Genomic DNA, 85,894 nt, shown 5'->3' with positions numbered 1-85,894 from the left:
TGGTTCGGAGGTGCAACCTCCTCACAACGAAAGTGTGTTTCCTATCTCGTGCCGATGCTCTGCGTCGGCACGTTCAATTCTCATTATTAGTTGGGGCTTAGCTGTGAGAGGGTTGTACCCTCGAACTATCAACTTGAAAATTCAATCTACGGACTGCCTGGTTCATCTATCGAATGGTTCGGAGGTGCAACCTCCTCACAACGAAAGTGTGTTTCCTATCTCGTGCCGATGCTCTGCGTCGGCACGTTCAACTTCTCCATTATTAGTTGGGGCTCAGCTGTGAGAGGATTGTACCTCGAACTATTAACTTAAAGATTCAACCTACGGACTGCCTGGTTCATCTATCGAATGGTTCGGAGGTGCAACCTCCTCACAACGAAAGTGTATTTTTGAGAGGGTGTGTACTCCCGACCTTCCTCTTTATCTTTTGTATCAGTCGCGGATCTGGAAACCGTTCAGCTGCAGAGCCACTGAAAAAAGAAATTGGGCGGCGAATTGCAGGACTCTAATAAAAAAAGGGACAGCGTGTAACTCACTGTCCCTTTTCGATTTCATATTTAAAGGTCAGGCTATTTCATCCTGTTTGCCTAACTGCTTCGTCTCTGCATCGTAGGCAGATAATATCTGCTTTAGTTGTTCTCTGGCTCCATCAGGAATTTCTCCTTCCGCGCCATCGACCACCCAGCGTGCTGCTGAAACAAGAGCTGCTAGCTCATAGGCATGCATCGTAATCCTGAAAGACGAAGAATGTATGCGTTCGAGTTTCATTCTTCTGCAGGTGCATGTTCTTTCACATGATCCACCATGCGCTCCAACTCTTCGGAAAACAGTTCATAATCTTGCTGCATGCCGTTCAGATATGCACTCCATCCTATCGACATTTTAGCATAATGTACTGCCTCCTGGATCTCTTCCTCGGTTGCTCCGAAGAGACGGGCAGCTTCGGTATGGAATAATGTACAATAGCGGCATTTTGTCTCCGAATGGATTGCTAAGCCAATAAGCTCTTTGTACTTGTTGGGAATACGTGTTTCTCCCAATTCCAGGCGCTTAAAGAGCTCCCATTCAAAATCAAAGTACTCATCCGGCATCTTCTTGAAAAAAGTGGGGACGAGTCCCAGGGTTTCTTTCATTTCCTGCTCTGCTTGTTCTCTGATTCGTGATTCGGCCATAATTGTCTCCTCCTTATTTAGGTTGGAATAAGTTTTATTGAGGCAACGGCCGTCTGAATGACTCATTAGACAAAACACTCAAGAGCCATCTCTATGCTTTTTGTATATTCAATATAAACAACTATTTACAGTCAATATCAAGAGGTTAATTTTCTTTTTTTAGTATCAGATATGGATGATATTGAATGTTTGTTCGGAGGTACAACCTCCTCACAACTTAGGTTTTACATTCCGCATCGGAGTGCGGAGTGACGATAAGGTGATTATGAACAGGCGCACGTGCTATGGAGTGGGGGGCTCCTGTGCCCGGCCTTGAAAGGACCGGGCTGTGAAGAAAACCCATAAAGCTGCCTGAAGGCAGCTTGGTTCATACCCTTTTGTTCGAGGGTACAACCCTCTCACAACTAAGGGAGTGGGGCAAAAAGGCAAATAGAAATTCTCCCCTTCCGCAGGCGGACGTAGTCACAAGGGGAGATGTAAGAGGGGTTGCTTTTCCAAACTAATAAAAAGCAGTGTCAAACTGCTGTGCCCGGTAATGCAATGTAAAGGAAGCGGAGTCGAATATATCTCCCTGACAAGGCCCGTGTAGAATCTAAAGGATATCTTTTACACACTTGCGAGCTATCTCTGGGAGACCCTTCGACTTACGCTCAGGGTGACATCGACGTTGTTTGGGATCTAAAGGTTTTGCCTCTTGCACACCTGTGGACTATTTATGGAGATCTGTCGATACCGTTCAGGCAATAATTAGAACGCACCCCGCTCCCAAGAGACGGACCCACCCAACTCCCTTCCGCCAATAGTCGGACGGGCTCCTCCGATGCAGAGAGGGATTTCCATCTCGTGCCGATGCTCTGCGTCGGCACGTTCAATTTTTCCATTATTAATTGGGGCTGAGCTGTGAGAGGGGTGTATCCTCGAACTATCAACTTGAAGATTCAATCTACGGACTGCCTGGTTCATCTATCGAATGATATCTCCTCACAGCTACGCTGGCGCAAATCTGTGACTTGTGCCAGAGGATATCAACGAGAATAACTACCGGTGTGATGGTTTTCTTCCTCCGAGATGCTGTCAATTGTTGCTTTTTCTATCCATCGGATGGCAAATCCAGCCATCCGATGGGTTTAAATTATTTCTAAAAAGTGAACTGACCGTAAACGCGGAAGAGTCCGATAAAGCGCTCGTTGGTAACTCCTTCTATATTCTGGTAATTGTCAGTAATATTATAGCCCATGTCGGCATCGAGCCAGAAGTTGAAGCGTATGTCTTTGGACGGATCCCCCAGAAAACCACCCATCGGCTGGTAGCGCAGGTAGAGCGAGGGACGTAACGTGCGCTGGACGGTGCCGGCCAGGATGTGAGGAATCTGGGTTCCATCCGGCTCGGTAAACTCCCGCAGGTCACGCAGATCTTCGGTTCCTTTTAAAAACACCGTCATGCCCGGTTCAACTTTGAACCCCTCCGCCCAATCGGGATAAAAGGTAGCATACATTTTCGTACGGATATAGTCGCTAAAGTTTGTTGCCAGCCCGCGCTGGGCGTAAGTCCACTGATCCTGATAACTACCTGATCGATATGAATTAGAACTCACAAAATCAGCTTCCAAGCCAAGATCGAAACGATCAGCTATATTTGTCAGCGTTAAAGAGTTATTGAGGGTGTAAACAGCAGGCAAAAACTTGTCATTCTCTTTCTTTTTATCGCGATCAGCCAATGTGATCTCATCAATCATAAGCTGTGTATAAAAAGTAAGCGAGCGGTAGTTATACCACAGGCTCCCTCCCAAGACTAAATTTGTATTGTAATCACGCGGTTTGTTGTGGGCGGAGAAATACAGAAAATGAAGTGGGATTAAATTACGAATAGAAATACTAGCTGTCTCATTATAATATAACTCTCCTTCCATAAGGCTGAATTTCAGGTTTGGAACCGGACTCCAATCCAGACGATGTAAAAACAGGTAGCGGCTAACCGCACCAGGTTCTGTTGCACGTCCGCTAAAGGTACTGTCGGCATTCATAGTATCCATCTCTCCCAAAATGCTGCTGAAAGAGATCTTATCGCTGCCGAATCGGAGTTGAATCTGGTCAAAGGACTGTGGATTATCAGTTAAAAATCCACCCTGCTGATCATAGATGCTCCAGTGATTGTCAAAACGACCTACATATATATCAAAGATATCACTGTTATATCCGAAGTAAGCTTCTTCACTCCTGATATAGAGCCGGCGGGCGGTATCGAGTCCGTCGGGATCAATATCGTAAAACCAATCGTGGGTAATACCGGCCTGACCGATCCAGTTTTTCCACTCCAGATATCCATTTAGCTTCCCTCGAGGCAATACCGTCTTCCCATCTCCCAGGGGATAGTCCACATTGAGGCGCTCGCTGCTGCTTCGGCGCAGGGCGGGTTCAAACAATCCGCCGACGCGCATGCTGTCAACATTCGGGGGACGTTCTTCTACACTTTTATTCAACCTCTCCACCCATCGCTGTTCCCTGGAATTCAAGTTGTCCGATTCGATCTCATCCAGCGCCTGTCGCAGATCTTTAACGGCGTACGGAAGATCGGTGGGATTGAGCTGCAACAGATGTCCTCTTTGCTGGAGCTGCTTGATATATTCGTACTGCCAGCTCTGGGTGTGAATGAGTCGATTATCTTGGGAATAACTGTCGAAGGGAAATATGATGAACAGCATCAGCAATATAATACTGATAGCAAAATAGCTGAAGTTGTATACTTTATTTAATTTTCTGAACATTCGATCAGATGATATTTGTTTATCTATCATTTTAAAGCCGTGGATAAGATCAGTTTTTTAATTATGAATATCTAGGTTGGTTGAAGGTTGAAGGCTTAATGTTCTGTGAGACGTAATACGTGATTCGGGGGTTAGGGTGCTGGTTTGTTCTCTCACTACCGTTCTTTTTTCCCATACAGGATCTTCTTTTGCAATGAGGTATTTTTACCACGGAAACACTAAAACATGAAGAGACACCATGAAATCAACGTTGTTTTGCGTAGGAAAGGATAAAATTTGATGTCTTTGCGGGCTCCGACCCGCAATCTCGCACGGCAACTAAATTGAAACAGGTAATGAACTTGACCAGCGGCTTGTTACAGGTAGCGTTGTTCAAAGTGATTTAACATATCGTTATCACCTGCTGTTCGAGAGCCCGGATCAAGCCTGTCCTCCGGAGCTTCAGCATAGGCGGGTCCGGGATGACGTTAATCAACAAGTTAAAAAGCAGTGTCATACTGAGCGGAGCTCCGAAAGCTTTCGGAGCGTAGTCGAATGTATCTCCCTGACCAGGCCCGCGTAGAATCTAAAGGATATCTTTCACACCCTTGCGAGCTATCTCTGGGAGACCCTTCGACTTACGCTCAGGGTGACATCAACTTTGTTTGGGATCTAAAGGATTTTCCTTTTACACACCTGCGGACTAGTTCAGGGAGATTCTTTGGCTCCATTCATCGTTGTCATTCTTTATTTGTAGTTGAAAGAGAATTATACCCTCAAACTGCCTGTAGTCAAACCCACCCCGCCTCCGCTATCGCGGAGCCACCCCTCCAAGGAGGGGACTTTTGTAGCTTGTGACCAGCCTGCATGGTTTTGGGTAGGAAGAATAAAACTTGATGTCATTGCGGGCTCCGACCCGCAATCTCGCACGGCAACTAACTTGGAATAGGTAATGAACTTAACCAGCGGCTTGTTAACAGGTAGCGTTGTTCAAAGTGATTTAACATACCTTTATCACCTGCTGTTCGAGATCCCGGATCAAGTCCGGGATGACGTCAATTGGTGGCCCCAACAAGTAAAAAGCAGTGTCATACTGAGCGGAGCTCCGAAAGCTTTCGGAGCGTAGTCGAATGTATCTCCCTGACGAGGCCCGCGTAGAATCTAAAGGATATCTTTTGCACACTTGCGAGCTATCTCTGGGAGACGCTTCGACTTACGCTCAGGGGGACATCGGCTTTGTTTACGCTTGCCAGATGTGGATATCAGATTTTGGTTCTATGCCGTTCATTTCATTGCGGCTATCGATGATGCAATCGGACCAGCGGGCCAACTGTTTGTAATTGATATCTGAATGATTGGTTGAGATAACCACGGCATCATAGCTGCTTATCATATCTTCATTCCATTCAACACTTTCGGTGCCGGTCCAGTTGTCATACTCACGTGTTTCCCAAATTCTTGGAATATGGGGATCATAATAGGATACATTGGCGCCGTACTCCTCAAGCAGATCCATAATCTTAAAGGTCGGTGATTCCCGTATGTCATCAATGTCGGGTTTATAGGCAAGACCGATTACCAACACATTGCTGCCGTTGAGTGCTTTTTTATGAGCATTCAAAGCCTTCAGGGTCTGATCGACAACATACTGCGGCATCGAGGTGTTGATTTCACCAGCCAATTCTATAAATCGTGTATTTTGCTCATGCTCCCGCGCCTTCCAGGTCAGGTAAAAAGGATCAATGGGAATACAATGTCCGCCCAAGCCCGGACCCGGTGTAAATTTCATAAAGCCAAACGGCTTTGTATCAGCAGCATCCAGCACCTCATGGACGTTAATATTCATCTTCTGAAATACCACCTTCAGCTCGTTCACCAAAGCGATGTTAACAGCTCGAAATACATTCTCGGTAATCTTTACAGCCTCGGCTGTTTTTGTATCAGAAACCGGAACCGTTTCCGTGATAGCCGTATCGTAAAGAACGCAGGCCAGGTCAATGCCTTCTTCGGTATGTCCACCAACAACTTTGGGTATGCTGCCGGTGTTGAAGTCGGCATTGCCCGGATCCTCACGCTCCGGGCTGTAGGCCACATAGAAATCTTCTCCGGCTGTAAGGTTGGATTTTGATTCTAATATTGGAATAATCAGTTCTTCAGTGGTACCGGGATAAGTAGTAGATTCCAGGATTACGAGCTGATCCTCTCTAAGATTTTCACCGATTGCCATGGCCGTTTTTTCAACATACTGCATATCCGGCTCACGATGCTCATCCAATGGTGTAGGCACACACATAAGCAGTGCATCAGGCTCATTCATTCTGCTAAAGTCGACCGTTGCACCACAGCGATCACTGTCGGCCAATACCGACATCATTTTTTCTCCCAGATGTTTAATGTAAGGCTGACCTTTATCAATGCAGTCGATCTTATCCTGGTCGATATCAAATCCCATTACCGGAAGTCCCGCTTCATGGAAAGTCCACATCAGGGGCAATCCAACATAGCCGAGACCTACAATGCCAACGATATACGTTTGCTTTTCGATCTTATCAGGTAGCTCGCTTAATATTCCACCCTTTTTCTTGTTTTGTTTAACTGTCTTAATATTGTAATTATCCATATGGACTCATTACTGCTTATTTTTTAACATTAAGATCACCAAGAGGACCAGAAACCTTTATATTTAGATAAGGTCTACCACTAAATACCAGAAGTATTTTCCATTCCACCTATCCTACCTTATAAGCATATTTTCGCAACTACTCTTTTGATGAATCATTCACTTTTACCTCATGGAAGGTTGGAATAAATTCTCTGCAACTAACACCCTTCTCTGCGCATATGCTTTTAACATCCCCCTTCTTTTTATCAGGAAGATCTCGGATACAGATTAAAACTTCATCCACATCATATCCGTCGCAAACAGCAGATATATCCCGGTAACTTCCAAGTACTTTTAATCCCTGTATTTTTCCGTTCTGTTTATATGGAGAATCGTCTACAAAACCAACGGGGTTTAATTGGAGATCAAGATTCTGACGGATCTCTCTCAGCGCCAGCCATCCGGCATCTCCCGCCCCATATATCAAAACATTCTTACCTTCGGTGGTAGGTATTGCAAATAATCTCCGTAATCCTTTAAAAGCAAAACGAGATGAGGCCACCAAAAACAAGAATAAAATCCAGTCAACAACAAACACGCTGGCTGAAATGTACCCTCCCGTGTAGGTCCAGGCAAAAGCTCCCGAAAATAATGTGCCCAATAAAGTAGCGATAAAGATTCTCAGCAGATCGGCAACACCGGCATAACGCCATACACTTTTATATAAACCTATAGCAGCTAGTACCACCACCTTGCAAACTAATATTCCCGGCAGCACTTCTATAACAGCTTGCTGAATTTCACCCGACCATCCCTCAAAACGAATAAAATGTGCCAATACTAAAGAGGCGATTATTAAAGCTACATCAACAATAATGGTAATAAGCTGCATCTTTTGCTTGAAATAGGCTGGGGTGTTTTTAACCAGAGCCTCAATTGTACTTAAATCCTCCTGTTCATATACATCGAGGCGAGAAAGAAAAAGGCCAAAGAATAACAGCCCCACAATACCTATTGCAATCAGGCTATAAAATAGATGAACTTCATTCGGATAAAATAGCAATACGATTCCACCAGACAAAGCAGAAATCCCAAACAACGTATTTACAGCCGCTTTTTCCGAGAGTCCCAAATACACCAACCGGTGCGAAGAGTGATCGCTGCCACCCTGCGAAGGCGAACGCCCTTTAAATATTCGGACAAAAGTCACCAGTGTAGTATCAAAAATCGGAACTATTATTACTGCTATGAGCACCGGCAAAATAGCACCGGGTGCGATATTGGTCATAGCAGGCTCCAGCATCAGCGGAAGAGCTGCCAGCATATATCCGATAAACAAGCTGCCGCAATCACCCATAAATATTTTGGCAGGATTATAATTATACACTAAAAATCCACCCGAAGCCCCCGCCAGTACAAAAGCAAGTACGCCTATAGAAGGCACACCCAGTTTCAGCGCCAACAGTCCAAATACAACGGAAACAATAACTGCAATCCCCGCTGCCAGTCCATCCATATTATCCAGCAGGTTAAAGGCGTTGGTGATCCCTATAATCCACAAATACGTAAGCGGAATGGCAATCCAGAAGGGCCAAGAAGAGCTGAGTACATACCCGGCTCCGATCAATACAGAAGCGGCCAGGAACTGCACCACAAATTTTACGATCGGCTTTAGTTCGACACGATCATCGGCAAAACCAACCAGAAACATCATTGTGGCTCCCGATCCGACCATCAGGTATTCCAACGGCTGAAACCACAGACAGGTTATAGCGAATGATGCAAATACTGCTAACCCTCCCATCAGTGCCACAACCCTTGTATTCCAGCGCTCTTCCCTAGGGACTGAAACCCAATCACTTTTTATCGCTAATATACGCGTTCCGTAGGTTGCCACAAGTGAAATAATAAAAGACACCCCGATAGCTGCCAGTATTTCAATTTTTTCCATCCTATCTAGATGATGTGGTAATTACTCTTGATTGTTTTCCCTATGTAATAAATACTCCTATAATGCTGTAGTTTGTAAGAAATAAAAACGTAATAAAAATCGACCAAACTCCCACCTTAAATTTTTTTAATAAAAGAAATAGGTGGGAGAGCTAATATTTCTATGAAGCGAGGGAGTAGCTAGCGCTGGGGAGGGGTCTGAGTTGCTTTACAATAACTGTTTTTGCTCTGCGGTATTTATCCACCAGAGCATGGGATATTGTCACATCAAAAAGTAGTGCCATTGCGAAGCGTTTACTAAGATATTCAAGAGCGAAATGCAGTTATACTAATGGTAAGACCGTCATCATCTATGGATGAATACCATGTCTCCAGAAGTATCAGGAATCCTCGTGATGACAGGAATGGTTATTTGCTCATTCTGGTTAGTTGTCCGCCGCTTATTCAATTTAGCAGTTAGAGCCCCACCATACGTTGTAGAGTGGTTTGGGATGAGTCTACAATGAGATCAATAATGAAAAGCAGTGTCATACTGAGCGAAGATTTTGCTAATTTTGCAAAACAGTAGTTGTACCTCCATTACATGTTCGCAGTAGGAGTCAAAGAATTATCTTTTAGCTATGTTTGGGGGGTCTTTTCACTCTTTTCGCTCCTCACTCCGTCCCCCCTAAAAGCATCAGTTTTGTTTTACACTACCAGACTTTCTTTACGGAAGTATTGGATCACTTTTTTTAGGATATCTTCGGTGGAGTGGGTGAGCTCGTAGTCGATGGTGTTCCGAATCTTCGTCAGATCGGGGGTACGGCGTTTCATATCTTCGAAGCCTTTGCCATAGACCTGCTCATAGGGTATATGCTGAATTTCGGAGCTGCTGCCGGCCAGCTCTTTCACTTTCGCGGCCAGCTTGTTCATTGATATTTCCTCTTCTCCGCCAATATTAAACACTTCGCCCTCGGCCTCTTCGGTATTTATCAACTGTACAATGGCATTTACCGCATCTTTAACGTATGTAAAACAGCGGGTCTGTTCGCCATCGCCGTGGACCTGAATGGTCTCATTGAGCAGCGCTTTCTGCACGAAGTTGGGAATGACCATTCCGTAGGTACCTGTCTGACGGGGCCCAACGGTATTAAAAAAGCGCACCGCTATTACCGGCAGTTTCTTTTCGTCGTAGTAGGCCATTGCCAGAAATTCATCCATCGCCTTGGAGCAGGCATAAGCCCAGCGGCGTTTGCCGGTGGGACCCAGCTGCCAGTCTCCGTCCTCTTTCAGTTTCTCTATGTTTCCATTACCCATCAGCTTGCCATATACTTCGGAGGTAGAGGCGATCAGTACTTTTTTATCATGATAGCTGGCCAGCTTCAGCACGTTTTCAGTGCCCTGCACGTTTGTTACAATCGTCTCAACGGGATTTTCCATAATCAACTTTACGCCCACCGCCGCGGCAAGGTGAAAGATGCGGTCACACTGCTCCACCATCTTTTCCAGCGTGTGATAGTCCATCACGCTGGCCACCTTGATTTCAAAGTTCGGATTATCGCGAAGGTGATTGATATTGGATAGCTTGCCCGTGGAAAGGTTATCGATGACCGCTACCTGGTGGCCTTTATCCAGCAGATGATCGGCCAGATGACTCCCAATAAAGCCAGCGCCTCCTGTAATTAGATATCTCATAACTTAGTTTTATTTCTATTAATTTAAAATTTATTGTTCTTCTAGCATTTGGACATGCCATTGAACCGTATCCGCAACTGCTTTTTCGTTAGAGACCGGTTGTTCAAATCCTAAATCCCGAACCTTATCAGCCTTAAACTTTGTAGATGTACAAAACTTTTCAATCCTATCTGCTGTAATAGGAAAATCAATATTTAAAATACCGGCAGCAATATCTGATATATAGGCGATAGGCTTGGCAACTGAAAGCGGAATATAAAATGAATTCCTTTTCTTCCCCAATTGATCATAAATATTATTGACCAACTTTCTCGTTGACCAAATCGGATAATCAACATAGTGATATATGTTTACTCCCGGCTTTAACCGATCAAACAGAAACATATTCGCTTCAATAAGGTTGGGCAAATGCGAGGTGGTTTTTTGGTCATTCCCTTTGCCCACCATCAGGAATCTTCTTTTATATATAGCGTCCACAAGTCGGTATATATTAGTTGTAGGTGGATTATCAGGACTAAAAATTGCCGACGGCCGAATGATAAGAACTTCAGCATCATCAATTTCGTAATCCAAGTTTATAAAAAGCTTTTCTGCTTCAGCTTTTGATTCTCCATAAGGAATTTCCGGATTGTATTGTGCATCTTCACCCAAGGCTTCCTCACTAGGACCAAGAACAGAAACCGTACTATAGAAAACCCATTTTTTTATGCCGGCCTCTTTACCCGCTTTGATAACTTTCTGTGAAGCGACTAAGTTGTCTGTAAAATATTCCTCTCTTGTAAGTCCCCAGTCATCCTTGGCAGCAGACAGATGAAATATGCAATCTACATCAGTAAAGTATTCCGACAAATTATCCAACTCATTCAGATCACCGTGAATAAAATCATCCAGATGCTCATGATGATCTTTAACGCGATCCAAGCCAGTGACTTCATGTCCCTCTTCAATTAACCTCTTACTTAAATGCCTGCCAACATAGCCCGCACTTCCTGTTAAAAGTATTTTCATTAGTTAGATTTTAAATTAATTACTTCTTTAAAATTTACCTAAAGCTGTGTAATCAGCTTTTACCTGTAAAATCACTCTACCATCTCTTTGATAATAGTTCTGTTAACATCTTTCACATCATAATCATCTTCTGCTTTCCTTCTGCTCTTCAAACCCAACTCTTTTATCAAGGATGGCTTATTAATAAATTTCTCCATAGTCTTCGCAAGTTTTTCTGCATTTCTGGGCTCTATTAAAAATCCATTCTCCCCGTGCACAACCGTTTCGCGGCTACCAGGCATATCCGTTGTAATTATCGGTCGTGACATAGCCATAGCCTCCAATATGCTCCTCGGAGTTCCCTCTCGATAATAAGTAGGTAACACAAACACGCTCGTTTTTTCCAGCCACTCTTTTACATTTTCCACAAAACCCGGCCATTCCACAGTACCTTCTGCCACCCACGATTCTATTTCTGATCTATCTACCGAATTCGGATTGGAATCTACATCACCAAGCAAAACAAATCTTATTTCTTTAGACGGATACCTATGTTTTATAATTCGAGCGGACTCGACAAATTCATAGACTCCTTTCTCTTTTATAAGTCTTGCTACCAGCGTAAAAGTAACCGGCTTTTTATGGATGTAATCAGCTTCATAAATATCTAAATCTACTCCGGAACCATTTACTAAAACAGCATCATTATTTTTTATAAATCCTTTATCCTCAAAAAGCTGCATATCATCGGGATTTTGGAAAAAAACCTTTTGCGATAAAGGCAGTGAAATCCTGTAGAGAGTGTCAGCTAATATCCGGCCTAACGAAGTTTCATTTTCATCCTCTACATATAATGTTCCGAGTCCAGCCACCATTGAATATCTATTTCTTATACCCAAAACACGCGATACTAAAAGACCATAGACTACCGGTTTTATTCCATAAGAAAATGTAAAATCAGGTTTTATTTTTCTTAAAGTTTTCAACAGGTCAATTATGGCCAAAAAATCTTTAAATGGATTATAACCCGTCCGATCCATATAAATATCAAGGGGTTTGGCCCCCAAATCTTGTAAAAACTTCCGATACTGATCAGTATAGTCCGGCGCCAAAGGATATACCTGGAAACCCCGATCAATTAGATCTTCTATAAGATGGCTCCGAAAAGTAACTACTGAGTGAGCATAGTTACTTATTATGACTATTTTTTTCATTAATACCTTGCTGATAAGCAGTTAATGTTTCGTAATATGATTTAATCCATTTTTTATACGAAAAAAGTTCTTGTGCAACTTCCCGACCTTTTTTACCAAATTTGTTTATCTCTTCCGGATATCTAATAAAATAGTTGACATATTCAACCATCTCATTTACGCTGAAATCGCTGATTACAAAACCTGTTTCACCATGCTTAATTATTTCTCCCATTCCACCGACATTAGTACCGATAACTGGTAACCCAGCAAACATAGCCTCACGTATAACTTGTGGTGTTCCCTCAGCTTTAGATGGTAGTACAAAAAGTTCATAACTATTCAGTAACTCTGGTATATCATCTCTCCATCCGAGAAAACTTATATCTTTTTCCAGATTGTTAACAGTTATATATTTTTTCAATTTTCGAAAATATTTTTGGTCTTGAATGGGACCTATAAAATCTACTTTAACTATATCAGTATTTATTTTTTTTAACCCTTTTAAGATCATCATTTGATTCTTCCTTGGGAATATGGAAGCGATGCAAACAATTTTTAGCCCGTCCCTATTTACAGAGTTTAATGGTATATTCGATAATCTTTCTTTTCGCTGTTCATCAATCCCAGGGTATATCGTTTGAAATTTGCTTCTAAATAATTGATAATCATTTTTTTTAAAAATTTCTTTAGGCTGACAGTTTGCTTGCGTAATAATTTTGTTACTTGTATATAATCCTACTAAATGTAAAAGTCGCACAATTCCTTGTGACTTAAGCTCACGCCCTATATCCCATATTAAGGGAATGTTACAGATCTTACTAGCCAACATTACGTAAAACACATTCTTTATATTTCTAGTAATTAATAAATCACTCTTTATAGATTTTAATAATTTTCTTAACCGTAAATTATAAATTAAAACTTGATATAAAACTTGTAGCTTTCTTACCCATGAGTATTCCAGCGCCTCTCTATTTTTATTTTCCATTAAATTAAGAAAGGGAAGAATGTAAACATCAATCCCACTATCCTTTAATTGCTTTGAAAGCTCACATTCTTTTTGAATAATAAAAGAAATCTTTATATCTGAATATTTATTTAAACCTTTAGCTAAATTTAATAGAGAAACCGGAGCACCAGTCATGGTTTCTCTATAACCATAAAAAAATGCTATATTCATCATAATTGCTTCAGGCTAATTAATTCAACCTTTACCCCTTATTTCTATATTTAATAAAATTCTTTATCACCTAAGATTTATTATCCATTACTTTTATAAATAATTCTTCATATGAAGTAGCTATTTTTGATGCAGTAAAATCGTTAGCACGTTTTAAACCATTTCTCCTAAGCTTATAAAATAATTCATCACTCTTAAGAATCTTCAAGACGGAATTAGCTATGGCCTGAATATTATTTACTGGTACCAGAAGACCATTATCTCCATCAGAAATTATTTCCCTTGGCCCATAAGGACATGCTGTCGATACAACAGGGACACCTTGACCCATTGCTTCAATTATTACATTTCCAAAGCCTTCATGAAAAGAGGATAAAACAAACACTCTAGATTGACGAATATAATCTTCTGGATTTTCTACAAATCCAACAAATTCAATACTATCTGCAACACCTAAAGATTGAGATAGTGCCACTAAATTTTCTTTTTCAGGACCATCCCCAATTATGATTAATTTAGCATCTTCAAATTCTTTTTTGATAATAGATAAAGCATTAATAACCAAATCATATCCTTTAAGGCTGATAAGCCTTCCACATACAGAAATAATCGGTCCGATTTCCAAGTTGTTATCCAATGATGCACTTTCTTCTAAACCAATATTATAAATAGTAGAAGTTGTTATATCTCCTTTAATTTTATCAATTAGTTCTTTTCTTACTCCTTCTGAAAGTGTAATCACCTCATCAGCATATTGATATGCAAAAGGAATAAGCTTTGAGTAAAGGTATTCTATCCACTGAAAATTATGATTTAAAGTTTGATAGATACTATTTTGTACATCACAAATAAACGCAGACTTGCTTCCTGCAAGAAAATGTGCTAGGCAAGCAGCTACATTAGCGTGATGCATAATGCTAAAAAAAATATCTGGTTCTTCTTTAATTAAGATCTCCCTTAAAGGTTTAACAGAACTAATAATTCTTTTAGTTGAACTTGTATCCGATAAATCTATGCTTCTATATTTAATCTCTTTAGTATTAAGACTTGACTCATAATCACCACCAGACGTAGAAACTACCAAGGTTACATTAAATTTATTCTTATTTATTGTATTTAGTAGATGCATCAAATGTTTTTCTGCTCCACCACCACCTAATTCCGGACAAAAACAAATCAATTCTATTTTATTCATAAAAACGTAGAATAGTATACCTATTTATACATAAACTGTCGGAGAATCTTTTTTCAATTCCAAGGAATTTCTCTTTTTAATAAATTCCTCAATTTCGCATTATCTTTTTTAAAGTAACACTGTAACTGTTGTAGCACCTTTTTGTCATTTTCTGTAACTTTTTTTTCTCCAATCATAGAGCTTTTATAAAAATCAACTAAAAAATCTTTACCTGGTATATAATATTCACTGAATAATTTATTTAATTTCAGGAGGATCTTATGTAAAGTAGCATAATTCACCTGGTAAGTTTTATTCCTCTTTCCCCTATTCCCTATATCTGTCATTTCAATTTGGAGAAAATTGAAAATAGTTTTCAAAGTCTCTTGTTTATTCAAAATCATTTCCTCAAAAAAAAGAACCATTATTTTACTTTGATCATAGTTTTTGAACCAATTTTCTAAAAAAGTCCAATACCTACTGTATTCAATTTCTCTCTTAAGAATATAATCGGGATAATCATTTCGAAGATATTGTTTAAGCTCTTGAGGATGATTTTGAATTATATCAGCATATTTCTCAAAATTAATTTCCTTTACAAAGGCAGATTTATTGTTTTTAGAATATTTAAAAGATGATAATATGCGTTGTGCTGGCTCTCTGAATATAAAAATTATGAATGGTTTTGGTTTTAATTTATTGAGCCACTTTACAGCTGTATTACTATATAAATAGTGAGTTGTACCCTCATAAAGAATTTTTTCATTCCCACTATTGCTATCCCAAAAATTGGTATAGCTACTAAGATCACTATTATGAATATTATTATTTGAATTTAAAAGTGGATGACCTTTTTCTAAAAGAAAATTAGTTTCTTTTGGATTTGAACTCTCAAGCCTTGGATGATTATTCAACCATGAAAACAAAGAACTAGTACCACATTTAGGGGCGCCACCTATAATAAGACCGGGATATTTCATTAGCAGTTTTTTATTTTTTAAATCGAATTGCTCTAATCCAATACAAGAAAATTATTAAAGGAGTCAATATCTGAAATAGATCCACCAGATTGATTGTTTGAGGCTTTAAATTGAAGAGAATAATTACATATAAAATCCATGCAGCAGGTGCTTCAGGGTATCTCCTTAAGAACCGAGCCAACCACTGCATTGCTAATCCAAACAATAAATAGATAACTATCACACCTGGAACATGAAAATTCCAATAAGCTTCCCCCACACCTCCCGGTGGTATACCAGCTGCTCTACCCCCTTGAGGATTATGTTCAAGTGAACCTTCTCCATATAACAAGTTGCCGGTATACGCTCCTGCTCCACGCGGTTTAGATTCCCAAATAGCACGGGGAACCCAGAAAAAAGCACCACCTAAATATGTTCTTCCCCACAATAACCCCTCTTCTTCAATTGCCTTTCCTACAACAGCAATATAACCACTACTCCGACCTTCAATATGTTCCCGAGTGGTTTCTATCTTTTCTTGAATCGAAGTATCAGTTAAAACAGATAAATCCAATGTATCCGATCGGTTACCCATCTGTCTCAATTCTCCAAGAACTCCAATTAACAAAAAACCAGCAGTAACAATAACTACTGTTTTTCCTGTTGGCACTTTTTGATGACGAATCATCCAAATCATTAAAAATAAGGCTAATGTAAAAAATATAGATGAACGGGAACCAGTTACCAAGAAACCATTAACAACTGTGAATAGAAATAATCCCCAGAATACTGGATTCCAAAATGCTCTGGAACTATATGCATACCAAGAAAGGGTCCCAATTAAGCTTAATGAGGTAATAACTGCTGTTATATGACCAGTTGCTTCCAAACTTCTAAAGCGTCCACTCGCAAAGGATAATATTAAATTTCGTACCCCCCCCTGAGATGTGATGAAATAAATAAACAATCCTATTGAAATACCAATAAACACCAGCGCTTTAAATTTCAACCTAACAGGATTTTTAAACTTTAAATTCGGTACTTTGATTTTAGCAATACCAAAAAAACCTATATAATAGAATATCAAAGAAACAATGTTAATAAGATCAGCTTTTATATAAACTTGAGCTACCTCATATTCCGTCAATGCCATTAATGCAGGATGCTGCAGTGCAGTATAATCTGCAAAACTAAAAACCTGGAGAAGCGATAACGGATTTCTTCCAATATTCATTATTATTGTAAAAATAAGTGGGAAAATTAGCGGATGTAACCATCCCCAGTCCTTGCGATATATGAAAATTGGTAAGAAAAGTAATATTTGATATGCAAGCTGAATGATAAACCTGGAAACTGCCAACTCTGCCGTATCAACAAACAAACTATATAAGACAGGATATATAATATTATAAATGATGATATAGACTATTATGCCTATTCGCCATTTGTCTGAGATCGAGACAAAAGGATTTGATTTATGTTGGTGATTTTTAAAATTCAAGTGTTGTATTTATAACCTTTAAACTAATTGCAAATAGGTTTCTTCATACTGTTTTACTACGTCTTCCGCCTGAAATAGCTTTTGAGCTGCTTCTACACCATTTGATCCCATTTTTCTTCGGACACCTGGTTGTTTTTCAAGGTATGATATGTCTTCAACCATTGCCTCATATTCTCCTTGTTTTTCGACCAAACCACACCTATATTGTTCTAATATCTCGCTGGCTGTAGGTACGTCAAAGGACACGACGGGCGTTCCACAAGCAAGACTTTCAATCATACACCGTGCCATTCCCTCGCGGCGTGAGGCCAAAACCGTAATATCCGCTGCTCGGTACCAATCATCTATATCATCTGAATAACCTTCAAAATACACATACTCTTTTAATTCAAGCTGCTCCACTGCAACTTTGCACTTTAGCGCATAATCATCTTCCTCTGGTTTAAAATCTCCTACAAAACATACTTTAAAATTATCAAGCTTTTTTTTCAGTCTGGGGAGGGCTTTCCGGATGAATGTTAATTGATTTTTCTTGTCGTTAAATGTAGCAGCATAAAGCAAAAGTAGCGTTTCTTTCGGGATAGAAAATGATTTTCGAATCTCCTGTTTATTTGAATCTACAGGAAAAAAAGTATTGAAATCAACGATACTGTATATTGGCTCAATAATTTGTCCTGCTTTATCAGTATCAATAGGCAAACGACGAGTTAATCGTTTTTTCATTGAATTAGAAAGCACAATTATACGATTACAAAAGCGTACTACATTCCATTTTCCTTGGTACTTCCTATCCGGTTCAAATACATCCCTGATATTAAATACCAAAGCTGCTCCTTTGATCTTAGCACTTATTACAGAATAGGTTAATGAACGGATATCATTCGCATGAATTAGATTCACTTTTTCCTTGATTAAAATCCATAGCACATTAAAATTATATATAAATAAGTTTAGTATTTTTCCTATTAACGTGTTTTGGGTCACTGTATCAATAATGTGAACATTATACCCTTCTTCTTTTAATCTTTTCGTGACATCAGTATTCAGCTGAGTGATAATCAATGGTTCAACTTTTTTTAAACGAGTTATCACTTCAAGAATACTAGCGATTCCACCATTAGCCTTATTTCCAGTCTGATACAACAAAAAGGCTACTTTCACAGATTTATCCATTATTGAACCTTTCAATTAACCGTTAGTTACTAAAATTGTGCCAAATCGATACATCAATCCCATATTTATTTTTTAAATTCTCAACCGTATGCTGGTAAATACTTTGGAATTTTTTTCTTGTTTCTTCATTCATTCTAGGCTTTTCCAAATTGTTGTTTTCTATTTGTTTAATGCTTTTTTTAATAGACTTGGGTCTTAATGTTTTTGGCACAATTTTTCTAGCTTGAATAATTTTCTGTATTAAGTAATGTAATATCTTATTTTGGGGTAAGCCGGATTTAGCTCTCTGACCAATATCCAAGTCAAAAGAATATTCATCTATACCCAAAAACCCACATATCTCATTTAATACGTCATTTTGTTGTTGCTTAAATCGTTCACTAGTATCAATAAAGATATCATCACTAGTGAAATACTCTAATAAGTTATCGAGGTGTTTGTCATAATAACCACACTCTATATATGATCTTTCTCGTATAAATCCATTTTCTAGTTTAACCGATTTATTATCTAAAATTTCTTCAATATCAATGTTCATGGGTTCAAAATTATTTCTCTGCGAAAAAATGAAGTGGGAATAGGCTCTCTCAACTGGATCTCTGAGTAGTATAATGAATTTAGCAGATGGGGTTACCTTATGAATTTTATTTATCGATTCATGATTAGAAAAGTACCCTGGACTAGCATCCACTAAGATCTTTTCATTTTTATTTTCATAAAGTTGCTTATAACATTCAAATTCCGATATCACATTCTTATTGACTGGATCTTTTGGGTCGGGTAGTTCGTCATTAAATAAAAAATATCGTGGTTCTTTTTTATCTGGGACAAAAATATCAGGATGTTGTGATAATAATACGCTTAACGCTGTGGTCCCTCCCTTAGGTACACCAGCAATAAAAACATTAGGTAAACACATTATCTCTTAAATCCTAAACCTATTAATAACCTATAATTAAAATCAGGATCAGTCTCTAATTTCTCATATGGATTATAAATTGTAGCTACAATACGCAACAGGACTCTTGTTAATTTAGAAAGTAAATCACTCTTTCCTTGGTTCACATATAAACTATCAAGCATCTCGGAATAAGCCCCATAAACTTTAACTTCATTTAAATGACCTTCCAATAAATTTCTTAGTTCTTCAGTTATATATTCATGGTAATGATATTTATCTCTCACTTCTTTTGGAGATTGATCCTTATACCTATTAGGTGTTGTACAAACAAAAATACCACCTGGCTTTAAAATACGCATTACTTCTTTTATAAAAGCTTTAGGATCATCCAAATGTTCTATTAACTCAATTGCAGTTACGTAGCTGAAGCTATTATCCTCAAACGGAGTATCATAACAACTAGAATTAACTATTTCTGTACCAGAATAGCCATTCTCTGCCAGTTTCTGTTTAGCTAACTTTATTCCTTCTTCAGAGTTATCTAACCCTTTAATCGTTCCTTTCTGTTTTAGAACCTTATATAAAAAGGCTCCATCCCCTGTTCCAATATCTAAACCTACTCCATCCCCAAATAATCCATTTTTTTTTAAAAGATTTATCACTATATCATATCTTGCATGGAATCTTATACTTTTTCTAAGTATTCCATCTCTATTTATATTTTTCCAATGATATGCACCTTGATTTTCATATTTCTTAAAATCTTGATCTTTCGCCATAATATTTTTTTTAATTATTTAAAATCTTACTTTCCCACCAAAGCAATCTTTTTCCAAATATAGGTTCTTTAACAAAGTAATATCCTACAAGAATCAAAAAGAAATAAGTGGATACCATCAAAATAGTTATATAGTAATTAAGAGCGACACCATTATTCTCAAATAAGAACTTCAATATTTCTATTATAGACACACCTGTTAAAGTTATTATTAAAGGCCTAGCTAAACACTCTAATATATCTCTTAAACTCATCTTTAAAACTCTAAAAACCTTTAAAGTCATTAAAAAAAACTGAACGACTAACGCTAATAACGCTCCTGCAGCTACACCTTCGATCCCATATATGGACAATAACCAACACCCTAAAACTATAGTAGTAGCATAAATAGTTTGGATATAAAACATCCAGTTAAATTGCCTTCGGACTTGAAGAATAGTAGCAGGTATTTTATATCCCAATCGAAAAAATATGCCAAATGCTAAAATTTGAAATGCCGGTACTACAGGTAACCAGTTTTCACCTAAGAAAACGTAAATTAAAACTTCGGAAGAATAGTAGAGCATAACAGTTAATGGCAAAAGAGTTAAACCAACTATGTAAAACAACATTAGCATAGTCTTTCTCTGCAATTCTTCGTCATTAGAATAATCAGCTAAAGATGCGAAACCTACTTTATGTAAGGCTTCTCCCACCAAGTGGGTCGGTAAGCTCATTAATTGATAGGCCTTAGAATAAAATCCCAATGATGTATCTCCCATTACTCTCGAAACAACTAAATAATCACCTTTAGCTGCTACTTTATTTACAAAACCAGATAAAGTAATATACGCTGAATCTTGATATATACTTTTTACCTCATTAAAGCTAAAACTTTCAAATTGGAAACCACATTTTCTATACAACAGGATAAAATCAAAGATTTCCTTAGCAAATAAACCACCTAAAAGGGCCCAGTGATTCCAGCCATAATATCCCAAAACTATTGCCACCAATCCTGTTCCTCCAATATTGGCAATCATTTTTCTTTTAGCCAGCCAAACAAAATCTAAATCTTTTTCCAGAAGCGAATTAAATACATTATTAATAGCAATAACTGTAATTATAATTGCACCGACCCGTGTATATTTAGTAAGATCTTGAACATTTGGAAATATATTCTGCAAAAAAGGTGCTAATAAAATTAGCCCAACCGTAACTACTACAGCAATACTTATTGATATAAAAAAAGCTGCGCTATTCTTTCTTTTATCAGCCTCTTCAAGAACAATATTCTTATTTACAAACGGCACAAATAGTATTCTCGAAAATTCAAGAAATATTATAAAAGTGGCATTTATCCCAAAATATTCAGGGGCAATTAACCGGGCTAAAATAGCAGTAATACAAATTCTACAAGTAAATAGAAATACGTTTGTTCCTATTGTCCAAAAAGCACCTCTTTTGGCTTTAATTTGAGTTTCTTTCTCCAACTAACTGTACATTATAACTTGTGTTAAAATAATCCAATGCTTGCACTCCTCTTTAAACCTGATTATTCTGCTAGTTCCAATTCTGGTTTATTTACAGAAGGTCTTCCTACACTGATATATGTAATTCCAGCCATTTTTGCTCGCTCCAGATCATACAAATTTCGTCCATCAAAAATGACAGGAGTTTTCATCATGTCAGCAAAATTATCGACTGTCGGACGGCGGAACTCGTTCCACTCGGTACAGATAATTAGTGCATCGGTGCCGTCGAGAGCTTCTTTCTGGTCGTGGACAAAGGTCGTAGCCTCGCGCACTGCCTGGCTGGTCGCCTGCTTGAACGTGCCGATTGCCTCCGGATCATAGGCCAGCAGCTTGGCGCCCTGCCTGGTAAGCTCATCAGCGATGTAAAGGGCTGGAGCTTCGCGGATATCGTCGGTCTCCGGCTTAAAGGATAGTCCCCACATGCCAAATGTCTTGCCGGAGAAATCCTTAGTACCGTAAAACTTTTCCATCTTGCGTACGATGGACACTTTCTGATATTCATTTACCTGCATCACCGAATCCACAATCTTGAAATCATAACCGTTTTCTCCGGCGGTGTGGTGAATAGCCTGCACATCTTTAGGAAAACAGCTGCCGCCGTAACCGATACCGGCAAACAGGAAGCGCTTGCCAATGCGGGAGTCCGTTCCGATGCCACGGCGAATATTATCAACGTTGGCACCAACCCGCTCGCAGATATTGGCCATTTCATTCATAAAAGTGATCTTGGTGGCCAGCATAGCGTTGGCGGCATACTTGGTAAGCTCTGAGCTGCGGCGGTCCATCACAATAATAGGGTTGCCAGACCGGACAAACGGTTCGTATAGCGTTGTCATGATTTCGGCAGCACGGTCACTGTCTGTGCCAATTACCACTCGCTCGGGATATTTAAAGTCATCCACGGCGGCTCCCTCACGCAGAAATTCCGGATTGGAAACCACATCAAATTGATCATTGGCAATATTTTCTGCAATGGCTTCCTCGACACGGTCGCCGGTCCCGACCGGCACGGTCGATTTATTTACAATAACGGTATAGTCTTCAAGTAGGGGACCTATCTCGGAAGCAACTTGCATAACAGCGGAAAGATCAGCCTGACCATCGCCGCCCGGCGGTGTCGGCAGACAAAGAAATACGATATCAGCATCTTTTATGGCCCCGTCCAACTCGGTCGTGAAATGCAGCCGGTCTTCGCGGCGGCAGCGTTTAAAAATCGGTTCCAACCCCGGCTCATAAATGGGAATCCTTCCCTCCCGAAGCTGATTGATTTTATTTTCATCTATATCAACACACGTAACGTCGTTGCCGGAGTCGGCAAAACAGGTCCCCGAGACCAATCCTACGTATCCGGTGCCTATTACTGCTAGTTTCATTTAATTAAACCTCTTGTAAATGATTTTTATTTTCTGTGTACCATTTTGCAAAATTGCTTAATCCCTGCTCCAAATCATAATTGGGGCTGTAGTCAAAAAGCTTTTTCGCTTTACTCACATTCGCCCAAGTTTGCTCCACATCGCCCGGCACTTCCGGAGCGTGGGTTTTATTGGCCTCAATACCAGAGGCTTCTTCAATCGCTTCCACCAGTTCCAGGAGCTGTACCGTGCGGTTGTTGCCCAAGTTGATGATTTCATACATGCTGTCGGTGTAATCAATCGCCGCCATTACCCCGTCAATAATATCATCAATGTACGTATAGTCACGCCGGCTGCTTCCGTCGCCGTATAGCGTGATCTGCTCCCCATTACTCATCAGCCGCAGGAACTTGTGAATCGCCAGGTCCGGCCGCTGGCGCGGTCCGTACACTGTAAAAAAGCGGAGGGCCAGAAATCGCATTTCGTACAGCTCGCTGTAAACATGTCCCATAAGCTCCCCGCTCACCTTCGTGCTAGCATACGGGCTGATCGGCTTCAATACGTGATCATCCTCCGACCAGGGTACGTTTTCGTTGGTTCCGTACACGCTGCTGGATGAGGCGAAAACAAACTGTTTTACGTCCCGCTCCTTGGCTAACTCCAGCATGTTCTGTGTTCCCATCACGTTCACTTCCTGGAAACCCACCGGGTCTTTCACTGAGGGTCGAACCCCGGCTTTGGCTGCCAGGTGTACGATGACATCAATATCTTCATTAATCTTTTCTCGCAGAGCATCCAGATTGCGAATATCTTCATCCACAAGTCGGTAGTTGTTGTGCTTCCGGTGCTCATTGATGTTGTTTTCTTTTATGGAGCGGTCGTAGTAGGGGTCGAAGTTGTCGACGCAGATTACGTTGTTGCCTTCGGCTAATAGCCGATCAACAAGATGACTGCCAATAAATCCTGCTCCTCCTGTGACTAATATTGTCATTTTAATTTTATTTCAAATTGTAATTACTTCGTTGTACAACATCTACTTGTTTACCCTTTTTGTGTCGACAAAAAGGGTGTAAAAACGACTCCGAATACTCGGAGCTTCGGCGCATGGGCTCGTCCGGCCCGGAAATAAATGTAGATATTGTTCTTACTGCAGATTTCAAATAATTTCTTGCTCTAAAATGCTAGTAGTTTTTAACACTTCGTTCCCCATTTATTTCTAGTCGGTCCGTCCTTCGCCCTTTTCACCCTCACCAGCTAAGGCCGGAGTTCCAGGGTTTGTTGCTAATTTCTTATATATAGAACCTTTTTTAAATTCAACTTTCCGGTTTTCAACGGTATCAAATTGGATACTGAGACCAAAGGATTCAATTCTGTCAGGTGCCTGTGATTAATCCTCATCATTCAAACAATCAATTTTAACCTCCCCATCATCAGCAAGCGAATTCCTCATCGCCTGTATACGTCCCGCCAATCGGTTTGCTTCTTTATATAAACAATTAAGCTGAATTTTCTCATCTTCTGCTATACAATAATTCCGTCGTGCTATTAAATGAATACATGCCACTGTTTCGATCAGTGATCGTAATGAAGTATCTAAAAAGCGGCTTTGCTCCTCGTCAGATTGCCCAATTGACACTCCGGCAATGTTAAGCGAAATCAACGTTGCAGCCTCTCGCAACTGGTCAGAGATGTTATCTTGCTCTTCGTCCGGCAGCAGCTCTGCAATATCATAAGCCGCATCAACATAGTTAAGCGACTCCTGCCATATTTCCAGCTTCTCAAATTTGAAGTCCATCAATCTTACTGTCTCTTTGATGTATATAGACAACGGGCAACTGATAACGGTGACCCTCATTCGGGCAGTCAGCGCCTCCAAAGTCCGTCGTCAATTCTCTAGTTAGTCAATAACTGAAGTCGACACCCTACGTCAACTCTCTTGGATAATTCATTCTTGCAAATGAGCTTATTAATGAACAGAAATAATGCATTGTTGTCAAATATCTTATGATCCTTTTGTAATAAAAACAGGCAAATCACCGCGCTAGAAGATTAGGATTTTTTAATGAAGACGACGGGTGACGGCTTTGGAATTGTGAATGTTGAATGATGATTTAAGATCGCAGACCGAAGACAGGGACCGTTAAAATCTTAGTCCATCAGACAAATAACAAAAGCACAGTTCTGGTGGTTGAGGAATGGTGCAGGAGACGTAATGCGTGATTCGCGTTACGTGTGGCGCGTTTGGGATGACAGGATGCAGGTGAGCCCTGAATTCAAAGGAGCTGTCTTTAGACAGCTTTGGAGGTTTTCTTCTTAGACCCGTCTTTTAAGGGGCGAAGGGCTGGGGCGCTTCATAACAGTGTGCATTTCTTTACACCCTTCGTCGTCCCTAGAATTCGGGACGACACTTCCCTCGAAGGGAAGATGATTCATTGGGCCATCTCAGACGCATTCAATACGTCTCTACAACTTTCAACTTTATACTTAGTACTTTCGACTACCTAAGTCTCTCAATAATCAAAAACCCAGTCGCAATGCTTGACAGTACCGGTGCCACGACACGTACATAGTCCACAAACGAAGGTCGACGCTTCACCTGTATGGCCACCACCTGGTTGTTTTTTAACATGAAATCGCGCATACCTTCAGGCAGCGGTTCATCAAATCGGTATTTGAAATTCTGCACCTCCTCCATGCCGCTCTCTTCATTATATTCCGAGACATTCACCTCCACCCTCATCTTCGACCAGTCCAGTTCCGCCTCGTTGCTGCGGATCGTCTGCGGTCCAAAGGCATAAGAAATAAGTTCCGGCAGCTTAGTGCCACGGGGTACCAGGTATCGTCCCGCACTGTTTACATCTCCCCATACATTTACCGTATCGGCCAGCTCACCCGGTTCGGCCACGCGAATGATGCGTTCGCCCAGGCGAAATTGTTGTGAATACTGTAGTTGATTACCACGCTGCTGGGCATATCCATCAATCTGGGCAAGAGCAACAATGAGGATTAATCCAACGGCCGCTTTAGCGAAAAAATGGAAGTTCATGTTGCAGGTTGAATGTTGCAAGTTGAAGGATGCAGGCTTAATGATGTCGAGGCCCCTATCTGGTTATATTGTAATTTACGTCATCCAAAGCTAAACCCTGAAATAGTTGTTAAGCACACACTGCTTGTCAGCACAAGTATTGCAAAAGTGAAATAATTTGGGTCGTTATTTCTAAGCTCCTGAATATCTGCTGCTCAAGCAATTGCTCTCTTACGTCAATAAAATATGATTCTTATGGTAATGGTTTGGAATCTTTATTTCAAATTGATTAGAGATTATATGACACGATTGTTGTATTAATTTATTACATGTTTGTTCCGTGGATGACGGTTTTAGCCCCTCCATACTTGTAGGGAGGGGTTGTGGGGTGGGTACGAAAACAGTTTTCCGAGCTCTGAATTCAAGGAACTGTCTTTAGACAGCTTTGCTTGCCTATTCTTAGACCCGTCTTTCAAGGTGGGGCGAAAGGATTTGTCACTAAGCTTATTAGGCTGCGGATCTACTAATATAGAATAGAACACAGGTGAGACAGATCCTGCGGATTTTCGCTGGTATTTTTAACCAAGGAGAACATCCTAAAATCGTGTAAAACCACAGTTCTGGTGGTATTTTTTCGCACTGGACACAAGCATCTATCCACACACCTGCGAGCTATTTCCGGGTAACCTGTCTTGCCTACTGGCGCGATGGATTCGACTCTACTCTCCATCTATCAATATTGTCTTACCTCCTTCATTGTATTACACCCTTCGTCTGTTCCGACGGGTACTGTCGGAACAGACACTTCCCTCAAGGGAAGACGATCGGATTCTATACCAACACTACAAATTAGGAGAAATTCCCGTGATTGGATCCTATTTTATGCCGATCTCCTATTTCCCGTTAATATTTTAAACTTTTAATATTAAACACTTTGATTTTTAACTAACATTATCTAGTATTTGAATCGACTAGTTGACAAATACAGTTCATGCAAAATTTATTTGCTATCCGGATGTAAGCATTGGAGTGCAACGATTAACAACCGGAGCAACATAGCTATGCTATTTATCAACTTACGTTGAGAAGAGCATGATATGGTTTTGCAGGAATCAGGAGTAAGCAGAAACTATTTTAATAAAGAGATTAGGGGTAAATTCATGGATAGGGACATGAGTGTTAATGATATATTTTCGATCGTTTACGAACATCTAAAATATTTACGGGCATTAGATATTTTACTACTGGCTAAAGTTGACAGACAGGAGGTGCATGATACGGATATTATCTTTGCCCAAGAAGAGCTGGAAGAAATGCACAAGAATCCAAACCAGGCTTCCATACTAACTGACACCTTTTCGACAGTACTGGACAACTCTCATCTGCTAAAGAAGTTAAACCTGAATGAACCTTTTATTCGTAAAGCAAAAGATATTACGGAACAAATATCAGATGATGACTATTTTAAGTCCAATGTTTTAGAGGACCTGGATAAAAAGGTGGATGACCGTAAGGATATAGATAAAGCGACCGCGGAACTCTGGGAAAAGGAAAACCAGTAATGCTAAGAATTTTGGGAGGTGATGTAGTCTTCTCTTTTAGCTCACCAAAATCTATGCATAATTTCTCATAATTTGCTTACAGATCCTGAAACAAGTTGAGGATGACACGGAACATTAATTTCTATTCTCATCCGACTGTGAATCTGCGCTGATGTTTTCCGTCTTTTGGCTTGATCCATCCCGAAGGATCGGGAACTGCAAGAGTTCGTTAATTAGTGTTTCGCTGCGAATGATCCGGCAGGAATCCTGGACAATGCTGATGGCTTCGTTGGTAGCATCGCGGACGATACTCTTGTAGTCGTTCTGTAGATAGCTGTTTTCGTTGCTCCAATCGACAAACTCGCTGGTGAAATCGTCCACCGCTACGCGACGGAAAGCAAAAGTCTTTTAAATCCATCCTTGGTTGATTAAGAATAATTAGAAAGGCCGCTTACACTTACACGGCCCCGCTTTCATTAATGCTTATACCAAAAATGGGAGATTTTAAGAAAGGCTATTCCCGCGCCAGGGATAAGCAAGAACATGTCCTTTAACTGCGTTTGTTTCCTCAAGGCGTGTAATAAAATCATATACACCTATCTCCAAGAATATGCTCTTGAATATTATAGATTTCGATCATAAATATTTGAATGCATTAGCATTACAATAGTATTACAAAAGAAGGGAGGTAGTTATGGAAGGGAAAAATAATGTGACAACTATTAAGCAAGCTCATAAGAATCACAATGAAGGCAATTTGGAGGCAGTTGCAGAAAATATTGCTGGCAATTTCACTTATCGGGATTATGGCAGAGGACAAACGGCCAACAGTCCAGACGAATTTATAGAGTATATGAAAGAGTGGAAATCCGCCTTTTCGGATGCACGCATTGCCGATCCAACTTATATTGAAGCCGAAGACAACAGAGTAATTACATTGCTTAAGGCGAAGGGGACAAACGACGGCCCGTTTGGTGATTCCCCTCCAACAGGTCAACAAGTGGACGTGCCCATGTGTGAAGTTGTACAATTCAACGAAGAGGGACAGCTAATAGCAGGTGAACTCTACTTTGACAGAATGACATTTCTGGAACAACTGGGTCATCTGGAGGAGATGACAAAAGAGCACTAGAGATTACATACTCAAACTTTGTTCAGATTTCTTGGACGTGGATAGATTCACATTATCATCGATGGTGTTATACAGATAATGTGGAAATCAATCTCTCTAAAATGCCGGTGATTGCCTAAAGGCCATATTCACGGACTGATCAGCGAGTTTAGAGGCCCAAATGTGGGGAATTTGGTTTATAATTTTAAGTACGTATAAACTACAGATGTTTTTGCCCCCTCTGCAATAAATAAGTTAATGACATTAAAAAATAGAGAGTAGTTATAACATCTGATATTAACGGCCTTTAGTCCGTAAAACATCAATAAGTTGTAAGGTTTCGTGTATTCAACGGTCTTACTTTAACCCCGCACTTTCTGGTGTGGGGCTTTTATTATTGTGCAAAAGCTACATCTCCCCTCCTGAACCACCGTTTTCTACCTTAAGCCACCCTCTGATTTTTATTTTGGAACAATCTCTTATAACGACAGTATGATTACTAAATGTAATAAATTTATTATCTATGCATAATAGAAAGTACTATAGGCTTTTCACTAAAAAATCTCTTTATGAAAAGGTTAAAGAGCCATTAGTAAAATTTATTCAAACTATTCCCTTCAGCTATAATCGACTGAAGCAGGATAATCAGAAACAGATTAAAGTCTTGCTGGTTGATGACAACTGCTTGTTTCGCGGGCTCATACGAAAGCTCATTGAGGCTCAGGATGATTTAGTAGTTGTAGGTGAAGCGTCTGATGGTGAGGAAGGTGTCAAGCTAGCACACCAAGTATATCCAGATGTTATTATCATGGATATAAACATGCCCCGCATGAATGGTATTGAAGCTACACGTACAATTTCAGATGATTTGCCGAAAATACGTATTATCGGTCTGTCATCGATTAGTAAGGATAGTATTATTGAAGATATGAAAAGTGCTGGAGCCACTTTTTATCTACAAAAGTCCAGGGTTCACGGATCGCTTGTTGAAACAATTCGCAAGAATGAAATGAACTTGTGTTGATTAACCTCATTATATGTAGTCCTTATACTTATGCCATTTTTGAACTTTCATTTTCTAAAAGAGGTGCAAGTAGATATAATCTAATCTTTTAGGATTGTACCCTAAACCAACAGAGATGAGCCCCATAGCTAATAACTGTGCGGCTTTTTATTGATATGGTTTAGTTAACCCTTTGGAAAAAGCCATTGACTACCTTTTTAAGGGATCAAAAATGCCAGAGAGAAAAAAATAAGTAATGACAAGTTCGCCATCCGAACTCATTCATTTCTCTCTTTCTGAAATTGCATGGCAAAAGTCGTTCCTTCGGTGGTTGAACTAAAGCCATAATCAGCATTTAACTGATTACTCAGCGTTTCGATAAGATTCAAACCAAGAGAGCCTTCCCTGCTGTTAAAATCTTCAGGTAATCCCACCCCATTATCACTGATTCCCAACGTAATCTCATCATTGAATTTTGTTAAAGTGATTTCTATTTCCCCTTTTTCCCTGCCCTTAAAAGCATGTTTAATAATATTCGTAACTACCTCATTGGCAATTAACGTACATGGCAAGGTTTGGCTCATATTTAAATTAATCTTATCACAACTACTTTCCAGCTCAATGTCCGTGTTAGGCTCCATTGTACTAATAAGATCAGTAGCTAACCTTTCAATATTTTCACCTAGAGCAACATTCTGGAAATCATCAGATTCGTACAACTGCTGGTGTATACCTGCTACTGCTTTCATCCGATTCGCCCCCTCTTGTAGGGTTTTTATCACCTCTGGATCATCTTCTTGTAACCATTGTAACTGCAGTAACCCTGCAACTACTGCCAGATTATTCTTTACCCGATGGTGAATCTCCCCTAACAGGGTACGTTTCTCTTCTAAAGAATTTTCAATTTGTTGCTTGGTTAGTTCTCGATCTGTAACATCTTGGCTAATGCCAATACTGGAAATAACTTCACCTTCATCATTATAAAAATGAGTAGCATTTACTTCGATATACTTAATCTGCCCATCCGGGAGTTGAATACGATATGTAATTTCAAAAGGCTTATTTTTTTTCGATGATTCAATATACTCCTGTTCAACTCTCTCCTGATCCTCGGGGTGTATCCGATTGAAGTAAGCTTGATAGGAAGCTTCGCTTTCTTCTGGATCATATCCTAAAATTCGGTACATTTCATCAGACCAAAATAGCTCTTCATTTTGCAGATCTACTTCCCAAACACCTATTTCTGCAAGAGATTCAGCCGATCTAATCAAAGATTGGATTTTGGTTACATCTTTTACCGATTGTTTTAATTTATCGGCTAATGAATTTTTCTTTTCATTGGAAAGATGTTTCTCGCTTTCTAATGATTGAATAGCCTGCTCTATATTTTTCTTGATACCTGCACCTATTGATCTCATCTTGCTTTCCTAAAGCCTTCATTAATTAACTTATATTAAAAAAAATTAATATTTAAACCAAAAGATTGGTTTGCAGCTCTTTGTAAGCTATTAATTTTTGCCACTATTTTGCAGGAATGCCATATCTACCAACTTTAGGTATCACTGGTGAAGGGGATTCATCAATATTTTGTATTCAATATTTACAAATAACTTCTTGCTGTATTCAAGCAAGTAATCCAACTCAACTTTCATAATCTTCTAGACCAATATTTAAAATTTCATCAACATTATATCCAGGCATTGCCCCATCTTTCTGGGCTATCAATGAACCCATAGCATTGGCATAAGCCAGCATCTCGTCTCCATCTTTATCCTGAATGATACCATTTATCAAAGAAGCTAGAAAAGCATCTCCCGCTCCTACTACATCCTTTACTTTAACAGGGAATCCTTTGTGCTCAAACCAACTGCCATTTTGAAAAAGTATTGATCCATTGGCTCCCTTTGTAATACATACTGTAGAACAATTAAACTCGGTAACTAAATCCTCAACCGCATTTTTGGGTCCATCCGAAAGTGAGTACCACTCTATCAGGTAATTTAATTCTTCTTCATTCATCTTTACTATATCCGCCATTTTTAGGGACTGATGTATTACCTTTTTATAAATGAACGGTTTCCGAAGATTCATATCAAAAATGAGCGTTACATCCTTTTGACAAAGCTTCTGTATTGTTGATCTGCTAACCTTGTTTCTTTGTGCCAAGGATCCAAAAACTATACCCCAACACTGCTGAGTCACTTGTTCAAGCTTTGATGAATAGGAAATGCTATCCCAAGCTACAGGTTCCAAAATATTATATGTAGGATTCCCGTTCTTTGTTAATTCTACCCCTACAAATCCGGTTTCATTTGCGGTATCCTCCTGTATTAATTCCGTAGAAATTTCCAGAGCTTTAATGCGACGTACTGCCTCTTTACCTAATCGATCATTGCCAACCTTACTTACAATAAGACTTTCTACATTTAATTGATTTAAATGGTAACAAACATTAAGGGGTGCTCCTCCTAAAAACAGACCAGAGGGTAGTGAATCCCAAAGCACCTCTCCAATACACAGTATACTCCTTTTATCAGACATAAAACGATCTAAAAAACTAGATTAATAACTTATTGCAGGAAATTATTTTGTTTGTGTGGCGGATATTTCAAACTCCGCATCCTCAGGAAGCAAAACGTCTTCTAACTCTTCAAGCGACTTATTTTTGGTCTCCGGCATCAATTTCCAAACAAACAGGAGCTGCAAGACCATCATGCCGGCAAAGAAAGCAAAAATAGTTCCGCCCGAAAATGCACTCAGCACCGTTGGAGTGATAAGGGTAATAAGGGCAGCGCAAATCCAATGCGTACCCGATCCGAGTGCCATTCCATAATCTCGCACCTTATTGGGAAAAATTTCAGAGATAAATACCCAGATGACGGCACCCTGTCCCACCGCGTGTGCTGCAATAAAGGCACAGACAAAAGCTACAACTATACCGCCTTCAGCACCGCTGAAAAATCCCCATGACACACCCGAGAGCGAGATGATATAACCAAAGGATCCGTAGTACATCAGCTGCTTGCGTCCCACTCGATCAATCAAATACATCCCCAGCATGGTAAACAGCAGATTCACTATTCCCAGCGGAATGGAAGCTCCTAGTACTTCTGTTGCGGCAATACCGGCCTGCTCAAAAATGCGCGGGGCATAATAGAGCACAAAATTGATCCCGGAAAGCTGATTAAAAAACGCAATCAAAAACGCCAGAATAATCAGAAAACTGTATTTTCTGGAAAAAAACTTAGCGTCCGTGGTCTTTTTGGTCGACTTCTTAATCTCCGCTAACAGTTGCTCAATATTTGCTTTGGGATTCAGCTGTTTTAATAATTTGCGAGCCGAATTATCATCCTTTTTCTTTAATGCCAACCAGCGAGGACTTTCGGGCACCCCCAGTACAAAGAAAGCGTAAATTGCAGCTGGTATAGCTTCCACGCCCAGCATCCAGCGCCAGGCATACTGATCAAAATAAAAACCGATAGCATAGTTGGAGAGATAGGCAATGAGAATTCCCAATACGATGTTAAACTGATAAGTTGCTACCAATCTACCGCGGTCTTTAGCAGGTGTAATTTCTGAAATATAGATCGGGGCTGCCACCGATGAAGCCCCTACACCCAATCCGCCGATAAAGCGAGAAAAGGAAAATATATACGGGTCGGGAGCCAGAGCAGAACCCAGTGCTGATAGCAGATACAATATTCCGATGGCGAAGAGTGTATTTTTGCGTCCGAACTTGTCGCAGGGAATGCCACCAAAAAGCGCCCCGATTACCGTGCCCCACAATGCCATCGACATAATAAAGGTGCCGTGGAATAGATCGCTGGTTTGCCAAATTTCCTGGATGGGGCGATCCGCCCCGGAAATGACGATGGTGTCAAATCCGAATAAGAATCCTGCCAGCGAAGCTACAATGGCAGACAGTAGTATTGATCTTGTTTTAATCATAGTAAATATTCATCAAAATGTTATTGCAATATCATCTAAAAAGGCGGTCAGTTTGTTCTAACATCTGTTATCACACAGATCCTGTAATACCCTCCTTCTTCAGGGCCTGTGATCAGGATATTATGAGAGTTAAAAAACTACCAGACCGATTTTAAATTACTGAACTTTAAATCTACAATATTTACAGAACCACCCTTGCTGAAAAGCTCGATTTGATCGGATGACTCAGACGGGAAAATCCGATTAGTAATGGAGCGCTCACCACTGTTGGCAAATACCTCAACCGAGGATTTATCCACCACAATTTCCAAAGTAATGTTATTCTCATTTAACTCAAGGGGAGCCGTCTGTACGGCAGCGGCAAAATCTTCGTGAAAAGAAACATTACCTGAATTCTGCCGATCCACAAACAACTCTTCATTAGTCGTATCATAGCCGACGACAGTTTGTTCATCGTCTCCTTTTCGAAGGTTGAATCCAAATCGCTCAGCGTTGTTCACTTCTATTTCGGCCTCAATTTTAAAGGTTGTACCCTGGAGATTTTCATCCGTAAATACATCGTCGGCAATGGTAATATTTTCAAACTGTTGTCCGTTTTCTGCTATCCCGCTTAACTCATTGACGGGCTTTTGCGTAAGTCTCGGTCCATTATCAGTAGTGATTAACCCCACTTCTCGGGGAATGGTCATGGCGCCTCTCCATGGATTTGTTGGAATTTCACCGGCATAATTCCAGTTGTTCATCCAGGCCAGCCAAATACGCCGACCGTCGGGACTGTTGGAATAGGATTGCACAGCGTAAAAGTCCTTACCGTAATCCACCCACAGGGTTTCGCCTTTGGTTTGTTCGCTCTCGGTGAATTCCGACCCGTCAAAATCACCCACGAAATACTGTCCACCCGAACCGCCGGCCACTGCACCGGGATTCATATCTACCTGCAGGACCCACTGTGATTCACCATTACTATCCTCCACGGGGAGTTTAAACAAATCAGGGCATTCCCAGATGCCGCCGGTGCCACCAGCAGGACCAAATTCACTTTCCAGCTCCCAATCAATCAAGTTACCGGAACTGTAAAACCGTACTTTATATTCTGTGGGAAGAGCCACCACCATGACCCACTTTTGGGTTTCATCGTGCCAGATCACCTTCGGATCACGGAAGTTTTCCATATCCTCATCAATCACAGGATTTCCTTCATACTTCGTCCAGCTACGCCCGTTATCGGTGCTATAAGCAATACGCTGATCCTGTTTTGGGTTTTCCTCGCTGTCATGATGTCCAGTATAAATAGCTACCATCGGGGGATTTTCTTCCGAGCCGAATCCCGAGGTATTTTGTTTATCCACAACTGCACTGCCGGAAAAAATCATAATATCATCCTCTTCAGGAAGGGCTACGTCCAGTTCTTCCCAGTGCATCAGATCGGTACTTACGGCATGTCCCCAGCTCATGTGTCCCCACTGATCACCAAACGGGTTGTGCTGGTAAAATAGATGATATTCCCCCTCATGATACACCAATCCATTGGGGTCATTAATCCAGTTTTGAGCAGGTGTGAAATGGAATTGGGGACGGTAAGGTTCATCGTATTTGGCCTGTTCATTAGGATCTAAATTACCACTGCCCTCTGTTTGGCAGGCATTGAATATAAATCCAGCAAATATGAGCATTATAGCATTGTATAAAACGAAAGACTTATTCATGATATAAAATTTTTGGGTTGTAACATATTAATCGTTCAGTGTTTAAAACAGAAACTTAATACGTCAATACTTACTCCCATATTGACGAAAGCTCATGAACCTCTAAGTTTTTTATCAACATTTTGGAATCACCCCGCCCTGAGCTGAATACCTCCACCTTTTGCTCTGTGTCAACAGAATTATGTTCCTCTACATAATATAACTCTCCATCGTTAACAAATACCTCGACTCCCATTCTGTCTACGATAATTTCCAGCTTGAGCGTTTTATCGATGGGATAAAAAGTATCATTGAGGGTACTTCGAAGTTGACTGTAGTTTAGTTCATAGCCATTTACATTCACTCCGAAACTGGTAGCATCACCCTTGTCCAATTCAGCAATTATATGCAACTGATCTCCCCGAATAGGTGATGAAACGGAGGTATCACTTAACACATGATTTTCAATTTCCCAGCTTTTTTTATGAAGCTTTTCAATTCCCTTCACCGGTGCAGGTGTCAGCAAGTAACCATCGGAATTCTTTTTGAGGGACAGTTCAGTAGGAAAAGTCATACTTTGGTTAAACGGCATATACGGAGTTTCAGTCTGGAACCAGCCTATCTGAATTCTCCTTCCATCTTCATCTGAAACATTACTATAGGTCTGAGAAGCATAGAAATCTCCACCGTAATCATACTGCCTTAATCCCTGCTCAATAGTAAATTCTTTCCCGTTAAAATCCCCAACTACATATTTACCATCAGCGTCATACATAATCCATTTGCTTTCATCTTTGCTACCTTCAACAGGTAGTTCAAACAGTTCCGGGCACTCAAAAAAATCAGTAACACCGGACTGATATTCCCACTTTTTTAAATCAGAGGATGTGTATATAGAATGCTGATATAATCTTACTTGCTCCCCGGAATCACCTAAATCACGCTTTTGTGATTCACTGTATACTATCATGACCCAATGGTTGCCCGGTTCATACCAGAAAACCTTAGGATCGCGTCCCTGATGTTCAACCACGGGATTTCCTTCATACTCTTCGAAAGTGCGACCATTGTCATAACTTAGCGCTAAATGTTCTCCCGAACCGGTTCGAGTGTAAGTGGCAATAAGAGGATCCACACCATCTCTTCGAAATCCCGATGTATTCTCCGGATCAACAACAGCCCCGCCAGAAAAAGCCATATTGTCGTGATTGGGTGAATATAGTGCATCGGGCAGTTCTTCCCAGTGCACCAGGTCCTTGCTTACTGCATGTCCCCAATGCATATTTCCCCAGTTCCAGCCATAAGGATTATGCTGATAAAAAAGGTGCCATTCACCTTCATACCATATCAGTCCATTGGGATCATTATTCCAGCCGCGTCGCGATGAAAAATGTACTTGCTGACGATAACGCTCACGATAAAGATTTTCGGACCCCGGGAATGTTGTATCGCTGTAGACCTTCTCTAAAGTTTTCTTACCCGAGGGGTCATCGAGCTCCAACGTCAAGGTTTCACCGGCATAGCCTTCGACGGGGAAAAAGGCCCACCAGTCTGCATCTCCGCTAGATATGCTGATTAAAAATTCATCAAGTACCTCTCCATTATGCCGAATTCGCATCATTTTCTGATCGTTATCGGACTCACTATTCCAGCCGACAACTGGGAAATTGAGGTATCGGTCGTTCTTTTCTATTGAAATTTCCTTTGTTAAAGGCTGCTGAGCCTCAGCAGTTAATCCCGCCGCCAACAATAATATACCTGCCAGAAAAATGATTCTAATTTTCATAATCAAAATGATTTAATGAAATCTTTTTAGCTATACTCATATTTAGTTATCAACAAAAAAGTCTTGATAATAAAGCTTTCCCTTTAACGCCAAACTGGTTTTTCATACCATTCATCGACCGATATCTCCCACGTGTTTTTCATCTGCCAGGCATCCAGGGAAATCAACTCACTTTCCTGTCCCTGAGAGCGTATGGAAACACCTACACTTTCCTTAAGATCTGGGTAAACACGTACAGCTGCATATTGTTTACCATTGGCAAAGATTTCGACCACACTTTTATCAATAAATATCCGCAGTTCAAGGTTTTCATCATCTTCAAGATAAAGCGGTGCATTTTCAGGTGGTCTTGACTGTACATCAGACCGTATAGAGGAGTTATTTGTATCGATTGATAGCATACTTTGCTGTTTACCTGAATCTCTCTCTTTAAACCCTGTATTATTATAAAAAGTGATTCTTGTATACTCCTTTCGGTCAGGGGATTTTAACACGTTCAATTCAATATGCTGAGCATCTTTTGGATTTATCTCGGCTTTCAGCTCCATGGCATTCCCTGTGATATCTTCCAATACAACTTCTTGATTTGCGGGCAAGGTCATCTGTTTTTCAGATTGATGATTGTAACGCAAGGATTTATAGTCTCCTGCAGGTTCAATCCCGAGCTCATCGGAGTCTCTCAATGTGAGACGCATTGGAGAAGACATTATCTGATTCCACCCTTCCGATGGGTTTACTTCTGGAGCGTTTATGTTAAAAATAGTGACCACACCGCCGTCACCATCTGGAGTTGCAGAAGGCGCATGAACGCCGCCGGGACGTACAGGGCCATGATTAAAATATCCATGAGAAGTAGGGACAAATTTATTTCGTTCCTTGTCATAATCCCCTAGCATGTATTGTCCACCGCTATAATGGCTAAAGAAAAGCATAATATAGCGATCGCCAATTGGCCAAAAGTATGGACATGCCAAATCATCCTCTACCATGGTAAATCGATCACCATCTACAAATTGGTGCACATATTCCCAGTTCTTTAAATCCGGTGACTGATACAACTCTGCAGTTGCAACTAATCTGTCAGTTTTTTTATCCCGATCTCTCCATCCAGATATAGAATAGTACATATCACCTTCTTTCCAGATAAATGGATCATAAACATGATGAGATCTAGCTTCACCGTTAACTAATGCCGAATCTCTTTCTTTCATGGGAATAACAGCTTCACCAGTAACCTTGTCCCAGTTTAAAAGTAAAGGATCATCTGAAGTTGCTACCATATTACCGACTTCTGTGCCATGGTAATGTGCTATCACCCGATTTTCCTCTACTAACGCAGATCCGGAATAGGATGCCCTTTCGGGATTAGGATATATCGCCAAAGGCAGATCACGCCAGTGAACCAGGTCTTTGCTAACCGCATGTCCCCAGTGCTGCCGTGGATCTTCGGGCGGATAGGCCTGGTAAAAAAGATGCCAGTTACCATTCCAAAAAGAAAATCCATTCGGATCATTAAGATTTCCTTCTGGATTCACAAAATGAAAAATTGGCCTATATGGATCATCCGATAATTTTTCCCGCGACTCTGCAAATCGTTGCATCAGCGGATTATCCTTTAACGCTTCCTCTTGTTCCTCTAGTGTAGTCGGAAAATCAAATTGAGGAATAGGTGAACTATAATCAGGATTACTCTCTGATTCTTGTCCATATATTACTCCATTTATCCCAATAATTAATCCAATTAAAATAAGGGATAGTAAATAGGCTCTTTTTTTAAAGATCAATTCCATAATATTTGAAGGTTTTGTTAATAGGTACCTCTGCTACAGCAGCCAGATTGGGCTACTATTTAATCACAGCGAATGCAGGAACTTTAAATTGCCTATCAATAACCTGGATTTTGCTCATACAACCCTTCACTTAATACGATCTCCTGTTGTGGAATAGGTAGGTACTCATTTTTATTGGCCTCGAAGTGCGCTTCACCGAGGTATGATCTTCTTTCTTGCTCCACTTCGAAATAATCATTAAGTACTTCTTCTGCCATTCCCCATCGGACCAAATCGAAAAAACGCCAGCTTTCCATAGCAAATTCTAGTCTTCGTTCCCATCGAAGAGCTTCCATAGCATTTTCCTGGGTCCAGTTGATATTCCCCCCATCCCGATACGGTTCAATAAAATAGTCGGCCGGTGCAGATCCATCAGAATATCTCACCATATCGGTACTTTCTGCTGCCCGCTCTCTAAGTTGATTAATCAGAGGTAATGCCTCGTTTTCACGATTTGTTTGTATAAGTGCTTCAGCCTTCATCAATAGTACATCCGAATACCGAATGATGTCGACATTCTTTGCACTACCCCAGAAAGGACCCCAAGATTGAGTTCCAGGCTGATCGGGATGCTGAACCTCCTTCATGGTCGAGTGGTGTCCATAGAGCTCCGGCTGTCGCGCCCACCCAGTGTCATAGAGCCAATCCGAATCATATTTAAATGGATGACCATTGATACCAACAGTATGGCTTAGACGAGGATCAAATGTCCGTTCTTTATATGCATCCGGATCTGTATCACTGACCATCTCATCGTTGAAAGAATCAAACAATGGCAAGCCAGAATTTTCGTCGGTCTTAAACGCATTCACCAAATTGTGGCTTGGAATATGAAACCAGCAGCAGCCATAGTCTGAGGCCATGTTATAATTCAAACCATGCTCATAATTCATCCTGCCGCCTTGTTCAGTGCCATCATCAAAAGAATGCTGAACGGCAAATACCGATTCCGGTCCATTATCATATTCTGTAATGAAGTTTTTTGCGTAATCATCGAAAAGATCATGTTTACCAGAATCGATAACATAATCAGCCTCATCTATGACCTGATTTAACCGATCTTGATTGATATTTACCACATTATGATTTTCATCCTGCTCATAAGCTTGATGCAATCGCGTCCGGGCTAAGTATGCAGCTGCTGATACTGCACTTGCCCTTCCAACTTCATCCTGGATATCAGGTAAATTGTCTTTTGCAAACTGAAACTCATCCGCAATTTTATCGAGTAACTCATCCCGAGTGAATTCTACGTTGGAGACTTCGGATGCCTCTTCAATTGTCATGTTCTGATCAATCCAAGGCACATTTTTAAACAGAAGAACCAATCGAAAATAAAAGTGGCCTCTTAGAAAACGCATTTCGGCCTCTCGTTGCTGCAGAGGATATGTTGCATCTTCAGGACCCTCTTCACGCACTTCGTCTATCTTTCGCAAAGCTAGATTTGCTCGCTCAATTCCGGCAAAAAGCGATTGCCAGGCTCGATGTTGGTATCCCTGGTCTTCTTGAATAAAGACGAATCGTTCATACCAATCCATCTCACCCTGATCACCCAAACTTCCCCCACCTTTATAGGCATCATCGGAACGTACACTTCCATAAAGCCAATTAGACTCATAGGAATATAGCCAGTCCGAATTACCAAGTGAGGCATAGGCAGCTGTTGTCAATCGCTCAACACCATCTGTACCTTCGATATCTTCTTCATTTACAACACCTTTCGGTTTATAATCCAAGAAGTTGTCACAGCTTGACAAAGCCAGCATTAGCAGCAAAGAGACTGTCACATAAATTGCTGATCTACTTTTTAGTATAGACATAATATTTTCCCTGTTTTTTAAATTTGATGGAAGCAGAACCATTAAAAAGCTAAATTTAATCCGAATGTAAATGTCCGGGGCAATGGATAAAATGAACCGGGATTTTCAGGATCGCCACCGGTAAAGTCGCTGGAAGAAATCGTAAAGAGTTCACCCCCCGAAACATGTACTCTTGCATTCTGTAATCTGAAAGATTCCTGAAGATCGGAAGGCAACGTGTATTCCAGCCGGAGGTTTCGGAGTTTTACGTATGACATATCTTCAATCATAAATGTAGACATTCTAGCCTCGTTATTGGCATTGTCCAAAGACAAAGCTGGAATGTCAGAGTCGGGATTTTCAGGTGTCCACGCATCAAGAGCATCGGTTAATAAATTCTCACCTGAGTGAGTTCCAACTCCGTAGAACAATCTGGGTTTAACAGGATTAAATCGTTCAACACCGTAAACTCCCTGGAGATAGAACGATAAACGAAACTGCCCATAACTGAAATTACCTTGTAGTCCGTATTCAAGGTCAGGAAGTTCATTACCCAGCCAATCCTGGTCGAGGTTGTTAATAGTACCATCATCGTTTAGATCCTTAAATCGTAACCGACCAACTCCTTTTCCGGGTTGATCAGCATGTTCTTGCACCTCTTGCTCATTTTGAAAAATCCCGTCGGCTACGTATCCAAAATTAGCGGTTATGGAATGACCAATAATGGTTTTTTCCACATTTCCGGGAAAATCTCGAACTACAGATTCCGGTACAAATGTTATTTCATCTTTAGATGAGGATAGTGATGTTGTAAAGCTATAACCCAGCTCTCCAACAACATCATCGTAGGTTAACGAAACTTCCCACCCACGGCTTTCCATAGTAGCCCCGTTTTCCCACCTATCCGAACCTTCTCCAAATACAGCCAAACGAGGTGGTAGAACCAAGATATCACGAGTTTCCCGGAGAAAATAATCAAATGTACCGGTCAACCGCTGGTCAAATAAGCCGAAATCCACACCAACGTTTAATTCATCCGTTTCTTCCCAGTTCAAATTAGGATTGGCTCGTTGAACTTGTTTAACTCCAGAAGGAAGCTCTCCCGTTTGTTGTCCGCCAAGAGCATAAGCCGTGCCGGTAGGTCTGCCAAATGCGCCACAGCATAAAAATTGGGCAGTACCATAGGCAGGTGTAAAGAAAGCGAAAGGAGCGTTATTATCGATACGCTGATTCCCCATCCGACCGACTCCAGCTCTCAACTTTAGTTCAGATATAAAATCAAGGCTCTCACTGTTCCTAAAGAAATTTTCGTTAGTAATTCTCCAACCCAAAGAAAAAGCAGGAAAAAAACCAAACTGGTTATCTTCTCCAAAGCGAGAAGAACCGTCATACCGCAATGTTGCAGTTGCTAAATACCTATTGGTATAATCATAATTTATCTTGGAAAAATAGGATAACAATCTAAAGCCTGTGGCAGTACCAGACACACTCATCGGACCGGATCCCGCATCAAATTGCCAGAAATTATCAGTTTCCAGCAAAAAATTCTGTCGTTCTGCTGAAAGGAATTCGGTGTCACTGCGATGTGCTTCTACGCCGGCCAGAATTTCCGTGCTATGTTCTCCAACATTAAATGAATAATTAAGAGTGTTGGACCATGTCCAATTTGAGGTTTTCCGACTATCTTCCACAAGCCTGTTGGGATCACGAGAAAGAAACCCAATGTTAAATTGTTCTAATGTTACAGTCTGGACATCCCCCTCATAATCGAGGGCAAAATTTGTACTGAATTCTAAATTATCCGTTATGCTTAAATCAGCATACAGACTTCCGTAAGCTGATTGCACCTCATTTTGATCATCTTGTTGAAATGTTGCTGTAGCCAAGGGATTTAACCGGTCTGACAAGCCACCTCCAATTGGACCGGCAAAGCTACCATCTTCGGCATAGACAGGTATTATGGGATGGAGTAAAGTAGCTGTACTTAGCGGATTTCCACCAAACACATAATCTGAAAAGGGGATCTGCTCGCTCTTTGCCAACTGCAGATTCTCTCCTATTGTCAACTTACCATCAAATAAATCTACTGAAGAATTCAAACGGAAGTTATATCGTTCATAATCGTTAAATTTAACGACCCCTTTTTGATAATTATGCCCTACAGCAGTCATCAGTCTGTAGTTTTCCCCACCACTTGACAATGAGAGGGTATTTTCCGTACTAAGTCCGTTTCGAGTAATAACATCAAACCAATCAGTATCGGCAGCTCGAATTCCACCCTGAGTATTTTGATCAAGCCAATCTACCGTTTCGATATTGTTTAGTACAGGTTGACCGTTCTGCATCCCCCAATCATAGTCATAATGAACCTGATCATTTGGATCTGCACCATCATTTACTGATGCGCGCCAGGCCGCCCTTCCCCGCTGTTCAGTATTCATTACATCTACCGTGGGATACTGACTTTCAAAGGTGGTTCGGGTGTTAAATTCTAGTCTTAACTCACCTGGTTGTCCCTTTTTAGTAGTAACAATAATCACCCCGTTTGAAGCTCTTGAGCCGTAAATAGAGGCGGCGGATGCATCCTTCAATACTTGTATAGACTCAATTTCATTGGAAGACAATAGATCAAAGCGTTGTCTTTCAACAGGCTGACCATCAATGATATATAGTGGTTCGTTATCCCCGAGTGTACCTATCCCACGAATAAGAACCTGCTGAGTACCACCTCCAGGAGTTCCATCCCTAGTAATATTTAAACCAGACACTCGACCCTGTAAAGCTTGCAATGGGTTATGGGTTGACATCTCCGCTACATCTTCCGGATCGACGCTGGATACAGAGCCGGTCAAGCCTTCTCTTCGTTCAACTCCATACCCCGTAACTACTACCTCTTCTCCAATAAGAGCTTGTGTAGCCAGTTCCACATTAATCTCCGTACGCCCCTCAATTGGAACCAGCTGAGTTTCATATCCTACAAAAGAAAACACAAGTGTATCGGTTTCAGAAGGAGCTGTGAGCTGATAGGCTCCTTCCGCGTCAGTTGAAGTACCCATAGTTGTCCCTTTTACTACAATATTGACTCCGGGTAGGGTTGAACCGGTTTCATCCGTTACAACTCCTTCTACCTCGTGTTGATTGGAACCTGTTTCTGCTTCGTCTTGGGCTAAACTGGTATTCCCCCAAGACAAAGCTACCATGATAACAAGACAAAACAGTAATTTTGATTTTAGCATATTATGTATCCCTTTTCCTAAAATTTAACCGACTTTTTTTGTAAACGGTTACAACTATATGTAATCGATTACATTTTAAAGCAAGGGATAATATCTCTCATAGTCAAATATTTTTTATAAAAGAGTTTTTTTTGTAATGGTTTACATAGCAGAAAAAACATTTGGGCAGTAATATTTCATGTCTTACATGACTCTCTAATAACAAGTTCCGGATTTAATACAATGTCTACTGAATTTCGCAAGGGATCAGCAAGACGTTTCAATAATAGTTCAGCAGCAGACACGCCAAGTTCATGCCCAGGCTGACGTACAGCGGTTAAGGGAGGATTTAATGCTTTTGACCAAGGCATATCATCAAAACCAATTAGTGCTATTTCTTCAGGAATATTGATTCCTTGTGTGTTAAGTTCTTCCAGACATCCAAGTGTCATTAAATTATTAGCAGAAAAAATAGCAGTTGGTCGATCTTCTAATTCAATGATTTTTCTAGTACATTCTACACCTCCTTCCTCTCTTGAACCTCCGTAAAAAATTAATTCATCTATAAGAGGCAGATCATATGCTTTCAAGGCTTCTTTATACCCCTCAAACCTTTCCTTAGTTGTAGATAATTTTTTAAGTCCGTTTATAGCAGCAATTCTACGATGCCCGAGCTTTATAAGACGCTCTACTGCAAGATAAGCCCCTCTTCTATTATTTACCGTTACACTGTCCACATTTTTAATATTAATCTGGCGATCTACACAAACTACAGGAAAATTATCCTTAACTATTTTTGAAATCAGATCTGTATTATAAGGAGTAGGAACAATGATAAATCCAGCCACCTGTTCAGCAATCAAGGTCTCTAAATAAAACTTCTCTTTATTCTGATCTTCATTGGAGTTGCAAACCATTACAGCGTTTTGATTTTCAAATGCTACTTCTTCAACTCCTCGTGCAATTTCTGAAAAAAATGGATTCTCTAAATCAGTAACAATAAGTCCAATTACCATGGAGTGTTTGCGTTTCCCCCGTAATCGCTGTGCTACTCGGCTGGGCCTATAATTCAATTTTTTAGCAGCCTGCAAAACTTTTTTAGAAGTATCTTCATTTACTTTGGCCGATCGATTAAAAACTCTTGAAACTGTGGCCGTTGAGACATTTGCCACCCTGGCTACATCGTCAACCGTCGGATTGTCGTTCTTACTCATAAAAATTCCTTTTTTAGCATAATCTTATTTTAATATCAACTAACTATACAGTTTTTTTCTTATTTAGTAAAAACCTCTATTGCTATCATTTATGAATTTTTAAATCGAGTACGAATCAATTGAAAATCATAACCGTTCTGGAAGAAGCAGTAAGAGAACTGTCCCCTCTTTGAATATAAATGACAGACTCTTTCGGCTCAGAGCATCCAGCATTTAAACAGCTTGGAGGGCATTTTTGGAGGTCGGGAGGAGGGAAAAGAAAAGTGGGCCCGGCAGGATTCGAACCTGCGACCAATCGATTATGAGTCGACTGCTCTAACCACTGAGCTACGGGCCCAATAAAAATGCTACTTTCAAAGAGCGCTAAAGTTAAGAGTTTGTCATTCACAATACAAGGTATTACTGCTTTTTATATACCATACTAATTCATCGTAAAGCTAATTCTGCAGCTTCCCCTTTCATTTCCGTAAAGTATTAGTATAATAGGCTATTCAATATTGAATAAATCCGGAGTCACTTGTGCATGGCTATCTACTAATCGGACTACTGATTGCAGCTATTCTTTTTATTATTTACAGCACGGCAAAGGTAAAACTGCACCCGTTCCTGGCACTGCTTCTGGCTTGTTTCGGAGTAGGATTACTATCCGGACTACCGCCAGCCGAAACTATTACGGCCATTACCAATGGCTTTGGCGATACGCTCGGATCGATCGGCATTGTCATCGCTGCCGGCACCATCATCGGATCCCTGCTGGAAAAAAGCGGCGGCACGCTAGTCATAGCAAATAAGGTTATCAGCTGGCTCGGTCAGGCGCGATCTGCGCTGGCGATGAGCATTACAGGCGCCATTGTGTCCATCCCGGTGTATTGCGATTCTGGATTTGTCATCCTCTCCTCGTTGAATAAGTCGCTAGCATCCAAAACAAACAAATCGCTGGCCCTGTATGCTGTTGCTCTGAGTATGGGATTATATGCCACACATGTTTTTGTACCGCCTACACCGGGACCTATTGCCGCGGCAGGCACGCTCAACGCTGATATCGGCAGCGTAATCCTGCTGGGTATCACCGTAACAGTCCCCGTCATCATCGTCACCTATATTTTTGCCACGATCATGGGCAAACGCATCTATATCGATCCGAACGCCGTATCCATTGGCGGAAAAAACACAGATAATGAACGGTCTACTTACGAAATGACCGACAAGGACCTGCCGGGTACGACAACTGCCCTGCTCCCGATTTTGCTTCCTATGCTGCTTATCGCACTCGGCTCTGTCGCCTCATTACCCACCGAACCTTTTGGCGATGGTGCAACGGCCGCTGCCATACTTTTTCTTGGGGATCCGAATACCGCCCTGATCATCGGCGTGCTTCTGGCTTTTCGTACCGTCTCCGAACGTGGACCTGAGGTGTATGGCGACTGGGTGGGACAGGGGTTAAAAAGCGCCGGCGTCATCATTTTGATTACAGGGGCCGGCGGTGCCTTTGGCAACGTGCTGCGGGCAACCGAGATCGGCAGCTTTCTCGGCGAAAGCCTGGCCGCATGGAATCTGGGGATCCTGTTGCCCTTTATCATCGCAGCCGCATTGAAAACGGCCCAGGGGTCATCGACCGTGGCCATTATTACAACGGCATCTATTATTGTCCCCATGCTTTCCGGAATTGGTCTGGGGGATGGACTGGGTCCCGCCCTGGCGACACTGGCTATTGGTGCGGGGGCAATGACTGTTTCTCATGCCAATGACAGCTATTTCTGGGTGGTCAGCCAGTTTTCGGGAATGGATGTGAGTCAGGCTTACCGCCTCCAGACACTGGGATCAGCCGTGGCCGGCATATCGGGTATGATAATGGTCTTCTTGCTAAGCATGTTTTTGATATGATAAATGCGTAATACATGATGCATGACTCGTAATATTCACTGACAATAATAATTAAGGAACAACAAAATTATGAAATGGGATATTCTGCTTGTGATCTTATTTTTTATCCTTCTTCCCGTTTTCATCGCAAAGGCACAGCCAACGATGCAAACCATTAATAATTTCCCGGCTGAGGAAGCCTTTCAGGCGGTGGCCGTGGATTCTGATCACTTTTATGCTATTGCATCACGGACTATTGGCAAATACGATAAAGAAACAGGCAAAAAGGTTGATGAGTGGAAAGAAGAATCCGACGGTCCCATCCTCCATCTCGACAGTGGTGTTGTTGTGGATGGAAAACTCTATGCAGCGCACTCCAACTATCCGAATATACCAATGACCAGCTCTGTGGAAATATGGAATACCGAATCGCTCGAGCATATCGGCTCCCACAGTTTTGGCATCGATCGGGGGTCCCTCACATGGGTTGATCGTCACGATGGCTACTGGTGGGGCGTATTTGCTCACTATGATGAATTTGAAGATGAAATTGGCAAAGATAACAGCTGGACTACCCTCGTCAAATTTGATGATCAGTGGAATGTTGTAGAATCGTGGGTATATCCTCAACAATTACTGGAGCGTTTCGACGGCAAAAGCAATTCCGGCGGTTCGTGGGGACCCGATGGTCAGCTTTATATCTCCGGACATGACCGCCCTGAATTATATGTGGTAAAAATTCCTGATTCGGGATCGGTCCTGGAACTTGATCAAATAGTACCCATAGAAAATGAAGGACAAGGCATTGCCTGGGATCGTTCGAAGGACGACATCATCTATACCATCAAGCGGAGTACGCGTGAAGTTGTGGTTTCGAATAAACAGTGATAAGTATGAATGGGTGATTTGGTAGAGTTTAAACAGGCGATGAAAATTAGAAATAGTGATACCTGCTTTCTTTAATTATCCGTAATTTATATATGGATAGAGATGAGTTTCTCTTCTGAATTTGACTATTATTTCCAGCTCTAATCAAGGGGTTATTATGAAAAAATCAATCAACAGAACGCTTAAGATCATGATCGAAACGGATCATCTTTCCGGATCAGACCTCAACAGCATTGAACAGTGGGAGAATGAAGGTGGATTGCCAAGCAGCACATCTGGGTTGCTTAAATCTTTAAGACCCCTAAAACGTGGAGAAATTTTTGAAGTAAAAGGTGGCGACTTTCACAATAAAAACGGGCAGCTTTATTATGCGGCAGAGATTGAAATTTTATCTCTTGCGGATAAAGACGAGGATTAAAAGCTGGGACGCCAATTAATCTGAAAAGAATGTTGTAGTTGTAATCTGCAAACTGTTATATTTAGCGTCTCTTTTTTGACAACTATTTTCAAATAATACCCGATTAATCATCTCTGTGACAGAGCTCCGGAGGACTAGGTTTGGGTTCAATATTTGAATATTTGCCCGAGTGGCGGAATTGGTAGACGCGTCGGACTTAAAATCCGATGGGCATCTAAATGCCCGTGCCAGTTCGAGTCTGGCCTCGGGTACTTTCTATAACGCCTTGTCAGCCAACATAATACGGGTTGCAAGGCGTTTTTTTCTTTTATATTATAGCTTCTTCTGTGAAGGGCTCTGATATTCTCAAAATAAGGAAAGCCCCACAGCTATCAACTGTGAGGCCCTAAGAGAGAGGCGCTTAAACAAATAAGCGCATTAAAAAGTCAAAATTTTATTACTTAAATGCAACTATTTTTACCACAAAAATTTCCTTTTTTATAAGTCACAAGAGTTGATCGATGTGTGATTCCCTAAAAATTTGTGCTTTTTAATGTGTTTTCAATAACCTACCTTTAATAAAATTACAAATATATCTTCTACAGTGGCTTTTCAATTACATCATAGTTCTATTTTAGATATTGTTAAGTCATTCCGTACTCTCTGATACCAAAAAACATAAATAGATTGTCTTATATCTCGATTTTGCTATTTTAAACTATTATCAAAAAATGATAATCTATATATATGAGTGAAGCGAAAAAGGTCATAATTGTCGAAGACGATCTAATTCTGAACCTACTGTATGAAAGTTATCTTGAGCGGTTGGGCTTTCAGACTGAAGGGGAACTTGTGTATGGTAAGACAGCCATCGAGACAGCAAAAAAAATAAATCCCGACTTGATCATTATGGATATTTCGCTGGAGGGCGAAATTGACGGGATCGATGCAATGAAAGAAATTCGTAAGTTTTCGGAGGTACCCGTAATCTATATTACGGGGAATTCAGATCCCTACCATGTAGAACGTGCCGAAAAAACAAACTATCTGGATTATTTGACAAAACCTATCGAGTTTGAGGATTTAAGAAAATCCGTGCAAAAACATTTTGCGCTGGAAACCTGATATTCGAATCCCCCTCCACAATACTTTTCAACTTTTCATCAAAGATTACATAGCCATGCCCCTATCCTCCAAAACAAACCATTTGGTAACGCTTTTAATTACTGCCTCACTCCTGCTGTGGGGATGCCGAACTGCAGAAAAAACAACATCTGACGAACAACGAGAGACAGAAGAGACTGAACAGGTCAGCGAGGAGACGACACACAAACTTCCTTCTGAATTTAACCGGCCGGTTCCAAACCCGATTACCAATGAAATTCCCAATGCTTTTTTCAATGCTATTGATCAAAATACGCGCACTATGTCCGGCGAACCAGGCAGTGAATACTGGTCGCAATGGACAAACTACGAGCTGAATGCAGAGCTTATTCCCTCCGATACACTGCTTAAAGGTGAGGGTACTATTACCTATTATAATAATTCTCCTGATACGCTAAACCAACTTCTCCTGGAACTTGCGCAAAATGTTCACAAAGAAGGCGTGATACGCAATGAAGCTCAAGAAGTAACGGGCGGCATTAACCTTGAAAAGATAGCTGTGGGCGACAAGGAATTAAATGAGTTACAATCACCAAAAGATCGAACGGGATATGCTGTCAATGGAACACAATTCATTGTACGAACAGGACAGGCTATCCTTCCCGGCGATTCGATCGCTATACAAGTGGCCTGGAACTTCAAAATTCCTCAACAAGGGATCGGGGGACGCATGGGATATAGTGAAGACAACCTTTTCTATATAGGCTATTGGTATCCGCAAATGCGGGTATATGATGATGTTATCGGCTGGATGGCGGACCCGTTTCGAGGAAATGCAGAATTCTACCACGGATTTGCCAATTACGATGTCGATATTACTGTGCCGGAGCAATGGTTGGTAGGTTCTACAGGACAACTGACAAATGCTGAAGATGTTTTGACCGATGAAGTTTTTGATCGGATGCAGGAGGCATATTCCAGCGATTCAGTGGTCAATGTTGTTTCTGAGGATGATTTCGGAAATGTTACCAAATCAAATGGAGATAATCCGATAACCTGGAGCTTCCGCGCCGATACAGTACGTGACTTTGCTTTTAGCGCTACCAAAGAGTCTATTTGGGATGCCACACGTGCCAGTGTGGGTGATCGCGACGGCGACGGACAAGAAGATTATTCGCAGATTAACGCTATCTATCGCAGCTCGGCGCCTCTGTGGACGAATGGTGCAGAATTCACGCAACATGCTCTTTCATTTCTTTCGGATTATACCGGACTTCAATATCCATGGCCGCATATGACTTCGGTTGAAGGCGGCGGTATTATCGGAGGCGGGATGGAGTTTCCCATGATGACCATCATCGGTTCGTATCAGGGACAACCTGCCCAAGCCCTTTATGCAGTTATCGCACACGAACTTGCCCATATGTGGATACCTATGATCGTAAGTAACAACGAACGTCGTTATGCATGGATGGATGAGGGAACGACTACCTTTAACGAAAATCAGGCGAAAAAAGCCTATTATCCTGAAGGACCAGATTTTGATCAGCAGGAGTTTCAAAGTTATCTGCAAATTGCCGGGTCCGATATGGAAGGTCCGATAATGCGGTGGTCAGATTTTCATTATAATGGCTTTGCCTACGGTATTGCCTCGTATCCCAAACCTGCTGCTATGTTAGAGAGCCTGCGAAATCTTTTGGGAGAAGATACTTTCGATGAGGCGCTGCGCACATTTATTGATCGCTGGAAATACAAGCATCCCTATCCCTGGGATCTGTTCAACACGTTCGAAGATGTTGCAGGACGTGATCTCGACTGGTTCTGGAGAGCCTGGTATTATAAAACGTGGACACTGGATCAAGCAGTAGGTAAGGTAACAACTGCAGATAATGAAACGCATATAATCATTGAGGATCACGGAGAGGTCCCGATGCCGGCTACGGTTGCAATCACCCTGAGCGATGGATCTACCATAAGAGAGACAATTCCGGTTGAAACATGGCTTAAAGGTGCCACACAAACAACGATCACAGTCGAGGGGGAAGCAACTCAAGTGGAAATTGATCCGGAGAATCATTTCCCTGATACGAATCGAGAAAACAACAGCTGGAAGCAATAACGGGTACTTCTTACCGCTAAGTTCCTTTACTCGTCCCGATGCCTGTCCTTCGTAGCTTTAGCGTAGTTGGACTCCACGTCGGGACAGTAATTAAACGCTCTGCGTTTGTTCGCTATTGGTTAGAAGTTTTCTATGGACGCAGAGCGTCCACTGTTCTTCAACCGCAAAGCGACTGAAGGAGATGAAAGATGCTGCTTTTTAAAAAAAGCTATAGCAACGTAGAAGTAAGTAACTCTTAGAGTCTCGGTTTTAGCAGGTAAGGTGAACAAAAGATAACAGATGAAGCCATCCACCCTAGCTCCCTCCCTATAAGAGATGGTAATCTATTATTTCATTCTGAAATTTTCCTTCAGGATCTATAAAAGTGACTAAGGATATCATAAACCCCCTAAGACAATAACTTTAACTTTTCATGTACCCTTTTTTTATTTTTCAGGTGCTTAGTTTTAAAACCCGTAAAAATAAAGTTTATAAACCTTTAATTTTTTTTACTTTCACAGTATCGCCAAGCTATTACTGATTAACTGATTATTATGAAACGTTACGGCTCACTTCGCTGGATCTTACTGGCCGCAGGTGTTATTACAATTCTCGGGCTAACGGGTATGAATGTATACTCCCTGTATGCTCTCAAGGAACACACCATAGAATCGGACCGGGAAAATAAAAAACTGCAAATTGCAGAGTTTGCCGACCGCCTCCGCTATCGTTTTTTTAAGGATTTCCATGGTTTGGGATCCTCAGATATTAATCGTCTGGAAGACTACTTTCACCAAACCGGTGCTTTTACAAAAGAAGTAGTCCAGCTGCTGGATGAAGCTGCAGCCGATAAAATGTATGAAGGAATTTATTTTGTTCCTTCAGAAACCGATGTCTGCCAACAAAATGATCCAATTCTACAGTATAATTCCAGCAGTAATCAGTTTTCACGTAACTCGGAGTATACTGAAGTCGTTTGCGACGGAATGGGTATTGCCCGCACGCAAATGAAGAGTTTGATCAACGAGTACCAATACAATAATAAAGTAATTTTTGATTCCCATCGCAGTATTACCATAGCACTGGTAAACCCCTCCGATCAGTCTATCTTTGGTTACTTGATAATGCCCTTTAATCAAGATTACCTGCGGAATACCTTTTTACCCCGCCAAATTACCGAAAAGTTCGGGGCGGCTGAACAATCGGGGCTGAATGTCTGGTTGCGCGACTGGACAAATAACGAAATCATTGCCAGCAGTGATACCAGCATAACCTATAAACGAGAGAATATTCAGTTCGAGCAAAACTTCCCCGATTTTTTCGATTACTGGAAAATAGAAGTGGCTTTTACCGATCAATCTACAGTGGCCGCTTCGAACGCATCATTGGTTAAAAATTTAATCGTGCTGGTGGCTGCTATGCTGCTGTTGCTGGGGGCTCTTGTTTTTATGTTCAGATCTGCTCAAAAAGAACGGGCACTGGCAGAACGTCAGGCTGAATTCCTTGCTAATGTAACTCACGAGTTAAAAACACCTTTATCAGTAATGCAGGCAGCAGGAGAGAATCTGGCTGACGGACGTGTAAAAGATCAGGACCGGCTTCAAAGTTATGGAAATCATATTTTTGATGAATCGATACGACTGCGCAAAATGATAGAAAAACTGCTGGATGTGGCAAAAACAGATGGCGGACAGTCACTTATAGAGCCTAAACCGGCAGATGTCAGCGAGCAAATATATAGCTATTTAGATGAACATCAGAAATATATCGAAGACAAAGGATTTTCTGTTGAAACTGATATCAGCAGTGATATTCCACTTATTATGGTCGATACAAATAGCTTTGATACTATTCTCAGCAACCTTGTGGAAAACGCTATCAAGTATAGTGATGACGAGAAATATTTAGGCATCCGATTAAAAAGGAATAACGACAAGGTAGAACTTTACGTCGAAGATCATGGAATTGGGATTCCACAGCAAGATCTATCTAATATATTTGATAAATTCTATCGTGCTGAAGATTCTTTGACGGCTAAAACGAAAGGACACGGACTGGGTCTTTCTATCGTAAAAAACCTTGTGGAATTAAATGGAGGTAACATAGAAGTTGAAAGTGAACCGGGAAAAGGATCCACTTTTATTGTATCTTTTCCCATTCTCGTCGAGGATCCCGATACACCTCTCGCAGAAAATGATCAAATTAGATCTGAGTCAATAACCGAAGAGTCTGAAAAATATGTCAGCTGAATCTAAGAAAATTGTTATCGTTGAAGATGAACCAAGCTTGGTTTTTACTCTCCAGGATACGTTGGAAAATGAAAATTATGAAGTTTTTGTAGCCAAAAAGGGCGATAACGCTATAGATATCGTCAAAAAAGAAAATCCTGACCTAATGATTCTCGACCTAATGCTGCCGGGGATGAGCGGCTATGATGTATGTCGCAAAGTCAGAGGAATGAATTATACATTTCCGATCATCATGCTTACGGCCCGCGATCAGGAAATTGACAAGGTTACAGGATTGAATATCGGGGCCGATGATTACATTACCAAACCCTTCGGCGTCAAAGAGCTGTTAGCACGTATCCAGGCGCGTCTCCGCCGCTCTGACAAATATGCGAATATGACTCCGGTCAACGAGGTGGATCTTGATCCTATTCATATTGACCTGAAAAACGCCTCCGTTGAGCATCCGGAAGAGGGAGAGTTGGAGCTTACGACGCGCGAAGTGGAACTGGTGCGGTATCTGGTAGCCCATGCCAATGAGCCGGTATCCCGCGACGCCCTGCTCGAAAATGTCTGGCGATATGAATTCAGCACCAATACCCGCACGGTGGATGTGCATATTTCCAAGTTGCGTTCGAAGATTGAGATGACTCCTGATGATCCGAAGTATCTGGTAACGCTCCACGGCGTGGGGTATATGCTTAAGATGAGTTGATTAAACTTTCAGACGGACGACCAGCAACGGTTGACGGTTGTGGCACAACCGAACGCTCGCACCTTTTTTTACCACTAAGACTCAGCGCACGAGGTTGTTGTATTTTGGCTACAGATCTGCACTGATTATCCTTTTCTTCGTTCCGAAGCTCCTGCTTCGGAACATCTTTGAATAAGCTCTGCTTCCAACAGCTATTTATATCCCTAAGCAGAAGCTTATGAATGAGATAAAAACTCTCTATTCCTATCTCCTTTCCGCTGCTCTGAGCTGAAATCTTTTTGACGCTCAGCATCGTTTTTAATCCTAACCTCGCAACCTGGACTCATAACCAAACGCGGAGCATTTACCCCGTGTCCCGACGCAGAGCCCAATTAAGCTAAAGCTACGAAGGACAGGCATCGGGACGAGTAGTAATCCCCGTACCTTATGTTATACTCAGTCGTTCTTTATAGAATGCTCAGTCGGAGCAGCGCTCCGACCTACATTTTTATCCGAACTCATAGTTGTGAGGAGGTTGTACCTCCGAACAAATATCCTCGGGAGTACAACTCCCTCGGAACATTCTACTTTACACTTCTTTTACTAATTAGATATCAGCGACTCATCCTGTTGGAGATCGCGAATAAATTGGGGAAAACCCTCGATTTGCGACATCAGCAACTGCTGTTGCAGCTTATTTTTAATACCTTTCTCCTCATCAAAATTTTCACTTACACGAGAGATAAAAACACGCTCTGGAAATATATGAGCATTGCGATAGCCCATCACTTGCTGCAGCTGCTCGACCGCGCGCATAGCCCCAAAAGCACCGTTGGCTTCTCCGATCATAGCAACCGGCATTTTGTCCAAACTTCCCGGGAACGGCATATAATCAATAAAAAGCTTCAGGATTCCGGGATAACCACCATTGTACTCGGGACACACAACCACTAATCCGTCGGCATCAACGGCTTGTTTAACAAATTCATCTACGTCCGGCAATTCTTCGCCGTATTTTCCCCCACTTACCTGCTCCAGAGGAAAATCCTGCAGGTCTATAATATCGGCATCAATTCCTTCTTGCCGGTACAGTCTCTGTACATACTTCGAAATGCGAAGCGCATTGGAATTGGGACGATCGGTCCCGCTTATAATTCTTATATCTATCATAAATTGGTTGTCTGACTTCTGACGTACTAGACTAAAAGATACTGTTTTTGACACAAAATAATTCCAGTTTGTCACCTAAGGATTGCGGGCACAACAAGCTAACTGTTAAAATCAATCAGAATTGTCTTTCTTCTGCGCCTCGGCATATGCTTCTTTAATAGCTTCCAGCCGATCCCAAAGCTTACCTTCACGTCCGATATCGCCTGGCTCATACCACTCTTTATCCCGTACCTCCTCGGGCAGATAATCTTGCGGCGTCCAGTGATGGTCGTATGAATGGGGATAATGATAATCATCCGAAGCATTTTCTACACCGAGATAACGCGACTGCTTGGAGTTGGCCGTTTTATCCCGAAGATGAGGCGGAACAGGACCGATGCCGTTCTGCTGAATCTCACTGCGAACTGAAAAAATGGCGCCTGTGCTATTACTTTTCGGAGCCAGTGCCAAATAAATACAGGCATGAGCAAGAAAATAAAAACCCTCCGGCATCCCGCACTTGGTAAATGCTTCATGGGCTGCATTTACCAATGACAACGCATGAGGATCCGCCATCCCCACATCTTCAGAGGCAAGAATAAGCATCCGCCGAAACAGAAAGTTGGGATCCTCCCCGCCCTCCAGCATCGCTACCATCCAATAGAGAGCTGCATCAACATCAGATCCGCGCATCGATTTGATGAAAGCTGATGCATAATGATAGTGCTCATCGCCGGTGCCGTCGTAGCGCACGCTCCGCTTCTGAATACACTCTTTTGCCACTTCCAGGTCGATGTGAATGACTCCATCTTCATCAGGTTCGCTGGACAACACTGCCACCTCAAGTGCATTGATGGCATTGCGAATATCCCCACCGGCAAATTCAGCCAGGTGACGTTTTGCGTCGCCGGTCACTTCTACATCCTTACTGCCCAGCCCGCGCTCTTCATCCTCAAGTGATCGGTCGATCATTGTGAGCACGTGATCAACAGTAAGATCATAAAGCTCAAACAGCTGACACCGCGAAAGCAGCGGGCTTACCATCGAATAAAACGGATTTTCGGTCGTGGCTCCGATAAGAGTTATTACTCCTGATTCCAGGTGGGGAAGCAGGGCATCCTGCTGGGCTTTATTCCAGCGATGAATTTCATCCACAAACAAAATGGTTTTACGCCCGTTCATCTGCTGAATCTTCTCCGCCTTTTCCACTACCTGACGCAGATCCTTGATACCATCCAGTACCGCATTAAGTACCGTAAACTCGGCATTGATCTCCCGCGATATCACATGAGCCAGCGTAGTTTTCCCTGAGCTAGGCGGACCGTAAAAAATAAGGGAGCCAATAACACCTGATTCAATCATCCGCCGCAACATCTTTCCTTCGCCCACAATATGCTCCTGCCCCACAAATTCCTCCAGCGACCGGGGACGCATTCTGGTGGCCAAGGGCTCGTGCGGGTTTACAAAATCAGATTTTGACTGCCGGCTCTCTGCTCCACCAGCTTCTTCTTCGTTAAACAAGTCCATTGTTACAGGTTGAACGTTGAATGTTTAAGGTTGGCTACTCTAATAATAAACTTATTCAACAGAATTAACATTCAACATTTAACCTTTAACGTTCAACTACAGGGGAAGATTATCGTGTTTTTTCTGAGGAATGTTTTCCACCTTGTTTTCGGTGACTTCAAGAGCGCGAATTAACTTTTCCCGCGTTTCGCCAGGTAGAATTACATTATCGATAAATCCCCGCTCGGCCGCTTTATATGGATGCGCAAACTCCTCTTTATAATAGTCAATGAGCTCCTGCTCCTTGGCCTCGGGATCATCGGCATTTTGTATCTCTTTGCGGAAGATGATCTCAACGGCTCCCTTCGGACCCATGACCGCAATCTCGGCCGTCGGCCAGGCTACGTTATAATCCGCACGAATATGCTTTGAGTTCATCACATCGTACGCACCGCCATACGCTTTTCGGGTAATGACGGTCATTTTCGGCACTGTCGCCTCACAAAAAGCGTACAACAGCTTCGCACCATGCTTGATGATGCCGCCCCACTCCTGATCAGTGCCGGGCAAGAAGCCGGGTACATCCTCGAACGCTACCAGCGGAATATTGAAAGCGTCGCAAAATCGCACAAAGCGTGCCCCCTTCAGTGAGGCATCAATATCGAGCACGCCCGCCAGCGACAGCGGCTGATTGGCCACAATCCCAACACTTCGTCCATCAATACGAGCAAAACCCACGACGATATTATTGGCATAATGCTCGTGAACTTCCATGAATGAGCCTTTATCCACAATTCCGCCAATAACTTCTTTTATGTCATAAGGTTTATTGGGATTGTCCGGGACAATGTCGTCAAGCTTTTTGGCCTTGGCGGAATCCGGTGCTTTGGGTTCCGCCCGCGGCGGTTTTTCCTCACAATTCTGTGGTACATAAGCCAGCAGTTTACGCAGCTCCTGCAGGCAAATAGCGTCATTTTCTTCCGCGAAATGCGCTACGCCCGACTTCGTGCTGTGGGCACTGGCCCCGCCCAGTTCTTCCGAGGTAACTTCTTCATGGGTCACCGTTTTCACCACATTCGGTCCGGTAACAAACATATAGCTGGTATTTTTAACCATGAACACAAAATCGGTCAGGGCCGGACTATATACCGCCCCACCGGCACATGGACCCATCACCGCCGAGAACTGTGGTACCACTCCCGATGCCATACTATTGCGCCAAAAAACTTCGGCATAGCCTCCGAGCGATGAAACCCCTTCCTGGATACGGGCTCCGCCCGAGTCGTTGAGTCCGATAATGGGCACACCATTTTTCATGGCCATATCCATCACCTTGCAGATCTTTTCGGCGTGTGTTTCGGAAAGAGATCCGCCGAAAACGGTAAAATCCTGGCTGAATACATACACAGGACGACCGTGGATTTTCCCGTGTCCCGTTACTACGCCATCGCCGGCAATCTTTTTATCATCGAGACCGAATTTATCGCTGCGATGAGTGACAAAGGGATCAATTTCTTCAAAAGAATCCTTATCAAGCAGCAAATCCAGGCGCTCGCGGGCAGTAAGCTTGCCTTTGTCATGCTGTCTCTCAATTCGTTTTTCGCCCCCGCCTTTTTTTGCATCTTCCCGTTTTTTCTTAAGCCGCTCAATTTTTTTGTCTGAAGTCATTCAGTCTCTTTTTAATTTTGATTTTGTTTCCCAATAAAATAGCTCTGCAGCTGATCTGTAAAACTTACTGCCGCTTCGGAATACATATCCACAAGATTCCGCTTAAAAATATCCTTCTCGATATATTTACTGGCCTGTCGCCAAGAGTCATAAGTCGCAACTTCTTCAACCGCTTCATCAAATGCGCGTTGAGAACCACCGAATATCTCTTCTACAAATAATTTACGTTCTCCCGAAAGCTGATCCTGTAACGCCTCAATTTCTTTTTCAGAAGCATCCTCTTCCGTCAGATCAATGATAGGATCGTCAATAAATCCTTCTTCTACCTCTTCCTCCTCTTCGCGCTGCTGTTGTTCATACTCTGCTATCTCCTCATCGCTCATATACCGCATCCAGATGGGGGTATCCTCATCTTCTTCTAACGTTAAATTCTGCGTTTGACCCTGTGGCTGATTCTTTTCATTTGTTGTCTGATCCGATTCTGCGGGAGCTGTTTCTTCCTGATAATCAGTTTGTTTTGAGGAAGTATCCCGCTTAATGGCTTTCTGATCCGACAATTCTTCTTTTTCTGCAGGTCTTTCCTTTTGGGGAAATTCTGATTTTGAATTAAAATCATCTTCTGATTGCTCCTTAAACCTGGCATTCAGGGAGTCATCTTCTTCGGATTCTTCCTCTTTGTACCCTGGTTCATCTTCCTCATCCGCAAAAAAACTGTTCCACGTCTTTTCTTGTTCTTCTTCCTTCGCTTCTACTTGCGACTCCGATTCTTCAAAATTTTTAGTTGGGTTGTTCTCATTTGATTCTTCAGAATCATCGGATGCATCGGGCCCTTCCGCTTGTTTCTGAGTATCCCCGCTATCCTTTTGCTGAGAGGGGCTCCTTTTAGGTGATTCCGTATCCCCTGGCTGTTCTCTGCCCGTTGATCCACCAGAAGAAGGTTGATCTTTAAATAAGTTAGACTGATCATCTTCGTATCCCTGAAAATCCAGCAGATCGGGTGAAGAAAGTATTTCAATAAGTTCCGCACGGGTGAGGGAAGCATTCATCAAATCGAATTTACGCGCCACGCGTGGTTTATCCCGATCTTCGAAAAACAACCGTAATAAATTGGTATCAATCTCTCCATCAACCAATTTAAAAAGTGGTTCAAGCATCTGCGCCCAGTTGAGTGGAGAGTACTGTGCCGTTAACTTCTCATCAGCCTTTGCAATAATTTTTTTGCACCGGTCTTTCGAAAGTTCATCCCGCTCTTTCTTCTCCATATACCGACAAACGAGTTTTGAAAAGTGCCGGTACACTACGACCGCTTTCAGTCGCTCCCTTATCTCGTTATAACTGAGATGGGTATCATTTCCGAAAATTACTTCTGGTACATTTTTACGAGGCTGTACCAGCATTTCCAGGATATCGGCCACGGCGGTCTCGATCACTGTTTTACCATAGCTGGCCGGCAGACGTGCTTCGGCCTGAATGGCATTCACAAAATTCTTCCAAGCCCGCTGTACAGCATCAGACTGTGTGTTAGCCCAATCTGATTTGGGAATCATCAAAGATTCCTCGAGATTGCGCTCAAGCTCGATTTTTATCCTGTTTACAAGAAATGGTGGAAATCCCCACGACCGAAGTTTATCCGGCCGATAATATTGATCGTTATCCGGTAACCGGTCGACAAATCGCTGTGTTATTTGCTGAATATTTCGTTGCATAATTGGGAAATATATTGTCTAATGAGAGGCAATACAACTTTGGAATTGCAATATGTAAAATCCTGCTTATCTATTGCAATTTTAGTTTAGATTTTCTGAAATCTATCTCAAATTTACTGCTTAAATTTTCATTTGGGATTTATCACTGCCTTATTACCTTTGGCTATGATTTCGTTACACGTTTTACAGCTCGCAAAATCATTTGGACATACCACCGTTTTTACGGATGTGTCATTGAATTATAGCGGCAACACGCTCGGCATTGCCGGCCCCAACGGATCGGGAAAGTCAACCTTTTTGAAATGTCTGGGAAATCTGCTTCGTCCCTCTTCGGGAGAGATCAAATGGAAAAAAGATAACGATCTTTTGTCACAGAAGCAGTACCACAACATTCTGGGCTATGCTGCTCCATACATCAACTTATATGATGAACTCAGCTGTCGAGAAAATCTTTCATTTTTGGCTGATCTCCGGCACGAGTCAATTTCTGAGTCCACGATTGGTTTTTGGATTAAAAAAGTAGAATTAGGACATGTTGCGGATCAGCCATTCGGAAAACTTTCGACGGGGCAGCAACAGCGGTTGCGGCTGGCCTCTGCCCTGTTTCATGGTCCGGAAATTTTACTATTGGATGAGCCGGGCTCGAATCTTGATGAAGCGGGACGAGCACTCATCACGGAAATCGCTGATGAGTTTCGCTCATCAGCTAAAATGCTAATCATTGCTTCAAATAATCCTGAGGAATTGAACCTGTGCGATCGCATCTTTTCGATCGAACAAGAGGCGTTTGCGTGATATAACCGTGGATCTTCGCGATTTTCTTACCACTAAGTCACTCAGAGCACTAAGGTTGTTTTTATGAATTGGTCACAGATCTGCACAGATATTTTTTGCCGATAGTTGTGAGGGAGTTGTACTCCCGAACTGTATTTGGTAATGGTTCGAGGGTCCAACCCTCTCACAACTAATAGCGGCAAACGTCAGTAAGCAGCTTTTTACCTATTTTGAAACTGCATCTGTGTATATAGATCAATGCTACCTAAAACCACACATTTCGCCCTGGCAGCACTCCTGTACATTAATACCGCAATGACCACATTGCCCGTGTCCGTGTACCCATACTAAAGGAGCCTGTTCACCACAATAGACACAGCGACGTTCTTTATCAGCAGACTCAACTGCTTTTTGTTTTTTTGAGATACTGGTATTCATATCCAAATCAGGATTCTTGAACTTCCTCATAAGCAACTTCCAGATTTTCGGCTAAAGTCCAGAAATCAGCATACAGAAAATCCTCAAAACCTTCGAGCATTTCCTTGTCGGTAATCTCCTCTTTGCTCTTGCCCTGCTCAATTCCTGTTCGTACATGCTCAAGAATCGATGAAAGATAATCGGCCATAACTCCCAGATCATCTCTGTCCCCAGTCACCTCATACTCCGGATTAGCATGTCCGAATATATAAATGGCATCTGCGGGATACTCATCAGCTACTGTATTTAAAATCTGGACCCAGTTTTCCATTGAAGCTCCCGAGGGCCTGTCGGTATAGGGATTCATCCTGTTAAAAACCAGATCTCCCATATGCACCACATTCGCTTTTTCGAAATAGATGACCGAATCACCACTTGTATGCCCGCGTCCATAGTATTTGGCGTGGATGATTTCATCTCCCAGATCCATCTGCCAGCTGTCTGAGTAAGTTGTTGAAGGATAAGCTGTATTTGGTTCATCATCACTCTCTTCATTGGCTTTCTTCATCAGGTCCGGAACATTCTGATGAGCAACCATCTTTTCGGCTACATTTTCAAAAACCGGATTCCCTGATGTATGGTCACCATGATGATGAGTATTAATCAGCAGATTCAGCGGATGGTCACTTCGATCCTTCAATCCGTTAAGAACGTTCTGTGCTGTCTGGGGAAACTGCGAATCAACAACCGCTGTAGCATTAGGGGATGCCAGCCAGCCGATAGTGCCTCCCTGCTCGGTATAGTACCCGACATTCCGGCGAAGAGCAGTAAAATTATTTTGGTTATGAGCTAATAACGACTTTTGAAAAGGAAGTACAGCAGCGACAAGTGAAGTACGGCGCAGAAATTGACGTCTATCCATGACTTTGTGGATTTGTTATGGATTTAACTCTTGCTTCTTCTGCAATAATCTATAAATCCTGAACCAAGAGTACAATTCTGCTTAAAATAGCCGCATATTTACGCGTTTTTTCACCACTAAGGCACTAAGTTGGTAGTCAACTCAATTTATTAGATAACAGCTGAGTGCTGTAAGTTGACAGCTCTATTCACTTTTTTTCCTCGTGCCAACTCAAACTTCCATATCATCAACAACCAATTTTTCAAAGCGCCATATCATCCCGAATCAACAGCAAGATAGCAGCATGGGGGCAAATAAGATACTTCTCGTTTTCAAACTCAATTTCATGTGTTTTATCCTTGATGAAGATCGCCAAATCCCCTTCTTCGGCCTGCATGCCGATATATCTGGTTTCGCTGGTCTCTTTCCAAGCTTCATCCACCTCATTCGAGGGAATAGGATATCCCGGTCCGGTTTTAACAACGTAACCGCTGTGGATTTCTTCTTTTTCTTTTACCGTAGCTGGTAATACAAGTCCGCTTTTCGTACGTGTCTCCATATCACGAGGCTTAATCAGCACCCGATCGCCAACTACAATGAATTTTTCAACAGAGTTAAGATATTCTTGAATCATTGGTTATTCTTTGCTTCGATATAATTTCAAACGGACTAAAGTTAACTTCTTTATCGAACAATCTGAACTCCAAATTTATCTAATATAAACGAAGGTTTGTTAACAGAGATTATACCGATATCAAAAATAGAAAGGAATAATATAGAAGATAAGCATACCGAGTGCTCTGCTATCTTCACACAACAGATCTAGTCTCCAATACTGAAAAGTCCAGAGCTAAATAGCATTCAACGGCGATTGACTTATCCCAAGACAAAAAATCGCTTTACACGAATTTTTCGTGATCGCCACCGCAAATTGTCGATAAAGTCAGGAGAAAGATCAGAAACCTGTTCGCTCTCTTCCTGTTGCTCGGGCAGTTCAACCTTTGATTCATCAAGCTGCAGGTTATCCAAAAACAGTTTAATCTGCGATCGGTTATAATGGACATATTGCTTTTCCAGGGCCTGGATAATTGACGACCACAGTTCTGGTTTGGCCGACCATTCAATACCGAGTCCAATTGCGTTAGCCGGATCTTCTTCCCGCAGACAAATATTCAACCGCTCTTCGACATCGGTGGGTACAGGTTCGTGTCGGAGCAATTTGGGACCTAAATCCTCATCATTTGCCAGCGGAAAAAAGCTTTTCCACATCTGATTGGTATAGGGATGATGATAGTATACTTCGAAATTTTTCGAATCCTTTCGAAGCTGTTTCATTTCGCTTATCAGGGATATCTGCTTGTCGTGGTCGATGATATACATAACAAAACTCACTTTTGATGTTTTAATTAACCCCACAAGCCAACCGGGATTATAAAACACAATCATATTGAAAAAATGACTTCCTATCCAAATATAATCTTCTACAATGGGTAATAGCCTGGGGTAAATAATACCGCAGATGTAGAATAGATAGGACGGAATGTCATAAATTTTAACATCAAAAGATGAATTTTGTTCCGAATTTTAATCAGTATTTCTCTTTTAAACTTCAGCGAAGCAGGCAGGTTTTGGTCTAGATAACCTTCTGACACTCATAGAAAAAAAGACAAAGCAACAATAGAATGCCAGATCCCCAACAGTAAGGTTACAGCAGAACCTATCGGGAAAAGGCTTTAGGATGAGCCGCGGTCTTTCGAAGTCCTCGTATATATTCCCTTACGGCTGCCGTTTCCAAAAATAGACTCTGAGAACTGTTTACAGGCTATATATTGGTATAGCTCAAAATTGAGTTGTAATTTAATGGTTGAGGAATCCGAATAGATAGTCAGAGATCTTATTCCCCCAATTCACACAGCCGATCGCCGACCAAATATCAGGGAAAGCACAAATAATACAATGAAAATGTAAAACAAAATTTCTGCAATGCCGGCAGCAGTCCCTGCAAGACCTCCAAATCCTAATACCGCTGCAATAATTGCGATGACCAAAAATGTAATACTCCAGCGTAACATAGCGACCTCTTCTCTTAATTTTGTTATTCTTTCGATGCTCTGATTATTAAAATTCCTGCCACAAGAACTATTGCTGAGATAATCATTGGCATGGGATCACCCTTGCTTACTGCTACATCAACCCCGAGCAAACTAAAACTTTCAGATTCATTAATATAATTAACCCCCGTAATGAGAAGCGCTATAAACCCTCCTACCGAAAATAACCAGCCTACGTATCTCATAATCTCTACCCTCTTTTATTGTAATTGTTAAACAACAGTACCTCTCTCTGTCTTTAGATATATTTTAATAATCTATCCTGCTTTTTGTTCCCATTATTAAATTTATCTAAACCCTGACCTTTGCGATTGCAATCGGTCACAGAATCCTTCATTATACCTTCTATAAATTATTTAATTAACAGAGGCGCAGTTTCTGCAGGTGTATTTTTGGTTATCTCATCATCCTATATTGCCAATCATCAGCACTTGTTGAAAAGTCGGTTCCCCACACTTTTTGTGACATCGATACTATTTTTGATGATTTCGGTTTCTCCACTGATGAGCCAGGATATTTTCGAGCGTGGACAAATGTTCTATGAACAACGCGCCGCCGATGCCGATTCTTTTCGCGCCAATCCAACCAACATCAATAAGGCAATAGAGGCATTTCGGCAATCACTGAATAAAGACATCAAGCCGGAACAATCTGCCGCATACCTTCTTCGCTCATATTATTTCAAAGGAATGTACACCGGATTGTCCGAGGATCAGCAACAAGAAGTTTATGACAAGGGACGCACCCTCGGGGAAGAGATGATGGAGCGTTTTCCGGATTCAGTGCCCATCAAATTCTGGTACAGTGCAAATCTGGGGCGTTGGGCAGATACACAAGGTTTTGTGAGAGCAGCTACCAGCGGCACCGCCAAGAAACTAAGACGTATTTGTGAAGATATTATTGAACTGGACCCCGAATACCAGGGTGGCGGTGGATATCGCATCCTGGCCCAAGTCCATTTCTATGCTCCCAGTATCCCCTTGGTGATGGGATGGCCTTCGGACGATGAGGCACTCGAACTTGCTGAAAAAGCGATGAAAATATCCCCGGAACATCCCGCAAACCGAATGCTCTATGCCCAAATACTTCTTGAGATGGATCGACACGATGAGGCCGAAGAACAGCTTCGAGATATTTTGGAAATGGATCCACGTCCCACCCACATTGTCGAGGATCGATATATTAAGTATCGCAGCCGTCAGCTGTTGGAAGAACATTTTAGTTTATAATTGAGGCTGTACAATTTTCATCTCATCCAGTCGCTCTGCGGCTGTATAAAATTGGGCGCTCCGCGTCCGTTTTACCAAAAACGCAGAGGTTTCATTTCTGCCCTAACAAAGAGTCCAACTACGCTAAAGCTACGAAGGACAGGCATCGGGACAAGACAATATTCTCTTCACCTTTGACTTTAGGTTTCAGGATTAGCAACAACAGTAGCTACCCTAATACAATTTCTACTTTAGGAATAGCTGCACAACTACTAAATGTGTCATCTCGACCAGCGGGAGAGATCTTTGTTTTTACCTCTGATGATTCCAGCCGTAAGAAAAACAAAGATTTCTCTCTTCTCTCGAAAGCATTCGGGATCGTTCGAAATGACACAAGAGGTAGAGATTTATCTCGTGTCGTACCTCTGGTGCGAAACAGTTGGTGGTGGTTTAACGAAGATTACTATTCGCCGGACGACAAAACCAGTCGCCCGACGAAGTGGTTAACGTAATAGTTTGAATACAAATCCAATCAATTCTCGGCTGAGCTGTTCATCTTTCAGCCGGCCGTTGATCTCCAGCAGATTACCCTCGATAGTTTGTAATTCGCTCTCACATGAAAACGAAGACTGGTCATCGTTTTCATCGGGATCATTTATTGTTACAGTAACAGGTCTTTGGTCCTGCTCTGCAGCATCAATATCCTTATTGGGAATAGAAAATGAGAAATCAAGGATGGGATCCTTAAATCCCCCGCCGGTATCGATAGCTGAAAATTCGAGATCAACTGTTTGATCTGATGATACGTTTTGTGGTGTGCCATCAATGGTCAATGCTTCAATTTGGGCCGTAGTTTGAATCTTCATAAAATATCATTGCTTGGGTTAGCTCTGATAATGATGAAAACAATTTCTTATTTCAACCCTGGTTTTGTCTCTCGAAGATCTCGTTCTCAAACTCCAGCTTGGGAACGGCTAAATACGTTACGAAGCTGGAGCTTCGTAACGAGATGAAGGTTATCTACCTCAAGGGAGACAAACAGCGGTGCGGTAAAACTCATCGGCTGATCATGACTCGTCCGGATTGTACTGTTCATTTTTTGTGACCAAAAAACGAACCAAAAAAGTCCCGGGGGAATCGCAGATTTTGTACTGGTTAAAAGAGGGATTCGGGGATAGCTATTCTACATTAGTCGTTATTCTGCCACACTTTTCCCCGATTCGCCCCGGACCCCCTATTTATATTAAACCGTGAAGTTATACTCCCGCACTTGCCTTTTATATGTCTCACCGCTAAGGCCGGATATCTAGAATTTAGTTACTTATTTCTAAGTAGTTCTTTGGTGAAAAAGTAAAATCCATCCCACCGTTTTTGCGGCTATCTTCTCAAGAAGGAACTTTCTGATGCAATTTTCAATGGGCTTGAACATCCGGCCTTAGAAAAGTTGGCCGCCCGAAATTGATCAGAATCGTATAAAAATCATTTCTGTTTGAGGACTGAAGGGACGAGTTAAATGATTTTAGCGGAGATGGCGATCAATCAGGCCAAGTTTTCACAGCCGGCGACTTTTTTGGTTACTTTTTTCGTCGCTGAAAAACAGTAACGGGGCAACGAGGCGTACACGAATCGAGTGCTGAAAAGTTGTTAGTGTATATTATTGGTCAGAATTTCCCGTAGAATCTCTAAAGCTTTTTACTAACTTCGCTCTAAAAAGTGTGTCTTCCCCTCTACCCTGTATTTGGCGCTGGCCTTTTGAATGGTGCCTTTTCCATATTCATTATTAATGGCATCCTGTGCCAGGTAAAACTGTCGTGTTTTCTCATCCTCGCTGAAAAATAGCTCCTGCTGCTTACTTCGGTCCAGTTCCAACGTTCCGAGTCCTATTCCGCGAATAGCAAATCCGTTAACCAGTAACCGCTTGATTCTTGCTCGTGCCCTGCTCATGCATGCCCGGTATATATAATCGTCGAGATTGGTCCTGCCCGCCGTATTAAAACGAAACTTATCGCCCGACCACTCCTGGCTCTGCACGCGAAGATAGCAAAAATATTTATCCGCTTTTACCTGGTAGCCCCGCATCCGATAGCAAAGCTGCTGGACCCCCTTCATAATCTCCCCTTCTACCCGGTCGGGATTTTTCGTCCAGTCGCTAAACGTGTGCATATAGTTAAGCAACTCAGGCGGCGGTGAACCTTCGGTAAGCACTTTTGCCCGATCTTTACCGGCAATCATTTCATACACAATCTTTCCAAAATATTCACCGAACTGCTTCTGGAACAGCTGGTATCCCCGATCCAGTCCGTCAGCAATCGTTTTTAATCCTTCTTTTTTTAGTTTGGCATACCGCCTGTTTCCAATTCCCCACACCTCATCCAGGTCCAGCGGGTGGATCTGTTTTAGAGCATCTTCCTCATCATAAATTATAGTGATACCTGCCGGTTTCTTCAGGTCACTGGCCAGCTTTGCATACGTTTTCGATCGGGCAATTCCGATAGAACAGACGAGGTGAAGCTCGTTATACAGTTTATTTTTAAGCTCTGAGGCATATTTCTCAAGCTCCTCTCGGGGACTATCTTTCAAAAAATTAATATCGATGAAATATTCATCCATGCTATATTTTTCAATATCCATCGCAAAATCACGGAGAATATCCATCACCAGATAACTCATCCCCTGGTACTTTTTGTAATCGGCTTGTACACCAATCAGATAAGGACACAGCTTCTCGGCTTCATAAGCACTCATGCCTGTCTTCACTCCGAAAGCCCGAGCCTCATAGCTCGATGTAGCCACAATGCCGCGGGGTGTGCCATCGGGCTTGTACCATCCGCCTACATAAACCGGCATGCCGTACAGATTATAGCAAAGCTGCTCGATCTGGGCATAGAAGCAGTTCATATCCAAATGCAGATACAACCGTGGCTCGATTGACTTGTGCTGCATATCTCGGCTAACACACCGATAGTCCGTTATCTTATGGACATTTTCATCTACATCATAGGTCCCGGGATCAATATTAACCATATTCTACCGCTTGACTTTTATCACAATTTATATATAAAATAACAGTAAAAATATATAATTTATAAAGCGATATGAGTGACAATAAAATTCCTATTGATGAACCTATCAACGTGCAAGTTACCTGTAAAAGTTTTGCTGATGACAAAGCGTTTGGCGTCCGCTCGTTAGTCGGACAGCGAAAAGTAATGCCAATCCGCTTTTGGCGTAAGACAGGTGGTGAACATAAAATTGCCGAGCTTCGGGCTACGCGTCCTCATCGAAAAGGGAAAGAAGAAAAAGCCACTACACAAATTCATTTTGTGGTGCGCACAACAGAAGATCGTTACTTTGATCTGGTATACGATGTACAAGCTGTTGAATGGCGGGTATTATATGAGCTGGATGATCAGATGATGATTGAAAAACCGGGTTAAGCTACACCTTATGCAGTCCCTTTTCATTGATATGCCCCACATATTTGCCGATAATATGGACTTCCTCAAATTCACCGGGCTCAATATAGATCGGCTCGTAGTCTTTATTCGCGGGTTTCAGCTTCATCCCGTTTGGTGTGCTGTATATCCGCTTTAGGCTCGTTTCACCACGATATCGCACGGCCCCGATATCACCATCAAACATGTCGGTCTGTGCCAGGAGTACAATGTCTCCATCCTTAATTCCGGCACCCCGCATACTCTCTCCGGAAACAACGACTGCTTTCATCTTTTCATAATTGGGCAGAATAGATTTTAATGTCACCTGTCCCAAATCTTCTTCCACCGCCTCCTGCATGCCACCGGCGGTAATTAATCCCACAATGGGAATTCCCTGCTCCTCGCGGTCCTCTTCTTCATTCAGGTTAAATTTCTGTACGGGATGAAAATCATATTCGCCCCAGTCGGTCTTTACCAGATAATTCTTTTTGATAAGCGCTTCGTACAGTTGAGTAATACTGCGGGGGGATTTAAAACCAAACTCATCCATTAGTTCCTGGTGGGACGGCCACTGTTCGTATTCCCTGACGTACTTTACAAGGAAGTCAAAAAAATCATTTTGCTTAGCCGTCAACGAGGGATATTTCATATATAATTTATTTATTAAAATATATAATATGATAATCCAAGTTGTGATCAACTTCAAGTGAGATTGGCTCCAAATAAAAAAGCCCTCTAACAGCATTCAAAAGCCATTAGAGGACTGTTCTAAAGTCGGGACGACTGGATTTGAACCAGCGACCCCACGACCCCCAGTCGTGTGCGCTACCTGACTGCGCCACGTCCCGATTTATCGAATTCAAAGATAGGGCTGTCGGCGCCAAAACTCAACCTCAATTCTATTAAAACTATCTGTGAGTTACAGAAACAGCGTTGGAACTATTTCCTTCATTACCTATACTATAAACCACAAAAATAAACCATTAGGAGCATTGCCAAAATACGATCGCTACATATCCAATATTGGGAAGTATTTATTCCCTACGCTTATCCTTTTGCTGTGGTTGGGATCCAGTAATCAGCTTTACGCTCAAAATGATAATATCCGACATGCTACATTGGATGACTGGACGAATGACATCCAACGAAATATTTTTCACCGACAGGGATATGAGGGTGGACGTTTTTACCAGCACGGACTGTTCCGCTATTTTACCCGTGAGATGGATTACGAATATCATCTGGACATGTTTACCATCCAGCACACGCCGATAGAAAGTTATCATTTCTGGAATTCAGATAATGCCTTTCAAAGCTCGTTCGGCAGCCTTGACTATCAAAATTTTGTCATCAAAAACAAGTTTAGAACGACGGTCCCGGTGGGCAGCAACGGGCATTTCGACATCAATGGCGTACAGGAAGAAAATCTGCGTACCGAAAACTTTTTCTTTCATCCCACTTATCGTAAAAAATTATCAGACTATCACACTATCGGTGCCCGCCATACCCTAAGCACATATAAAGATGATCTGGATTTCAGCCTCTTTTACCGGCTGGGCAATAAATCCACCGGAATACTGGAAGCAGAAGTTTCAGCCCTCGACTGGGCCAATAACATTGTACATTCGCTAATTACCAACAGCGATCGCGATTACAATATCAAACAAAAATACAGTAAAAAACCTTACCTGTTTTCTATCAGCGCCACATCACCGGAACATTCTTTTTTGCGTGCTGAAATTAAGACCGGCATTCAACCTGAAAGTGAAGCCGATGTAACGCGACAAGCCACTCCCGATTCCACTTTCACCAACCGCGAGCAGGTACATTATGTGGGCGGATTAGTAGAATATTTTCGTCCTAATTTTACAACGGGAGTCATTTTCCAGCGAAAATTTAATAAAATGTTCCGTCATCCTGATTCGCCCGACTCGCAGTATCCGCTGAATTTTGCCAATCGGGAAGTTAGCAATCGACTGGGTTCCTACATCTCAACATTATTTTGGAAGCGGCTGCGCGTGGAGCAGTGGACCTGGTATGAGTACAATCGGGATCAGCTTTGGGGGTCATCAGTCCCTGATGACTGGATCCCATTCCACTTTCGGGAAGACAGGCTGCTCATGAAAAGCATGCTGCTCTATCGACGTCCCGGACAAGGCTTCCAGGGCGGATTTGAATTCAATCTGGATCACCGTTTTGTGTTAGGTGAACAAGAAGGCAATACGATCAACCGCGATTTCCGGCGCAACTATCCCGACCAGGTATCGGGCAACAATGAGCGACTTACATTAAAGCTGGGCTATCACAAACAGGAGATGATTGATCTGATGGTAGGGGTCTCATATGATATTGACGGCGATCTCTACAGCGGATGGGGTCTGCCAAGTCCCCATCGGGATGAACCCAGCCGATTCGACGGTGGCTTCGCACAGATCAGAATACACTGGTAAAACACTTCGATACGGCACTAAAATTCTCCCCTTAGCAAGGGGAGACGTAAGAGGGGTTGGTACTGGGGTTGACGTACCTGCATCAATCAATATCTTGGCAAAGCTCAATCAACACCCCGTGATTATCTTTGGGATGTAGAAATGCGACCAATTTATTATCTGCTCCGCGCCTGGGTTTCTCATTTAAAACTGTAAATCCTTCATTACGCAACCGGCTTAGTTCTGCATGGATATCATCTACCTCAAAAGCCACATGATGCATACCTTCGCCATTCTTAGCCACATATTTGGCAATCACGGAATCATTCGACATAGCTCCGAGCAGTTCTACTTTTGACTGACCGGTTTTGAAGAAAGCGGTCTCTACTTGCTGATCCTCAACCATTTCACGCTTATAGCACTCTCCATCCAGCAGCCGTTCATAGGTTTTAATCGCTGCCTCCAGATCTTCCACAGCTATACCAATATGATCGATATGCATATTCAGTGATCAGTTGTCGTTAACAGTGAACAGTTTAATTAATTCACTCAAAAATAATTCCCTTACTCAGAGTTGGGCAAGCTCACGTATTGCAGTGCTTTCACACCATCCAGCTCCAGGAGTGGCTGCAGCTCATCGTCTGTTAGATTGGTATCGACAGACACAGCCGTTATGGCATTTTCTCCTTTCTGCGTTCGACCGAGACTCAACGACGCAATATTGATATTCTGGTCGGCCAGAGCTCCACTCACACTTGCCAGCATGCCCGGCTTATCCACATTTTGATACATAATGATATCACCTTCCAGGCGTAATTCAATACCAAAGCCATTAATTTCCACAATACGGTAATCGCCATCGCCGAAAACCGTGCCTGATATTTCCTGATATTCTGCGTCATCTCCCAGCTTTATCGTGATTAAATCGTTGAACGTTTTGGTCTTGCTGGAAGTTGTCTCCCTGATATTAAGGCCGCGCTCTTCGGCATAGTGGCGGGCATTTATCAGGTTTACAGCTTCACTTACGTGATGTGAAAGAATTCCTTTCAGGATGGAATCTGTCAGTACATCCGAAAACTTCGTGCAGGTTCCACTGTATTCAAATGAAAATTCGCTGGCATGTTCGGGCGCTAACTGTATGGCCACATTCCCCAGTTTCTCGGCCAGCATCAAATAAGGCTGCACTTCTTTATTGGTGATCAGCGAGATTGATTTCCCGTTCAGGCTTCCTTTAAAACTTTTTTGCTCCAGTGCATCCGCCATCTGATGGGCAATCTGCTCCGCAACTTTTTCCTGGGCCTCCTCCGTAGATGCTCCCAGATGCGGAGTTGATATGATATTCGGATGCTTCAATATTTCGTATAGTTCTTCTGTAGGCGGTTCACTGGAATATACATCCAACGCTACCCCTGAGATGTACCCCTCATCTATTAAATAAGGCAAGTCCTCTTCGTTGTAGATACCGCCGCGGGCACAGTTTACAAGAAACATACCTTTTTTAAGCTGATCGGCATTATCCGCAGAAATCATATTCTTCGTTTTCTCCGTAAGCGGCGTATGCACCGTCAGAAAATCCGCTGTGCTCAACAGCTCATCCAATTCCATAAGCTCAACGTTTAGACTCTCGGCTTTTTCAACCGAAGCAAACGGATCATACGCTTTAACGGTCATCCCGAATTCCTGCATCCGTTTTGCTACTTCGCCACCGATTTTTCCTAATCCCACAATACCAAGTGTCTTACTGTGGACTTCGAAACCCATATACTTCTTGCGGTCCCATCCGCCATTTTTCACTTTATCAACTGACTGTGGAATATTCCGTGCCAGGGCCAAAATCATGCCACAGGTATGCTCGGCCGTAGAAATAGTGTTACCGTCGGGCGTATTCATAACCAGTACGCCGTGTGCCGTAGCAGATTCGATATCTATATTATCAACTCCCACACCGGCACGTCCTACTACTTTCAGGTTTTTAGCAGCGCTCAGCACCTCTGGCGTCACATCAGTGGAACTTCGAACTACAATACCGTGATAATCTTTAATTGCTTCATAGAGTGCCTCCCCACTGAGGTTGTGGTTACGAGTTACTTCAATGCCGCGCTCATCAAAAACTTCTTCGCAGCGTTCATCTACATTATCGAGTAAAAGTACTTTAAATGACATTGGTAATTTTATATTTAGTATTCAGGCTTCAGCAAATTCAGAAATTAGTTCTTTTATTTCATCAATTCCAATCTTGTCTTCTGCAGAACTGACAGTGACAGGCACTTCGATATTCATTTCATCCAAAATCCGTTTTAGTCGGGCTTTGGACTGCTGACGCTTGTTATAAGATATTTTGTCGGCCTTTGACAGTACTACAATAAAGGGCATACGGTGAGAACCCAGCCAGTAAAAAAACTGCTCGTCCAGCTCACTGGGTTCGTGGCGGATATCCACCAAGTGCACAACTAATCGTAAAGTAGGCCGTTGCAACAAATAGTCGCGAATATCCTGCCCCCATCGCTCTCGCTCTTCCTTGGATACCTGTGCATATCCGAAACCGGGCAGATCTACAAAATACGTTTTGTCATCCACCAGGTAATAATTCATCATCTGTGTTTTCCCCGGCACATTGCTGGTCCGAGCCAGTCCGCTGTGATTCATGATGGCATTTATAAGTGTAGACTTACCCACATTCGATCGGCCGGCAAAGCAAATTTCGGGGAAATGCGGTTCGGGGCAATCATCCAAAGAAGGTGCACTTTTAAGGAAGTTCGCTTTTTTAAATTGCATTAGTTATACAATTTCATTGCCTTCTTTTTCAGCGCCAAAATTAACCGGAACGGGATAGTCTTCTGTAAAACAGGCCGTGCAATATCCTTTTGGGGATACATTCGCCTCTTTTACAGCATTCACCAGCCCATCGGGCGACAGGTAACGGAGGCTGTCAACGCCTATCTCTTTTGCCATGGCATCGATATCCCGATCAAAACGGTTGGCCATCAATTCTTTGGGATCTGGAAAATCCATCCCATAATAACAGGGACTGATGATCGGCGGTGAACTGACCAAAAAGTGAATTTCGGCAGGATTGTTTTTTCGAATCATATCCACCAGATAACGGGATGTCGTACCGCGCACGATCGAATCATCCACAATAATAACCGAACGTCCTTCAATTACCCCTTGTACGGTATTGAACTTGGTGCGCACTTTCTGCTCGCGCTGCTTTTGTCCGGGTGAAATAAAGGTACGTCCTACATAATGATTTCGAATCAGTCCGATTTCAAACTTGCATTCATGTCCAAGTTTCTGATTCTCGTGCACGTAACCAAGCGCTGCGGTATTACTCGAGTCGGGCACTGATATCACGATAGGTTTTTTATCGGGCGGAGCGTTTTGGATCACTTCATTAAGCGGGTGTTCTTTTGCAAGCTGCTGCCCGAGATTTCTCCGCACCTTGTCCACATTTTCACCGAAAATCTTGCTGTCGGGACGTGAGAAATAGACATATTCAAAAATACACTGGCTGGTATCCGTACCATATTCCGGCTCCAGGTGATATGACTCCGGCTCCGAATCGGAATCACCATTCTGATCGATCACCAGTACTTCTCCGGGTTCAATATCACGAATAAACTCAGCGTCGATTATATCGAACGCACACGTTTCGCTGGCAACACAATACGATCCGTCAACTTTACCCAGTGCCAGCGGACGAAATCCATTGGGGTCTCGTACGGCAATCAGCTTATCGTCGGTAAGCATCACCAGGCTGTAAGCTCCTTCCACCTGCTCCAGCGCATCAAGCACTTGCTCCAGCTGAGTTTCTTTTGGACTATGGGAAATCAGATGAAGAATAAGTTCTGTATCTGATGTGGTCTGGAACAACACGCCCTCTTCACGAAAACGATCGCGCAGCTGCTTGGCATTAGCCAAATTACCATTATGGCCTATGCTGATATTGCCTTTATGATAGTGAACTCGAAAGGGTTGGATGTTAGCTTCATTCTTTGACGCACCCGTAGTGGAATAACGGTTATGTCCGATAGCAGCACGTCCTTTCAACTCATTTTCGAAGATTTCCTGATCATCAAAAACATTCAACACCAGTCCAAAATCCCGGTGTGCAGGCATTATCCATCGATTTTTTTCTTCATCAAAATAAGAGGTGACAATACCAGCTGATTCCTGTCCCCGATGTTGAAGTGCATGCAGACCATAATAGGTAAGAAGGGCAGCATCCGGATGATTTTGAACTCCGAATATACCGCAATAATCGTGTGGCTTATCAGTCATGAATCTTGTGGATGATAAAGATTTCCGTGCCCTCAAAGTTAAGAAAAATCAGGCAGTAATTGATAACAAAAATCAAGGGTAGATATTATGTTTGAATGGTGAATAACCAAGAATAATGTTGAAAAGATGATAAGCCCATTATAGGTGATAAAAATATCACTGACGCGCGGGAAATAATTCCTGCGCTATGTGCTAATACTCGTCGGACGATGTAACCAGTCGGCCGACAAGGTTGAAATCCTAACTAATTAAATTAAGGGGCTTCTTTAAATACCTCGATTAGAAAAGAGATATGATCGTTAAGTTCGGTATCGATCAGTTCAGCGCCCTTTTGAATATGATCGCGGGGAACGTCAGCAGCAAAGCTTTTATCTTTCAGCTTTTTGGTGACCGAACTTATTTTCATATCGGCAAAACCATTGGGACGCACCAAGGAAACGGCATTCATAAAGCCGGACAGTTCATCACAGGCAAACAGATAGCGATCCATTTCGGTTTGTGGTTCACGACCCGTCCGTTCAGGCGCGTGTGCTTCTATGGCTTTTATAATATTCTCGGGATACCCGGCTTCCGGCAAAATATCTTCCACGGCCTTAGCGGGATGTTCATCGGGATATTTCTCCCAGTCAAGATCGTGCAGCAGTCCGGCTGTCCACCACCGATCAACTTCATTTGAGTTTTTGTTCAGCGATTCTGCATAAGCCTCCATCGCTGCGGCCACCATTCGACAGTGTTGCCGAAGATTTTCGTTCTCAATGTACTGGTTCAACAATTCGGTGGATTTATTCCTGGATTTCATAAACTCCCGATTTAGTATGAATAAAGTCTTGCGTTAACATTAATAGGAAACAAGAGCAGAATCAACCTGATTGTTCGAAAGAAAAACCACTAGCGCGGGAATTAATTCTCGCGCTATGGATGGAATTGCTTTGCTCATCTTATCATGATGCTTCCATATGTATTATAAAATAGAGAGAAAATTGGCAGGCCCTACGTAATATTTTGAAAAGTTAAGAAAGAGGGCTAGGGCGCGGAGCGCCTAAAAACTTGGTTCAGCCGCAGAGCGACTGAACGAGATAAGGAGACTTTCATCAGAGAAAGATCCTTTACAGAAAACTGTAAGGGCCTCAAAAAAGAACGAAATTTCCCCTCAAGAGGAGTGTAGGTTCCATGGGGTTCGGAACGGACGTGGGGTTTGTGCTAATAACTCGTCGGACGAGATAACCAGTCGTACGACGAAGGTGATAGGCAAATAATAAACCTCTTGCAGAAAACTGCAAGGACTTAAAAGTAAGCTCGCTCTTCGTAGCCTTGAGCAAAGGAGAGCGGGAGATCCCGAGGATTCGGGACGGCCTTCTCGTTGGTCAACGAGAATTCCAAATCGTTATGTTTTGAAGAGTACTCCTAAATAAAAAAAGCCCCTGCAGGTTTCTGCAGAGGCTTTATGAGAGCGGGAGACCGGATTTGAACCGGCGACCTTCTCGTTGGCAACGAGATGCTCTACCGCTGAGCTACTCCCGCTAATAAGTCAAAGAAAAAAAGCTCTTATCCTCCTTAGCTCTCGTAAGGAAGACTCCCGCTTTTCAAAGAGACCAAATATAACGTTCTGACACTATATATTTCAAATCTAATTTTAATTTTCTGCGGAAATTATTGACGGACCTTTTGGCGGACTTTGTCTGTCGAAATCTGTTCCTTAATTGTAGATTCATCCGGCAAAGAGGGGCGATCACGATAGCGATCTACGGTACAAATAAATCCCAGTGGCTCTCCCCTGTCGGCATGAAACTGGTGCAGCGTACCGGGAGCGACAAAAACGACATCATGCAGAGAAAGCTTATGAAGAGAATCCCCTAAAATAACTGTGCCTGAACCGCGGATGACCACCACCGAATGCGGATGACGATGATACTCAAAAGAGGTGTATCCGCCGGCTTCAATCTCAAAGTAACGAGTCTGAAAATTAAGAGCTTGTTCATCCGGCTGCTCCCCTAATAATGTATACCGATGAACTCCTTTATAGGTACTGCTATCATCCTTGTACTTTTTTTGAGGTATATCTTCCCACTGATAACCATCGCTCTTTATCACTTTAGAACTATCAGCCATAAAAAATATCAGCTTTGCATTAATATTGTCCGAAGTTGTCGTGAGCCTGTCTGAACTCCATCCGGATGTTCATACAGACTTCCGCCAATCAAAAACGCGGTATCATTTCCATATTTGGCTATCCATTTTGACACGTCTTCAATTTTCATCCCACCAGCAGGCATAGGAAAAGAGTCTTTAAAAGGTGATTGACCACTTCGAGCCGCTTCATTAATCCCTTTACATTCAGCAGTAGTAAACGAGAATCGCCCACCTTTATTGGGATAGATAACGAAGTCTGCTCCCAACGCCCGCCAAAGCTGTCCATATAAAAAACCAGGAGCTAAGCCCTGATTAGCAGTAGTAATTAGACTGCCCGAAAACGCAGGATGAGCAATTATCGGCAGGTCGATCTCCATTCGGGCCAGGCGGTGCATTGTCTCGAGTCCCGAAATATGCGGGCAGATCAGTACACCATCAGCTCCCAGTGCTGCAGCTATTTTATATCGTTCAATGGTATCAGGTGCAAACGCTGTTATATTAGGATAATAATAAGCCCGCCTCCCATTTTCGTTGGCTGCTCGTTGAACAGCAGCTGAACAAGCTCTAACCCGTTCTTTAAAAGGAGCAAACTCTTGGTCAGCCAGTCCGTGATCATCTTTGATGATATCGATACCACCTACAGCAAACTGATAAGCCAGCTCTGCCAGCCCATCAGAGGAGGTGCCAAGAGGTTTTAAAGCTGTTGCAGAAAATGGACGATCGGTAACCTCATATTTATTTCTAATTGAAGATATGCCGAACTGTGGTCCGTTAAATACTTCGGAGGATAAAGCTTCCCATTCAGCGCTGATAACCTGAATACCCTGCTGCAACGAAATATTTCCGTATAGCAAATTTAAAAATTGGGAGATATCTTCACCAACATCCTCTAGCGGCCATGCAATAGTCGTTTTATACTGTTGTTCATTCAGCTGTTCTATACTAACCGGTTTCCCTACAACCTTTTCTTGTATTTCAGAGCTAAGTACTCTTCGTGGCAATTCAACTGTTTGCTCGAGACAAATACCTTCTATTTTTTCATCGATATCTTCTTCCTTCTGAAGTGTGAGCCGGTATGAAATTTCGAAGGTCTTCATGACTGTAAGTTAACTGGCCTCATCCCCAATCTGCTAAAAATTATCTGTCAATACCGACAGTGTACTAACAATATTCGATCTTGTCAGCTTTTTTAGCTAAATCTAATCTCTGGAAAGTATCTTACGAAACCCTAATCGTTTCAGAACGCTTTGGTCCTTTGGATAAAATGGTCAATTCAATCCCCAAATAGTCCTGAATAAACTCCAGATACTTTTTAGCGTTGGTGGGCAAATCTTCGAAACTATCACAATCCTCAAGGGATTTTTGCCAGCCTGGCAGCGTCTCATACTGTGGTTCTAAAGAACCGATATCAGGCAGGTCCAGAGGGAATATGTCCGTTGACTCTCCGTCAATTATATATTCTGTACAGAGCTTTATCTCTTCAAAACCATTCAGGATATCGATCTTGGTAAGTGTAAGCTCATTCATTCCGTTGACGCGGACCGCATATTTCAATGCAACCAGATCAATCCATCCGCAGCGACGGGGACGACCGGTGGTAGCTCCAAACTCTTGCCCTGCTTCACGAAGTTGTTCTCCGAGCTTACCATCGAGCTCTGTGGGAAAAGGTCCATTACCGACACGTGTACAATAGGTTTTGGAAATACCCATCACTTTATCAATAGCAGTGGGGGCAATTCCCGAACCGGTACAGGCGCCGCCAGCTGTGGGACATGAAGAAGTTACGAAGGGGTACGTGCCGTGATCCACATCCAAGAGACTGCCCTGTGCCCCTTCCAGTAAAATATTTTTATCGTCTTCGATAGCTTCATGCAGCAAAGCGCTGGTATTTGAAATATAGGGACAAAGCTTATCGGCGATCTCCAACAGATCATCAACAATAGGTTCTGCCTCAATGGGATCGTGCTTATATATATGCTGAAGAGCCTCATTGATATCCGCAATATTGGCTTTCACTTTTTCGCGGAGTTGCTTTGGATGGAACAGGTCTGACATTCGAATACCAACGCGTGAAACTTTGCTCACATACGCCGGACCGATACCTCGTCCCGTAGTTCCGATAGCATCATCACCGCGATGTTCTTCTTTTACCTGGTCCAAAAGTTGATGGTACGGCAGAATAACATGCGCTGCCTTACTTATCTTGAGGCGATCCTGCAAGCTACCGCCAAGTACTTCTACTTCTTTAATTTCCTCCAGCAGTGCATGCGGATCAATTACAACGCCATTGCCAATCACGCATGTTGCATCCCCGTTAAAAATACCGGAAGGAATCAGATGCAGCACGATTTTCTTTTCATCGAATTCAAGGGTATGACCAGCATTAGCCCCTCCCTGATATCGTACAACGAAATCAGCTTCTTTGCTTAAAAGGTCTACAATTTTCCCCTTGCCTTCGTCTCCCCATTGAGCACCTACAACAACACGAATTGACATAAATATTAGTTAGTGGTTATCAGTTACGGGTTATTGGTATTAGGTTGGACCTTCTATTTACAATTATTGTAAAGGGTAATAAGTTTTCCCGAAGACTTGATTATTCCCAATAGCTGATCCAAATAACTAATAACAAGTAACCACACAAAAAAAGGGGGGTTATACCCCTTTTTTCTAAATTTAAATTTAAGCGGATTAATCTTCTTCAGAATCGGACTCAGCGTACGACTCTACAGCCTCTTCCAATGAATTGAAATTTTTGAAAACTGTTATGAGCTTTGTAATAACCAACAGACTTTCAATTTTATCAGTGGCGTTAGCCAGACGCAGATCTCCACCCGCCTTACGCATGGTGGTCAAACCGCCAATCAGCATACCAAGTCCTGAAGAGTTCATAAACTTAACTTTACCGAGATCAGCAACAATGTTTGTTTTGTCTTCTTCGATAAGCTCGTGCAGCTTTTCATTCAAGCTGACTGCGTCGGGACCTCCCATCACATTTCCCTTAAATTTAATAACGACACAATTATAACGCTCTGATACACTAAAATTCATTTGAAGTCTCCTGTTAGTTAGTATTAGGAGTTAAAGTTTAAGCTTTTTCTTTTCGGCGTTGTATCTCAACAACGGTAGCGCTGGCTACAAATAATGAGCTATAAGTACCAATAATGACGCCCAGCATCAAGGCAAAGGAAAAGCCTTTAAGAACTTCTCCGCCAAATATAAATAGAATGGTTACCACAAAAAAGGTGGTGACGGAGGTAATAACCGTACGGCTGAGCGTGTCGTTCAAGCTTTTGTTAACCATCTTGTCGTGATCCATGGTTTTATATAAAAGCTTATTTTCCCTGATACGGTCGAAAACCACCACCGTATCGTTTAGTGAGTAACCCACAATTGTTAGAAATGCCGCAATAATCGATTGATCGATTTGCATACTAAAGGGGGCAATCTCGGCGAAGAATGTGAAAACCCCAACTACAATAAGAACGTCGTGAAACAGAGCCGCTACGGCACCCGCCGAATAGGTCCAGTCTTTAAACCGGATTAAGATGTAAATAAAGATGACGATCAATGCAAATATAATAGCATTGATTGCTCCCCGTTTCAAATCTTCCGCAAAACGAGCCCCGACAATATCCGTTTTAATTACGGTAGCGGGGTTGTCTGCATAAACTTCAGAAACCGTGTCCATAATGATCGACTGGACTTCTGAAATATCCTGTGGGTTATCAGTTCGTATTAGGATCTCTTCGGGCGAACCGTAAAGTTTGACAACCGGTGTTCCGTCAAGCGGCTCCGTGAGCTCACTCCTGATATCAATTACATCAACCGGATTTTCAAATTCCAGGACAAACTCTTTACCGCCCTTAAAGTCGATACCGTATTGCAGGCCTTTGGTGAAGATCCCAATGATCGCCGCAAAAAGGAGTATGCCTGAAATGACATAGCCAATTTTGTGGGCTTTCAAAAAATCAAAATCAGGTGTTTCGAACCATCTCATAATTAAATTCCTGTATTCTAATAAGTTTAAATTCGTTTATTAACCGAAGCTTATTTCAGCTGATTTATCGCGTGTCAGGTAATCCACTATTACACGCGTGATAACAATTGCGCTAAATAATGATGCTACAATTCCAGCCATTAGCGTAACGGCAAATCCTTTAATGGGACCAACGCCGAAGCTGTAGAGGATAATCCCCACGAAAAAAGTGGTAATATTGGCATCCATAATCGCACTCATGGCGTTGGAATATCCGCCATCTATAGCTGCGCGGATGGTTTTGCCAGCTCGCTGCTCCTCCCTGATCCTGTCAAAAATCAGTACGTTGGCATCTACCGCCATACCGATCGTAAGTACAATACCGGCAATGCCGGGTAATGTGAGTGTTGCCTTAAAAGCTGCCAAAATTCCCATTATAAATATAATGTTGAGCAGCAGTGCAAGGTCGGCAATAGCACCTCCGGTCTGATAGTAAACGATCATAAAAATTGCCACGATTATAAGTCCTATCAGCGTGGAGTAAAAACCAGCTTGTATCGACTCTTCGCCGAGCGTAGCCCCTACCGTTCGCTCTTCGATAATTTCGAGCGGAGCAGGCAAGGCACCCGACAGCAAAATATTCACAAGGTCTTCGGCCTCTTGCACACTTTCCAATCCGGAAATGGAAGAACGGCCGTTAGAGATCTTGGTTTCGACATTTGGATAGGAATACACATAGCCATCCAAAACAATAGCTACAGGTTTGCCGATATTAGCGCCGGTAATACGTGCCCAACGGCGAGCCCCCTCGGCATCCATGTTCATGGAAACGCGCGGCTGGTTAGTATTTTGATCGAAGTTTACACTGGCTTCTTCGATAACTTCGCCGGTAAGTTCAATTTCTGACCGCACGGCAATCAGCTCAAACAGGTCTTGCCCCTGTTGAGTCTGCTGAAAGGGCGTAGCCCCCCACATCAGTTCAATATTCCGCGGCAGTAATTCTTGTACCTCGGGTTGTTGCAACAGCTCATTGACCCTGGCGGTATCGCGCCCGGTAGAATACCCAAAGACATAGGCCGAACGTCCCCGCGGATTAAGTACTTCGAGCAGGGGGTTTTGCTGTGATTGCTGCTGTGCCATTTCAGTGGTGTCGGAGGAGGTCTGCTGCTGTTCGAAATAATCGATAACCCGCTCCTGTGCATTATTTATTTCATCGGGTTGTCCCACCAGTCGAAATTCAAGCCGGGCCGTCCCCTTCAACAGGTCGCGAATTCGCTGCTTATCGGCTACCCCGGGCAGCTCAACAACTACGCGATTTTCGCCCTGTACAAAGATAGCGGGCTCGGTTACCCCGTAGCGGTCCACACGAGTACGGATAATTTCCATAGCACGTTCGACGGCAGAATTGCGCTGATCTTCGAGGTATGTTTGAATCTCTTCGTTTGTTGACCGCCGCGTGATGTTTTCGGTATCAGAGCGATAATAGCGGCTGAGTCTTGCATCGGGATTCCGCTGTTCAAACAGATTTACCATTTCATCAATGAAGTCGGTATTGTTTTCACGAGCTATCTGTTGGGCATCATCAATAACAGATATGAGCATATCGTCGGCATTATCGCCAGCCAGTTCTTTCAAAAACTGGGCAGTACCAACTTCCAGTGTTACATGCATTCCACCCTGCAGATCAAGACCGAGTGAAAGCGATTCTTCGCGCAAATTCTGCAGTCGCTGGGCATTTTCTTCTACATATTCTGCGCGCTCAGCCTCTGGCAAATCTTCAATATAATTTTGTTCCAACATGTGTACGACTGTTGGCCACAGATAGTAGATTGTAATTGCCAGAAAGGCGACAATAAATCCTATTTTTGTACCATTACCTTTCATAATAAATCGATTTAAAAAATTTAGAATTGAGTTTTGCTAAAAAACTGTGCCCGTTATTTACGCATAGGCACAAAGATAGAGGAAAGAAGAGGGATGCGTTACGGAGCTCCAATAGCAATGCTGTCTACCATGGGCTCTAGTACCACTCTAAAAAACTGTTTCCGGTCAAAAAACTGATTATTCTCTGAAAATGTAACATCGGATGACGCTATTGTACCAGGCACAAAACTACCAACGCCAAACTTATCTATTGTTGCCGAAACAAACAGCTTTGAAATATGCTTTGCAGGCGTGCCGGCCATTGCATTTTCTGCCTGGGACTGGCTCCATTCAAGAAACAGCAACTGATAAAGGTGTTGTGAAGCCATGGCCTCCGAAAAAGAAAAATCGAAGTTACCATTATTACGACTTACGATCTGCGAAGCTTCCTTAATTGTATTTTCAAGCTGACCGGGTGACTCTCGCAGGTTATTCAGCTCATTCTGCAAATCAGCACTGTCCGAAGATTTTGCCATCTGCGTTAACCAATTTGCAAAAGACTGGGGTGAATGATCAGCCTGAACAGGCTGCACCATATACAAGCTAAAGCCGGTCCATACGAGGACCGCCACAATAATACGGGCAATATGTGTGCGAAGTGATTGCATTAGTGGCGGAAAATAGGGAGAAAGTAAGAGTGGAACAAACGAAATTAAATTTACACTAATTGCCTGCTCGAAAAAAACGGAATCTTATTTTAACATCAAAAACCCGCAAATAGTTAATTTTTCTTTGTGCGTATGACAACCACTCCACTACTGCCCTCCATACCATAGCGAGAAGAGGCTTCATTTCCCTTTAACACCTCTATACTCTCAATATCATTAACATCTATCGAATTGGCTATCCTAAAAAAATAGCGTCCCATTCGGCTTCCATCCACTACAAAAAGAGGCTGATTATTTGAATTCACAGATTGGCTTCCACGGACTAAAACCTTTGCATCGTCACCTGTTCCCTGTACCATCAGGCCAGGTACTTTTCTTAGATAACTAGCTAAATCTATTGAGGAATCCTCAACCTGTATCCGTGAATTATTGTCGTTACCTGAGGATTCTGCCACTTCTCCGGTAGATGTACATCCCATAAATAATAGGATTAGAAGAATTTCTACCCCTATTAAACTATTAGCTACTTTCATAAATACCTCCCATAGGTGTTTAAATCATAATCCAGGCTGACGTCTTTGGATGTAAACCGCATCAATCCAGCCATAAAGAATAGTCAGCAGTAAGCTTGAAAATGTACTTAGCAAGAACACCCCGCCAAACGGCAATTCATTATCCAGCAGGAGTTCATTTCCAAGGATCAGTAATATCGTCAAACCAATAAAAACGGCAACACATTTTGCGAAGAACTTCATAATGACCTCACTTTAGATAAAGATTACCAGTAAGATGAAGAAAACTACTTTAACATACCAAGTAATAATTTAAAAACGTGCCAAGAATCAACTTATGATTTACAAAATCGATCACAGATACTTTCATAAAATTGTCTAATACGGGGAGCTTTTAAAACCAACACATGTCATGTTGAACTTGTTTCAACATCTGTAAGCAATTGTTCTTTAGAAGCTTTTAATTATAACTTCTGCTCCAGATCCTGAAATAAATTCAGGATGACACCCGGTTTAAAGCCTTCTTTAATACACAGCAGAGATTTGGAAAATCACGCCGTTATCTTCTGTTCTTTCTCCCGGTCAAACTCCTCTTTCAGAAATTGACCGGTGTAACTGTCGTCCATTTCGGCCACTTCTTCGGGCGTTCCTTCGGCTATAACCTGTCCGCCTTCTGCCCCACCCTCAGGACCAAGGTCAATGATCCAGTCGGCCGCCTTGATAAGATCAAGATTATGTTCGATGACGATAACCGTATTTCCTTTGTCCACCAGCTGCTGGCAAACATCAACAAGCATACGCACATCCTGAAAATGAAGACCAGTGGTAGGCTCATCAAGAATATACAATGTGTCTCCGGTACCTACTTTTG

Annotated in this window: 72 protein-coding genes and 4 tRNA genes (1 of these 76 running past the window's edge); 16 read left to right on the top strand and 60 right to left on the bottom strand. The window is 42.1% G+C overall.

Annotated features, from left to right (window positions below; all coding sequences use genetic code 11):
* Positions 1 to 564: 564 nt before the first annotated feature.
* From ACT3ID_RS15640 to ACT3ID_RS15545, 20 genes are all read right to left on the bottom strand, one after another.
* Positions 565 to 768 (bottom strand): hypothetical protein, encoded by a 204-nt coding sequence (locus ACT3ID_RS15640; protein WP_491542987.1) that lies wholly within the window; start codon positions 766 to 768, stop codon positions 565 to 567.
* Complete coding sequence (locus tag ACT3ID_RS15635; protein WP_491542986.1) at positions 765 to 1,172, bottom strand: carboxymuconolactone decarboxylase family protein; 408 nt, start codon at positions 1,170 to 1,172, stop codon at positions 765 to 767. The genes ACT3ID_RS15640 and ACT3ID_RS15635 overlap by 4 nt, the downstream gene beginning before the upstream one ends.
* A 1,138-nt stretch (positions 1,173 to 2,310) precedes the next feature.
* Positions 2,311 to 3,936, bottom strand: coding sequence for a hypothetical protein (locus tag ACT3ID_RS15630; protein ID WP_491542985.1), 1,626 nt, complete (start codon positions 3,934 to 3,936; stop codon positions 2,311 to 2,313).
* 1,219 nt (positions 3,937 to 5,155) lie between these two features.
* On the bottom strand, positions 5,156 to 6,535 hold the full coding sequence (locus ACT3ID_RS15625; protein WP_491542984.1) for a nucleotide sugar dehydrogenase: 1,380 nt from the start codon (positions 6,533 to 6,535) through the stop codon (positions 5,156 to 5,158).
* Between the two features lie 139 nt (positions 6,536 to 6,674).
* On the bottom strand, positions 6,675 to 8,468 hold the full coding sequence (locus ACT3ID_RS15620) for a hypothetical protein (RefSeq protein ID WP_491542983.1): 1,794 nt from the start codon (positions 8,466 to 8,468) through the stop codon (positions 6,675 to 6,677).
* A gap of 686 nt (positions 8,469 to 9,154) precedes the next feature.
* Positions 9,155 to 10,141 carry a GDP-mannose 4,6-dehydratase gene (locus ACT3ID_RS15615; RefSeq protein WP_491542982.1) on the bottom strand — a complete coding sequence of 329 codons (987 nt, stop codon included), beginning with the start codon at positions 10,139 to 10,141 and terminating at the stop codon, positions 9,155 to 9,157.
* 30 nt (positions 10,142 to 10,171) lie between these two features.
* Positions 10,172 to 11,149 (bottom strand): NAD-dependent epimerase/dehydratase family protein, encoded by a 978-nt coding sequence (locus tag ACT3ID_RS15610; protein ID WP_491542981.1) that lies wholly within the window; start codon positions 11,147 to 11,149, stop codon positions 10,172 to 10,174.
* A 71-nt stretch (positions 11,150 to 11,220) separates the two neighbouring features.
* Entirely contained in the window at positions 11,221 to 12,342 is a 1,122-nt protein-coding gene (locus tag ACT3ID_RS15605; protein ID WP_491542980.1) for a glycosyltransferase family 4 protein, read from the bottom strand.
* On the bottom strand, positions 12,317 to 13,507 hold the full coding sequence (locus tag ACT3ID_RS15600) for a glycosyltransferase family 4 protein (RefSeq protein WP_491542979.1): 1,191 nt from the start codon (positions 13,505 to 13,507) through the stop codon (positions 12,317 to 12,319). Before ACT3ID_RS15600 ends, ACT3ID_RS15605 begins: the two co-directional genes overlap by 26 nt.
* 67 nt (positions 13,508 to 13,574) lie before the next feature.
* Positions 13,575 to 14,699 carry a glycosyltransferase gene (locus ACT3ID_RS15595; RefSeq protein ID WP_491542978.1) on the bottom strand — a complete coding sequence of 375 codons (1,125 nt, stop codon included), beginning with the start codon at positions 14,697 to 14,699 and terminating at the stop codon, positions 13,575 to 13,577.
* 53 nt (positions 14,700 to 14,752) lie between these two features.
* Complete coding sequence (locus ACT3ID_RS15590; RefSeq protein WP_491542977.1) at positions 14,753 to 15,658, bottom strand: sulfotransferase domain-containing protein; 906 nt, start codon at positions 15,656 to 15,658, stop codon at positions 14,753 to 14,755.
* A gap of 10 nt (positions 15,659 to 15,668) precedes the next feature.
* Positions 15,669 to 17,018 carry an O-antigen polymerase gene (locus ACT3ID_RS15585; RefSeq protein ID WP_491542976.1) on the bottom strand — a complete coding sequence of 450 codons (1,350 nt, stop codon included), beginning with the start codon at positions 17,016 to 17,018 and terminating at the stop codon, positions 15,669 to 15,671.
* Between the two features lie 138 nt (positions 17,019 to 17,156).
* On the bottom strand, positions 17,157 to 18,326 hold the full coding sequence (locus tag ACT3ID_RS15580; protein ID WP_491542975.1) for a glycosyltransferase family 4 protein: 1,170 nt from the start codon (positions 18,324 to 18,326) through the stop codon (positions 17,157 to 17,159).
* Positions 18,327 to 18,333: 7 nt separating this feature from the next.
* Positions 18,334 to 19,230: a sulfotransferase domain-containing protein gene (locus tag ACT3ID_RS15575; protein ID WP_491542974.1), complete on the bottom strand. Its 897-nt coding sequence runs from the start codon at positions 19,228 to 19,230 to the stop codon at positions 18,334 to 18,336.
* Positions 19,230 to 19,991 carry a class I SAM-dependent methyltransferase gene (locus ACT3ID_RS15570; protein WP_491542973.1) on the bottom strand — a complete coding sequence of 254 codons (762 nt, stop codon included), beginning with the start codon at positions 19,989 to 19,991 and terminating at the stop codon, positions 19,230 to 19,232. Before ACT3ID_RS15570 ends, ACT3ID_RS15575 begins: the two co-directional genes overlap by 1 nt.
* A gap of 10 nt (positions 19,992 to 20,001) precedes the next feature.
* Positions 20,002 to 21,462, bottom strand: a complete 1,461-nt coding sequence (locus tag ACT3ID_RS15565) for an oligosaccharide flippase family protein (RefSeq protein ID WP_491542972.1) — start codon at positions 21,460 to 21,462, stop codon at positions 20,002 to 20,004.
* Positions 21,463 to 21,524: 62 nt separating this feature from the next.
* Complete coding sequence (locus ACT3ID_RS15560) at positions 21,525 to 22,877, bottom strand: UDP-glucose dehydrogenase family protein (protein WP_491542971.1); 1,353 nt, start codon at positions 22,875 to 22,877, stop codon at positions 21,525 to 21,527.
* A 4-nt stretch (positions 22,878 to 22,881) separates the two neighbouring features.
* Entirely contained in the window at positions 22,882 to 23,847 is a 966-nt protein-coding gene (locus ACT3ID_RS15555; RefSeq protein WP_491542970.1) for a GDP-mannose 4,6-dehydratase, read from the bottom strand.
* 396 nt (positions 23,848 to 24,243) lie between these two features.
* A complete protein-coding gene (locus tag ACT3ID_RS15550; protein ID WP_491542969.1) occupies positions 24,244 to 24,651 on the bottom strand; it encodes a four helix bundle protein in 408 nt (135 codons plus the stop codon).
* Positions 24,652 to 25,353: 702 nt separating this feature from the next.
* Positions 25,354 to 25,902, bottom strand: coding sequence for a hypothetical protein (locus ACT3ID_RS15545; protein WP_491542968.1), 549 nt, complete (start codon positions 25,900 to 25,902; stop codon positions 25,354 to 25,356).
* 1,139 nt (positions 25,903 to 27,041) lie between these two features.
* On the opposite strand from ACT3ID_RS15545, the gene ACT3ID_RS15540 reads away from it, so the two are divergent.
* Positions 27,042 to 27,443: a hypothetical protein gene (locus ACT3ID_RS15540; protein WP_491542967.1), complete on the top strand. Its 402-nt coding sequence runs from the start codon at positions 27,042 to 27,044 to the stop codon at positions 27,441 to 27,443.
* A gap of 114 nt (positions 27,444 to 27,557) precedes the next feature.
* Here ACT3ID_RS15540 and ACT3ID_RS15535 read toward each other — a convergent pair whose 3' ends face one another.
* A complete protein-coding gene (locus ACT3ID_RS15535; protein WP_491542966.1) occupies positions 27,558 to 27,803 on the bottom strand; it encodes a hypothetical protein in 246 nt (81 codons plus the stop codon).
* Positions 27,804 to 28,116: 313 nt separating this feature from the next.
* On the opposite strand from ACT3ID_RS15535, the gene ACT3ID_RS15530 reads away from it, so the two are divergent.
* Both ACT3ID_RS15530 and ACT3ID_RS15525 read left to right on the top strand, forming a co-directional pair.
* A complete protein-coding gene (locus ACT3ID_RS15530; protein ID WP_491542965.1) occupies positions 28,117 to 28,554 on the top strand; it encodes an ester cyclase in 438 nt (145 codons plus the stop codon).
* A gap of 502 nt (positions 28,555 to 29,056) precedes the next feature.
* Positions 29,057 to 29,557 (top strand): response regulator, encoded by a 501-nt coding sequence (locus tag ACT3ID_RS15525; RefSeq protein ID WP_491542964.1) that lies wholly within the window; start codon positions 29,057 to 29,059, stop codon positions 29,555 to 29,557.
* A gap of 257 nt (positions 29,558 to 29,814) precedes the next feature.
* On the opposite strand, the gene ACT3ID_RS15520 is transcribed toward ACT3ID_RS15525, so the two are convergent.
* The 10 genes from ACT3ID_RS15520 to ACT3ID_RS15475 all read right to left on the bottom strand — a co-directional run bounded on the left by ACT3ID_RS15520 (position 29,815) and on the right by ACT3ID_RS15475 (position 45,349).
* On the bottom strand, positions 29,815 to 30,954 hold the full coding sequence (locus tag ACT3ID_RS15520) for a sensor histidine kinase (protein ID WP_491542963.1): 1,140 nt from the start codon (positions 30,952 to 30,954) through the stop codon (positions 29,815 to 29,817).
* Positions 30,955 to 31,177: 223 nt separating this feature from the next.
* Entirely contained in the window at positions 31,178 to 32,077 is a 900-nt protein-coding gene (locus ACT3ID_RS15515) for a carbohydrate kinase family protein (RefSeq protein ID WP_491542962.1), read from the bottom strand.
* A gap of 42 nt (positions 32,078 to 32,119) precedes the next feature.
* Positions 32,120 to 33,484 (bottom strand): sugar porter family MFS transporter, encoded by a 1,365-nt coding sequence (locus ACT3ID_RS15510; RefSeq protein WP_491542961.1) that lies wholly within the window; start codon positions 33,482 to 33,484, stop codon positions 32,120 to 32,122.
* 137 nt (positions 33,485 to 33,621) lie between these two features.
* Positions 33,622 to 35,190: a glycoside hydrolase family 32 protein gene (locus tag ACT3ID_RS15505; RefSeq protein ID WP_491542960.1), complete on the bottom strand. Its 1,569-nt coding sequence runs from the start codon at positions 35,188 to 35,190 to the stop codon at positions 33,622 to 33,624.
* A 70-nt stretch (positions 35,191 to 35,260) separates the two neighbouring features.
* Complete coding sequence (locus ACT3ID_RS15500; RefSeq protein ID WP_491542959.1) at positions 35,261 to 36,955, bottom strand: glycoside hydrolase family 32 protein; 1,695 nt, start codon at positions 36,953 to 36,955, stop codon at positions 35,261 to 35,263.
* 83 nt (positions 36,956 to 37,038) lie between these two features.
* Positions 37,039 to 38,745, bottom strand: a complete 1,707-nt coding sequence (locus ACT3ID_RS15495) for a glycoside hydrolase family 32 protein (protein ID WP_491542958.1) — start codon at positions 38,743 to 38,745, stop codon at positions 37,039 to 37,041.
* Between the two features lie 95 nt (positions 38,746 to 38,840).
* A complete protein-coding gene (locus tag ACT3ID_RS15490) occupies positions 38,841 to 40,604 on the bottom strand; it encodes a RagB/SusD family nutrient uptake outer membrane protein (protein WP_491542957.1) in 1,764 nt (587 codons plus the stop codon).
* A gap of 41 nt (positions 40,605 to 40,645) precedes the next feature.
* Complete coding sequence (locus ACT3ID_RS15485; RefSeq protein WP_491542956.1) at positions 40,646 to 43,819, bottom strand: SusC/RagA family TonB-linked outer membrane protein; 3,174 nt, start codon at positions 43,817 to 43,819, stop codon at positions 40,646 to 40,648.
* Between the two features lie 176 nt (positions 43,820 to 43,995).
* Positions 43,996 to 45,012, bottom strand: coding sequence for a LacI family DNA-binding transcriptional regulator (locus tag ACT3ID_RS15480; protein ID WP_491542955.1), 1,017 nt, complete (start codon positions 45,010 to 45,012; stop codon positions 43,996 to 43,998).
* A 264-nt stretch (positions 45,013 to 45,276) separates the two neighbouring features.
* A tRNA-Ile gene (locus tag ACT3ID_RS15475) sits at positions 45,277 to 45,349 on the bottom strand.
* A 182-nt stretch (positions 45,350 to 45,531) separates the two neighbouring features.
* On the opposite strand from ACT3ID_RS15475, the gene ACT3ID_RS15470 reads away from it, so the two are divergent.
* The 8 genes from ACT3ID_RS15470 (at position 45,532) to ACT3ID_RS15435 (ending at position 54,305) form a co-directional block, all read left to right on the top strand.
* Positions 45,532 to 46,896 carry a GntP family permease gene (locus tag ACT3ID_RS15470; RefSeq protein WP_491542954.1) on the top strand — a complete coding sequence of 455 codons (1,365 nt, stop codon included), beginning with the start codon at positions 45,532 to 45,534 and terminating at the stop codon, positions 46,894 to 46,896.
* A gap of 69 nt (positions 46,897 to 46,965) precedes the next feature.
* Positions 46,966 to 47,763 carry a hypothetical protein gene (locus tag ACT3ID_RS15465; RefSeq protein ID WP_491542953.1) on the top strand — a complete coding sequence of 266 codons (798 nt, stop codon included), beginning with the start codon at positions 46,966 to 46,968 and terminating at the stop codon, positions 47,761 to 47,763.
* A gap of 157 nt (positions 47,764 to 47,920) precedes the next feature.
* Positions 47,921 to 48,181: a hypothetical protein gene (locus ACT3ID_RS15460; RefSeq protein WP_491542952.1), complete on the top strand. Its 261-nt coding sequence runs from the start codon at positions 47,921 to 47,923 to the stop codon at positions 48,179 to 48,181.
* 163 nt (positions 48,182 to 48,344) lie between these two features.
* Positions 48,345 to 48,432, top strand: a tRNA-Leu gene (locus ACT3ID_RS15455).
* A gap of 475 nt (positions 48,433 to 48,907) precedes the next feature.
* A complete protein-coding gene (locus ACT3ID_RS15450; protein WP_491542951.1) occupies positions 48,908 to 49,285 on the top strand; it encodes a response regulator in 378 nt (125 codons plus the stop codon).
* 82 nt (positions 49,286 to 49,367) lie between these two features.
* Entirely contained in the window at positions 49,368 to 51,383 is a 2,016-nt protein-coding gene (locus ACT3ID_RS15445; protein WP_491542950.1) for a M1 family metallopeptidase, read from the top strand.
* A 533-nt stretch (positions 51,384 to 51,916) separates the two neighbouring features.
* The gene (locus tag ACT3ID_RS15440) at positions 51,917 to 53,611 is read left to right on the top strand and encodes a sensor histidine kinase (protein ID WP_491542949.1); all 1,695 of its coding nucleotides are present in this window, start codon (positions 51,917 to 51,919) and stop codon (positions 53,609 to 53,611) included.
* Positions 53,601 to 54,305, top strand: a complete 705-nt coding sequence (locus ACT3ID_RS15435; protein WP_491542948.1) for a response regulator transcription factor — start codon at positions 53,601 to 53,603, stop codon at positions 54,303 to 54,305. Before ACT3ID_RS15440 ends, ACT3ID_RS15435 begins: the two co-directional genes overlap by 11 nt.
* A 582-nt stretch (positions 54,306 to 54,887) precedes the next feature.
* Here the strand turns inward: ACT3ID_RS15435 and ACT3ID_RS15430 are convergent.
* The 4 genes from ACT3ID_RS15430 to ACT3ID_RS15415 all read right to left on the bottom strand — a co-directional run bounded on the left by ACT3ID_RS15430 (position 54,888) and on the right by ACT3ID_RS15415 (position 60,313).
* On the bottom strand, positions 54,888 to 55,454 hold the full coding sequence (locus ACT3ID_RS15430) for an NADPH-dependent FMN reductase (RefSeq protein ID WP_491542947.1): 567 nt from the start codon (positions 55,452 to 55,454) through the stop codon (positions 54,888 to 54,890).
* 111 nt (positions 55,455 to 55,565) lie between these two features.
* On the bottom strand, positions 55,566 to 56,960 hold the full coding sequence (locus ACT3ID_RS15425; protein WP_491542946.1) for a replication-associated recombination protein A: 1,395 nt from the start codon (positions 56,958 to 56,960) through the stop codon (positions 55,566 to 55,568).
* Positions 56,961 to 57,056: 96 nt separating this feature from the next.
* The gene (locus ACT3ID_RS15420) at positions 57,057 to 58,607 is read right to left on the bottom strand and encodes an acyl-CoA carboxylase subunit beta (protein WP_491542945.1); all 1,551 of its coding nucleotides are present in this window, start codon (positions 58,605 to 58,607) and stop codon (positions 57,057 to 57,059) included.
* A gap of 11 nt (positions 58,608 to 58,618) precedes the next feature.
* Positions 58,619 to 60,313: a DUF8457 domain-containing protein gene (locus tag ACT3ID_RS15415; protein WP_491542944.1), complete on the bottom strand. Its 1,695-nt coding sequence runs from the start codon at positions 60,311 to 60,313 to the stop codon at positions 58,619 to 58,621.
* A gap of 165 nt (positions 60,314 to 60,478) precedes the next feature.
* Between ACT3ID_RS15415 and ACT3ID_RS15410 the strand changes: the two genes are divergently transcribed.
* Complete coding sequence (locus tag ACT3ID_RS15410) at positions 60,479 to 61,108, top strand: ABC transporter ATP-binding protein (RefSeq protein WP_491542943.1); 630 nt, start codon at positions 60,479 to 60,481, stop codon at positions 61,106 to 61,108.
* A 424-nt stretch (positions 61,109 to 61,532) separates the two neighbouring features.
* On the opposite strand, the gene ACT3ID_RS15405 is transcribed toward ACT3ID_RS15410, so the two are convergent.
* From ACT3ID_RS15405 to ACT3ID_RS15385, 5 genes are all read right to left on the bottom strand, one after another.
* Complete coding sequence (locus ACT3ID_RS15405) at positions 61,533 to 62,426, bottom strand: MBL fold metallo-hydrolase (protein WP_491542942.1); 894 nt, start codon at positions 62,424 to 62,426, stop codon at positions 61,533 to 61,535.
* A 241-nt stretch (positions 62,427 to 62,667) separates the two neighbouring features.
* Positions 62,668 to 63,039: a co-chaperone GroES gene (locus tag ACT3ID_RS15400; protein ID WP_491542941.1), complete on the bottom strand. Its 372-nt coding sequence runs from the start codon at positions 63,037 to 63,039 to the stop codon at positions 62,668 to 62,670.
* A gap of 242 nt (positions 63,040 to 63,281) precedes the next feature.
* On the bottom strand, positions 63,282 to 63,851 hold the full coding sequence (locus tag ACT3ID_RS15395; protein WP_491542940.1) for a hypothetical protein: 570 nt from the start codon (positions 63,849 to 63,851) through the stop codon (positions 63,282 to 63,284).
* A gap of 461 nt (positions 63,852 to 64,312) precedes the next feature.
* Complete coding sequence (locus ACT3ID_RS15390) at positions 64,313 to 64,477, bottom strand: DUF1328 domain-containing protein (protein WP_491542939.1); 165 nt, start codon at positions 64,475 to 64,477, stop codon at positions 64,313 to 64,315.
* 23 nt (positions 64,478 to 64,500) lie between these two features.
* Positions 64,501 to 64,701 carry a hypothetical protein gene (locus ACT3ID_RS15385; protein WP_491542938.1) on the bottom strand — a complete coding sequence of 67 codons (201 nt, stop codon included), beginning with the start codon at positions 64,699 to 64,701 and terminating at the stop codon, positions 64,501 to 64,503.
* Between the two features lie 207 nt (positions 64,702 to 64,908).
* On the opposite strand from ACT3ID_RS15385, the gene ACT3ID_RS15380 reads away from it, so the two are divergent.
* Together ACT3ID_RS15380 and ACT3ID_RS15375 are read left to right on the top strand one after the other, a co-directional pair.
* The gene (locus ACT3ID_RS15380; RefSeq protein WP_491542937.1) at positions 64,909 to 65,745 is read left to right on the top strand and encodes a tetratricopeptide repeat protein; all 837 of its coding nucleotides are present in this window, start codon (positions 64,909 to 64,911) and stop codon (positions 65,743 to 65,745) included.
* A 257-nt stretch (positions 65,746 to 66,002) separates the two neighbouring features.
* The gene (locus ACT3ID_RS15375; protein ID WP_491542936.1) at positions 66,003 to 66,236 is read left to right on the top strand and encodes a hypothetical protein; all 234 of its coding nucleotides are present in this window, start codon (positions 66,003 to 66,005) and stop codon (positions 66,234 to 66,236) included.
* Here ACT3ID_RS15375 and ACT3ID_RS15370 read toward each other — a convergent pair.
* Positions 66,228 to 66,590, bottom strand: a complete 363-nt coding sequence (locus ACT3ID_RS15370) for a hypothetical protein (RefSeq protein WP_491542935.1) — start codon at positions 66,588 to 66,590, stop codon at positions 66,228 to 66,230. The genes ACT3ID_RS15375 and ACT3ID_RS15370 overlap by 9 nt on opposite strands.
* Before the next feature lie 829 nt (positions 66,591 to 67,419).
* Entirely contained in the window at positions 67,420 to 68,748 is a 1,329-nt protein-coding gene (locus tag ACT3ID_RS15365; protein ID WP_491542934.1) for a DNA polymerase Y family protein, read from the bottom strand.
* 71 nt (positions 68,749 to 68,819) lie between these two features.
* Between ACT3ID_RS15365 and ACT3ID_RS15360 the strand changes: the two genes are divergently transcribed.
* Positions 68,820 to 69,161, top strand: a complete 342-nt coding sequence (locus ACT3ID_RS15360) for a hypothetical protein (protein ID WP_491542933.1) — start codon at positions 68,820 to 68,822, stop codon at positions 69,159 to 69,161.
* A 1-nt stretch (position 69,162) separates the two neighbouring features.
* Here the strand turns inward: ACT3ID_RS15360 and ACT3ID_RS15355 are convergent, their stop codons facing one another.
* Positions 69,163 to 69,810 (bottom strand): LexA family protein, encoded by a 648-nt coding sequence (locus ACT3ID_RS15355; protein WP_491542932.1) that lies wholly within the window; start codon positions 69,808 to 69,810, stop codon positions 69,163 to 69,165.
* A 125-nt stretch (positions 69,811 to 69,935) separates the two neighbouring features.
* Positions 69,936 to 70,009, bottom strand: a tRNA-Pro gene (locus tag ACT3ID_RS15350).
* Between the two features lie 66 nt (positions 70,010 to 70,075).
* Between ACT3ID_RS15350 and ACT3ID_RS15345 the strand changes: the two genes are divergently transcribed.
* Positions 70,076 to 71,611, top strand: a complete 1,536-nt coding sequence (locus tag ACT3ID_RS15345; protein ID WP_491542931.1) for a hypothetical protein — start codon at positions 70,076 to 70,078, stop codon at positions 71,609 to 71,611.
* 82 nt (positions 71,612 to 71,693) lie between these two features.
* Here ACT3ID_RS15345 and mce read toward each other — a convergent pair whose 3' ends face one another.
* The 16 genes from mce to uvrA form a co-directional block, all read right to left on the bottom strand.
* On the bottom strand, positions 71,694 to 72,092 hold the full coding sequence (gene mce / locus ACT3ID_RS15340; protein WP_491542930.1) for a methylmalonyl-CoA epimerase: 399 nt from the start codon (positions 72,090 to 72,092) through the stop codon (positions 71,694 to 71,696).
* A gap of 62 nt (positions 72,093 to 72,154) precedes the next feature.
* On the bottom strand, positions 72,155 to 73,753 hold the full coding sequence (gene serA / locus ACT3ID_RS15335; protein WP_491542929.1) for a phosphoglycerate dehydrogenase: 1,599 nt from the start codon (positions 73,751 to 73,753) through the stop codon (positions 72,155 to 72,157).
* 21 nt (positions 73,754 to 73,774) lie between these two features.
* Positions 73,775 to 74,365, bottom strand: coding sequence for a ribosome biogenesis GTP-binding protein YihA/YsxC (gene yihA, locus ACT3ID_RS15330; protein WP_491542928.1), 591 nt, complete (start codon positions 74,363 to 74,365; stop codon positions 73,775 to 73,777).
* Positions 74,366 to 74,368: 3 nt separating this feature from the next.
* Complete coding sequence (gene purF / locus ACT3ID_RS15325; protein ID WP_491542927.1) at positions 74,369 to 75,871, bottom strand: amidophosphoribosyltransferase; 1,503 nt, start codon at positions 75,869 to 75,871, stop codon at positions 74,369 to 74,371.
* Between the two features lie 253 nt (positions 75,872 to 76,124).
* Entirely contained in the window at positions 76,125 to 76,670 is a 546-nt protein-coding gene (locus ACT3ID_RS15320) for an HD domain-containing protein (protein ID WP_491542926.1), read from the bottom strand.
* 650 nt (positions 76,671 to 77,320) lie between these two features.
* Positions 77,321 to 77,392, bottom strand: a tRNA-Gly gene (locus ACT3ID_RS15315).
* A 129-nt stretch (positions 77,393 to 77,521) separates the two neighbouring features.
* Complete coding sequence (locus ACT3ID_RS15310; protein ID WP_491542925.1) at positions 77,522 to 77,980, bottom strand: cupin domain-containing protein; 459 nt, start codon at positions 77,978 to 77,980, stop codon at positions 77,522 to 77,524.
* Positions 77,981 to 77,988: 8 nt separating this feature from the next.
* Positions 77,989 to 79,098 carry a RuBisCO large subunit C-terminal-like domain-containing protein gene (locus ACT3ID_RS15305; RefSeq protein ID WP_491542924.1) on the bottom strand — a complete coding sequence of 370 codons (1,110 nt, stop codon included), beginning with the start codon at positions 79,096 to 79,098 and terminating at the stop codon, positions 77,989 to 77,991.
* Positions 79,099 to 79,219: 121 nt separating this feature from the next.
* Positions 79,220 to 80,497 (bottom strand): adenylosuccinate synthase, encoded by a 1,278-nt coding sequence (locus ACT3ID_RS15300; RefSeq protein ID WP_491542923.1) that lies wholly within the window; start codon positions 80,495 to 80,497, stop codon positions 79,220 to 79,222.
* Between the two features lie 195 nt (positions 80,498 to 80,692).
* Positions 80,693 to 81,052, bottom strand: coding sequence for an STAS domain-containing protein (locus ACT3ID_RS15295; protein ID WP_491542922.1), 360 nt, complete (start codon positions 81,050 to 81,052; stop codon positions 80,693 to 80,695).
* A 37-nt stretch (positions 81,053 to 81,089) separates the two neighbouring features.
* The gene (gene secF, locus ACT3ID_RS15290) at positions 81,090 to 82,001 is read right to left on the bottom strand and encodes a protein translocase subunit SecF (RefSeq protein WP_491542921.1); all 912 of its coding nucleotides are present in this window, start codon (positions 81,999 to 82,001) and stop codon (positions 81,090 to 81,092) included.
* Positions 82,002 to 82,040: 39 nt separating this feature from the next.
* Entirely contained in the window at positions 82,041 to 83,864 is a 1,824-nt protein-coding gene (gene secD, locus ACT3ID_RS15285) for a protein translocase subunit SecD (RefSeq protein ID WP_491542920.1), read from the bottom strand.
* A 98-nt stretch (positions 83,865 to 83,962) separates the two neighbouring features.
* Positions 83,963 to 84,511, bottom strand: a complete 549-nt coding sequence (locus tag ACT3ID_RS15280; protein WP_491542919.1) for a hypothetical protein — start codon at positions 84,509 to 84,511, stop codon at positions 83,963 to 83,965.
* A gap of 113 nt (positions 84,512 to 84,624) precedes the next feature.
* Positions 84,625 to 84,990, bottom strand: coding sequence for a TonB-dependent receptor plug domain-containing protein (locus tag ACT3ID_RS15275; protein WP_491542918.1), 366 nt, complete (start codon positions 84,988 to 84,990; stop codon positions 84,625 to 84,627).
* 78 nt (positions 84,991 to 85,068) lie between these two features.
* The gene (locus tag ACT3ID_RS15270; protein ID WP_491542917.1) at positions 85,069 to 85,266 is read right to left on the bottom strand and encodes a hypothetical protein; all 198 of its coding nucleotides are present in this window, start codon (positions 85,264 to 85,266) and stop codon (positions 85,069 to 85,071) included.
* Positions 85,267 to 85,574: 308 nt separating this feature from the next.
* Positions 85,575 to 85,894, bottom strand: partial view of an excinuclease ABC subunit UvrA gene (gene uvrA / locus ACT3ID_RS15265; protein ID WP_491542916.1) — the 3' portion only. It continues 2,536 nt past the right edge of the window; the window shows 320 of its 2,856 coding nt (coding positions 2,537-2,856); the start codon falls outside the window, past its right edge; the stop codon is at positions 85,575 to 85,577.

The organism is Fodinibius sp. GM108, from assembly GCF_058386985.1.
Note: the sequence above shows the minus strand (reverse complement) of the source record. Positions and strands in the feature narration are given on the sequence as shown.

Bases quoted from the DNA above. Each gene is read 5' to 3' on its own strand.
- ACT3ID_RS15640 (WP_491542987.1), bottom strand. From the start codon at position 768: ATGAAACTCGAACGCATACATTCTTCGTCTTTCAGGATTACGATGCAT.
- ACT3ID_RS15635 (WP_491542986.1), bottom strand. From the start codon at position 1,172: ATGGCCGAATCACGAATCAGAGAACAAGCAGAGCAGGAAATGAAAGAA.
- ACT3ID_RS15630 (WP_491542985.1), bottom strand. From the start codon at position 3,936: ATGTTCAGAAAATTAAATAAAGTATACAACTTCAGCTATTTTGCTATC.
- ACT3ID_RS15625 (WP_491542984.1), bottom strand. From the start codon at position 6,535: ATGGATAATTACAATATTAAGACAGTTAAACAAAACAAGAAAAAGGGT.
- ACT3ID_RS15620 (WP_491542983.1), bottom strand. From the start codon at position 8,468: ATGGAAAAAATTGAAATACTGGCAGCTATCGGGGTGTCTTTTATTATT.
- ACT3ID_RS15615 (WP_491542982.1), bottom strand. From the start codon at position 10,141: ATGAGATATCTAATTACAGGAGGCGCTGGCTTTATTGGGAGTCATCTG.
- ACT3ID_RS15610 (WP_491542981.1), bottom strand. From the start codon at position 11,149: ATGAAAATACTTTTAACAGGAAGTGCGGGCTATGTTGGCAGGCATTTA.
- ACT3ID_RS15605 (WP_491542980.1), bottom strand. From the start codon at position 12,342: ATGAAAAAAATAGTCATAATAAGTAACTATGCTCACTCAGTAGTTACT.
- ACT3ID_RS15600 (WP_491542979.1), bottom strand. From the start codon at position 13,507: ATGATGAATATAGCATTTTTTTATGGTTATAGAGAAACCATGACTGGT.
- ACT3ID_RS15595 (WP_491542978.1), bottom strand. From the start codon at position 14,699: ATGAATAAAATAGAATTGATTTGTTTTTGTCCGGAATTAGGTGGTGGT.
- ACT3ID_RS15590 (WP_491542977.1), bottom strand. From the start codon at position 15,658: ATGAAATATCCCGGTCTTATTATAGGTGGCGCCCCTAAATGTGGTACT.
- ACT3ID_RS15575 (WP_491542974.1), bottom strand. From the start codon at position 19,230: ATGTGTTTACCTAATGTTTTTATTGCTGGTGTACCTAAGGGAGGGACC.
- ACT3ID_RS15570 (WP_491542973.1), bottom strand. From the start codon at position 19,991: ATGGCGAAAGATCAAGATTTTAAGAAATATGAAAATCAAGGTGCATAT.
- ACT3ID_RS15560 (WP_491542971.1), bottom strand. From the start codon at position 22,877: ATGAAACTAGCAGTAATAGGCACCGGATACGTAGGATTGGTCTCGGGG.
- ACT3ID_RS15555 (WP_491542970.1), bottom strand. From the start codon at position 23,847: ATGACAATATTAGTCACAGGAGGAGCAGGATTTATTGGCAGTCATCTT.
- ACT3ID_RS15550 (WP_491542969.1), bottom strand. From the start codon at position 24,651: ATGGACTTCAAATTTGAGAAGCTGGAAATATGGCAGGAGTCGCTTAAC.
- ACT3ID_RS15545 (WP_491542968.1), bottom strand. From the start codon at position 25,902: ATGAACTTCCATTTTTTCGCTAAAGCGGCCGTTGGATTAATCCTCATT.
- ACT3ID_RS15540 (WP_491542967.1), top strand. From the start codon at position 27,042: ATGGATAGGGACATGAGTGTTAATGATATATTTTCGATCGTTTACGAA.
- ACT3ID_RS15530 (WP_491542965.1), top strand. From the start codon at position 28,117: ATGGAAGGGAAAAATAATGTGACAACTATTAAGCAAGCTCATAAGAAT.
- ACT3ID_RS15525 (WP_491542964.1), top strand. From the start codon at position 29,057: ATGCATAATAGAAAGTACTATAGGCTTTTCACTAAAAAATCTCTTTAT.
- ACT3ID_RS15520 (WP_491542963.1), bottom strand. From the start codon at position 30,954: ATGAGATCAATAGGTGCAGGTATCAAGAAAAATATAGAGCAGGCTATT.
- ACT3ID_RS15515 (WP_491542962.1), bottom strand. From the start codon at position 32,077: ATGTCTGATAAAAGGAGTATACTGTGTATTGGAGAGGTGCTTTGGGAT.
- ACT3ID_RS15510 (WP_491542961.1), bottom strand. From the start codon at position 33,484: ATGATTAAAACAAGATCAATACTACTGTCTGCCATTGTAGCTTCGCTG.
- ACT3ID_RS15505 (WP_491542960.1), bottom strand. From the start codon at position 35,190: ATGAATAAGTCTTTCGTTTTATACAATGCTATAATGCTCATATTTGCT.
- ACT3ID_RS15500 (WP_491542959.1), bottom strand. From the start codon at position 36,955: ATGAAAATTAGAATCATTTTTCTGGCAGGTATATTATTGTTGGCGGCG.
- ACT3ID_RS15495 (WP_491542958.1), bottom strand. From the start codon at position 38,745: ATGGAATTGATCTTTAAAAAAAGAGCCTATTTACTATCCCTTATTTTA.
- ACT3ID_RS15490 (WP_491542957.1), bottom strand. From the start codon at position 40,604: ATGTCTATACTAAAAAGTAGATCAGCAATTTATGTGACAGTCTCTTTG.
- ACT3ID_RS15485 (WP_491542956.1), bottom strand. From the start codon at position 43,819: ATGCTAAAATCAAAATTACTGTTTTGTCTTGTTATCATGGTAGCTTTG.
- ACT3ID_RS15480 (WP_491542955.1), bottom strand. From the start codon at position 45,012: ATGAGTAAGAACGACAATCCGACGGTTGACGATGTAGCCAGGGTGGCA.
- ACT3ID_RS15465 (WP_491542953.1), top strand. From the start codon at position 46,966: ATGAAATGGGATATTCTGCTTGTGATCTTATTTTTTATCCTTCTTCCC.
- ACT3ID_RS15460 (WP_491542952.1), top strand. From the start codon at position 47,921: ATGAAAAAATCAATCAACAGAACGCTTAAGATCATGATCGAAACGGAT.
- ACT3ID_RS15450 (WP_491542951.1), top strand. From the start codon at position 48,908: ATGAGTGAAGCGAAAAAGGTCATAATTGTCGAAGACGATCTAATTCTG.
- ACT3ID_RS15440 (WP_491542949.1), top strand. From the start codon at position 51,917: ATGAAACGTTACGGCTCACTTCGCTGGATCTTACTGGCCGCAGGTGTT.
- ACT3ID_RS15435 (WP_491542948.1), top strand. From the start codon at position 53,601: ATGTCAGCTGAATCTAAGAAAATTGTTATCGTTGAAGATGAACCAAGC.
- ACT3ID_RS15430 (WP_491542947.1), bottom strand. From the start codon at position 55,454: ATGATAGATATAAGAATTATAAGCGGGACCGATCGTCCCAATTCCAAT.
- ACT3ID_RS15425 (WP_491542946.1), bottom strand. From the start codon at position 56,960: ATGGACTTGTTTAACGAAGAAGAAGCTGGTGGAGCAGAGAGCCGGCAG.
- ACT3ID_RS15420 (WP_491542945.1), bottom strand. From the start codon at position 58,607: ATGACTTCAGACAAAAAAATTGAGCGGCTTAAGAAAAAACGGGAAGAT.
- ACT3ID_RS15415 (WP_491542944.1), bottom strand. From the start codon at position 60,313: ATGCAACGAAATATTCAGCAAATAACACAGCGATTTGTCGACCGGTTA.
- ACT3ID_RS15410 (WP_491542943.1), top strand. From the start codon at position 60,479: ATGATTTCGTTACACGTTTTACAGCTCGCAAAATCATTTGGACATACC.
- ACT3ID_RS15405 (WP_491542942.1), bottom strand. From the start codon at position 62,426: ATGGATAGACGTCAATTTCTGCGCCGTACTTCACTTGTCGCTGCTGTA.
- ACT3ID_RS15400 (WP_491542941.1), bottom strand. From the start codon at position 63,039: ATGATTCAAGAATATCTTAACTCTGTTGAAAAATTCATTGTAGTTGGC.
- ACT3ID_RS15395 (WP_491542940.1), bottom strand. From the start codon at position 63,851: ATGATTGTGTTTTATAATCCCGGTTGGCTTGTGGGGTTAATTAAAACA.
- ACT3ID_RS15390 (WP_491542939.1), bottom strand. From the start codon at position 64,477: ATGTTACGCTGGAGTATTACATTTTTGGTCATCGCAATTATTGCAGCG.
- ACT3ID_RS15385 (WP_491542938.1), bottom strand. From the start codon at position 64,701: ATGAGATACGTAGGCTGGTTATTTTCGGTAGGAGGGTTTATAGCGCTT.
- ACT3ID_RS15370 (WP_491542935.1), bottom strand. From the start codon at position 66,590: ATGAAGATTCAAACTACGGCCCAAATTGAAGCATTGACCATTGATGGC.
- ACT3ID_RS15365 (WP_491542934.1), bottom strand. From the start codon at position 68,748: ATGGTTAATATTGATCCCGGGACCTATGATGTAGATGAAAATGTCCAT.
- ACT3ID_RS15360 (WP_491542933.1), top strand. From the start codon at position 68,820: ATGAGTGACAATAAAATTCCTATTGATGAACCTATCAACGTGCAAGTT.
- ACT3ID_RS15355 (WP_491542932.1), bottom strand. From the start codon at position 69,810: ATGAAATATCCCTCGTTGACGGCTAAGCAAAATGATTTTTTTGACTTC.
- mce (WP_491542930.1), bottom strand. From the start codon at position 72,092: ATGCATATCGATCATATTGGTATAGCTGTGGAAGATCTGGAGGCAGCG.
- serA (WP_491542929.1), bottom strand. From the start codon at position 73,753: ATGTCATTTAAAGTACTTTTACTCGATAATGTAGATGAACGCTGCGAA.
- yihA (WP_491542928.1), bottom strand. From the start codon at position 74,365: ATGCAATTTAAAAAAGCGAACTTCCTTAAAAGTGCACCTTCTTTGGAT.
- purF (WP_491542927.1), bottom strand. From the start codon at position 75,871: ATGACTGATAAGCCACACGATTATTGCGGTATATTCGGAGTTCAAAAT.
- ACT3ID_RS15320 (WP_491542926.1), bottom strand. From the start codon at position 76,670: ATGAAATCCAGGAATAAATCCACCGAATTGTTGAACCAGTACATTGAG.
- ACT3ID_RS15310 (WP_491542925.1), bottom strand. From the start codon at position 77,980: ATGGCTGATAGTTCTAAAGTGATAAAGAGCGATGGTTATCAGTGGGAA.
- ACT3ID_RS15305 (WP_491542924.1), bottom strand. From the start codon at position 79,098: ATGAAGACCTTCGAAATTTCATACCGGCTCACACTTCAGAAGGAAGAA.
- ACT3ID_RS15300 (WP_491542923.1), bottom strand. From the start codon at position 80,497: ATGTCAATTCGTGTTGTTGTAGGTGCTCAATGGGGAGACGAAGGCAAG.
- ACT3ID_RS15295 (WP_491542922.1), bottom strand. From the start codon at position 81,052: ATGAATTTTAGTGTATCAGAGCGTTATAATTGTGTCGTTATTAAATTT.
- secF (WP_491542921.1), bottom strand. From the start codon at position 82,001: ATGAGATGGTTCGAAACACCTGATTTTGATTTTTTGAAAGCCCACAAA.
- secD (WP_491542920.1), bottom strand. From the start codon at position 83,864: ATGAAAGGTAATGGTACAAAAATAGGATTTATTGTCGCCTTTCTGGCA.
- ACT3ID_RS15280 (WP_491542919.1), bottom strand. From the start codon at position 84,511: ATGCAATCACTTCGCACACATATTGCCCGTATTATTGTGGCGGTCCTC.
- ACT3ID_RS15275 (WP_491542918.1), bottom strand. From the start codon at position 84,990: ATGGGATGTACATCTACCGGAGAAGTGGCAGAATCCTCAGGTAACGAC.
- ACT3ID_RS15270 (WP_491542917.1), bottom strand. From the start codon at position 85,266: ATGAAGTTCTTCGCAAAATGTGTTGCCGTTTTTATTGGTTTGACGATA.